Below are 115,343 nucleotides of genomic sequence, written 5' to 3' on the forward strand. Positions count from 1 at the left end.
TCATAAATTTTTCAAGGCATTTCTTTTTAAATGTCAAGTAATCTCCGGAATATGCTTTATTTATCTAAATACCATTGCGGAGTGAACAGTAACTATTTTGTTCCAACACCACTGTATCAGAGTGAATTTCTGTTTACTTTATGATATACTTATATGCACGATAAAAGTTTTAAACTTAGGAAGATTTATAATGAAACGAATTGATTTTGAAAACGGAACTGTGACCAACAATATATTAAGCGCTGCGCTTCCCATGCTGGTAGCGCAGATATTGAATCTTTTATACAACATTGTGGACCGTATCTATATCGCCAGGATCCATGATATAGGAACAACTGCACTTGGCGCTGTGGGCTTATGCTTTCCGATCATCATGATCATTACTGCTTTCAGTAATCTCTTTGGTTCCGGAGGTGCACCAATTTTCTCTATCAACCGCGGAAAAGGAGATTCCAGGACTGCTGACATGATCATGAATACTGCTTTCACCATGTTATGTGGAAGTGCTGCTGTGCTGATGCTGATCGGATTTCTTTTTGCCCGCCCCTTACTGACTCTGTTTGGTGCTTCAGATGATGCTCTGGTTTATGCGTATCCCTATCTGATGATTTACCTTCTGGGTACTCTCCCTTCCATGATAGCAACAGGAATGAATCCTTTTATCAATGCACAGGGATATGCCATTATCGGTATGCTGTCAGTAACAGTCGGTGCAGTGGCAAATATTATTCTTGATCCGATTTTTATTTTTGTTCTGGATATGGGGATTAAGGGTGCAGCGATTGCTACTGTCATCTCTCAGATTCTCTCTGCCTTGCTTGTATTTTATTTTCTTCATGGAAAATCAGAATTGAAGGTAAGATGGATTCATATAAATGAGATTTCTGAGTGCACCAGACATGCCAGGGATATCATCAGTCTGGGGTCTGCTGGATTTATCATGCAGCTGACTAACAGCCTGGTAAGTATCTGCTGCAATAATGTTCTTTCCGTGACAGGCGGTGATATTTATATCTCTGTCATGACTATTATATCCAGTGTTCGCCAGATGGTGGAGACGCCTATCCATGCGATCAATGAGGGAACCTCTCCTGTTCTCAGCTACAATTACGGAGCCAGACGTCCTGACAGGGTAAAGAAAGCAGGGGTTGTTCTGATCATTATGGTTCTGATCTATACAGGTATCATGTGGAGCGTCATTCTCATTGCCCCTGAATTTCTGATCGGGATCTTCAGTTCAGACAAACTGCTATTAAAGGATGCAGTTCCTGCACTGAAACTTTACTTTGCAGCCTTTATTTTTATGGATCTGCAGTATATTGGTCAGACTGTATTTAAATCATTGAATAAAAAAAAGCAGGCGATTTTTTTCTCCCTGCTTCGTAAAGTATTTATTGTGGTTCCGCTGACTTATTTCCTGCCCTATGGATTACACATGGGCACAGATGGCGTGTTTATGGCAGAGCCTGTATCCAATGTGATCGGTGGTTCTCTGTGTTTTATTACCATGCTGGTTACAATATTGCCTGAATTAAACAAAATGGGAAACTCCCGATAAGCAGAAAAGTCCTCAGTATTTATCCATTTTTAACTATCGCATAACTTTGCAGAAATTGTAAAAAGGATAAACAATGAGGACTTTTATTTAACTGAACATGAAAGTTCTTTACATAACTTCACACATTTCCCAGTATGATATTAATCAGGTTCTTATCCAGCATGATTGTGCGATTCCATGGGTTAAGAATAATTCCCTCAATCTCATTTACCTGTAATGCTGAATTGAAAAGCTGATCTATGTCTGTCAGAAAAGTGGATTGTACGCTTCCGCCGCCTTTCAGTTCTTCCTCAAAGCTTGTAAATGCCGCCCACCAGACTTTTCCATCTCCGGTTTTCACTGTGCCGATCCGGAGCTGGTTGTCTCCTGTGGGCGGTTCTACTGAAAGGATAAACTGGCCGTTTTCTCTCATTCGTCTACGGATTACAGTCAGTGTATGTGCCAGCATTTCCTGAGTGGCTTCCTGCTGCAGAGCAGCGATTGCCTGCTCTATTTTTTCATTTCCCTGAAGACCTTTATCCTGATTTACATTCTTATTATCGCTCATATTGTTACCTTTCATCTGTGGTGATATCACTTTTCAGACAGTGTGTAAGATCATATTTCAGGGATGTCGGCGGCAAATCTCTCATGCCGCCGGCATCCTGTCATTTATTTATATTTCACCGCAGTTCCATATGCGATCACTTCTGCTGCCCCTGACATTACCTGGGAGGAGCCATATTTCACACCGATCACAGCATCCGCATTCATCTCTTTGGCTTCATCCACCATACGCTTGGTAGCAATCTGTCTTGCCTCATTGAGCATTTCCGTATAACCTGTGATCTCTCCGCCTACCAGAGTCTTCATCCCTGCCATGAAATCTTTTCCTACATTTTTTGTCTGTACAACTGTTCCCTTTACAATTCCCAGTGCCTCAAACTCTACACCCGGAATATATTCAATACTTAGAAGCTTCATCCTCTTCTCCTCCTTCAATCTCTTTCATGCGTCCTGCAAGTGCTGCCAGAATTCCTCCGATGATCACAACCGGTATGGCGATCAGAAATATCAGCAGTCCGGTCGGTATGGGATCTTGTGTATTTGCCCACAGCATAAGCCCTATGGTAAATCCCATAAGCAAGATCATAACTACTGCTCCAATGATCGCTCCTGTCCTTCTTTTCTTACGGATATCTGTTTTCTTTATATCCATAAACCTTGCACCCTCTTTCTCCATCTGCTCGATTTCTTCCAGACAGTTCTCGGCATTCAAGGTATCCAGAGACTGATGTTCTGCGATCAGGCGCTCACACATTTCCTGCATTTTCACAAGGCCCTCCCTGCGGCGTTCCAGTTCTCCCAGGTGCTGTTCCAGACAAAACTGCAGGCTTTTCCTCTTTTCAAAAAGAGCTCTCATCTCTTCTATTGAAATATCCATCTTCCGGAATAATTTGATTTCCTGAAGTCTGGCAATGTCTGCCGTATGATATTCCCGGTATCCGTTCTCTGCACGCTCCACATTCAGGAGACCCTGCTCTTCATAAAAACGGATATTCTTTCTGGTGATGCCTACCAGCTCTTCCACCTGTTTGATCTTCATACTGCTACCTCTTGCTTTCCTGACAGCAGATACAGCTGATCTGCTGCTCTACTGCCCTGTCTGTGCTTCCTTTATACTGCTTCCACAAGGAGGAAGGTCAAGTATTTTTTGAAAGAAATTGAAAAAAATATAGCTTCCGGCAGGGGGAATCTTTTAAGCTCCTGTACGGTCTGAGCCTCTCATAATTGTGATCAGAGAACTGAACAGCAATAACATGGGATAAAATAATTTCGGCATGATCTGAAATGCAGAAATCTCACCACCCAGTTCATTCACTGCTGAGATTGCAACCAGCATCTGTGCACCATATGGAATCACTCCCTGGAAAACACATGAAAAAGTATCCAGTATGGAAGCTGTCTTTCTCGGTGTAATCCCATACTCCTCTGCCATTTCCTTTGCGATAGGGTTTGCCATTACGATCGCCACTGTATTATTGGCAGTGGCAATATCCATAGTTCCTACCAGAAGTCCCATTCCAAGCTGTCCGCCTTTCTTTCCGCGGAAAATTTTATGGATCCAGCCAAGAAGTGCATCGAATCCACCATACTCACGTATCAGCGCACACATGGCAGCTACCAGAATCGCCACCATACAGGTCTCAAACATTCCGGATACACCGGATCCCATATTTTTCAGGATCTCTACAGGTGTGGTATGTCCTCCGATCAGCATAATAAATGCTCCGGATACGATTCCTGTCAGCAATACCACAAACACATTGATCCCAACAATTCCTCCGATCAATACCAGCACATACGGTATTACCTGAGTCAGATGATAGGGCTGGATCACACGGCCCTGGATTTCTGTCTGAAATGACAGGATCAGGATTAAGATCAGTGTGGCAACGGCTGCCGGAAGAGCGATCCAGAAGTTTTCCCTGAATTTGTCTTTCATCTCACATCCCTGACCATTACATGCAGCAATAGTCGTATCTGAAATAAAAGAAAGATTGTCCCCAAACATGGCTCCTCCCATAACAGAAGCCACACAAAATGCCAGATCAAATCCTGATGCTGTGGAAACTGCTGCTGCAATCGGTGTCAGAAGGGTAATGGTTCCCACAGAGGTTCCCATAGCCACAGACACAAAACAGGCAACTATAAACAGCACAGACACTGAAAATCTGGCAGGTATCAGACTCAGCATACAATATGCAACACTCTCAGCACTGCTTCTTCCCACAACTCCTACAAAAGATCCGGCTGCAAGGAAGATCAGAAGCATGGTGATGATATTTTTGTCCCCAACTCCCTGTGCCATGATCTCCAGTTTCTTATCAAAATCCAGCGATCTGTTCTGCAGACAGGCAACCAGGATTGCAGCAAGAAATGCTACTACAATAGGCACATTATAAAATCCCATGGGGATTTCCATCACATACTCAAACAAAATGCCCAGTCCAAGGTATAATACAAGAAATACACCAATGGGAAGCAGGGCAATTCCTTTTCCTTTTCTCATCTTTCATCCTCTTTCTACCATAATCTCTTTATGGTTATATAATCACTCTGCTATTTTAGCATACCCACAGCTTTCCTGCCATAATATTTCTCACAGCTTGGGCTGATAGCGCATATCCGATACATTGTAAACCGTCACAAAAGCCTTTGGATCTTCATGATTGATGTAAGCCATCAGCTTCTGATATTCTGTTTTGTCTACTATCGTGATGATCTCATTGCGTTTCTTCATATTATAGGCACCTGTCGCTTCATAGATTGTCGCTCCGCTGTGCAGATCTTCGATAATGAATTTACGCAGTTCTTCCTCTTTCTGAGTGATGACGCAGACACGACGTTTAATATTATGGTCAAAGATAAAGTGATCCAGAACTATTCCATTAAAGTATGTTCCCAGAATACTCAGCACCACTGTTTTCTTATCATATACAAGCGCTGCGGAAAGAGCCACACACATACCGGAAAGAGACATTGCTTTTCCCAGTTCCATGTGGAGATATTTGTTCATGATCTTTGCCACAATATCCAGTCCGCCGGAGGATGCATTTCTGTTAAAAAGAATGCTCAGTCCTACGCTGACCACCAGGATATAGCACAGCACATCCAGCTCCTGACTGTTGGTCATAGAGCCAAAATCCGGGAATAATTTCTCAAATAATCCGAGAAATAAGGGCAAAACGATACTGGTGTAAACTGTTTTTACGCCAAATTCGCGTCCGCAGGTGATGAAGCCAATGATCAGAAGTACCACATTCAAAATCATGGTGATTGCAGACAATGATAAAGGTACAAAGTTTGATAACACGATACCAAGACCGGAGATACTGCTTACAGAGGTATGGCTCGGCACCAGGAAGAAATAAACTGCTGCCGCAATGATTGCTACCGCACCTGTCAGGATCAGCGCTTCCTTTATGATATCTGCATAATTTAGTTGTTTTTTCATAGTTAGGTTTCCTGTCTTTCTTTCCATATTCTTGTTCTATTGTAACATATGGGAAGAGAATGTCCATCAGCAATTACAAAAAGAGGCTGCCTTCCATGACAACCCCTTTGTAAATCCTTATAACCTATAGGACTGCTATAAAATTCGCTTTCATATTTTAGATCGTGTTTGAAAAACACTCTAAGATTTTATCCTAACGGCTCTGTATGTTCTTCAGATAAATAAGCCTTCTGTTCTTCCTCCGGAGCTTCCCAGATTGTTGTTGTAGTTCCATCCTTATCTACATACACTTCTTTTATCTCATCTTTCTTCAGAATATCATGAATATGATCATATGGATAAAAAATACAGCTTACATATTTTTCCCACAAACTCTGTTCAAAATGGATAGTCATTACGCCTGTTTCCCTGTCTAAGGATGTTCTCCAGCGATAATTTCCTTTTATATTTGTTCTATATGTTACTTCATCTTTATTATCCTCAATAATAGTTATCCCTGCATCTTTGTAGCTGATATATGTGACATGTTTATTCATGAACGTGAACACTGCCACAAAGCAAATTACGGTTGCTGCTATGGAAAGCAGGATTGTTTTTATCTTTCTTTTCTTTAAAAATTTCCTGAAGCTTTTCAAGTCATTTGCTTCATTGCTGCTTTCTTTTGTCTGCGCAGAGATCTTCATATCATTTTCAAGGTCTGCCTTTGTCTCATGGTATACCCGCTGGCAGATTTCGCAGTTTTGCAGGTGTTCTTCTACAAGTTCTTTTGTGTCATCACTTACCACATCATCAATGTATAATGGCAGAATATCCTGGATCACGTTGCAGTTTATTTTTTCCATGTTACTTTTCCTCCTGACTTATCTGTGCTCTTATCATCTGGCGTGCACGATGGTAAGTCACTCTTGCCCATCCTGCACTTTTCTGATAGCATTTTCCGATCTGCTCAAAGGAGAGCTCACCATATATCCGCAGGTGAAATACTTCCCTGTAAGGTTCCGGTATCAGTTCTGCATAGCGTTTGAGATTCCGAACTGTCTCATCCTGCACAATCTGATCCAGTACTGCCGGTGATGTATCCTGCATGGGATCCTGCATTATTTCTGAAAATTCTTCGCCTACATAGATTTTATTTCGTCTGCAATAGCGGAAATATGTATTCTTCGCAATTACAAATAGCCATGCGCGGATATCCTTCCGGCCATCAAATTTCTCAATATTATTCATTGCCTTCAGGAATGTTTCCTGGGTGATCTCCTCTGCCAGACTTTCATTTTCGGAAAGTGCCCGGATATAGAGAAAGACATCATGGAAATACTTCCGGTAGATTGTTTCGATTTCTGATTTCTCCATTCCTGCTCCTTGTATTTTTATTATCCTACTGCATCTTTCGGGATTTTTAATGGCCCTGTCTGGCCGATCGTGGTGCCATCCTTATCCAGAATATAACCATCTTTATCCTGATATGACCCTGCCGGTGGTGTCCACATAGATCCATCTGACGACCTGATCTGTCTTCTTCCATTGAATGTCTGAACACGGTTCTGATTTTGTTGTATCTGCATTGAATATGCACGGCTGCTCACCTGAGTATCACTGTCTGTATCAGATGCACAACCTGATAAACCAACCATAACTGTCAGAATGAATATTCCTAAATATCGTTTCATGATAATCCTCCTGTCTGCTGTATCATTATTTTATCTGATGTCTTTCTATATAACTAAGTCACAGACAGAAGAAACGTTACAGGAAAATTTATACTTTGATTTTTTAATCGAAGCAAGTAAGTCTCCTGCGGAGGTTGCAGAAAACAATAAGCAGTGGATGGGGACTTGCTTGTAACCTATTTCTGATAAATTACCCGATATGGGTATAGAAGTTATAGATGTGCATAATCGAATACCAAAAGATTCCGAGCATACATTAGAAAAACAGGGAGATAAATTTCTTATCTCCCCAAAACTGACGATTCGTATTTTAAGCTACGATCCACTTTTCCTCACTCATGTAACTCATATGATGTTCCAAGCACCTGATCCAAAACAGCAAGTACGGGTTTATTATTTAATGGTTACTGAGCAATGACCTGCGTTTCGGTACCCCCCCCGCCGCCGGATTTTATGCTTCTTATTGTCTTTTCCAGCGTCTTCATATCAACCGGTTTTGAAATATGGGCATTCATACCAGCTGTCAGAGAATGCTGAATATCCTCTGAGAATGCATTGGCAGTCATGGCAATAATCGGAATTGTCTTTGCCAGCTCATGGGAGCTTCTGCGGATTGCCTTCGTTGCCTCATAGCCGTTCATGACAGGCATCTGTATATCCATCAGGATCATATCATAGTCACCAGGAACAGACTGTTCAAATGTCTCCAGAACCCTTTGACCATTTTCACAAATCGTACACTCCGCGCCCTCAATCTTTAACAGTTCCGTCAGAATCTCCGCATTCAGCTCATTGTCCTCTGCACACAGAAATCTCATTCCTTTCAGGATATTGCCATCCTGCTCTTCTGTTTCTGCCTGTGAATCCGGAGAAACAGATCTTTCTTCTGCGATTTTCAGATCCATAAAAACCTCAAAACAGCTGCCCTGTCCCGGTTCACTTTCTACATCAATGGTTCCGCCCATCAAATCAACCAGATTTTTGGTGATTGCCATTCCAAGACCGGTTCCCTGTATCTTATTTGTCAGGGAATTTTCTGCACGGGTAAAGGCATCAAAAATCGTGTTCTTGAAATCTGCCGACATTCCCATACCATTATCGCAGACTAAAAAACGATACTTTGCATAAACAGATGAATTTGATTCACATTCCTCTGCCAGAAGCTGAATTTCTCCGCCTTCCTGTGTATATTTTATTGCATTAGACAGCAGATTGCTGAAAATCTGCATCAGATGAACCTGATCCCCATTCACCCACTCATGCCGGATGTTTTCTTTTGTAATTGTAAGAGTCTGCTTCTTTTCATATATCTGAGAACGAAATATAGTATCAAGCTCCTGTATAAAATCCGAAATAGAAAAATCAGAATACTTGAAAACAGTTTTTCCTGCTTCAATCTTACTCATATCCAGAACTTCATTAATGATCCCTAACAGATGCTGTGAGGAAGTATCAATTTTATCCGCATACTCTATTACCTTGCCTTTATCACCGGCATCATGTCTGATCAGGGACGTAATACCAATGATCGCATTCATAGGAGTACGTATATCGTGAGACATATTGGCAAGAAAACTGCTCTTGGATCTGTTCGCTTCCTGTGCCACCTGAAAAGCATCCTCTGCCGCCTGTTTAGCCTGACGCAGTTTTGTATTCACTGTTTCCAGCTTGGCATTATTTTCCCGTTCCAAACGGATTGCTTCCTGCTGATTTCTGTACATAACAAAGAAAATCCCCATCATAACACAGGCAGCTACGATAACCGTAAAGATAACGATAAATACCATAATAAAATTGACAAGTTTTAATGTATTCGTAGCAACATACTCCGCCGGAACCAGAAAGATAAGTGTCCATTCGGCATTTTCCATTCTTTTTAATCCGTAAAAATATTCTGTTCCGTCCAGAACTGCATTAGAATAACTGCAGCCTTTTTCTTCCAGTTCCGCCTTTGTTTTCTCAAAGGAAGAATTGTGAAGATACTTCATATTCTGTAAAACAGAAAATACATTATGGCCCTTGATCAGTTCCACCTGATTGCTGTTGAACAGTTTAGATCCATTATCATCCAGTACATACACACTGTTGTTTCCGTTATAAGCTTCGCAGTTAAAATATGGATTCAACTGTTCCATGTCCTGGGCAATTCCAAAATAGAGAATTGAAGTTTTCTTTTCTCCGTTTTGAAGATGTATGGGCTCCGGCAGACGATTCAGAAATACCATCTCTGACTGATTATCCGTCATGGAATCAAAAACAAAACTGATCTTTTCAGGACTTTCTTCAAAATAGTCCAGATCCCGGAAAAGTCCTCTTTTTCCGGATTCTGTATAATATCCACCTTCTGAATCCACTGCCATCAACGTGATCTTATGATCTGCATATGCTGATAATTCATATTTCTTTTTCATATGTCTGCAGAGTTCATCTGTAGTCTGTACGTTTGCATCTCTCAGATAATTACATTCTTCCGTTACCCGATTCCAATGGGAATCGATCACATCCTCCAGATTTTGAAACATTTGACGGGTAACCTCTTCCATCTGGTTTAATCGTTCCTCATAGATAATATCCTGGATATAAGTATGATACAGGAAAAAGAATGCAAGAAACATCGCTATACCAGTCATACAACAACCCAATATTAAGTTCCGGTAACTCTTTGCCTTCTGCATCCTTCTCCTCCGCTTATTTCCATTCAGCGTCTGCTTCACTTAAAGTTTCAAATTGCCCAAAAAACTCCTTTGCCGCATCCATACCCACAACACCACTGTCTGTCACTTCCGTTTCTGATGCCAGTTTTTCACTGATTCCGGAAATTGCAACCTGATAAGTCTTTCCATCCTCCAGTTCCATATCTTCAGGATTTACCAACATATATGGATAATTCTTGCCTGTACCAACTGCATCATAACCTTCTTCATACAATGCCTGAATCTGTTTTCCTGTCAGCCTGATTGTTTTAATCGTCTGTGACCAGCCAGTCGGAAGAATGATACATACATCATAGTCTGTAATATTCTTTGCATACAGTTTTCCGCTCACACCATCATTGTTCTGGTTCGTACCATTTCCACTGATCCATGTTCCAAGGGATATAAGAGCAACGTCACTTCCGGTTGCCTCGGCAAAGCATCTGCCCACCAGCTTTGCACAGCTTTCCTGTGAAATTTCCTCTGTAGCTGTTGTGATCACTTCCGGCTGATTATTTACCACGCTGTCCTGATCCTCATCCAGCTGATCTGCCACATCCTTTATTGATGCCTTATCCTGCATGAATTCCAGCATTTTGGTTCCGGTATTTACAATCGTATTTTCCCATCCGGAATAAATAAACGGTGTCGTATTCCCTGCATTGATAAAATCCGAAATATCTGCATAGAAGGTGTCATCCGCCTTTGCATCTTTGAAAGGAAGCAGTCCTGCTTTTAATGTACTGTCCGGATACAGGGCACTGGTTCCTTCTACCGTAGACAGCACCTTCATGACTTTTAATGCATCTTCAAGTTTCTCAGGATCATTCTCCAGCTTTTTATTCAATCCATAAAAACGGTTTACATTTAAAATAAATACATTCTTGCTTCCATCTTCAGACAGGTATGGCATCAGACCAAATTTGTCCGTTGTATCTTCTGATTCCATAATGCCATTCTGTGGTCCCAATAGAAACAGTGAATTTCCCTTTATAAAAGCTTCTCTTGTTTTACTATCATCTACCGGATCACTGTTGCTGCAGTCAAGCATACCGAGATTTTTCCATTTCTGGATATATTCCATGCTGTCCATCATGCCTTCCGTGTCACTGACATTTGCCTTTCCTGACAGGTAATCTTTCTGCCACTGCTTTCCAGACATAGTACCAAGGAATCCCGCATCCGCAATATTACATATATACTGGAAGGCTGAACCAGGATACTGAATCTGTGCCATACATAACGTAACTCCTGCTTCTTTTGCCTTGTCTGCAAGTTCTTCAAGCTCTGTAAAAGATGTTGGCAGCTTCCAGCCATGCTTCTCAAGCAGTGTTTTATTATAGGTGATTCCATAACAGTTGTACAAAGATGGAAGCATATAAAGTGCACCCTCATCGGATACATCTTTCAGACGTGATTCCACATAATTATCTGTAAAATCGTATCCTGAGAGATCAATCATCTTATCACTGACATCCACCACATCTGGCTTATAAAAAGTCTGTGTGCAGATGTCCGGAAGATCATCTGCCTCTAACATATTCTGCAGACAGGTTGTTGTATTTGCTCCGCTGTACGGGACTACTTCAAGCTCAATCTCTGGATATGTTTTATGCACTTCTTCTATAAAATTGTCCACTTCCAGATAAGGAGCCATAAAAGTAATTGCTTCGTGCTTCTTTGGTGTTTCATCTGTTTTCCCACACCCTATAAGTCCTGTTGCCGCTATACATGCCAAAATAAGACATGCACTTTGTACTTTTTTGATTTTCATATTTTTCTCTCTTCTCCGATAAAATCATTATGGTTCCGTTTATGAAATAACATCCCTGCTTGCAGGATTCTTCGCCTGCGAAGGGTCGCTTCAGCAACATAATTCCCTCCGTCGCAGTGCGATCCTGCCCGGAGGGCTTTTTTATGTTATAGGAACATTACGGAGTAATTTCCTATAACATAAAAAAACACCGTCTCACAGACAGCGCACATCATTTCATGCAACTGGCTACCATTTTACAGGCCCTGTAGCTTTGCGTCACAGACTTTCATCTGCTTTGCCGATCGTCGTTCTATTACAGATTGTAAATTTATGCAAAATATTGATTTCATTATACTCCTACATTCCACTGTACACAAGAAAAACCTCGCCGCTTTAACGCTAAAAAAAGAACAGCCGATTATATATTCGAACTGTTCTCCTATAACCTGAAAAACTTTTGTTTAGCGGTTCCCCCGTTTATTATGATTAATTGACTTGAAATTGCATTATTCTCAACAGAATTCGAGAGAAAATTTTCTCTTATCGTAATATACTTCTAACCAAATCAATGTAATTCAGCTTTACCGTTTCATAGGAAATATTGTCAGAAATCAATTTCATAGTTGAATCAGCATAATCATCAGCATAAAAATCTTCTCTTATGAGTTTTTCTGCTACAGCCAGCAGATCAACATCCTCCCTGGCAGACGGGGTTATTTTAATATCCATGCCTGATCTGTGCTTTCTAACATCTGCAAAGAGCCTTTTGAAATCATCATCCATTGAAATATAATTTTTCAGCTTAAAGATATCATATAAGTGTCTGGAATTTCTCGTTGCTCTTCCTACCATATAATAATCACACACAGCAAAAATTTTATCTATAATTGTTCTGGATAGTGCCTGTGTCTTCATCTTAAATGGTTCTAACCCATAGTCTCTCAAAATCTCCGCTTCTTCTGTTGCGAGACAATCAAATATTATACTTGTAATTTCCTTTTCTTCTGTTGGATAAGAATACGACATCAATGCTGTCTCCAGCTTCACATATGGTCGCAGACCTCTTTTATCTTCTGAGCAAACTGAACCATATAAGAAATCATAGTGATTATAGTCCTTATCGCTTTCAATAAACTTCCAATTATCAATTGCTAAGTCTAAATCTTCGCTAATTGGTTGTAATAACTGATATTTGATTTTCTTTCTTCTGGCTTCTCCCAAATGTTCTTCAAATGTAATATCAATATCCTCTGAAAAACGGTCTATAGCATGATAAGCCTTGGAAAGGGATGTTCCACCCTTAAACACCACATTAGGATTTCTCTGTACAAGTTCTTTTAATATCATTGTCACATAATAATCTTTTTCCACGATACTTTCATCTATGCCCGTTCGCTCTGATACCGTTACAATAATATCCCTCAACAATTCCTTATCATCTTTATGCAAATACATCATCCAACCTCAATTCATAATAATATTTAAATATTGCAATCGGAAACTCTCTTATATAACTATCCACGTCTTTTTTTGTGATGCCATGTATCCGCACAAATTGAGATACTTTATCATGAGCCACATCATAGCTTTCATCCAGATACACATCCAGATTCTTTAATAAGTCAAGTAACTGCAGCACATAAACATTTTCTTCATTTACCGGAACCACTGGCTTTCTTACAATGAATGTTCTCTTTCCAATTGGAACTTCTCTTACTTTTGCAGCCATATTGTTGCTGACAATCTCAACTTTATTGGGAACCTGCGTTGAAATTCCCAACTGATTGGCAAATGTATTTCCCGAATAGAAGCCATCTACTTTCCCACCTCTGGAAACATATTTGTATCTGGCAACCGTATCTGCATTTACACCTACACTTGTTTTTAATCGTGATTTCTTAGGCAAATAATAAATGCCGTTCTCATATTTCTGCAGTTTTCCTTCATTGCATAACTTTTTTAACTGCTGGTTTACTGCAGATTTTGTAATTCCCTTAATCACTATATCAGAAAAGAATATAGGCTCTGCTTCCTTATAATTGTTTTTCAAAAATTCATATAGCATAAACCTCTCTCCTTCTATCTAAATATTTGTAACCATCTAAGTTATTTTTGTTAATTATATTCTATTCTTATTCTTAAGCTCTGTCAATATTATTTTGATAGCTATTGTTAGTGTATCCAGAGCAAAATAAAACATAAAAAAATCTTTCATTCTTTTCTCTGGACAAATAAAAATACGGCATCACACAGACCGGCTCATGTGATACCGTAATATTCTTTCTTATATCTTCAGCACTCGCAATCACAACCTGCAACGATAATGATATGACACACAGAATGATTGCTGTAATTTTTCTTAAAACAACAGCTCCATCTGATCCCCCACTTCAATTCTCGCAGTGACAAGCTCATCCGGTTCTTTCCCTCTTTTGTGTTCGGCTTTCAGGTACTGGGCACCGCCTCTCAGACTTGCAGCGATCAGATTCAGCACATATATATTGTCAAAACGATTATAGATGGACTCGCCGCCCAGACCGGTAAGGCAGATAAGCTGTGTGTTGCTCTTTTTTGCCATATCCATCAAAGGGATCAGCAGATGGGAGGCATTGGTCTGTGCGAACGGGTTGTCCATGATCAGAACCTTTCCCTCATTTTTATCTGCAAAAATGTCCGTATCATCCCGTCTCATATAATACAGAAGGCTGGACAGGATTACAAATGCAGACAGAAATCCTTCTCCGCCTGAGTTTCTGGAAACCTCTTTCCATGTAATCGGATATTCCCTCCGAAGGATCGGCTACAGTGTATTCAGCCGATTATCTGCAGTATAGCCTTCAGAAGATCTCCCTGAAGATAATAGGTCGTCTCAAAATGAAGGTATAATAACGATACTTTATCCCACAACAGTAAGATCTTTGGCGGGAATTCTTCATCCCCATCCCAGAACTGAAGCAACACAGAGAACTCCGGAAGAACCGGCATTTCAAATGTCAGATCTGCCCCTGCCAGACGCTGCATCTGCTTTCCTCCCAGACAGATACAGGCCTGCTTTAACTCTTCCACTTTGCCGGAAAATGCTCTTGCATACTTTTCCACAAAGGGATCTGTTGACGGACTGCTCCCGGCAGTTACAAACCTGCCCACAGGCTGCCACTGCCCGGTAAGAGGAGGCAGTATCTCCTGCCCGGAACAGCAGAGAAAATCATAGATTGTCATAACAACTGTATATTCTCTGCAGTCCGTCCATTCTTCGCCTGTGGCATATTCAATAGCACCGTTTCTGCGATTGATCCGATATTCTGTTCCAATATATTTCAAATACAGATATTCTTCATCGTGTTTCAAACCATATTTCTTTATCAGCTTATCCTGATCATATTTTAAAAACAACTCTCTGCCTGTATATACCTGTTTTTCATAATTATCCATAATATACTTTATTCCATTTCTTATTCTAATCGAATCAAGTAAGTCCCCTGCGGAGGTTGCGAAAAGCAATTATTCGTTATACCAGACATAAATACAGGAAATATGCGACATAACACAACAGCATAACCACACCACAGGGTTTTCTTAATTCTTTATGTCTGAATGTACCAATCCAGAGTATTGCTCCACACAGAACTGCAATTACAGTATCAATAATAAATTTGCTCTCAAACGGCACAGTACAGATGAGTGCTGTTGTACCGATAACAAACAAAATATTAAAAATATTGCTTCCGACTATATTTCCAATGGCAATTCCTGTATTTCCTCTTCTGGCAGCTGTTACTGATGTGACAAGTTCCGGAAGAGATGTTCCCAGTGCAACAATTGTCAGCCCGATAAATCTCTCACTCATGCCAAAATAACGGGCAATCTCCGTTGCTCCGCTGACTGCAAAATCACTACCCTTTACGACCAGAATTCCACCGATTACCATCAGGAGCATACATTTCCATACCGGATTATCCTTTGCTTCTGCTTCTTCCTGATCGTTCCCTTTCTTTGCCATCACAAACAGGTATCCCAGATATATCAGAAATAGTATCCAGAAAATCACACCTTCAATAAAAGTCACCTCTGAACCTGTGATACCAAAGATCAGCAAAACAATTGTTATCACTGTCATAAACGGAATTTCGTAAAGAAGCGTGGATTTTTGAATCGCTACATTCGTAATTACTGCTGTGATTCCCAGGATGATGAAAATATTCAGGATATTACTTCCGACTACATTTCCAATGGTAATACCTGCATTCTTATTTATTGCAGCAGTAATACTGACTGCTGCCTCCGGCATGCTGGTTCCCATTGCTACAATGGTTAATCCAATGATCAACTGTGGAATTCCCAGCTTTTTCGCAATACTGGCTGCACCCTCCACAAACCAGTCTGCACCTTTCACCAGAAACAAAAAACCTGCCAACAAAATAATAACCTGTAAAAACATCATTTCTACCTCTCTTTCTTTTATTACGTACTCACAAAATCAAATATAAAAAGATTCCGGGAATACATTTATTTTGCAGTAGGTATAAAAAAAAGACTCCTACTGCATTCACAGTAAAAGTCTCGCAATTTCATCACTTTCCGAGTTATATGTTTCAATAACTGTCCTGACGAAGAAGTGAACCGAATCCACTCGGCAAGCTACTCCCTTTTTACAGATATATTCTAACAAACTGGCTCTTAAAAATCAATTATTTTTTATCATAAGATTCTCCATAATATAAAGAAGCCGGTTACTGTTCACTCCGTTCTCAGCAGCAAAGAAGCCACCTCCCTGTGTCAGAATCTGCATCAGAAATCTGCAGTATTTAAAATTTTCTGGGGTATATATCTGTCCTTTTTCAGAACAGCTTCCATTTTTTTGAACATTATTTCATCAAAACTGGAGAAAAATTGTGTACTGATATTTCTGTTCTGATGCTCCTTTGTCTCCGGAAGTTCAGTTATCTATTCTGCTTTTCCAAGCATAGCCTGATATGCCGGCACAAAAGGAAGGATTTTCCATCTGCTGCGAAATTTTTCTGCCAGATTTTCGTATATACCGATACCCTCATAATCCAGATCCCCGAAATAATAAATTGTATTCTTCGGATGTTTCATATAGGGTTCCGCACACAGATCAAAATCCTGAAAAGAACGGATAATGCCCTTTCCTGCACCAAAAATTTCCGTATGTCCATTCAGCAGGTAATTGCGCATACTGAAAAAAGGATCTTTATTTTCCAGAATCAAGAAGCAGCTTATCTTACAGTAAGATATTCCACTGCAAAAATCGCCAGCACACCTACCAACACACTAAGTAATACATAACACAGAGCTATTCCCATATGTCCATCCCGGATCAAATCCGAAGATTCCAGTGCAAAGGTTGAGAATGTGGTAAATCCACCGCAGACTCCCACCTTCAGAAACAAAATCATCCTTGGCGGAACAGACAATTTCGCCACCAGTACTGTGATTGCTCCGATCACAATACATCCAATCACATTGATACAAAAGGTTTTTGCCGGAAAAATCATGGTTTTCCCTGTGGGAATCAGCCCGATCAAGTACCGCAATACTGCTCCTGCAAAACCACCCAGCCCTACTGCCAAACAATTCATCATTTTATCTCTCCAAAATCAAGCGGATAAAATCATCCGCTTCGCTATGCGGCTCTATACCGAATAACTGCTTCGCAGTTTATTCGGTTAATATAAATTTACTTGTTTATCTACGAGTTTTTCCCCTTCATACTGCAATTTTAAAGAAAAAAATCGCTCATCTCCTGAAAGAAGCAAATCCAGAAAAACTCTGTCACCTTCCCATGTGGGAAGTGTCGGCACAATAGCTTTATCTATCCAGTAAAGTTCTCCTTCATTGCATTCTGTTAATTCACCAATATATTCGTTGGCTGTAAACACACACATGAGCTCCGGTTCACATTTATCGCTTATAAATGTAACCAGACCTCGAAGTTTATATGATGTCAGTGTTAATCCTGTTTCTTCTTTCACTTCACGCAAAAGACATTCCTCAGGGGATTCCTGACCCTCTGCATGTCCGCCGACTCCAATCCACTTTCCCTCATTTATGTCATTGTGCTTTTTTATCCTGTGAAGCATCAGATATTTGCCATTATTTTCTATATAGCATAAAGTCGTTATTGTCATTCTTACACTTCCCTAAACAAAATTACCATACCAAATGTTCTGAGTACCGGGCAACGACACATCCCTGTTGCCAGACAAAACAAACTACTGCAGTGCGGCACGCTTTACCTGGGTCAGTGCCTTCGACACCGCAGGTACTGAAATGATGATTACTGTGATAATGCCCTCTGCCAGCAGATAGCTGTAATTGTATAAGATCGGATATACGGCTGTCAGAGATTTCGGGAAATTGTCCGGCATATAGCTCATCCAATAAAGATAACCGCCCAGAGAATGAAAAGCTCCTCTGGCAATTACAGCTATTATGTATCCTTTCAGAAGTCCATGACTCTGTTTTGCAAATAATCCTGCCAGTCCAAGTGCCGCAAATGCAAGTATGTAATCACAGCACACCTGAAAAAATGAAAGTATATAAGGCTCCTGGATAAACTGCAGGATTCCGTAAGCAAACCCGGCCATAATACCTGTTCCGACCCCATACCAGTTTGCAATCAGAACAATAAAAAGCATACTGCAAAGAGTGACGCTTCCTCCCCACGGCAGTTTGAAGATTTTCAGATAAGACGTAATAAAAGCAAGTGCAATAGCTACGGCACAGAATACCAGTTGTCTTGTGGTAAGCTTTTTCTTGTCTGAATTCTTCCCTGCAAAATAAATCGCCAGGAAAAACAAAATGATTCCGGCAATAACTGTAATCACATATCCGGCAGTTGTAAGTCCGCCATCAGCAGTTACCATAAAACCAAACATAAAATGACCTCCCTCTTGTTATTGATTTTTGTTTAATTGATTTTATCTGTTGTTCAGATACTAATTTATTATAAGGATTTTATCATTCTTCGTCAATTATTCGTCGCTTACGTTTTCAATTTATTCGCTATCCTTTACAGCCTTATTTTAAACTTTTTACACAACAGAAAAACCCCGGAAACCTTGCGGTTCCGGGGTATCTTACGTTTGGACACAATGTACCTTGCGGTACTCAATATATATAATTAAGATGTTATGCTAAAATTATTCGATAACTGTAGCAACACGTCCTGATCCAACAGTACGTCCACCTTCACGTTTGTGAGGTTCTTAAAATTCCATTATTTTCTGTGATTTCCGTGTCCATATTTTCTTGTGTTGTGGATTTTCCAGGCTATATTTCTATTCTCTGCATTTTTTAGTATCAAAATGGTATCACAGCGACTTCATTTCTCACTATAATATCTCTTATCTATTTGGTAAGTATCAATGCTCCTAAGAAAACAGCAATACTTAAAATAAAATCCTTTTTCACCAGAAAATTTTTATATTTCACTTCTAGCCAGAGATTCAGGACTGTCGCACATATAAGTATTGCACACCCTAACAGTATTTGCGCTATACTGCTGTTTACAACAAAAGCCATTATAATTCCTTCGCCACAAACAATTGTAATTGGTATCACCATAAACTGTTTCACAATTCGATTTTCCGATATAGGAATAAATAGACCATCTGTGGCTTTTTCAAGAATACTATCCAACTGTTGAACCATACTCCGTAAAGTCAATCGAAAAACGGCAAATATACTGCCTAACAACAACATATAACGTATTTCTTCTTGCTGTAAAAATGGCAGCGTCCAATAAAAAGGCATTTTATAAATTCCTAGACATATCGTAAACAAAATCATTCCCATTATTATCCAATTTCTGCCTAATCTATAAATAGATATTTGAGCTTTCCATATCAATGGAAAGTAGTATAAAAAATTGGATACTTTATTTTTTCTCTGTAAATATCTCACCATTTTTTCTTTTGCATATTGATCTAACAATACAGTATTATTAAAATTTTGAGCAATACGTACTTTTTCCAAAAATTGCATCTCATCTTCATACTTTAAAGCATTTATTTCCAGAACACCAAAATCATAAACTAGCATATACATCCATATTCCTATATCTATAATAATACACATAAAAAAATATTTAAGCGATATTACCAAGATTATACTAAATAACATCCATATTCCAATATCTCTTCTTTGATTTGCATGATATATTTTCCATCTCATTAAATTAGTTGTATTTAATAACAAAAATATTATGAGTAATATAAATAGAAAATTTCTATTCAAATGGATTCCATTAATACAAGCTGAAAGAATGATTGAAAATATAATGTCCTTTAAGGTTAACCCTATATATTTTATTGATATCATTTGTCTTATCCTTTTCTCTTGAATGAAAAACAATGATGCCGGTTTTATTATAATTGCCGGTTTAACATTAATAAAACAAACGCCAAACGAGTATAATATCAAAAATCCAAATACCAGATAACATATTCGAAGATTACATGCATTTATTTTCCGAATTATTGGAAAAAAATTAATCACAATTTGATATCCAACAACAGCTGCCGCAACTACCAAAGACAATATAGGTATCAGCATATTTTCTATTAATCTTTTAGTTTCTCTAATCTTATTCACACATAACAGTTTTCTGTACTCCTGCATAATGCTCTCCCTCACCAATTAAGGACATATATATTTGTTCCAACGAAGTTTCCTTATTCATCTGCTGCTTTTGTAATATTTCTGTCTTTGTTCCTTGTTCGACTATTCTTCCATCATATAAAAAAATATATCTGTCACAAAAATCTTCAGCCAAACTTAGTAAATGTGTAGATATGAGTATCGTTTTATCTTGTTTCTTCAAATTTTTTAAAGTATTTTTGAATTTATATGTTTGTGCTGGATCCAACCCATTAAACGGTTCATCTGCCAGCAGCACATCGTATTGCCGCAACAATGCAAGTGCAATCATAAGTTTCTGCAACGTTCCTTTTGAAAGCGCTGATGGAATTTTGTTAAGGTGCTGATTAAGATTAAATTCTCGAATTAATGAATCAACTGTCACTGAGTTCTCAGGGTACAGTGCTTTAATAAACTGAAGATGCTCCCAAACAGTCAATTCTTCATAGTACACTGGAATATCTGGAATGAACGTCACAGGATTATTCTCTCTTTTAATAGAAAATATATCATTATCACCAATAATAATTTTACCATTATTAGGTTTCATTTTTTTTATCATGAGTTTTAGCATTGTTGATTTTCCTGCGCCATTAGGACCAATTAAGCCTGTTATCTCTCCCTTATTCATTCCAAAATTAATATCATGTAATATTGGCTTCTTATCATAAGCAAAATTTACATTTTCTACATTTACATACATATCTCTCGCCTCCCTGTTTTTCTTATATATACACCTTAGAGGAAGTTTAAGGTCAAGAAAAAAAGAGAACATTTTCTATTTGTCCTCTTTTTCTCAAAAATATCTTCGCATTCTTATTTTGTTTCATTACACACTATAATCCGTAATATTGAAACAACCAAAATCAAACCCAAAACAAAAGTTATTACTTTAAACGGAGCACTCATATATGTATTACATAATTCCAAATATAATTGCACGCACATAATGACAGCAATTACTCCCCCTACAATACAAACAATTAATTTAGAAATATCGAAAATTTTTTGTATCCTGTCCTGCCGTTTTATTCTCTCCAATTGGTAAATATATTCCTCTTTTCCTGATATCATTTTATCTAACATCTCTTCTGATAAATCAGTCACACTCATATCCATTTTTATCAACTCTTCGCATAAAAAATAATTCTGCCTAAGTCTATTTTCTTCTTCTTTAATTTTAAGCAAATGTGTATTTAAAACACTGGTTAATGCTTCCTTTTCATATAAAATTTTTCTAATATCTGAAACCGGAATATCTAACATCCTTAACATTTTTATACGATTTAACAAAAGAATATCTTCCTCTGTATATTCACGATATCCATTTACAGGATTTCTTTTCGGAATTAATAAATTTTCTTTCTCATAAAATCTGATATTATAACTTGTAATTCCAGTTCGTTTTTCAACATCTTTTATCTTCATTATAGCCTCTTTTATGTTTCGTATTTTTTTATTGCATACAATGTCCCTAACTGCTATAATTTACATCATGGGTGCTATCATAACGGTAGGCGGTTAGTCCTTCAGCAGAGGGACTGTGACCCTCTGATTACATAGAAACTCGAAAGAGAATCCACTGGAAAGGAGGGCTAAGCCATGAGTATTGTTGATTTTATAGCAGTAGTGAGCTTCGGCTTAACCTGCTTTGGTCTTGGATATACCTTTGGCAAGGATAATAATAAACCACAAAAATAGCCGCCCTGGTCTGGTAAACTAAGCGGCAATTTTTGTCAAAACATATATCGGACTAACCGTCTATCGGTAGCACTCTTTTTCTATAATCATATTAGCACGCATGTGTGAAAATGTCAAAAATTTTCTTCATTCTTGGTTATTAATCTCCTTGATCAACTGTACTGCCTTCTCTGCATCATCGGTTTTCACAAATATATCCACACCATATATTCCAAATCCTGGTGCCCCATGCATTGCAACATTCGCACCTGCTTCCTGAGAAAAAGCTACTATTCCATTTTGCTTTAACATTTCTACAAGTTGTTCTGTCTCTACTATATTCTGTGCATTATAAATTTTTGTCCATTCTGCCTTAGATAGAGAAGTTTCCTTTTTCTCCTGAACATTTGACGAATTCTGGTTTCTTTTTCGATTAATAAATGCCAAGAGCCTAAGAATAATAAATGCCACAATAATAATACCAATCAGAAATCCCAATGCTAATCGTGTTACCTGTGTTTCTGTAGCTCCCATTCTAAATAAACATATGCCATAGATGACTGTAAAAATTCCTGCACATATCACACTGGTGAGAAAATCTCGCCATATAGTAGCACTTTTTGGCAAACATTTATCCCATATTCCATTATACACCATAATAGAGGCGTACAGGATTCCTCCTACCAAAGCAGTTGCTGTCTCTCCTAAAACCAAGCGAATATCCACAGTTAATAACATCTGAATAATAATCGCTAACACACTAATCACAAACATTGATGCAAATGCAAGATTTCCAGCCTTTAATGCTTTTTGTTTCACCCATCCTTCATACACCGCAACTTTGTCCAGTGTTTCTTTCATCTCTTTATTCATAGTCTGGCTCCTTTCTCCATCCAGGAGCTCTCTCATCTCAACATCGTAATATTCAGCAAGTTGAACAAGTATACTGAGATCTGGCATATTTATTCCTGTTTCCCATCTGGAAACTGTTCTTGCAGATACCTCAAACTTCTCGGCAAGCTGCTCTTGCGTAAGATTCTTTTCTTTACGACATTGCTTTAAAAAAGCTCCAATCTTTTTTGTATCCATGTCTCTACCTCTCTTCCACTTACAGCTTACCAATATATACCAAAATTACCACGACATAAAACGAGAATCCGCTAATTTTCAACTAGACATCGTATGTCTAAAACAAATCAACGGTATTTTCACCTCGAAAACATTCTATTCCTCTATAAATTAACTTTCTCTTTTATGTCTGTCTATAAGCAACTGAATAAACATAACAAACCATATCGCCCATGCAATTAAACAACCGATTTCCGGATACCAAATGCCTATAATCATTCCTGCAATAAAAGGAATTGACATAAATATCATTCTTTTCCCATACACCTTACACATAGCATTTTCATCATATTTCTTTCGTTCTTCTGCTGATTTCATATTATAACCAGACAAGAATTTAGATGCTTGTCCCTTTGACCTATAAAACCATATTCCAAATAAAAACATAATCACTGCCATTGCAAAGTTAAAAACAATATAGAACATATAATGCTTCCTTTCAGTCGATTCCACAAACTTGAAGTTATTGATCTTCTGAATCCAATCCAAGTTCTTTCAACTCTTTTTCGTTTTGGATATCTTCATCAGTTTTCTTTCCAGTGATAGCACTGTAGGCTTCTTTGATGCCATTCTTCACTGCCCATTTGATAACGAAATACAGTGCAATCAAAATAACAATTGCGGTTCCACCGCTTATACCTAATTCATTCCACATAATTCAATCCTCCAACTTCCGATTTTCATTTCCGCCAATTGGAAATTAGCTATTTTTTCATTCCTTACTTTGTAAAATGTTTATGCAACAAAAATTCTGTCGGAATAATTGTAAGCACCATAATTCCTAATTGTAAAAACACCAAATAAACAGAAATCATTTCAAAGTTTGTATCATCTTTCGTTAAAATCAAAATAAAAATCGATAGTATCACCAGGATGATTCCTAAAACAAAGTTTATCCAGCCCCAACACCTGTGTGCATATCTCCATGTTTCATCATTCATCCTTGACATAGTAGTTCGATATCCCGAACTCCCCTGCCAATCTTTAGGAGGCTTATCTTTCCACGTATATCCCAATATAATCATAGATAACGGTACTAAAAGTGAACACGCAGATAAAAATATAAACATTACAGAGATCTCCTCTCAACTTCTGATTAATTTGCTCTAAAGACTAAAGTTGTCATCAAATAAACCCTACCCATATTCCAACCGCTATAAGTATCATGCCTAGTATTCTTCCAACAAATCTCGCCTTTTTATTTCCAAATAAAGCAGTTGTTTCTGAAGTAGTAAATGGAAGCAAAACAACAGTGACCCCCATTACTATAATTCCACTTCCAATCATGCAATTGCGGCTTGACACAACACCATAAAACATAGCTAAAAACCCTAAAATAATGCCCGAAATGAAATACTTAATTTTATGTCTATCTTTTTCAATTATCTTTCTATAGCTGTTTTCGCACTCACTGCTACAAAATTCCAAATTACTATCTAATTCTTTGCCACAATATCTACATTTTTTCATAGTAACTTCCTCGATAATTTTCAAAATTTTATCCAAAAGCTCTCGATTTGTCTTTACTTTATTCTACCATAGTTCATTTTAAAATACTATTCCAATACACACAAAACAGAAAAAAGCGATCCTTTTCGACCGCCTATTTCCACCTACATATATATCGTATTTTTCACTACAATTTCTTCTGCACTGGATTTTATATTAATCATTAATCTAACCCACTTCATCTGATCCTGTGCCTTTAATTCTTCCGTCGCACCCTGTTTTTTCACCATCTGTTCCATAAGTATTTCCACCTGCTTTCTGGCTTCCTGATCAATCTGATTCAGGTGTTCCGTCAGCTTTCCAGTCAATAGCAAGTATTGATATTTTGCTGATCTGTGTTCCTTCAGGAACTGTTTTCACAACATTCCATATTTTCCATATATCGGTTCTTCTTCATTCAACAGCAAAGATTTCATCAAATATCCATATTTTAATATAGAATTATTTTTCATAATTTTTATGTTTCCAGGCAACAGAAAAACCCCGGAAACCTTACGGTTCCGGGGTATCTTACGTTTGGACACAATGTACCTTACGGTACTCAATATATATAATTTAAGATGTTATGCTAAAATTATTCGATAACTGTAGCAACACGTCCTGATCCAACAGTACGTCCACCTTCACGGATAGCGAAAGTAAGACCCTGAGCCATAGCGATTGGGTGGATCAGTTCGATTGTCATTTCGATGTTATCTCCAGGCATGCACATTTCTGTTCCTTCTGGAAGGTTGCAAACACCTGTTACGTCTGTTGTTCTGAAGTAGAACTGTGGACGATAGTTGTTGAAGAATGGAGTATGACGTCCACCTTCATCTTTTGTCAGAACGTAAACCTGAGCTGTGAATTTTGTATGGCATGTAAGTGTTCCTGGTTTAGCAAGAACCTGTCCACGCTCGATTTCGTTTCTCTGAACACCACGAAGAAGTGCACCGATGTTATCACCAGCCTGAGCTTCATCAAGGAGTTTACGGAACATTTCGATACCAGTTACAACAACTTTACGTGTTTCTTCTTTGATACCAACGATTTCAACTTCGTCAGATACATGAAGTACACCAGCCTCTACTCTACCAGTAGCAACTGTACCACGACCTGTGATAGAGAATACATCCTCTACAGGCATTACGAATGGTTTATCTGTGTCACGCTGTGGGTCTGGAATGTAGCTGTCAACAGCATCCATAAGTTCCATGATCTTGTCTCCCCACTCGCTGCTCGGATCTTCAAGAGCTTTAAGAGCTGATCCACGGATAACCGGGATGTCATCTCCTGGGAAGTCATACTCGCTTAAGAGTTCACGGATTTCCATTTCTACCAGTTCAAGAAGTTCTTCATCATCAACCATATCACATTTGTTCATGAATACAACGATGTAAGGAACACCTACCTGACGGGAAAGAAGGATGTGCTCTTTAGTCTGAGCCATAACACCATCTGTAGCAGCAACAACGAGGATAGCACCATCCATCTGAGCTGCACCTGTGATCATGTTCTTAACGTAGTCAGCATGGCCTGGGCAGTCAACGTGTGCATAGTGTCTATGCTCTGTTTCATACTCAACGTGTGCTGTAGAAATTGTGATACCACGTTCTCTTTCTTCCGGAGCTTTATCGATATTAGCGAAATCTGTAGCTGTGTTACCAGCAACTCTTTCAGACAGAACTTTTGTGATAGCTGCTGTTAAAGTTGTTTTACCATGGTCAACGTGTCCGATGGTACCAATGTTACAATGCGGTTTTGTTCTCTCAAACTTAGCTTTTGCCATTTTAAAACGTCCTCCTTAAAACATTTGGCTCTTATATTATTATAGAGCGCCTTTTTCGGTTTTAAACTTGCTATCCTTGATTATATTGCATAACCGGAATATTTGCAAGCATTTTATACAATTTGATAAGTTTCACACTATAAACAGTGTATTATTATCAATTGTTGTATCATTACAGTCCACACATTACTGAGAACATAGTGAACAGTAACTTTATATCTCCTACACCCTGCCGGCTTTAAACACCGGCAGACTGCAGATGATCAATAATTATCAGTCTTTCTTAGAAAGGATTTTTTCCTGTACAGACTTCGGAACCTGCTCATATTTCTCAAAGAACATAGAGTAGTTACCACGTCCCTGTGTTCTGGAACGAAGGTCTGTAGCATATCCGAACATTTCGGAAAGCGGTACATATCCGCGGATCATCTTACCACCGCCGATATCTTCCATACCCTCGATACGTCCACGACGGGAGTTGATATCACCGATTACATCACCCATGTAATCTTCAGGTGTTGTAACCTCTACCTTCATGATCGGCTCAAGAAGTACAGGAGCTGCTTTCTGCATAGCATCCTTGAATGCAAGAGAACCTGCAATGTGGAATGCCATTTCAGAAGAGTCGACTTCATGGTAAGAACCATCATATACGTTAGCATATACGCCGACTACCGGGAATCCGCCAAGGATACCGGCTTTCATAGCCTCTTCGATACCTTCGCCAACTGCAGGGATGTATTCCTTCGGAATAGCACCACCAACAACTGTGGATTCGAACTTGTACAGTTCTTCTCCGTTGGCATCCATAGGCTGGAATTTAACTTTACAGTGACCATACTGTCCACGACCACCGGACTGTTTTGCATACTTGCTGTCTACATCAACAGGTTTGGTGATTGTTTCTTTGTAAGCAACCTGAGGAGCACCTACGTTAGCCTCTACCTTGAATTCACGAAGGAGACGGTCAACGATGATATCCAGATGAAGCTCACCCATACCAGCGATAATGGTCTGTCCTGTTTCCTGATCTGTATGTGCACGGAATGTCGGGTCTTCTTCTGCAAGTTTTGCAAGAGCTTCACCAAGTTTACCCTGTCCAGCTTTAGTCTTAGGCTCGATAGCCAGCTCGATAACTGGTTCTGGGAATTCCATGGACTCCAGGATTACCGGATGCTGCTCGTCACAGATTGTATCACCAGTTGTTGTGAATTTAAATCCGATTGCTGCAGCGATATCACCGGAATATACTTTATCAAGTTCCATACGTTTGTTAGCATGCATCTGAAGGATACGTCCAACACGTTCTTTCTTGTCCTTAGTAGCGTTAAGTACATAAGAACCGGAATTCATTGTACCGGAGTATACACGGAAATATGCAAGTTTACCAACGAATGGGTCTGTCATGATCTTAAATGCCAGAGCTGAGAATGGTTCTTCATCAGAAGAATGTCTCACTACTTCGTTACCGTCCAGATCAGTTCCCTGGATTGGAGGAATGTCTGTAGGAGCCGGCATATACTCAAGGATAGCATCAAGAAGCTTCTGAACACCTTTGTTTCTGTAAGCAGAACCACAGCAAACCGGAACAGCTGTACATTCGCATGTCGCTTTTCTTAATGTTGCTTTCAGTCTCTCAACAGTTGGTTCTTCACCTTCAAGATATTCCATCATTAAGTCGTCATCAAGCTCACAGATTTTCTCAATGAGCTCTGTATGATAAAGCTCTGCATCTTCCTTCATATCTTCCGGAATGTCAACGATGGAGATGTCATCACCTTTTTCATCGTTGTAGATGTAAGCTTTCATTTCGAATAAGTCAATGATTCCTTTGAAATCATCTTCTTTTCCGATTGGCAGCTGTAAGCAGATTGCGTTTTTACCAAGACGAGTCTTAATCTGCTCTACTGCACCGTAGAAGTTTGCACCAAGGATATCCATCTTGTTGATGAATGCCATACGTGGTACATTGTAAGTGTCGGCCTGACGCCATACGTTTTCAGACTGCGGTTCAACACCACCCTTAGCACAGAAAACGCCGACAGCACCGTCAAGTACACGAAGAGAACGCTCAACTTCTACTGTGAAGTCAACGTGACCTGGGGTATCAATGATGTTGATACGATGTTCCAGAGCACCTGGCTTCGGTTTGCAGTTCTCTTCCAGAGTCCAGTGACATGTTGTAGCCGCTGAAGTGATTGTGATACCTCTCTCCTGCTCCTGTTCCATCCAGTCCATGGTAGCAGTACCTTCATGAGTATCACCAATCTTATAGTTGACACCTGTATAATACAGGATACGTTCTGTAAGAGTTGTTTTACCCGCATCGATATGAGCCATAATACCAATATTTCTGGTACGCTCTAATGGATATTCTCTTCCCTCTTTAGCCAATGGATTTTCCTCCTATATTAGAAGCGATAGTGAGCAAATGCTTTATTTGCCTCAGCCATCTTGTGCATGTCTTCTTTTCTCTTAACGGATGCACCTGTGTTGTTCATTGCATCTAAAAGCTCATTTGCAAGTCTTTCTTCCATTGTTTTCTCGCCTCTTTTACGAGAGAACATTGTTAACCAGCGAAGAGCCAGTGCCTGACGTCTGTCTGCTCTTACCTCGATCGGAACCTGATAAGTAGCACCACCGATACGTCTAGCTTTTACTTCAAGAAGTGGCATGATGTTGTTCATAGCCTCTTCGAAAACTTCAAGTGCTGGTTTACCAGCTTTTTCTTCGATTCTGGCGAATGCACCGTAAACAATTTTCTGTGCTACACCTTTCTTACCGTCTAACATGATGTTATTGATAAGTTTGGTAACCACTTTATTGTTGTACATTGGATCTGCCAGAACGTCTCTTTTCTGAGTATGTCCTTTACGTGGCACGTTACTTCCCTCCTTAATCATTGTGATTAAATCATCGGTACTCACGCAGATAACTATTGCATGTTCGCACTGGTAAGGTCCTATATTTAACCCGCAACCGGCAGGGTATATGGAATACCGTACAAATTCATAGTTCTAGTCTTCCGTGAATTTTCGATTGATTAATTCCTGCTGTCCCAAACAATAGGATCAGCTCTTAAAATTCTTATGAAACCTTTTTAGAATTATTTCTTTTTCGGTCTCTTAGCGCCGTATTTAGAACGGGCCTGTTTTCTGTTAGCAACACCTGCAGTATCAAGAGTACCTCTGATGATGTGGTATCTTGTACCAGGTAAGTCCTTAACCCTTCCACCACGGATAAGAACAACGCTATGCTCCTGAAGGTTGTGACCTTCTCCTGGGATGTAGCTTGTTACTTCGATTCCGTTGGAAAGACGAACTCTGGCGATTTTTCTAAGAGCTGAGTTAGGCTTCTTAGGAGTTGCAGTCTTAACTGCTGTACAAACGCCACGTTTCTGTGGTGCAGACTGTTCAACTGCTTTCTTTCTTAAAGAGTTGAATGTTTTCTGGAGAGCCGGAGCTGTAGATTTCTTTACAGATGTCTGGCGTCCTTTTCTTACTAACTGGTTGAATGTTGGCATTCCATTTCACCTCCCGATTTATTTCTCCATAGATTTTTCTATGGGGCCTTGCGGTTGCTATTCGTGTAATTACGCACAAAAAAATTAAACGTTCCTTTTGCACGCTTGCTCATTATATCCCGTAAAACTCACACTGTCAAGGCATTTCTCCTGAATTTTACAGTATTTTTTCATATTTTTATCATAACCAAAAAATCCTTTCCTCATACACTACATCACCATATTAAACTTATCTGACAATATGCTCCCCCTCCAACCACTTTACTGCCACTTCCCCACTGCGAATCCTAGCGCCGGATAATATTTATTTTGTGTGCATTTGCAGGATGCTTAGAGATATTAGTCTGCAGAAATCTGCGTTATGAGCAGACCGTCTCACGTGTTTGAGCGAAGTTTGCAACGTAGCGAGTTTGAGAGGGCTGCTCATGCTTTTAGCAGATTTCTGCAGATTTATAGCAGTCCTAGTAAATAATGCATTTAAGACAGTTCAGCAGAGTGCGAAAGACAAGGAAGATATCTGCAGGCGTGCTAACGCACGGCAAAGATATCTGACGCAGGATTTCACACTCTGATGGGCTGGATTAAGATGCATTATTTACTAGAACTGCTATAATATCTCTTAGCGTCCGAAACCGCACACAAAATAAATATTATCCGGCGCGTCCCCCTACTAACAATTGCATTTCCCCCTCCCTTTTATTATAATAACAACCAAAGCAGGCAAATCAACTTGCAGACACACTATAACATTCTATAAACTCAGGAAAGGACACTATAATATATGAAGAAACCCAGCATGATCAGCATCCTTCTGTTTCTGACAGGACTCCTGTGCATCATAGCCCTGATCTTCTTTAACAGGACCACACTGCACCAGATCCTCACCACTGAAAAAGAAGTCGATACAATCTCCGAACAGATCACTGCAAAACACGACGAAGTCAAACAGGCAGTAAACAAGTACACTACCGCCATAGACACAGTCCAGTCAAATATCAATCGCATGAAACAAAAACAACAGACAGCCACACAGAAGAAAACCAAAGAAAAAGCTGAAATCCCGGAAGAAGCTTCATCAAAGCCTTCTGTATTTAGCCAGAACAGCACCAGTGCCTCTTCTGATTCCAGTGCCGGCGTTTTCTCCTCCGATGCCGAAACAGACGGACATATAATAGGAATCGATCCAGGGCATCAGAGTGAGTCCGTAGATATGAGTGCCCCGGAGCCCAACGGTCCCGGTTCTTCTGAAATGAAAGCAAAATGTACCAGTGGCACTCAGGGAACCTACAGCGGTGTTCCCGAATACCAGCTCAATCTGGAAGTCTCTCTTCAACTAAAAGATGAACTGGAACAGAGAGGCTATCAGGTAGTCATGACACGAACAGACAATGAAACAGCCATCAGCAACATGGAACGCGCACAATATGCTGCTGCACAGGGCGCAGAGATCTATGTCCGCATCCATGCAAACGGCGATGATTCCCATACTGCATCAGGAGCACTGACCATGTCGCCCTCTCAGAATAACCCTTATATCCCACAACTGTTTGAACAGTCTGATCGATTATCCCGATGCATCATCGATTCCTACTGTGCTGCAACAGGTTTTCAGAACCTTGGAATCCAGTACACTGACACGATGACCGGAATTAACTGGAGCACTGTTCCTGTTACAATCCTCGAAATGGGATTTATGACAAGCCAGAATGACGATCTGAAAATGAATGACGCAGAATTCCAGAAAACAATGGTACAGGGAATCGCAAATGGCATTGACAGCTACTTTGCATCATGATGATGTAAGTGTCAAAAAGCATTTTTCCCCTGACTTGATATCTGCGGATTGCTACGCAGCTTCGCAGTTCCCGCAATCCTGATTACAATAATAATTACGAAAGGAAAACCGCAATGAATAAAAAGCCAAATGAAAAACCTATTTTTCTCTATATAGTGATCGGCATACTGACTGTTGCAGTGATTGCACTGGCAGCTGTTTCATTTTTATCACTGAACCATCTCGTCACACTACAGCAAAAAGTACAGACACTCTCCAAAACCGTAGAGGAGATTTCCACTGATGCAAATACCCTTATCAGTCAGGCAGATCAGTTAGATGAATTAAGAGAACAGGAAAGTTCTGTCAAGGCAGCCACCGGAGAAACATCTCCTGCACAGTCAGAATCCGCTGAACCCTCTTCAGAATCCGAACAGCAGAACGGAACACTTTCCCCTTCCTCCAACAACACATTTACCGACAACACTGATTCCAGCATGGACAATCTCCTGAAACAGGTACAGTCCCTGCTGCCGGCTGATAACGGAACCTGGTCCGTCTATGTCTGCAACCTGCCGAAAGATTCTGAAGGCATGATCAACGATACTCCCATGCAGGCAGCAAGCCTGATCAAACTGTATATTATGGGAGCTGTATACGAAAACTACGATACCCTCTCCCAGTCTCACAACGGAGACGAAATTGACAGTAATATTTCAGCCATGATCACTGTCAGTGATAATGATGCTGCCAACACTCTGGTAAACTGGCTTGGAAACGGCGATGACTCTGCAGGCATGGCAAAAGTAAATGGCTTCTGCCAGGAACATGGTTTCACCAGCACCCAGATGAATCGCCTGCTTCTCGCAGGTAAAGAAAACGGCGACAACTATACATCCGTCAAAGACTGTGGAACCTTTTTAAAGCAGATATACCAGACTGTCAACGGAACCCTTCCCGCTTCTACTCTTCCAAACGCAGATGCAATGTATTATCACTTAAAAATGCAGCAGCGTAAAAACAAGATCCCTGCACAACTTCCAGAAGGCGTCGGTACTGCCAATAAAACCGGCGAACTTGACACTGTAGAAAATGATGCAGCGATCATCTATGATACAGCCAAAGGAATTGACCTTGTAGTATGCTTTATGTCACAGGATCTTACTGATACCGGTGCAGCCCAAAGCACCATTGCTGCAGATGCACGTGCTATCTACGGATATTATAATGAATAAACACACTCTTCTGAATCTACAGTCTATCCAGATAATTGTCATAAATCAGACAGATATTCGCAACCTCCGCAGGTGACTTACTTGATTCGGTTAAAAGAAGGAGGCACATCCCTTAACGGGTTGTGCCTCCTTCTGCAAATTCAACAGGAAGAATCGTCAATGTCTCAATCTCTTCCCCTTTTATTTTCTTTAATAAAAGTTCCACAGCCTTTCGTGCCATATCCGGCACCGGCTGTACAATTGTTGATACCATTATGCCTCTTCAGCTTCCCCCTCTTCATAGGACTTCTCCCATATCTCCGAAAATACTGCCAGCGGACAGTCTGTGAGAAGGCACATGAGAAGGAAACATTCGTATGGATTTACTATGTATATCTCTCCCATTCCACATCGAAGCAGAATATCCTGAATCTCATCCAGAAAATGCTTGTATCTGTTAAAAGGATCATCATCCTCCATTTCCTGGGATACGATAAAGAATTCCAGTGTGATCAGGTCAAAGCGCTCCACCGGGAGTTTGTGGCTTAAAATATTTGTAATCCTCTGCCTGCTGAAACGCTTCTGGCTGAAATGCTTTGCCAGAATGGAGGCAGACATTTTCTTCAAATTGCCCATTTTGTTGATGGGGATTCCGCTGCAGATTACTTTTTCCACATCAGAAGGTGTAATTCTTTCTGCTGTCCACACCTTATCCCCACCTTTTTCCTCTTCATCATGCTGATACAGTCCGGCAATAATCTGCTTCGCATGATATAAAAGCTTTGTAAACTCCTGAAATGCCTGACTTTTCTCAGATATGGGATCTACTCTTTTTGATTTCAGTCGGGCAAGATAATCGATCAGTTTCTCCTCCGTATCAAGGCACAGGTTGCTTCCGTATAAAACCTGAGTATTTTCCACTTCCACAGGAGCGAGTATCTCATATTTTTTCTTCAATTCCTCTGCTTTGTGATAACCCTGCTGCGTACTGTAACAATACCAGTAGATCACCTCGTCCGGATTGTGAAAATCAAAATCCTGTTCTTTCAGTACTCTTGTCAGGAAATCCGACACATCCTCTGTGGTCATTTTCAACCCAAACCCCAGAAGAAAAACGGTTTCTCTTTTTACAGATGCCTGATTCAGCCAGTTATTCACCAGTGCCGACAACTTGGTAGAGGTAGGATTCATGGATTTGGGCGTATAGGTTTCCTTAAAGGAATCTACTACAATCTCCTTATACACTTCCTGTGGAACCTCCGAGAAGGGTTCTTCCAGCTCTGCCCTTTCATAAATATATCTCTTCAGATGGTCGCCAAAGGACACCAGTTCCATCTCTTTATATAAATAGTGGAAAATAACATCCGCATCTTCGTCTTCAAAACTGTCCAGGCTTACCACCTGCCGAAATCTCTGTGCCGCCCTTCTGGTAAATTCATACTCCTGTACTTTATCAAACGCAACATTCTGTTCAAAATCCAGATCCTGCATACGGTTCTTCATGCTGCCCCACCTCTCATTTTTTATCTTTCAGATTTTTCATCCATTCTTTCATTCTGCGGACTGTATCCAGCTTCTGTACTTCACAGAGCACGATCGTCACATTATCTCTCCCACCTTTTTGGAGAGCATTTTTAAGAAGATCATTTACGATCTCCGGGATTTCCATATCCTGTGACAGAATCGCCTCTATCTCACTGTCCGAAAGCATATCTGTTACTCCATCTGAACACAGAAGATATCTGTATCCCTCCTTATGCTCGATTTCTGTCACAGAAGGTTCCAGTCTCTGCAGCTCTTCAGGAAGTCCAAGATACTGGGTTAACGGGGCTTTCCCAACTGCCGTACCACCAAAAACATGGTCTGTGGAAATCTGCTGAAGCTTACCGCCATCCATAAAATAAATCCTGCTGTCCCCAAGATTGCAGGCAAACATAGACTCTGGTGTAAAGAGGAGCATCGCCATTGTGCTTCCCATGCTCCAAATATGATGCTCTGTTCCATATCTGCATACTGCCTGATTCATCTTCTCACATACATCGTCTATAAAATCTTCCGGCATATCCCTCAGCATTCTTTTATTCGCATTATAAAATTTTCCAAATTCTTCTGATGCAAGAAAGGCTGCAATCTCGCCGCAGCTTTCTCCTCCCATACCGTCAAATACCGCCATTGCCGGTGCTCTGTTACCCGAAATAATCTTTGAGCAGATACCCTTTGTTCCTTCATTGTTCACCGGAAGGGATTCCCCAAAACACCAGAAATTATCTTCATTATTTGCCCGGATATTTCCTGTATGGCAGGTATATGCACATTCAATCTGATACATTGCCATTATCTGTCTTTGTTCCTTCTCCCTTCAATGCTTTCAATGAATTGTTCCAGTATTTCTCGCCACGTTTCACGAATTCCTCATTATCTTTTTCGTTATCGTGACATTTTCCATTGGAATCGATCCATCTTATCAGTTCGCCGTCGTTATAATAATAATATTCTGAAGTTTCATCATACCAGATATATGCAAAGAATAACTTCTCTCCCCAGTAGAAATATTCTTCATAAACTCCATCTCCGGATTCTGCCGGATAGACCAGAGCTTTCATGCATTCACTCTCAATATCCAGATTTCCATCTGCCTGCTGAGTGGTCTTTACCCTTCTCAGATATCGCAGAACAGTTCCTTCTGTTCCAACCCAGTCGTAACTGTTCAGATTATCTGTGATAGTTGTTGCCTGCTCCTTGATCGTATCCAGAGCTTTGGAGAAATCTTTGGATCCGGATTTTGTGGAGCTGTATTTCTCATCATCCAGAATTGCGATCGGATTATCCTCCTGTCCTTCCTGAGCATGATCTGTACTTACTCTGTAATAGACGGCGGCCATCATAAGTATCGCTGTACCTGCCACAATTGCAAGCAATGCCCTGCGCAGCAGCTGTTTCTTCCTGCGTCTTCGCTTTCTGGCTTCCACAGCACGCGCAGATCTTATCGCAACTGTTTCTGATGGCGTTTCCTGTGGCTGTATTTTCTGTTCTGCTACAACTGACATTGTTTCTTTATCTGTAAAGCTGCTCTCAGAAACATTGTTTACAGCACGTTTTCTTTTTGCAGCATTCTGAAAATCTGATGTTTTTTTATTTCCCCGGGTATTCTGTACTGACGTATTCTGCACTGTACTTTTTCGTACATTTTCGGCATCTGATATAACATTCTGTGTTGCTCTGCCGTTCTGTGCAATTGCACTATATGATTCTGTTTTATCCGTTCCTGCTTTCTGAACACCGTTTTGTAACTGCCGGATTCTGCCAGATCTTCCATTTTTCAGATCATCCAGCGCACTATAAAGCTCCTCCGGTGTCTGATATCTCTGTGCAGGATCATAAGCACAGGCCTTCATGATAATACGGACAAACTGTGTTCCTGCATCCACAGGTGCACTCATCTGCTCTCCTGCAACACGCTTATTTAATGCATTTTCCTTATCCCTGTAAGTGATAAACTGTTTTTCCAGACTCATAAATGGCAGTCTGTTATGATTCATCAGCCTGTACAGCACAATCCCAAGAGAATAAATATCTACCCTGCTGTCATATTTCTCACCTTTATACATCTCAGGCGCCATATAAGAGTAAGTACCTTTCTTGGAAAATCCGCTCATGGTTCGCTCAAGTTCACGTGCAATTCCGAAATCTCCAAGCTTAAAATCGCCAAATCTGGATACAAAAATATTCTCCGGCTTGATATCCCTGTGAATGATCTTAAGTTTCCGGCAATATTCCAGTGCCTTACTCAAATCCATTCCCAGCTTTATTACCTCTTTCTCAGTAAGCTGCTTTTCCGCACAGTAATCCATAAAACTTGTCAGATATTCCATCCTTATGGAAATCTCCCATCCAATGACATCCAGATATTCCATAACCTTAAAATCTTCTACAGAGACAATGTAAGAGTTTCCTCGAAAGTATTCCATGGTACTGATTTCCTGAATACATTCCTCAACCAGATTCTGAAAATACTGTCTTGTGGACTGCTCATCCCCTGTTTCAGAACGTACGCTGTTCAACTCGCTCTGGCTTCCGGGTATATTGATGATCTTGATAGCAGAATAGAAAGATTTTCCACGTTCTGTTCTCTGTGCCTTATACACCTTTCCAAAAGAGCCTTCGCCGATTTTCTCTATGATTTTCCATTCCGGCCATGCTGAAACCGGAAGTTCTTTATCCATATTGCACCTCCATTTCTGTTCAATTTCTATTTCCTTCCCTGTCCCGGTCAATGCTTTTTACAAGCTGTTACCGAAAACAAAAATGTATATTTATCATAACTGTAAAAATACTTCACAGTTCATTACCTGCTCATAATGTACTGGTATTATAACACAAAAAGCAGTTTCTTTGTATTTTTCTCTTTTTTCGGCAATGGAATGTTCCGGAAAATAAAAGAGAACTACCTCGCCGGCAAAATCTGTCGGCACAGATAGTTCTCTTGTGAATTCATATCAAATCAGTCCGGATAAGTTATCTACTCCGTTGGATCATTCGTTGTCTTCTGCATCGTCTGAAGCCTGATCATCAGCTTCGTCTTCAGCAGCCTCTTCTTCATCAGATTCTTCAACATCGAATTCTTCGTCTTCCGGAAGTTCTTCATCCATTGTGATCATCTCATCATCTTTGATTTCTTCATCTTCCGTAAGTTCTTCGGCTATATCTTCAACCTTTACTTCCGGTTCAGGCATTGTGCTGTTGAGTCTTACATCTCTGTAGCGTTTCATACCGGTACCTGCAGGAATCAGTTTACCGATGATTACATTCTCTTTCAGACCGATCAGCGGGTCAACTTTACCCTTGATAGCGGCTTCAGTCAGAACTTTAGTTGTTTCCTGGAAGGAAGCGGCTGACAGGAAGGAGTTTGTAGCAAGAGATGCCTTGGTAATACCAAGCATAACCTGTTTTCCATCTGCAGGCTGTTTGCCTTCTTTTTCCATCTGCTCGTTAACGTCCTCGTATTCAAGGAAGTCAACCAGTGTTCCAGGAAGGAATTCTGTATCTCCGTTATCTTCGATACGGATTTTCTTCAGCATCTGACGAACGATAACTTCGATATGCTTATCGCTGATCTCAACACCCTGGAGACGATATACACGCTGTACTTCACGGATCATATAATCCTGAACTGCACGTACACCCTTAATTCTCAGGATATCATGCGGATTTACGCTACCTTCTGTAAGTTCATCACCTGCTTCAAGGATCTGTCCGTCTGTGATCTTGATACGGGATCCGTATGGAATAAGGTAAGTCTTGGATTCACCTGTTTCCTGATCTGTAACGATAACTTCACGTTTCTTCTTAGTGTCATTGATAACAGCAACACCAGGAATCTCTGTGATGATGGCAAGACCTTTCGGCTTTCTTGCCTCAAAAAGCTCCTCGACACGAGGAAGACCCTGTGTGATATCTCCACCGGCAACACCACCACTGTGGAAAGTACGCATGGTAAGCTGTGTACCTGGCTCACCGATAGACTGAGCAGCGATGATACCGACAGATTCACCAACCTGTACCGGCTCGCCGGTTGCAAGGTTCGCACCGTAACATTTCGCACAGATACCAACTTTACATTTACATGTAAGGATTGTACGGATCTTAACTTTCTCGATAGATCCGCCTGTCTGGTTATCCACGCCTTCTTTCATGATGCGGGCAGCACGTTTCGGTGTGATCATATGGTTGGCTTTTACGATAACTTCGCCATCTTTATTCTTAATTGTCTCACAGGAGAAACGACCTGTGATACGCTCCTGAAGTCCTTCGATCTCTTCTTTACCATCTACAAAAGATTCTACATACATACCTGAGATCTCATCTCTGTTTTCACAGCAGTCTGTCTCACGTACGATCAGATCCTGAGAAACGTCAACCATACGTCTTGTCAGGTAACCTGAATCGGCTGTACGAAGAGCTGTATCGGACATACCTTTACGTGCTCCATGTGCAGACATGAAGTATTCCAGTACGTCAAGACCTTCACGGAAGTTTGACTTGATAGGCAGCTCGATGGTGTGACCGGTTGTATCGGCCATCAGTCCTCGCATACCTGCAAGCTGTTTGATCTGTTTATCGGAACCACGGGCACCGGAGTCAGCCATCATGAAGATGTTGTTGTATTTATCAAGACCGGTCAGCAGAGCATGTGTAAGCTCATCGTCAGTCTTCTTCCATGTATCAACAACTTCTTTGTAACGCTCTTCCTCGGTGATAAGACCACGTTTATAGTTCTTTGTGATAAGGTCTACAGTATCCTGAGCCTGTTTGATCATTTCCGGTTTCTGAGGCGGAACTGTCATATCGGCAATGGCAACAGTCATGGCTGCACGTGTGGAATATTTGTAACCTGTAGCTTTGATCGCATCAAGAACCTCAGCAGTCTTTGTAGCACCGTGAGTATTGATAACTTTTTCAAGAATCTGTTTCAGCTGTTTCTTGGCTACCAGGAAGTCAACCTCAAGAAGAAGTTCATTTCCCGGAACACTTCTGTCTACGAAACCAAGATCCTGTGGAAGGATTTCGTTAAACAGGAAACGTCCAAGTGTAGATTCTACTGTACCGGTCAGAACGGATCCGTCCGGCATTGTCTTGCTGCAGCGAACATGGATTCTGGACTGCAGTGTGATTACTTTATTCTCATAAGCAAGGATTGCTTCGTTTACGCTCTTGAAGAACTTGCCTTCACCCTTGTTTCCAGGTCTTTCCTGAGTCAGATAGTAGATACCAAGTACCATATCCTGTGAAGGAACGGCTACAGGACCACCATCAGAAGGTTTCAGCAGGTTGTTCGGTGATAACAGAAGGAAACGGCACTCTGCCTGTGCTTCCTGTGAAAGCGGAAGATGTACGGCCATCTGGTCACCATCGAAGTCAGCGTTGAATGCGGTACAAACCAGCGGATGCAGTTTGATCGCTTTACCTTCTACAAGGATTGGTTCGAATGCCTGGATACCAAGACGATGCAGTGTAGGTGCTCGGTTCAACATAACCGGATGTTCTTTGATAACATCCTCCAGAACATCCCATACAGCAGGCTCCAGCTTCTCAACCATTTTCTTGGCGTTCTTAATGTTGTGTGAAGTTCCGTTGGCAACAAGCTCTTTCATAACGAAAGGTTTGAACAGCTCAATGGCCATCTCTTTCGGAAGACCACACTGATAAATCTTAAGTTCCGGTCCTACAACGATAACGGAACGTCCGGAATAGTCAACTCGTTTACCGAGAAGGTTCTGACGGAAACGTCCGGATTTACCTTTCAGCATATCAGAAAGGGATTTCAGGGCTCTGTTTCCAGGACCTGTTACAGGACGTCCGCGACGACCGTTGTCGATCAGGGCATCAACAGCTTCCTGAAGCATACGTTTCTCGTTACGAACGATAATATCCGGTGCACCTAATTCCAGAAGTCTCTTCAGACGGTTGTTACGGTTGATGATTCTTCTGTAAAGATCATTTAAGTCAGATGTAGCGAAACGTCCGCCATCCAGCTGAACCATAGGACGAAGATCCGGCGGGATTACAGGGATCACTGTCATGATCATCCACTCAGGACGGTTTCCAGACTCACGGAAGGATTCTACAACTTCCAGACGTTTGATGATTCTGGCACGTTTCTGGCCTGTAGCATCTTTTAATTCTTTTTTCAGTTCAACAGAATCTTTCTCAAGATCAATTGCCTCAAGAAGCTCTTTGATGGATTCTGCACCCATACCTACACGGAAATCATATCCATAAGCCTCACGTGCATCCTGATATTCTCTCTCTGTAAGTACCTGTTTGTACTGGAGTCCGGAATTAGCCGGATCCAGTACGATATAGTTAGCAAAGTAAAGAACTTTCTCCAGAGTTCTCGGAGAAATGTCAAGGATCAGTCCCATACGGGACGGAATTCCTTTGAAATACCAGATGTGGGATACCGGAGCAGCCAGCTCGATATGTCCCATACGCTCTCTACGTACAGAGGATTTGGTAACTTCTACACCACATCTGTCGCAGACAACACCTTTATAGCGAATCTTTTTGTACTTTCCACAGTGGCACTCCCAGTCCTTGCTCGGTCCAAAGATTCTTTCACAGAAAAGTCCGTCTTTCTCCGGCTTTAAGGTACGGTAGTTGATGGTCTCAGGTTTTAAAACCTCGCCTCTTGACCACTCTCTGATTTTCTCAGGGGACGCCAGTCCGATTTTGATGGCATCGAAAGTCATTGGCTGATATGTTTCATTGGCGTTAGTTGTTTCTGCCATGTATTCTTTCCCCTTTCTTACTCTTCGTCATTGTCTTCAAGAGCCTCATCCAGCTCAATGAAGTCATCCTCATCTTCATCCTCGTCAATGTCAACGAGTTCTTCTCCGTCAAACTCCTGCTTTGTATAGCCATGTTTGCCGTAGTCTTCTTCTCTGTCGTGATGTCTTCTGGAATCTCCCTCGATGACAGAACGAAGGTCTGTGTCACCGTAATCTACAGATTCAAGAAGATGTACTTCTGTATTGTCATCCTTGAGTACCTTCACATCCAGACCAAGAGACTGAAGTTCTTTTAAGAGAACCTTGAAGGATTCCGGAATACCCGGCTCAGGAATATTGTCACCCTTGATGATTGCTTCGTATGTCTTAACACGTCCAACAACATCATCGGATTTTACTGTCAGAATTTCCTGCAGTGTGTAGGATGCACCGTATGCTTCCAGTGCCCAAACCTCCATCTCACCAAAACGCTGTCCACCGAACTGTGCTTTACCACCCAGTGGCTGCTGTGTTACCAGAGAGTAAGGACCTGTAGAACGTGCATGGATCTTATCATCAACCAGATGGTGCAGTTTCAGATAGTGCATGTGACCAATTGTTACAGGACTGTCGAAATACTCTCCTGTACGGCCGTCACGCAGACGCACTTTACCGTCTCTGGAAATCGGAACACCCTTCCACAGTGCTCTGTGGGCTTTGTTCTCATCCAGATACTGCATTACATCCGGTGCTAAAATGTCTTTGTATTTCTCGCGGAACTCTTCAAAGTCTTCTGTGTTTACATAGTCGTTTGCAAGTTCCAGTGTATCCTGGATATCATGCTCGTTTGCACCCTGGAAAATAGGAGTTGCAACGTTGAATCCAAGTGCTTTCGCAGCAAGGCTTAAGTGAATCTCCAGGACCTGTCCGATATTCATTCGGGAAGGCACACCCAGAGGATTCAGCACGATATCAAGAGGACGTCCGTTCGGAAGGAATGGCATATCTTCAACAGGAAGTACACGGGAAACAACACCCTTGTTACCATGACGTCCGGCCATCTTATCACCAACGGAAATCTTTCTCTTCTGTGCGATGTAGATACGTACGGACTGGTTAACACCAGGTGACATCTCATCGCCGTTCTCTCTTGTAAATACCTTGGCATCTACGATAATACCGTATTCACCGTGAGGTACTTTCAGAGAAGTATCACGTACTTCACGTGCTTTCTCACCAAAGATTGCACGAAGAAGTCTCTCTTCTGCAGTAAGCTCTGTCTCTCCCTTAGGAGTAACTTTACCAACAAGGATATCGCCGGCACGTACTTCAGCACCGATGCGGATAATACCACGCTCATCCAGATCCTTCAGAGCGTCATCACCCACGCCAGGAACATCACGTGTGATCTCTTCCGGTCCCAGTTTGGTATCACGGGCTTCGCATTCATATTCTTCAATATGAACAGATGTATAAACATCGTCCATAACAAGTCTTTCACTGAGGAGTACCGCATCCTCGTAGTTATAACCTTCCCATGTCATGAATCCGATCAACGGGTTCTTACCAAGAGCAAGTTCTCCGTTTGCTGTGGAAGGACCATCTGCGATAACCTGTCCTGCCTCTACGTGCTCACCCTGGAATACGATTGGTTTCTGGTTATAACAGTTACTCTGGTTACTTCTCAGATATTTAGTCAGATGGTAATCATCTTTTGTACCATCATCATTCTTAATGCTGATATCTGTAGATGTGGAACGAAGTACAGTACCAGATTTCTTTGCAACTACGCAGACACCGGAGTCAACTGCTGTCTTCACTTCCATACCAGTACCAACTACCGGAGCCTCTGTTGTCAGAAGCGGCACAGCCTGACGCTGCATGTTTGATCCCATCAGCGCACGGTTGGCATCGTCGTTCTGCAGGAACGGGATCAGGGCAGTAGCGACGGAGAATACCATACGAGGAGATACATCCATGTAATCAAACATATGACGCTCATACTCCTGAGTCTCTTCACGGAAACGACCGGATACATTCTTATGAATGAAATATCCTTCTTCGTCCAGAGGCTCATTCGCCTGTGCTACATGGTAATTATCCTCTTCATCAGCAGTCATATATACAACCTCATCTGTTACACGAGGATTCTTAGGATCTGCTTTGTCGATCTTGCGGTATGGTGCCTCAATAAATCCGTACTGATTGATTCTTGCATAAGATGCAAGAGAGTTGATCAGACCGATGTTAGGACCTTCAGGTGTCTCGACAGGGCACATTCTTCCGTAATGGGAGTAATGGACATCTCGAACCTCGAATCCGGCTCTGTCTCGTGACAGACCGCCAGGTCCCAGGGCGGAAAGACGTCTCTTGTGTGTCAGCTCACCAAGAGGGTTGTTCTGATCCATAAACTGTGACAGCTGGGAAGAACCGAAGAACTCTTTCACTGCTGCAGTTACAGGTTTAATATTGATCAGGGACTGTGGAGAAATATTCTCTGTATCCTGAGTTGTCATTCTCTCACGAACCACACGTTCCAGTCTGGAAAGACCGATTCTGTACTGGTTCTGAAGCAGCTCACCTACCGCACGTATACGACGGTTGCCCAGGTGGTCGATATCATCGGCATTGCCAAGGCCATATTCCAGATGCATATTGTAGTTAATAGAAGCAAAGATGTCTTCTTTTGTGATATGCTTCGGAATCAGATCATGGATATCTCTGTGGATTGCTGCAATCCTGTCTTCTAATGTATCATTTTCTTCCAGAATGTTTTCGAGAACAGGATAGTATACTGCTTCTGTAACACCGATGCTCTTTGGATCTTCGATTTCCGGAAGATAGTGGCGGATATCAACCATTAAGTTAGAAAGAACCTTGATTCTGCGGTCTTCCTCGCCAAGGATCCATACATATGGAACAGCGCTGTTCTGGATGGTATTTGCCATTTCTTTTGTCACAACAGTTCCTTCTTCTGCCAGGATTTCGCCTGTAGAAGCATCAACAACATCCTCAGCCAGTCTGTGACCAACGATTCTTCTGTTGAGGTGGAGCTTCTTGTTAAATTTATAACGTCCAACTTTCGCAAGGTCATATCTTCTCGGATCAAAGAACATTGCATTGATAAGGCTCTCCGCACTCTCAACTGCAAGCGGCTCACCCGGACGGATTTTCTTGTATAATTCAAGAAGACCTTCCTGATAGTTGGTGGATGTATCCTTTGTAAAACTTGCAAGGATCTTTGGCTCTTCACCGAAGAGATCAATAATCTCTGCATTGCTTCCTACACCAAGTGCTCGGATCAGAACAGTGATCGGAACCTTTCTTGTTCTGTCAACACGTACATAGAAAACATCATTAGAGTCTGTCTCATATTCCAGCCATGCACCTCGGTTCGGGATAACAGTACTGGAGAACAGTCTCTTACCAAGTTTATCATGCGCTATTGCGTAATAGATTCCAGGGGAACGTACTAACTGGCTGACAATTACTCGTTCTGCACCATTAATGACAAAGGTACCTGTAACAGTCATGATCGGTAAATCTCCCATGAAAATCTCGTGTTCGTTGATTTCCTCTGTTTCTTTGTTAATCAGTCTCACTCGAACCTTCAAAGGTGCGGCGTAAGTTGCGTCACGTTCTTTACACTGTTCGATAGTATATTTCGCATCCTTCTCGTCAAATGTAAAGTCGATGAATTCCAGGCTGAGCTTTCCGCTGTAGTCCGCGATCGGAGAAATATCATCAAAGACTTCCCTAAGTCCTTCATCAAGAAACCATTTATAAGAATCCCTCTGGACTTCGATCAGGTTTGGCATTTCCAGGACTTCTTCTTGTCTCTGGTAGCTCATACGCATGCTTTTTCCAGTTTTTACAGAACGAATTCTGTTTTTTTCCATTGACGTTTCACCCCTGTTTTTTCTTTAAATTTATTATAACTTGACCCTTTTTGCCAAAAGACATAAAGGCACATCTTGCCATAATATAGCATTCTTCACTATAGCACAGCAAGTTGCGCCTGTCAATCACTTTTTTGATATTTTTTTAATTTTTTCAAATAATTGCAATAGTCGCTATTTCGTTACTGTGAACGGAGCGAACAGTAACGCTATTTCTTCGGGATTTTACTGTTTCTTACGTGGATACGATTTGAATATCCATTTCCTTCAAAACGATTGCCTTTATAACTGCTGATATGAGAACGGATAAATTCCGCCGCATATCCTCTGTTGCTGCGGAAGGAATTTCCGTCTGCCGAAATCCCCTTTGATCCGGCAATTCGCAGACCTGATTTTTTATTGGAACCACAGACATTCCCCTGCACAGAAGAATGATTGCTTCTTATATTGAGTTCAATTCCATTGATCGCATTTTCAGAAACAAAATTATCCGCTACCATTGCTGACTCACATCTCTGCAGAAGAATTCCTCTTGCCTTATTTTTAAAACTGTAATTGCCATCAACCACACTCTTATCAATACATTTTACAAGTATGCCATTTGCCGCACTGGTACTGACTCTGTTGTGTTCAATACGGCTTCCTGCTGCAAGCCCTGAAGCCAGAATCCCATCTTTCATAAATCTGGAGACTGTATTTCCGTAAATCCGGCAGATTTTCTGTGAAGCCTCTGTTCCGACTGCATAAATCCCATATCCGTTTCCGCCGGAAAGATTGTTATAGGAAACTCTGATATTGCTTCCCTTGGCAACACTGATCCCCATATTGTTGTAGGTATGACTATCAGAAAGTCTGACTGTGTTCCCCCTGCATGAACAGTCTTCTGCAAGGGAAAATTTAATTCCGTCGCAATTTCCGCTGATCGTATTATTTCTGGCTGTAACTCCGCGAATAATATATCTTCCCGCCGGAATTCCATTGGTCGTCGGATTTGCTGTATTCTCAGGATCATCATCTTCAGAAGGAATAGTTTCTCCTGCTGAGCCCAGAGATACCTCGCCTGTGATCCAGATTCCATATCCATTCCATTGTTTGCCATCTATTACGGTTGGTTCCAGAACTGTGATCTGATTATCAGCGATCAGAATATTCTCTGCGTACTGATTTCCCTCCGGAGATACTTCCTGACCGCTGACAGTATGTGCATTTCTGGTATAAACAGAACGCACATAAACACCACCGCCCACATTTGTCATGGTATTTCCCGTCACAACCGTATCCTGATAATTCAGGCACCATATTGCTCTCTTTTTCAGATTATTAAACCGGTTGTTACTGATCGTGATATTTTTATACGGTTTATCAAACATCATGCTGTGGCTTCCAATGCCGGCAAATACATCTTCAAAGGTATTATCCTTTATCACAATGTTCTCACAGACACTTCCGTCATATGGAAGATATCCTGGGAAAATTCTCGGCATACAGGCATCCAGCTGGATACATTCCTGTCCGCCGCCTGTAAACTCTTTCCAGTAGCCCCTGAACGTACATCCTATAATTTCTGCATTCTTCACTCCTGCAAGTTCCAGAAAATGCGATTTAAGGTTATTAAGAAATGTAACATTCTTCACTGTAACATTCGTAGCATGACCGATCCTAAAACCTACAAACCCTCCAGGTCCTCCCTTGTCTTCCACACATTCATAGTTTGAATCCCAGGTTCCGCCATCGATAGTTATATTACGGTATCCCTCGTATCCGCCTGCAGATTTCTTTGTATCGCCAAGACGGAGCAGGATTTCTTTTCGCGGTGAAGTCTTTGTTATCGTGGCACCCTCTGCATATAGATAGATATTGCTGTACATATGCAAAGTTCCCGTAAGTGTATAATTTCCGGGCGGCACGATAACTTTGCACTGCTTTTCATCCGTTGCCTTGTCCCTGGCCTGTGCCAGCAGTGTATTTAACTTTACAGTAATATCCTCTCCATCCTGCACATTCAGCACAAGTTCCTGCATATTTTCGCGGAACTGATCCGCATCCTCCGCTGAAAAAGTTTCAACGTCTCCATCACTGAAACCGTCGTCATCCCCAAATTCATTCTCTTCAGTTTTCTCTGCCGACTGCGCATCCGGTATTGACACATCTCCAAAAGTCTCTGAATCTTCTGATGAATCTTCAAACATCTGTCCTTCTTCCAGTTCAGCCGCCTGTACTTTTACACCTGCATATGGAGTCAGGCAAAGCTGGGCTGCAATGATGATACCAAATATGACTGCCGTTTTTCTTTTCATCATAGTCTGTAATCCTCCGGCTCTGTAAAAAAAGCAGGAATACCAGTGGCATTCCTGCTTGCAAATCTTCTATATATAATAGGAAGATAATTATTTAAGGTTAACCTTAGCGCCTTCAGCTTCAAGTTTTGTTTTGATTTCTTCAGCTTCTGCTTTGGATGCGCCTTCTTTAACAACCTTAGGAGCTCCGTCAACCATTTCTTTAGCTTCTTTAAGACCTAAGCCAGTTACTTCACGAACAACTTTGATAACTTTAACTTTGTTTGGTCCAACTTCTGCAAGTTCTACATCGAACTCATCTTTCTCTTCTGCTGCTTCTGCTGCTCCAGCTGCTGCTACTACAACACCAGCTGCTGCGGATACACCAAACTCTTCTTCACAAGCTTTTACTAAGTCGTTTAATTCTAATACAGATAATTCTTTGATTGCTGCAATAAATTCTTCTGTTGTTAATTTTGCCATTTTAAATTCCCTCCATATAATATTATTTAATTCGGTAACTCTTCAGCATCCTCGTGGATGGTGATTTTCGAATAGTTACTAGATTCGTTTTATGCCTCTGGCATCAAAAATTATTCAGCTGCTGCTTCAGAGCCGTTTTTCTCAGCGATCTGATTAAGCACACGAGCGAAGTTTGTAATCGGAGACTGGATGCTTCCAAGCAGTTTGCCGAGAAGTTCTTCTCTGGACGGGATTCCAGCCAGTGCCTGAATACCTGCCTGATCGTTGTAGTTTCCTTCAACGATACCTGCAACTAATTCTAAAGCCGGTACTTTCTTTGCGAATTTATCAAGGATTCTTGCAGGAGCAGTTGCGTCTGTAGCAGAGATTGCTATAGCGTTTGTTCCATGTAAGTGCTGGATAAGTTCTTCGCACTGAGTACCTTCGAATGCACGATGCATCATTGTGTTTTTGTATACTTTGTATACAACACCAGCTTCTCTTAATTCCTTACGTAAAGCAGTATCCTGTTCAACTGTAAGACCGCTGTAGTTAACAAGTACTACAGATTCTGCATCTTTCACGTTGTTGATAATTTCGTCTACGATTGGTTGTTTAAGTTCTACTTTTGCCATGAAATGGTACACCTCCTTATAGATTTTGTATACCGCTGCAAATGAGTAAATAAAAAGCCTTACTGTCTGGCAGTAGGGCTTGCGTAATCTTACATAAAAATATAAAGAATACTTAGTCCTCGGTAGGCGTTTACAACTTATGCCTTGCGGCACCTACTGTCTTCGGCAGCGTTCTGGTATAAGATAGCATATGAGATTTGGGTTGTCAAGAGGTTTTTTCGGTTTTTTGTTGATTTTTTCATTAAGGGACGCGTAAGCAGGATTCTCTTTTGGGGTTCAGTTTCGGGAGCAGGAACTCTAAGGCCTACAAAATCTGCTAAGTGCATGAAAAAAGAAGGCAAAACTCGCCTGCGGCTCAGACAGTTGCCTTCTTTTTTCATAACGCAGATTCCGCAGGCCTAAGAGTTGCTACACTCCCTACAAGATTCACCCCAAAAGAGAATCCTGCTCACGCTGGTAGTTGGAAAATTGTCGTTACTGTTCACACACCACTGTCCCGCGAGGTGTTTTGGCATGAATATGCCAAAATTCCATTGCCGCAGGCAATCTGGAATGAATTTTGGCTACGTTACTGTGAACGGAGTGAACAGTAACAAATTGTCAGTATATCATAAAACAAATTTCTGCTATATTGATGCAGGGTGAATTCTTCATATGCGCAGTATAGTACAGTATAGATATAAGATGTAACGAATCACGTTATTCTTATATTGTGCCAAAGATACGGTCTCCGGCATCTCCAAGGCCTGGGCAGATGTAGGCGTGATCGTTTAATTCACGATCAAGATGTCCACAGTAAATCTGAACATCCGGATGAGCTTCGTGGAGACGTTTGAGTCCTTCAGGGGCTGCGATGATGCACATGAATTTAATGTTTTTTCCGCCCTGTTTTTTGACAAAGTCAACGGCTGCTTCTGCGGAGCCACCGGTTGCGAGCATTGGATCTACGATCACTGAAATTCGTTCATCAATTGCTTCCGGGAGTTTGCAGTAGTATTCGTGTGGTTCATGGGTTACAGGATCACGATAGAGTCCTACATGGCCTACTTTTGCAGATGGCACAAGTGTGAGAATACTGTTTACCATTCCAAGGCCTGCGCGGAGCACAGGGATAACCGCCAGCTTCTTTCCTGAGATCATTGGTGTCATGCAGGTTTCAATAGGGGTTTCTACTTCTACATTTTCTACAGGAAGATCCTGGAGAGCTTCGTATCCCATGAGGATTCCAATCTCTTCTACTAATTTACGAAATTCATTTGTTCCTGTGTTTTTGTTTCTCAGCATGGATATTTTATGCTGGATCAGCGGATGATTCATAATATAAACGTTTTCCATTATCTTAATTCCTCGCTTAGTTGAATATTTGTTACTTTTTATAAATTCTACATCTGCTTACGTACAATGCGGTATTCGTCACCCATCTTGAAGTATGGACACTGATTGAAGTTTCCGGTGATGAACTTCACCATTTCATCTTCGTCAAGATTTATCTCACAGGTGTAGCATTCATAGTCGTCATCATAACTGTAGTTTACACAATATTCGCAGTTTACTGCATCGGACATTATTTACTCCTCTCTTTGTTTCCGGCATATTTCATTTCTATCCGGTATCTCCTTTTTGATTTTTTATGTTGCCTTTGTACCTGTGCAAAGTTTGCTGTTTCTGATATACTATGGTGTTGGGATCAAAAGATATTTCTTCCCTAAACTATTGCTTATAGCAATTCCATAAAATAACTATGAGGTTACATTTATGATATTATATCATATATCTGCAAAAAAATTAATAACACGCTGTACTTTTTCAATGCTCGCAGCATCTCTTATATTATGTCCGGCTGTTTTTTCCGGATGTTCGGCAAAAACGGAAAATGTCAAAAATACGGATGCCGGTTCCCAGGATCCCATCTCTGCCACTGCGATCAAACTGAATACTGCAGTTACGGTCACTATCTATGATTCTCAGGACAGAGAGCTGCTTACAGAATGCATGAATCTTTGTGACAAGTATGAGAAAATATTCAGCCGCACCGCAGATGACAGTGAATTATATCAGTTAAACCATCGGGAACTTACACCTGTGAAGGGGACAGAGAATACTTATCAGGTGTCGGCTTCTCTGGCGGAGCTGGTTTCTAAGGGACTTGATTATTCTGTATTATCTGAGGGTGCATTTGATATTGCTATTGAACCGCTGACTTCTCTGTGGGATTTTACTGCTGAAAATCCAAAAGTGCCCAAGGACAGTCTGATCCAGGCAGCACTGCCCAAATGTAATTATCACAATATCTCTGTTGATACAGATAAAAATGAGATTACATTAAAGACAGACGATACTGCAATCGAACTCGGTGCCATTGCCAAGGGTTATATCGCAGACCGCCTGAAGGATTATCTGGTTTCTCAGGATGTAAAAAGTGCGATCATCAATCTTGGCGGAAATGTTCTCTGTATTGGCGAAAAAACAGACAATTCTGCTTTTAAGATCGGAATCCAGAAACCATTTGCAGACCGAAGCGAAACTATTGCTGTTATGGACATCAGGGATAAGTCAGTGGTTTCCTCAGGAATTTATGAGAGATGCTTTGAACAGGATGGCACTTTGTATCATCACCTGCTCAATCCTAAAACCGGCTATCCTTATGATAACGGGCTGATTGCAGTTACCATTATTTCCGATCAGTCTGTGGATGGGGATGCGCTGAGCACGACCTGCTTTGCTCTTGGTCTGGAGGATGGCATGAAACTGGCCGAGTCTCTGGACGATGTACAGGCATTTTTCGTAACTTCTGATTATGAGATTCACTATACCAGAGATTTCCAGAAAAAAATCAAAGTTACGGAAACAGAATAAATCTGTCTCTGATGACTTAAATTGAAAAAACAGAAATATAAATCAACGATTATTAACTGGCGTTTTGACTTAATCAATAGATTTTGATTTTCAAGTCATACAATCCACACTAATTTCTTGACCTAATTTGCAATTTGTAAATTTCCAGTCAAATATTTTTGCTTGTTCGCTTGACTTAATTTGTTATTCTATAAAATCTCAGTCAACATACTGCTAATTATTTCATGACTTGTATGAAACTTTTTTTGATTTAAGTCAGTATTGCACAGATGACAAAAATCCCCTGCTTATTGCTTTTCGCAACCTCCGCAGGGGACTTATCCGATTCAGTTAAACTTATCACTCAGCCTGACAGTTCTTCTGACGATTATTCATTTTTAGTCTGCTATATACTGATTGCATTCAAACACTTGCAATCCATATAAGATTTCACTGATTCAGTCAGAATCTCACTCCACATCAAATTTCTCCAGACTTTCCAGTCTTGCTCTGTATTTGGAGTCATAGGCATCTGTAAACGAAGCCTCTTTCTTCATTTTTTCGAGAGCCGCTGCTGCTTTTTTAACTGTCTGGATAGTACCGGCACCTGCTACACAGCCGCCCGGACATGCCATTCCTTCCAGCAGATATCCATTATATTTACCAATCTTGGCCATCTGGAGCATCTTCTTACAGTTCTGCAGACCTTCTGCATTCATTACCTTTACTTCCCGATCAGGATCAATACGCTTCACCGCATGGACAACCGCTTCTGCCACACCACCGCTGACTGCGAAACCTCTTCCGTCAGCACTGGCATGAAACAGTGGTTCTCCTTCCGGAATATCTTTCCAGTCCACGCCTTTGGCATCAAACATTCCTGCTACTTCCTCGAAGGTCAGCACAAAATCCACATAGCTGCGGATACTCTTACGGCTGGCTTCCAGCTTCTTGGCTGCACAGGGACCTACGAAAACGATCTTACAATCTGGTTCCTTCTGCTTGATCAGCCTTGCAGTGAGAACCATAGGTGTCAGTGCCATGGAGATACATTTCGCCTGTTCCGGGAATAATTTCTTAGCCATCATAGACCAGGACGGACAGCAGGATGTAGCCATAAACGGAAGTTTCTCAGGAACTTCTTCCAAAAAGTCCTTTGCCTCCTCCACTGTGCACAGATCTGCACCGACGGCAACCTCTCTTACATCTGTAAAGCCAAGTGCCTGAAATGCACCCCGTATCTTATTATTCTCCATACCTGGGAACTGACCTGCAATGGCAGGCGCCACGATTGCATACACCGGTGTTTCACTTTTTAATGCCATAACAGTCTGGAAAATCTGTCCTTTGTCTACAATAGCGCTGAACGGACAACTCACCAGACACTGTCCGCAGGATACACATTTGTCCTGGTCAATCTCCGCTCTTCCGTATTCGTCAGAACCAATGGCATTCATGCCACAGGCCTTTGAACAGGGACGTTCCTGTTTGATGATTGCATTATACGGACAGGCTTCCAGACACTTTCCGCATTTGATGCAGGCATCTTCATCAATATGTGATCTGCCGCCTTCCATATGTACTGCTTTCTTTGGACAGACCTCCACACAGGGATGCTCCAGACAGCCCTGACAGCCCTCTGTGATCATTACCCTTTTCTCAGGGCAGGAATTACAGGCAAACTTGATTACATTGATAAGCGGTGGTTCATAATACTTTTCCTCAATAACGCTGGCTTCCACACCTTTAGAGATTGGCGCATGCTCTGTAACCTTTCTCAGTGACATCCCCATTGCAACGCGAAGTCTCTCACCAACTACCGCTCTTTCCAGAAAAATACTGTCACGATAAGTCGCAATTTCACCGGGTACAATCTTGTAGGGAAGCTCTTCCAGCATCTCCGGAGACTGGCCTTCATATGCCATCCTCGCAATTTCCGTAAAAATTTTGTGTCTGATTTCTGTTTTGGATGAATACAGTCCTCTCATTCTTTCCTCCTGATTTTGGATTTTGATAACTGTCCAGTCATCGGGCAATTATCATTTACATTTTTGGCTCTGCTGCAAAACAGCCACTCATTATTTCCTCCTACCAGGTTTTCAGCTTTTATATAAAAACGAATTTCCGCTCTATTTCGTTTTTTCCTCTGCAATCATATCACCAAACTCCATCGAACTCAATACAGCATCACAATTTCATAAACTGAAAAATCATCCCCAGATTCCACTCCTCTGTTCCTCCAGATGATCCAGAATATAATTATAAATATCTACAGACACACTGTCCGGATAGTGGGTTCCGTCTACGGTGGAAAATCCCTCAGATACCAGATGGGAATATACATCTATGTAGGTAACCCCACTCAGATTTGCCTGCATTGCCGCATTGAAGCTTTCAATCTCCGCATTACTGCAATAGGGATCATTCTGCACCGGACCTACAGACACAAAATAAGTCTGCGCTCCCCTGTTTCCCCATTCGGCAGCTTTGGAATTAATATAGCTGATGTAGTCATTAACATGATACAGGTCATTAACACCCATCAGAATAATAACCGCTGTATTGTCCTCAATCTGATCTTCTACCTGAGGCACTCCTGTAGATACCATCCAGTCATATCCCATAGAAGAAAGACAGGACCAAATGCTGTCATCATTTACCGCATCCCTCAATCCCTCTGTTCTGGAATCTCCGATAAATACCAGTTTATCTGCGGAGATAGTATCCGGATGATCTGGCTTGCTTAAAGTTCCCTGATCTGCCGGTTTCTGTTTATCTGTCTCAGCTTCCTGCTCTGATGTTGGAGTAGATGCAGGTATTGGTGTTGCTTCAGGTTTTTGTGTTAGTGCCGATTTAGATTTCGGTGTTGATTTGGACTTTGATGTTGACGCAGACTTTGACTTTGCTGTTGATTTCGGTTTTTCTGTCGGTGTAACTGTCAGAGTTTTCGGTGCCGGCGGACCTGCCGCTTCTGTCCCATGGACATTTGAAAACATACAGACAGCTACAATACATGCAGTTAATACAATTTGTCCGGTTCTATATTTTTTCGTAAATATCATTCCCTTCTGCAGTAATACTTACATCCCAGGCAGCATATCCGGCCATGAGAGGATTTCTCCGGAAATAATTTCCTCGTAATCTCCCTCAATATCCTGGCTTCTGCCTGCTTCGAACACGTTTGTCTCCGCTCCCCAGACACGATCTTCATATTCCCATATATGGAATCTCAGACCGCGAAACATAAAGTCGATGCTTCCGCATCCGTTTTCCTCTGTATATTCATAATGAATTTTCTTTGTTTTTAACGCTTCCTGTACTTTTTCCAAACGCATAAAATACCTCCTGATTATCTGTACAGTACCCTCTGTAATATAATACAGATAACTTTCACTGTAAAAAAATGTTCTCGTGTACACCCATCAAAAGTCAAACAGATATTCGCAATCCGCTTCGCTACACAGCTCTACATATGCTCTTAATCCTGACGCCATTATACAAAACGAATTATATCATACTCTGCTACATAATATGTAATCTGAATGCCACTTCACAATTGCCGTTACTGTTCACTCCGTTCATAGTAACTTAGCCAAAATTCATTCCAGATTGCCTGTGGCAATAGAATTTTGGCTTGTATGTCTCGGGATTTTGGCATATTCATGCCAAAACACCTCGCGGGATAGTGGTGTGTGAACAGTAACCAATTGCCCATTCTACATTCTGATCGATATTCACTCATCTTTATTTCTGTCTTTTCTTCGTTGGTATCGCCAGGATGATGATCGTAGCAATTACAAACAAAGTTCCAAGCATCATCTCTTTTTTGGTTTTGTTTACTTTCATTGTTCGTTTGCATATTTCTGTTATCTTTCCTGTCTGTATTATTATGGATTCTGAATATTTGAGAATAAGTATAATCTGCTGTAACGACACTTGTCAAGAAAACAAAATACCGCAGAGACTTTCTTTGTCTCTGCGGCGATTTATAGCCCTGTTATAATCAGATATAATTTCCATCATGTACACTCTGCACTGTAAATGCAGATTTCTTTTTCACGAAATCAATCGCATCTTTCACAGTGATTCCGTCAATCTGCCAGTTCGCATAGAAACCATCCAGAGTCTTTAATGTCTCGTCTTTTGCTGTATTTTCATCAAGAACAAGAAGTACGATCAGACCTGCTGCCTTAAGATGGCGGACAGTTTCTGCATAGTTTTCACTCGCTGCCGGATGATACAGATAGGTATGTTTTCCAAGTACAGTCAGTCCCTTTTCTACCTGCTCTGCAAAATCAAGAGTGATTCCTTCTTTACCGATCGGGAATTCCACTACTACCGGTGTCTGACCTTTCAGTCCTGCACGAACCTGCTCGTCCACTTTTCCGATCTGGGATCTATCCTGAGAAACAAAGGTTTTTCTCACAACACCGCAGGCAGAAGTCATATTTGTGACACGATCTATCAGAATCAGCTCACCCAGTGTTCTGTGCCTGTCAAATTCGTCTACAACGATCTTCTCCGAGAATTCCAGAGTACAGGAAGCAATCTCATTTTTCTTTAAGGTATATGCGCTTTTCTTTTCACCTGTATTAACATCCACAGAATAATTGATTTTTGTAACCAGGCCGGGGATCATCTTTGTACCGATTTTTACAAAGAAGTTTTTGCCATCCGTAAGAGCATTGTCATCCATCCAGAGGATATCTGCTTCCACAGAGTCTGTAAGAACTGCGCCGGAATCAATGGTAAGTACACATCCGCGGGAAACATCTACTTCTCTGTCAAGCTGGATGGTAACAGGCTGTCCCTGTACAGCTTCCTGAACTTCTTTATCGCCAACAAGAATGCTCTTTACATGAGCTTCTTCTTTACTGGGAAGAGTAGTCACAAGGTCGCCTGCCCTGATGGCACCATTCTCAATCTGTCCCTGGAATCCGCGAAACTCATGGTTTGGTCTGCAGACTCTCTGTACAGGCATATAGAAGCCCTTCTCTGTATCTTCCTTAATGTCTACGGTTTCCAGATGAGAAAGAAGCGCCTCACCTTTATACCATGGCATGTTGTCAGATTTGGTTGTAACGTTGTCACCTTCTGTGGCAGATACCGGAATAATAGTTACATTGGCAAGTTTCAGTTCTTCTATCAGTGCTGCGATCTGATTCTCAATGTCGCGGAAACGTTTTTCATCATATTCAATAAGATCCATTTTGTTTACTGCAAATACAAAGTAACGGATTCCCATCAATGCGCAGATTCTTGCATGACGTCTTGTCTGTACCAGTACTCCCTGTGAAGCATCCACCAGGATAACTGCCAGATCTGCAAAGGACGCACCCACTGCCATGTTTCTTGTATATTCTTCATGTCCGGGTGTATCTGCAACAATGAAGCTTCTGTTATCTGTTGTAAAATAACGGTATGCAACATCAATGGTGATTCCCTGTTCACGCTCTGCCATCAGACCGTCCAGAAGAAGAGAATAATCAATGGCACCGCCTCTGCTTCCTACTTTGGAATCCAGCTCCAGAGCTTTCTCCTGATCTGTATAGAGAAGCTTTGCATCATAAAGAATATGTCCGATCAGAGTGGATTTTCCATCATCCACACTTCCGCATGTAATAAATTTCAATAATCCTTTCATTCTAGAAATACCCCTCTCTCTTTCTTCTCTCCATGCTGCCTGCTGCCTCGTGGTCGATCACCCTGCTGGTACGTTCAGAAGAAACAGCACTTAACGTCTCATCAATAATCTCATCCAGAGTATCTGCTTCAGATTCAATACCTCCAGTAAGCGGATAGCATCCAAGAGTACGGAATCTGACTTTTTTGTTTTCAATCTTTTCACCCGGACGGAGTTTTAATCTGTCATCATCCACCATAATGATATTTCCTTCTCTGTAGATGACCGGTCTTTCTTTCGCAAAATATAACGGTACAATTTCGATATTTTCACGCTGAATGTACTGCCAGATATCCTTTTCTGTCCAGTTGGAAATTGGGAATACTCGCATACTCTCTCCCTTCTGGATCTTAGTGTTATAAAGCTTCCACATCTCCGGTCTCTGGTTTTTCGGATCCCATGCCTGAGCTGAATTACGGAAAGAAAAGATTCTTTCTTTTGCTCTGGACTTCTCCTCGTCACGGCGGCCGCCTCCAAATGCCGCTGTAAATCCATATTTGGTCAGAGCCTGTTTTAACGCCTGTGTTTTCATGATATCTGTATATGCAGAACCATTGTCAAATGGATTGATTCCTGCCTTTACACCCTCTTCATTGGTGTAAACCAGCATATCAATTCCGTTTTTCTTTGCGATTCTGTCGCGGAATTCGATCATCTCATGGAATTTCCATGTAGTATCAATGTGAAGGAACGGGAATGGAGGTTTCTCCGGGTAAAATGCCTTCATCGCCAGATGGAGCATAACGGAGCTGTCCTTTCCTATAGAATAGAGCATAACCGGCTTTTCACACTCGGCTGCTACTTCTCGCATAATATAAATCGCCTCTGCCTCAAGCGCATCAAGATGAGATAAGTTACTCATTGCATTATCCTCCTCTGTTTGTTTATACTCGGAATCTTTTCGTACTTGAGCAAATACACTAGAGCGTGTGTGAAAAATCATTCCCGCAATCTGCACGCCCCACTTTGCGGTATATTTTGTCCGAATTCGGTTGTCGTAGCCCGCTACGACGCCCTCATCCGAACAAAATCTCCCACAAATTGTGACGCACATCTTGCGTAAAGCATTTTTCAAACACACTCTAAAGACTCTGAGAGTACATACTTATGTTTAATATTTATTAGCGTCTTTCTTATTAACCTGAATAGTGATCTTAGTGCCATCCGGCTTCTCCACTGTCCATGTGGAAATATCCGGTTTCTCTGATACAACCATACTTGCACCTCTGCCTCCCACATCAGCGCCAAGGAAAAAGCGGATGGCATCATGCCTGCATTCCTTAATACAGGAAGTACATCCCCAGCAGTCTCTTACCTGACGGATAAAGGCTTTGTTCTCTTTATCCTTTTTGATCAGATTTCCGGGACAGGCTTCAATACATCTGCCACATCCTGCACATTTACTTTTTTGAATCCGAATGCTCATCTCTCACCTGCTCCTTTCTCTGCTGTATTCAAACCTGTATTTTCCTTTGTGATCAGGTCACGATATAAGATCTTAATCTCGCCGTTTTCTATACGGGAGTTTACATATTTCATCCACTCTTCGCTCTGCTGCGGGTAGTCTGTATTCTCTCCGAAACTATGCCATCTGGTTTCCTTTCTGGCTGCCAGATGTGCGATCACTGCCTGGCACACGATCAGTCGTTCGCGAAGTTCATAAATCTGCATCAGTTCATAAGTATCTGTTGCTGCCAGAGTGTCAACTACTGGCAACAATGCTGCGATCTTTTCATCTGCCTTTGCAAGACTCATCCCGCTGTATCTGTAGTCTGTACTGATTCCTCCTGCATACTGATCCATGATCTTCTGCATGGCTTCCTCAAGCTGCTCTGCATTCATCAAAGAACGGGAAGCATTCAAATGTAATTCGTATTCTGCTTTCTTAGCTATTGCAGTTTGAGACAGCTCCTGTTCTCCGCCACACTCCAAAGCCTCTTCCTTATTGTCCGCTGCGATCCGGTCATCATCTTTACCATTCAGATATTCCAAAATCGCCTCTGCTGCGATCTCACCTTCTGCCAGTGCGCCGGTTACATATTTCTGCGGACATCCTCCTGCTACGTCTCCGGCTGCATATAAACCTTCAATAGTTGTAGCTCTGTTATTATCTACCCAGTAACCGCTGGCTGTGTGTCCGCCCACAATATATGGCTCTGTGCCCTCGATCTCTACATTCTCTTCAGATGGTCCTTTTCCGGCTTCCATCCATTTCAGAGTCTGGGACGGTGCCATATTCAGGTAAGCTTTGTAAAGATCCTGCTCCTGTTCTTTTGAAATACCTTCTGTTCTGAGATAACATGGACCGTTTCCTTCTCTGTTCTCCATGACTGTACCGTAAACTCGCTGGGAAGTTGTCAGACCATATTTTGTTTCATAAATATCACCATGTGCATTGACCTGTCTGGCCCCAACACCCTGAGCAATAGTTCCTGTAGGAGCAATCGTGTCCTTACATCTCAATGCAATGAAACGCATCTCAAAGGTTGTCATCTCCGCACCAGAAAGAAGTCCCATTGCATATCCTGCACCTGTGTTAAACGGAGGATACCACATCTTATGTCTGGAAAATCCCGGATTATTCGGTCTGTAAAGTCCCGCTGCACCACCTGTGGCACAAAGAACTGCTTTCGCATCAATGTCATAGAAAATATCCTCATTAACGCTGAATCCAACTGCGCCTGTGACTTTTTTGTTTTCTGTTTTATAATCTGTAATATTTACATGATTGAGAACCGTAACATTCTCCTGTTCAGCTGCCGCCTTTGCAAGGATTGGCTTCATATTTTCGCCATTGATCTTGATGTTTCGGTTTCCTCTGGCAACATATTTTCCGTTTTCGTCCTTCAGGATGACCAGCCCCAGATCTTCCATCACCTTTGTCACATGATTCAGTCTCTCTGACATGGTAAGAAGAAGGTCTTCTCTTACGATTCCATGGGCATCCTTTTTGGCATAATCCACATAATCCTGCGGCACTCTGCCTTTTGTAATATATGCGTTCAATGCATTCACGCCCGCCGCCAGACATCCGCTTCGCTTAATATTCGCTTTCTCTGCGATCAGAACTTTTCTGCCGCTTTTTTTGCCGATCACATAGGCTGCAAAGCATCCTGCCGTACCGCCGCCGATGATCAGCACATCTGTCCTGATTCTCTCTGTTCTCATTCTCTCTTACCCTTTCCTCCATACCAGTGTGCCAACAAGTTGATTTCCCGATCAGTCTTGCGTCTGAATTTCTTATTTCTTCATTGTCGTCAGTCGCCGCAGCCACCGCTGTCAGATAATTACAAAGTCATCCCTTACAGCCTCATTTTCGATCAGCTGTACACTGTCACCTCTCAGTGCAAAAATCCTGTAAAGGAATACATTCACAGTCTCACCTTCCCGGATATCTGCTTTCTCCAGGCTTCTTCTGGCAGTTACTACGGAATTGTTGACTCTCACCTGAAGTTCCAGATTATCTCCCCTGAAAGAAACCCGTTCAACCACTCCCCGGGATACGGAAGTTTTGAACTTCTCCACCTCATCCAGTTTGGAGATTTTTACAAATTCCGGGCGGACAATGATCTTGTCTGCTCCTTCTGCCTGAGCAAAGGTATGGAAATCATCCGCATTTTTCAACACAGATGGCTGTCCGAAGAAGGACGCTGTAAAAGCTGTCTCAGGATTTCTATAAACCCCTATGGGAGTTCCTTTCTGTTCGATCCGTCCTGCATTAGTGATAATAATCTCATCTGCTACTTCAATGGCCTCATCCTGATCATGAGTAACGAAAATACTGGTAATTCCCAGCCTTCCGATCATCTCTTTTAACCAGCTTCGCAGTTCCTGACGGATTTTTGCATCAATGGCTGCAAAGGGCTCATCCAGAAGAAGCACCTGGGGATTTGGAGCAAGGGCTCTGGCAAATGCCACCCTTTGCCTCTGGCCGCCAGATAACTGGCTTGGATATCTTTTTTCCAGTCCTTCCAGCCCCACCAGTTTGATCAGCTCTCTGACTCTGGCATCAATTTTCTTCTTATCAGCCTTCTGAACCTTCAAACCAAATGCAACGTTGTCATAAACTGTCATATAGCGAAACAACGCATAATTCTGAAATACAAATCCAATCCCACGCTGACTGGCCAGAACATCATTTACCACTTTTCCATCAATAATGACCTCTCCGCTGTCCGGGGTTTCCAGACCTGCGATCATTCGAAGAATAGTTGTTTTTCCGCTTCCGCTTGGTCCCAACAGACCAATCAGTTTACCTTTCTCAATTCCGAAATTTACATTCCTTGATGCCTGGTAAGAACCATATGTCTTATTGATATTTTTTAACTCTACATACATATCAGGCTTCCTTCTTTCCTTTATATTCAATCAGGCTTCTGACTACCAGAATGATAACTGCCATGATCACAAGCAGCGAAGATACGGCAAACGCCGGAACATACTGAAACTCATTAAACAAAATCTCTACATGAAGAGGAAGTGTATTGGTCTTTCCTCTTAAATGTCCGGAAAGTACAGATACCGCTCCAAACTCTCCCATTGCTCTTGCCGTACAGAGCACAACTCCGTACAGTAATGCCCATTTGATATGAGGGAATGTGATTTTCCAGAAAATGGTCCATCCACCTGCTCCCATCAGGGCTGCCGCTTCCTCCTCATCGCTTCCTTCTGCTTCCAGAACCGGAATCAGTTCTCTGTAAATAAAAGGAAAGGTTACAAATACAGTTGCAATAATGATTCCCGGTACAGAGAATACAACTTTCATCCCTAACTTCATGAGAAAAAAGTAAACAGGACTCTGTCGTCCGAAAATCAGAAGAAAAATCAGACCTGCAATTACAGGGGAAATAGTAACCGGAAGGTCGATCAGGGTAGTGAGAAGCTTTTTACCCCTGAACTGAAACTTCGTCAGTGCCCAGGCTGCAAAAACACCAAAAACAGTGTTAAAAACAACTGCAAAGAGTGTTGCCTTCACTGTAAGAAGAAGTGCTTTGATAGTGTACTCATCTGTCACTGCAGCTGCATAGACCTTCCATCCGCTCCGCAATGCTTCTGTGATCACAGTTATCAGAGGAAGAAGGAGCATGACTGCCAGAAACAGAACACTGATCACGACAAGCAGCCATTTTGTAATTTTCTCCGAAGTCTTTTCATTGTTGTCCATCAGGCATTTCCTCCTCTTAAAATTCTTGCATTTCTCTGCTGTATCATACTGTTAAGGAACAGAATAAAAAATGAAACTGCCAACATCACAAGTGCGATTGCCGTTGCACTTGAATAATCAAATTCCTGAAGCTCTGACATAATAACCAGCGGTGTGATTTCTGTATAATAGGGTTTATTTCCTGCGATAAATACAACACTTCCATATTCACCCAGACATCTTCCGAACGCAAGTCCGGTCCCTGCAAAGATCGCGGGCTTCAGTTCCGGAAAAATGACCTTCCAGAAGATAGTTGTTTTCTTTGCTCCCAGCACTCCTGCTGCCTCGCTGTAAGAATTATCCATCTTTTCCAGAACCGGCTGTACACTTCGCACAACGAACGGTATTCCTACAAATATCATAGCCACTGTAATACCTATTCTTGTGTATGCGATCTTGATACCGAATCCTGCAAAAAAGCTGCCGACAATTCCCGAATCTGAGGTCAGGGATGTCAGTGCAATACCTGCTACCGCTGTGGGAAGAGCAAAGGGAAGTTCGATCATCCCATCCATAAGTCTCTTGCCCGGAAAATCATATTTCACAAGCACCCACGCAAGAATAGTTCCCATAATTCCATTTATTACTGCTGCTGCAAAAGCACATACAAAACTGGTATAAAAGGATGCCAGCACTCTGGCTCTTGTGATGGTTTCGATAAAATCTTTAAAACTCAGCTCCGCTGTGTAGACCACCAGGCTTGCCAGGGGGATCAGAACTACCAGACTCAATATGGAAATGGTAACTCCCATGGAGAGCCCAAACCCTGGAATCACCGGTTTATTTCTTTTTTTCATAATCAATTACCACCTCTCCTGTCTCATATATTCTGTCTGTGCTTATGCTCTTGCTTCATCTTGTCTTCCTTTATCTCTCATAAATCTGATCGAAAATTCCGCCATCTGTGAAATGTTTCTCCTGCACTTCATCCCATCCGCCATAATCATTGATATTTGCCAGGTTTATATTCAGATCAAACGTATCACCGTGCTTCTTCAGGATTTTCTCATTGGTGGGGCGGAAATAATTCTCTGCTGCGATCTCCTGTGCTTCGTCGGAATACAGATAATTTAAATACTCAGTTGCCACATCTCTTGTATCTCTGTAATCCACCACTTCATCTACCACTGCCACAGAAGGCTGTGCCAAAATACTTACGCTTGGAGTAACAATCTCATACTCATCCGGATAATCCCGCATGGATAGATAAGCTTCATTTTCCCACGCAACCAGCACATCTCCTTGTCCGTTCTCCACGAAAGAGGTCGTTGCGCCTCTTGCGCCTGAATCAAGAACCACCACATTCCGGTAAAGTTTCTTAATAAATTCCTTCATCTGCGCTTCATCGCCACCATACTTTTTATCTGCGTAAGCCCACGCTGCCATGTAGTTCCATCTGGCACCGCCGGAGGTTTTCGGATTTGGTGTTACTACTCCCACTCCTTTTTTTGTCAGATCGTCCCAGTCTTTGATATCCCTGGGATTTCCTTTCTTCACCAGAAATACGATAGTGGATGTATAAGGAGAACTGTCATTGTCAAATTTATCTTTCCATCCTGCCTTGATCAGCCCTGCGTTTTCAATAGACTCAATATCATATTCCAGTGCCAGGGTTACCACATCTGCATCCAGACCATTGGCTACCTCAAGCGCCTGTTTCCCTGAACCGCCATGGGACTGTATCACTTCCACATCATCCCCGGTCTTCTCCTTCCAGTGGTCTTCAAATATTTTATTATACTGTTCAAACATCTCTCTGGTAGGATCATAGGAAACATTGGTGACAGACACCGTTTTTCCAAAAGCCTGTACCGGCATCAGTGCCAGTACAACTGCAAGACCAAAGGCAAATAATTTTCTGATCATGTTTCATCTCCTTTAAGGTACCAGTAGTTTTTTGCATTCTCTACTTTTCATAGTTATTCGATATGTTTTATATGATATTACAAGAAATGACAGAATTTGTCAATAGTGTATTAAAATAAGTACAATTTATGTTGTGTAGATAAGAACACAAAAAAAGCAGCATCCTGAAATACAGAATGCTGCAGTCAAAATTACATATTTTTTATTTGGCAGAAGCTGCTGCCTTTTCTTTCTCCGGGAAAAGCTTTCCGAAAATAAATCTTACGAATGGTCCGGCATAAAAGATCTGCCAGAAGAATGCCATCGGAAAGTTCATTGCTGTTGTCTGGAGCCATGTGGGAATGATCTGACTTGCCGGTGCATGTTTGATCAGCACAGTTGCCGCAAAGCTCATACATGGACACATAAATGCAACGGATACTGCTGAGATTGCAAGTACAAGGTGGAACGGATTATCTCTTCTCATATCCACAATACCAAATGCAATCTTCTTTGCAAGACCACCGATGATAAAGAAATCAAGAATAAATGCAATCGGTCCCATAAATGTTAATTCATGAAAAGCTAACAGAAATGTCTCATTTGTCATTGTCCCTGTGTTCAGTACAATGTTGTAGCAGATCATGGCATAAACCATTACAAACACCATGATAATTGTAAAAATAACTTCCTGAAACTTGTTTTTAGGCATAAAAAATCCTCCTTAGATAGTATGAATAACATCAATTAGAGATTTGTGTTGTTCATAACCATCCAGGAGGATGTACCGTTTCCAATAATACCAAATATCTGTTTCTTAAATTTACCGTTGATTATTATATGGATTCCGGATGCAAAAGTCAAGATTTTTTTTATAAATATGGTACCCCCGGGGTCTCCGGATAGCTGCCCATTGCGATCAGAAGTTCCAGACCGATCTGTCTTGCATTCAGTACCGCTGTTTTCGCAGCACTGGCATCACCGGCAACTGCCAGAATCACTTCATTGGAATGACTGGTTCCCTTATCAGGTGTCATATATTTTGCAATAGAAAGAGAGGCAGACTTCATCGCTGTATCTGCCATTACCAGTCCGATTGCAGCAGGAGAGCCAGCCATAAATCCGAATGCTTCTCCCATTGGTACTCCGAAAGCCTTATTCAGTACCTGTCCTGCACTGGCTGAATAGGCAAACTCCAGATGACCGCTTTCACTGATATATACCTCTCCTGCATTTTTATTGGTAAGCTCCAGTGCCATGGATATGGCATGGCGAACATCCGAGACATCAGTTCCCCCAAGAACAATATAGTTTCCATGACCACCCCATCCCTTGGTATCCCTCGGCAATTCTATGGAAAGAACCTCTGTGTTGGTTGCTTTCACCGCATCATCGATAGCAGTGATCTGCCCTGCAGCACCTGTACGGGAGCTGAACAGTCCCAGACAGCGATACTTCATTCCTACGTTCATAGTCTCCAGCAAAGTATCATCAATCCCTGAAATCACAAGCCCAATCGTATCCAGAACTGCGGTCCCTACAAATTCACTGCGCGTACAGTGTGTACTGATATTTTTTATATCTATCATTTATTACGCCCTCCTGTATATATTACCCCATAATACCAGATTTTATATGTTTAGCTTATCATGCCCTGACAGGATAGGCAACAGAAATATACTATGGTGATCAATGTGACGAGAACACAAAAACGACAAAAATCCCCAACTCCCGCAGACCAATTCTGCGGGAGCCGGGGATTTTATGTAGGTATGAACATAATACACGAATACGCCAGTTATATAATCGATGTTATACAATTAATTACTTCACGATCATACCAGTCTTCCTGTCACTAAAGATCGCTACCTCGATCAGGAAGATGATACCAAGGATCAGCTGCTGTAACTGTGTAGGCATCATCAGCATTACCAGACCACTGGAAAGTACTTTGTATGTCATAACACCAAGAATGATGTTATAGAATCTTACTTTAGCACCGCCGTTTACAGGCATTCCTCCAAGTACCAGGGCGATCATGATCTGTGTTTCCAGCTGGTTACCTGCTGTAGATGTAACGGAACCTACTTTGATAGCATTGACAAATGCTGCAAGTCCTGTGATACATCCTGCTGCCACGAATACAAGGATCTTTGTAGTCTCTACACGGATACCTGCGAATCTTGCTGCTGTTTCACCTGCACCGATTGCTTTCAGTCTGGATCCCAGACCTGTGTAAGTAAATACAAGATATGCCACTACGAAGATGATCACTGTGAAAGTAAGCATAAATGGCAGTGTGTTGTATTTGGAAATATCACTTACTGCGTAAACAGGTGAGTTAGTTGTTGCATATGCACAAACTCCACGGAACAGATACATGGTACAGATTGTAACAATGAAGCTTGTGATTTTTCTCTTAACATTGAAGTAACCATTGATCAGTCCGATCAGTCCGCCTGTTACCACACCACCCAGCGCTGCCAGAACCATGTTGTAATGGGAAAGGTAGCAGACTACGATGGAAGCAACACCAAGCATGGAGCCCTGGGAGAAATCCAGACCACCCATTGTCATGACCATGAACACGCCGATGGATGAGATCAGCAGCATGTATGACTGGCTCAGAAGCAGTGATATATTTTTCGGCTGAAACAGTCTGCCGTCTGTGAGGATTGCAAATAATACACAGATGATCACGAATCCTGCGATAGGAAGGATCGTACGCACAATGGGACGTTCCAGAAATGGTACTTGCTCAGTTGATTTTTTTGTTGTACTCATTTTTTTACCCCCTTAAATCATATTGTCAATCAGATCTGTGTCTTTCAGATCCGGAGAACGAAGGAATTCACCATTGATCTTACCGTCCTTCATGATCAGGATACGGTCTGCCATACCCAGAAGCTCCATGATTTCCTCAGAGATCATAATAATGGATTTTCCTCTTTTTCTCATATCGTTCATCATGGCGTAGATATCAGCTTTAACTTTGACATCAATACCACGTGTGGGGGAGTCAAGGATGATCAGGTCGGAGTCCTTACCAACCCAGCGTGCAAGAACGACTTTCTGTTTGTTACCGCCGGAAAGAGCGGATACAAACTGGTCAACGCCTGTCATTTTTGTACTCATCTGTTTTGCAAATTTATTGGCAAATTCATTCATTGTCTTTGCGCGAAGGAATCCATGAGTCTTCAGATCCTCCAGGGATGGAAGACAAATGTTATCGCCAATTGTATCATTAATGACCAGAGACTCATTGTCACGGTCCTTGGAAGCATATGCAATACTGTGTTTGATGGCATCCGGAATGGAATTGATCGGTGTGCCGTCTCCCAGAGTTACACTTCCCTGGCGGAAATAGGAAGCTCCGAAGAGTGCCTTTCCAACCTCATGCATACCGCATTCGGAAAGTCCTCCGATACCAAGGATCTCACCTTTGTGAAGATCAAGGTTCAGGTTCTCGATCTGTCCTTTTACTGTCACGTTCTTTGCAGAAAGAACAACTTCATCAGATACCTTCTCACCGTAGTCTGTACGATAGTAGCTGTCACCGATCTCACGGCCTACCATTAAGGCTTTCAGTCTGTCAGGTGTAGCTTCTTCCTTTGTGATGGAACCAATCTTCACACCATCTCGAAGTACGCTGATGTTGTCAGACTGTTCGATAACCTCCTCAAGGTCATGAGAAATAAAGATTACGCAGTTTCCTGTGTCACGAACTCTGTGCATTACCTTGAAAAGCTCTTCACGGCCTTTCTGTCCAAGTGCTGTTGTTGTCTCGTCTACAACCAGAACCTTCGGATTAAAATAGGTGGATTTTACAATCTCTACCAGCTTACGATCCTCGAAGTTGTAATCATCGATTACTTTAGTTGCATCAATATAGTTGAATCCATAGCTGTCCAGATATTCCTGGGCTTTCTTGTTCATTGCTGCGGTATTTTTGATACCACATTTAGTAAACTGATCCTCGTTTCCAAGGAAAATATTCTCTGCTACAGTCAGTCCGGAAAGTGTTCCGATCTCCTGTACGATAATGGCTACACCCTGATGGTTGGCTTCAACCTGGTTTGTTGCGGTGATCTCTTTTCCTTCAAGGATAAACTTACCGGAATCTTTCTGGTAAATACCTGTCAGGCAGGATGTTAATGTAGATTTACCGGAACCATTTTCACCGATCAGTGCGTGGATCTCACCTTTATTAAAGGTAAAGGAAACGTTGTCCAGGGCGTGTGTGATGCCAAAATGTTTATCAATATTTTCTGCTCTTAATAATATTTCACCCATAATCGTTCTCCTTATTTTACTACAAGACCTTTAACCGGTTTGGTTGTCAGTGCAACGATTGCCAGCAGTGCAACACCTGTTACCACGTTCTGGATAGTAGTCGGAGCACCAAGTGCAACGAAACCGTTGAACATAAGCTGGATGATCATCTCACCGATCACAATAGCGATAACCGGATGGCCGTATTTCTTAAATGCCAGTCCAAAGAATGTTCCCATCAGAGGAGTAAAGTTACGGCTCATAGAGGAAAGGTTGGAAGCTGATGTCATGGAAGTACCAAAACTGATTGTCAGGATTGCCTGAAGTCCGAAGAAGAAACCTGCAAGAGTAAAGGCTACAATTTTGTATTTGGAAACATTTACACCCATGTTCTTTGCAACAACTTCATTACTTCCGATTGCGTATGTATAAGTACCAATCTTTGTGTATTTCAGAATGAATGCACAGAGCAGATATGCGATCAGTGCCAGGATCAGGTTGACCGGATAATCACCGAATGCTCTGTAATCTGTAGACAGGATTACGTTCTTTCCGTTTGTGGCATATACACTGAATGCCTCGTATATCAGTGACAGGGCACATGTAACGATCAGGGAAGAAATATGTAATTTAATATAAACCACACCATTGATGAGACCAATGATCGTACCACAGATCAGCGGTGCAATGATAAGACCGGCATAACCGAATTTCTCACTTGCATTGCAGGCGATAATGGATGAAAGTACGATATTGGCACCAACGCTCATATCGAAAGGTCCCATTACGCAGATAAAGTAGAGGCCACATCCGCCAACTGCGTAAATTAATGCTGATTTCATGTAAGTGGCCAGTTTCTCCGGGGAACCGAAAGTAGTCGGTGCAAGTACTTTAAATACTGCCCAGAAAACTACAAGCATAAGAACCAGAAGGCCGATTCCATAATACTGGCTTTGTTTGAGTTTTTTCATAACCATTCTCCTTATCCAATTCATCGCCCGCCAAAAGCAGGAGGTCACACGCTTCATCAAGGTTTGGCCTTTTGCTTCGAGCGGGCACTGACAATTACCTCTTAAAAGTTTCTCCACTGCCCTTTGGAGAAAAGGCAGTGGAGCACAAGTTCATCATATTAGTTGCTGTGACGGGAAATAACATCATCAATAGAAAGTGATGTAGCTGCTTTGTTCAGATCATCAAAGCTGTATCCTGCTAATTCCACAAGCTCTTCATCTGTGTATGGATCGTCATCTACAAAGTATTTCTTGTAGTTTTCATAGTCTTCGGAAGAAGATACATACAGGTATGGGAACTGGATTTCGTATCCGAAGGATCCTTCATCTTTTACATAGTTGCCTTTGATTGCGTTATATGTGATAAGGAATGCATATAACGGGTCGCAGAAGTGTCCGCCTGATTCAGCAAACATTCCGCCTGATTCAAGCTGCTCGCCAAGGTCATCAAGGAAGTCTGTGGAAACAACGTCGATCTTTCCTGTAAGTCCTTCGTTTGCCAGAGCACCGATGGAACCAACAAGCGGGTCACCGCCACCACCTGCAACGATCAGAGCGTCCATATCAGGGTTGGAATTGTAAAGGGAAAGAGCTGCTGCTGCACCTTCTTCAGAAGATGTGTTAGCATATACAGGCTCTGTGATTGTTGCCTGATCATCAGGATTAGCTTCGTTCCATTCGTCAACTGCCTGTTTGTAACCTGTCCATCTCTGCTGGAATGTAGCATCACCAACTGTCCATGCCTCAAGGCCGATGTTTCTGTCACCGTTCTCAAGAAGCAGATTAACCAGTGTATATCCGTTTGTTACTTCGTCTTCATGAACTGCACCAAGATAATACTGTGAGTTGCATGCTGTCTGATATACTTCAGGGCTGTTCTCTTCGGAGATGATACGGTAGAACTGTGTAAGGTAAACCTGATTTGCATCACATGTCTGGATGGCAGATGTCATTTCGGAGTCTGCAGAGTTACAGATTACGATACCGTTACATCCTGCTGCGCAAAGCTGTTCAACAGAAGCTGTAACCTGCTCAGATACGTGGCCCTGGTCAACATACATTACATTAACACCAAGAGCATCTGCTGCTTTGTCAATGATTTTTTTACTCTGGCTTCCAAGTACGTCTGTGGAGCTCCAGATTGATACGCCGATTGTGATGTCGTCATCGGCTGCCTGTGCTGTAACTGCACCTGCCGGTAAAGAACCAACCATTGCTGCTGTTGCTGCGATAGCGACTGCTTTTCTCATTCTTTTTTTCATGTTGTAAAACCCTCCTTGAAAAATCTTAGTTTCTTATTTTTTTGAACGGAAGTTTTTCCGGGCTTTCCGTTCCTCTGTGATTATATTAAACCATACTTTGCCTTTGGTCAGTTAGGACATATTTGGAAAATTTTGTTGCACATTTTTGACCAGTTTATATATAAAACTTGGACAAAATATGAACAAGTCAAGCAAAATGCCAGTAACTTGTATGTTTTCTCTATTGATTATAGCAATTCCATAAAATAATGCAATCAAGACAGTTTAGCAGAGTGCGAAGGACAAGGAAGATACCTGCAGGCGTGCTGACGCACGGCAAAGATATCTTCCCAAAAAGTCCTCTGTATCCATTCGATTCGATAAGAACCGCCATACAGAGGACTTTTGCTTTCGTTACTGTCCACTCAATTCTACCTGAGTTTCTTCCATATTATAATTGTGCAAACTTATTCCGATACTCCCTCGGGCTGCATCCCACCTTCTTTCGGAACACTCTGCTGAAGTAGTTATAATCATCATATCCCACCAGAAACGAAATCGTCTCCAACTTCTTGTCCTGATCTTTCATAAGCTCTGCCGCTTTCTCCATCCGGATTCTGGTAAGAAATGCAATGATCGTCTCACCGTATTTCTGACTGAAAGTCCTGGAGAGATAGCTTGCATCCATATGATACTGTTCTGCCAGAGCAGTGAGTGTAATATTCTCATGATAGGAACGCTCAATATATTTATGGATCTGCTCCACCTGCTGCATAATAGAACCTGCATCAGAGCTTTTATCCTCTCCGCTCTCCCATAAGCTGTCCAGCAGGATTTTCAGGGATACAAGCAGAGAGTGTGCATTGAGACATTTCATATAATAATCAATGTTATCCATGGCTTCCTCTGCCTGTGCGGTAAGCTCCGGGCATTTCTCCTGAACATAACGGTAAAGGATTCCTGTAATCCTGCCTGCATACTGTTTCACATCCAGGTAAGTCCAGTTTCCATCATCACACTGTCTGAAATTACAGGTCTTAAAGATCAGCTTCTCTGCCTCTGCCTTCTGTCCCGTTGTCAACAGATGGTACAACTCCGTCTCCATATGTGCAGGTGCTGATTTCCCAACCATCTGCGTTTCGCTGTTTCTCTGTTGCTCTCCGGTTTTCTCTTCCGGACAGGAAAGGATACTGTGTTCCCTGTTAAACGGACGGGTAATCAGTGTTGAGATCAGTTCTCTGTAAACTGTACCAATATCATCCAGTGAACTTGTCTGCTCATGGAGCACAACAGAAACAGGGCCGTATTCTTCCAGCGGAAACTCCTTCAGAATATTTTCCGCCAGTGCTCTGAATTCCTTTGCATCAGCAGTCTTTACAATAAGAAATTCACTCATCTTATTGCTGTTGTTAAAAATAATCGCATTCTCCTCCAGACCGGTCAATTCTCTCAATCTGGACTTGATATTCCAGGACATCTGCAGATTATCATGTTCAAACTGCTCCGCAATCTCTGTAATATTGTAAAATTTAACCATCAGTGTGGCTACTTCCGAAAATGTATTCGTGCTGGATACATGAGTCTGGGATGCTGACTGCCCGTACAGTTTTCCGGAAAGCAGTGCCGAGTATTCACTGTCTTCCAGAAATGATGACAGCTTATGTTTCTGAAGCTTGCTGGTCTCATCCTGCTTTTTTGTATTCTCCCGCTCTTCCAGAAGTCCCAGTGCCTTGGTAAGCACCTTTACCATCTCTTCTTTTCCCACAGGCTTCAGAAGATAATCCAGACCGCCGGAAACAAATACACCCTTTACCTTATCAAAGTCATCATAGCCACTGATGGCAATGGTAATGATTTCAGGGTATTCATTCTGCAAACGCTGCAGTAATTCCAGACCGCTCAGAAATGGCATATTAATATCTGTGAGAATAATATCCGGTTTTTCTTCGGCAATCCTCTCTATAACCTCTTCCCCGTCACATGCAGGCTCCAGAAATTCCAGGGAATACTCCTCCCATGGTATCAGGTTCCGGATATTTTCCCTGCTCCAGAATTCATCATCTGCAGCAAGAACCTTATATTTCATATTTTTCATTGTCTCTCTCCTTGCTCATTTTTGAACATTTTCGTAACTATTCAGTAGTCTACTATCCCGCGAGGTGTTTTGGCACGTAAGTACCAAAATCCCGAGACATACAAGCCAAAATGCCATCACCGCAGGTGATTTTTAATGCATTTTGGCTCGTAACTGTGAAGGTACTGAACAGTTACACATTTTCCATATCACCGGAATTCTCCGTAGAAACAGCCGGGACTGTGATCGTCACAGTTGTCCCCTCGCCCGCTGTACTTTCAATATGCAGTCCGTATTTCTCTCCAAAAAGCCTCTTCAGACGCGCATTAACATTCAGGATTCCAATGGAGATGCCGGATTCCACACGTTTCATATCATTCTGATCCAGCAGACGGTTCATAGATTCCGCATCCATTCCCGCACCATTATCCTGAACTGTGATCACCAGATTCTCATTCACATGTTCTGAACGGATCAGAAGCTTTTTGTCCTTACGGCGGACGTTTCTGAGACCATGTGTAAGTGCATTCTCCACAACCGGCTGGATGCAGATACGCGGCATCTGATCTGCCAGTGTATCGCTGTCAATCTGATAATCGTAAGCTATCGTTGAGCCATTTCTCACATCCATAACATAGAGATAATTTCTCACATGCGCCATTTCATTCTGCACAGTGGAAAGCTCATCTGTCATATTCAGACTGTAGCGGAAAATTGCAGACAGTGAATGACACATACCGCTTACCATCGGACAGTTCTGAGCATTGGCAATCCCGCTCATGGTATCCAGTGTATTATAGAGGAAATGGGGATTGATCTGCGCCTGCAGCATTTTGTATTCCGTCCGCTCTACCAACATTTTATGCTGCAGTTCTTCCTGCGCCATGACCTGCATACGGTCAAGCATTTCATTAAATTCCGTACCCAGCGTAGTCAGCTCCTGGGACCATCCTACGGGCTGCACCCGAAGCTGGGTTTCTCCGTCCTTGATCCGCGTGATAGTGCTGCTCATCTCTTCTACAGGCTTTGTCATCCACTGAGACACAAACAATACGATCACCATAATTGCAAGGATCATGGCTCCCATTATAATAAGAAGTGTTCGGATCAGTGTCTTCTGCGTTGCAGTGAGAAGAGACTGTGAGACAAGCACAAATGCCTCCAGATTATAATTCTCCTGAGACACCTGGATCAGATAATTCCCATCATACTCCTGTTCCAGTTCACCGGATTTATAATGACTTTGTACAACCTTTGCAAGCTGTTTCTGGATTCTGCACTGACTCTCTGAAGCCTCCCCGGTCATTGCGATCACCCGGTCATTTAATGGCTGCAGCCACAGACATACCTGCTCTACATCTACATATTTAGCCATAATAGAAGTAAGTGCCGCACTGTTAATATCACAGACCAGATACCCCAGGGCATTCCTGTCTGCATCATAATTATGCAGTTTCAGCACAAATCGCACAATATCTTTCTTTGCGGCAGAATTGTGATATCCGGAAATCATCAGATCTGTACGTTTTCCATGCACATAATCATAAACCCGTTCTGAATTATCATCATACTCTGCCTTGTAAATATCTTTGGGATATGTAACTGAATTGTAGCGGTAGCTGCTGATCAGATGATCCTTTGTATCATAAAGATACATGGCAAGAAGCTGATCCTCCTTTGTAAAACGCTTCCTTGCAAAATACCAGCTTCTCCAGTAATAATCCTTCATGTCTGTATCTTTTTCCGCAGCTTCACGCATAGCTGCGATAAGATCCTGCTCACTGTAGATTGCAAGCATTTCCCCTCGTATTGTGTGGATAAAATTAGACAGATCTGTCTGCATTTTATTCAGAGAAATCTCATGATCTGAAATGCTCTCTGCCCGAATCTGTCTGCGCAGAGACTGATGAAACAGAAATGTCTGCAGAAGAAGTGCGAACACTACACTTGCAATGCACAGAACAAGCAGTGCCCTCCGCATTGTCCACCTTTTTTTCATTATTCCTTCCCCCTCATGTCAAGCGGATAAAAATCATCCGCTTTGTTATGCGGCTCTACATCGAATAACTGCTCCGCAGTTTATTCGGTTAGATACCTGATAATTCTGTAGCAATTCCTGTAAATTTCACATTCTGATAAACAGATACAAAATGCATTATCTACAAAAAATCACCATATATCCTTATCATAATTATACATTATCACAATTATAATACAGGAATTTTGCATTGAAAAGCAAAACAGGAAACTTCCATCAAAAAAACAGCAGTAAAGTGTATGTCAATCCAATCCACCTTACTGCTGCCTGTTTTTCCTGATAACATTTAACTCAATATTTGTCAAACAGATATTCACAATCCGCTTCGCTGGCTGCTCATAATTTTATGTTCAGTAACACCTTTTACGGCATATTTACTTTTCAATATGTACTGCACCTACTGCGCGGATATTCATTGGATATACGTTCTCTTTTCCGGCAAATTCAGAAATATAGGAAACATAGTTCTCTGTTTCTTCTTCCGGCACTACGCACATGATAACACCGGCAAATCCGCCTCCATGGATACGGCAGATACCTTTGCCCAGTTTCTCAAGGAAGAGATCTGTAAGAGCAAGCGCAACAGAAATCTTCTGCTCTGTATATGCTTTGATCGGATAGCAGTTCTGAAGTAATTCCCAGGAAGATTCTCCTGATTCACTGAGTAGCTTCAGTACAGTCTCACCATCTTTCTCTTCAACTGCTTTTGCAGCTCTCTCTACACGTTCGTTCTCTTTGAAGAAATGAATCGCTCTTAAGATTGCTCTGTCATTATCGATCTTATCCATATTTGCAAGCACTTTGTCAAGAGTTGTCTCACAGAGAAGCTCTGCTCCTGCTGCCTTGGCTGCTTCTTTCATTTCCATAGGAATCTCAGAGTATTCTTCACTTAAATCAGCATGACCTTTTCCTGTATTAACGATTACAAGATGATGATCATAATCATGGAAAGAGAAGTTTACTTTCTCATATTTTGGATTCTCTCTGTCTGAGAAGTCCAGAAGGATCGGTCCGCCAACTGCACATGCAAGCTGATCCATTAATCCGGAAGCCTTCAGCCAGTAAACATTCTCAGCATACTGTCCTGCTTTTGCATAGTTGATGTATGTCATTGCACCATCATTAAAGAAATAATTAATGATGGAACATACCAGCATTTCGAAAGATGCAGAAGAGCTTACACCTGCTGCGCGGATTACATTTGTGGTCACATAAGCATCAAAACCGGCTACTTTAAAACCGAATTTCTGAATAGCTTCCACCATACCTGCTACCAGAGATACAGTTCCCTGAGCCTTCGGTACGCTGGCAAGATCATTGATGTCTACGACAACTTCCTTATCATATCCTTCACTTGTGATACGGATAACACTGCTGTTGTTCGGGTAAGCTGCACCGATGGTATCCATGTCAATACTGCCTGCGATTACGCGACCGCCATTATGATCTGTATGGTTTCCGATGATCTCTGTTCTTCCCGGTGCTGTAAAAAATTCTGCTATATCATGATGGTAAATTTCTGCGAAATGATCAGCTACAGCCTGAAAACGTGCTGCTGATTTCTCTGCTTCGCCGTAAATACGTGTCAATTCATTTTTATTTGGAATATTCATTGTAAAAATCCTCCGTTCATTTTTCCGGTCTGACCGCTGATACATAGTTTTATGAGTACTATGTACTGACAATTTTCACGATTTACAGTGGCAGTGCAGGTGTGAAAACCAGCGGCAGACGGGAATATATGTATGAAAGTTTGGGAGCAGCCTTATCAGCTACACTCTTGAATTAAAGTATACCCTGCTGTGTCATAAAATTCCTTGATAATCTAAGGGGAAAATAGTAAAATCTTGCGTTTATATCTATATAAGTGTACAATATATTATATAAGTCATCAACAGCAATTTCGCATAACAGTCTTTCTCTGATGCAGCAGGTTGTCTGCAATATTTTCCGGAATTGCTATAAGATAGGATAATTAAAGATCATCATATATTCTCAATGGAGGACGCATATATAATGGCAGAGATCATAACCGACGGCTCACAGAAAGAACTGAAGAAACATGGCAGTGATGAATTTCCGCTGCTGGTAAGCTACGAGAAACTTTCCGGCTACAAATCCGGCTCCTTTCTCTGGCACTGGCATCCTGAGATAGAAATCACCCTTGTCCTGGATGGACAGATTCTCTATAAAGTAAACCAGTGTACTTACCACATGAAAGCAGGAGATATCCTTCTGGGAAATGCCAATGTACTCCACGCAGGCTTCATGGAAGATATGAAAGACGGCAAATATGTTTCCATCACTTTTCTGCCAAAGATTATCTATGGTTCCTACGGAAGTATCCTGCGCAGGAAATATGTGGAGCCATTTTTACACAATTTCTCCCTTCCTGCAGTCTACATTGACTATTCGCAGCCCTGGCATGAAGTTTTTTCCGAATATGTAAGAGAAATCATAACTCTGTATGAAGAGAAAAGAGAATTTTACGAACTGGATATCACCGGAACTCTGCAAAAGCTGTGGCGCTGTATGCTGCAGAATCTTCCGGAGAACCTCCCCTATACGGAACACAGCAAACTGGAACGCAACCGTATGCGTGAGATCATGGATTATCTGGAACACAATTACATGAATAAAATCCAGATGAAAGATATCGCAGAGGAAATCCACCTCTGCGAGAGCGAATGCAGCCGGTTATTCAAGAGATACATGAACGTATCCCTGTTTACATTTCTGCAGGAATACCGGGTGGAACGGAGCCTTGAATTTCTCCTCAGCTCCGACGACAGCATCATGGAAGTCGCCCAGAAATCCGGCTTCACAGACTCCAACTACTATGCCAAGGTATTCTCCAGAGTAAAGGGCTGCAGCCCGCAGAAATACAGGAAGCAGAATATACGGAAAGATATGTGAGATTATATACAGGTTATATTACTCCACAGAAACAGTATTCTGCTCCAGGTATTTCTTCAATGAAGAGACATACAGATTCCCCACCTTACTGAGGATTGAATTCTTTCTGGTAATATAGCCGATCTCCATGTCGCTGTTCTGGTTCTGCTCATCCCCTTCGAAGGGAATTGCCAGATAATCACTGCCATTAAGCTCCTCACAGATAATCCCTGAACACAGGGTATAGCCATTGAGTCCTACCATCAGATTCAGCATAGTCGCCCGATCCGAAGCCTTGACTGTTCTGGAATATTCATTGGTAGACAGAATCTCCTCTGACAGATAAAAACTGCTCTTATCTCCCTGTTCGAAGGACAGACAAGGGTATTTTGCCAGCTGGCTGTAGCTGATAGATTTCTCATTTGCCAGTGGATGATTTTTCCACAAATATACATATGCCTGACAGTCAATCAAATGATGAAACTCCAGATTCGCAGAGTGGAGAAGCTTTAGCAGTGCCTTTCTGTTGAAATCACTGAGATAAAGTACTCCCACCTCGCTTTTCATGGCGCTGACGTCACTGATCACATCTGCAGTCTTTGTCTCCCTGATGGCAAATTCATATTCCGACACATCAAACTTCTGCACCATATCCACGAATGCTTTCACTGCAAAAGAATAATGCTGGGTGGAAACGCCGAATTTCTTCTTATAGGAACCACCCTCACTGTATTTCTCAACCACACTCTCATACTGTCCATATATCTGACGGGCATACATCAGAAATTCTGTCCCGTCATTGGTCAGTGTCACACCACGGCCGCTGCGGTTGAATATAATGATTCCAAGCTCTTTCTCCAGTTCCTTCACTGCATTGGTCAGAGAAGGCTGGGAAATATACAACGCCTCCGCAGCTTTATTTAATGAACCAGTTTCGGAAATTGTGATGATATAATTCATCTGTGTTAGTGTCATATTGTCTCTCCCTTACATATCCTTAGATCTTTTAATCAACTTTTTTCAAAGTATTTTCTCTGGCTGTAATAATTTTACTATATCATCTGAAGTTTCTCAACATTGCAATTTCTGCAAACAAAAATCTCCTGTGCAGACATATCAAATCGATTTCCTATCTGCTTCAGAAGATTTTTTATAAAAAATAATTACAACAGTCTGAATACCTGCTCTGCAGTTGCAGCCATATTTGCTTTTGCAGTGTCCGGATCCATTGCTTCTTCCAGCGTGGAAATTCCGCGTACAATTGGAAAGAAAGCATCTATCCCTGCTTCATTGCAGGCAACTGCCTCCTTCGTAACGCTTCCTGCAAATGCAATGGTTTTTGCACCATATTTCTTACCAAGCTTTGCAACACCAACCGGGGCTTTCCCCATGGCAGTCTGATGATCCAGACAGCCTTCGCCTGTTACAACCACATCTGCATCCTTCATCTCATCCTCTATATGGACAGCATCCAGAATAAGCTGTATTCCCGGTGTCAGTTCTCCGTCCATATAATTCAGGAATGCAAATCCAAGTCCGCCTGCCGCACCTGCACCTGCCGCATTCTGATTGTCTTTGCCGATCACTTTGGCAGTAACCTCTGCATAATTTTTCATGCCTGCATCCAGAACCGGAAGCATATCGGGGGTAACTCCTTTCTGCGGTCCATAGATATAGGTAGCTCCCTGAGAGCCGCAGAGAGGATTAGTCACATCACAGGCAATCCTGAAATTACACTGGGAAAGAAATTCCTTTTTGTCTGAAATTTCTACAGATGCAATCCTGGCAAGTGCCTGTCCGCCTTCTCCGGCGTCCTCTCCCTTTTCATCCAGAAATCTGTAGCCAAGTGCTTTCAGCATACCCACTCCGCCGTCATTAGTGGCACTTCCACCAATACCGATAATGAAATTGCGGATCCCCCTGCTGATCGCATGAAGAATCAGCTCTCCCACACCACAGGTGGTAGCTGTCATAGGATCCTTCTTATCTGAAAGTGTGATACCTGCTGCTGTTGCCATTTCCATAACTGCGGTATTACTTTCCCTGAGATATCCATAATATGCCTGAACCGGCTCATGATAAGGACCTGTAACTGTCACATCCACACGTTCTCCCTTCAGACCTTCGATCAGCGCATCCGTAGTTCCCTCTCCACCGTCAGCCAGAGGTTTTACGATCACTTCTGCGTCCTTTTTTGCTGCAAGAATACCTGCTTTGACAGCCATTCCTGCTTCCATGGAAGTCATACTTCCCTTAAATGAATCAACTGCAACTACAACCTTCATAGCCAAAACCTCCAACTATTTCTATTATTTAAGACGGGTGATACATATTATGTTCTTTCTCCAGTTCTTTATAAAGCTGCATACAGTTCCAGTTTTGATTATGCTCCGTCAGAACCGCCTTATAATCCACAGGTGTACCTGCTTTCCGCAAGGTATAGAGCACCTGGTCAAACAGATTCCCCGTGATTCCTGCAAGAATCAGCATTTCCTTCTCCATCTGCTCCTGAGGTATCAGCGCTGATGGAATCTGCACCTGAGAAACCTCTTTCACTCCTGCCAGATATCCGATTGGCTGACTATAGTCCTGGGGTTCTATGGTTTTAATCCGAAGCTTAAAAGGCAGCAACGCCATCTTTAACTTGCGAAGCTTCTGCTGATCCTGAAAATTTATTAATAAAATAGTTGGTTTCATATAAACACTCCTTCTGATACAAGTAAATCCCCACCCACTACTTATTGCTCTTTACAATTGAAGCAGGGACTTCCTTGATTTGGTTAAATAATTACAACTATTATACCCTCTTCACCCGCACCTGACAATCATAATAGCCTGCATAGGACTTTTTATGTCACAGGAATATTACAAAATAATTTCCGGCAACGCAGAAAAACAGGCTTCGATATCTGTATCATCGATGCCTGTTTTTCTGTGTTACAATTTGGAGCGGCATGGCTTTATCAATTACAAACTATTTCGCAGGATGTTCCTTGAGCACTTCGGAAACACTCCCACTCAAATAAGAAAACAGCGGGAAATATTGTAATTCACACATTATTGTGGTAAAGTAGTGTCGTGCTATTTTTCCTGAACCCGGTATCTTATCACAGTTATAGACCGCAGAAATTTTACCAGATTTGCGCATCACTCAATCCGTCTGCCAATATAGTCCTTCGGGTATCAGGAAATGAAAATAAAGAGGAGGGAACAAATGAAAAAATTCTATTCGTGGTATAAAAAACATATTACCGCAGCAATCTTTACCGGACTGATCCTGGGTATCATTACCGGTCTGTTTCTGGCAAACCGTTTCGAACCGGTACTTGCCATCACAAGCCTTATCGGAAGCATTTACATGAATGCCCTGAACATGATGATCTTTCCACTGGTCTTCTGTTCCATTATCATGGGTATCTCCAGCATCGGTAATGCCCGCACAACCGGCAAGATCACAGCCGGCGCCATGATCTTTTTCCTGTGCACCACAGCACTTGCCAGCCTGGCAGGACTGATCATCCCGCGGCTGATCCATCTCGGTGAGGGTGTTAAATTCGAGATGGCAACTTCCGACATCCAGGCAACTGAGATGACCAGCATTCTGGACACCATCAAAAACCTGATCCCATCCAATCCGGTTGCAGCTTTCACAAACGGAAATATGCTTCAGGTACTTGTATTCGCAGTCATCGTAGGCTTCACACTTATCGCTATCGGCGAAAAGGGTACTGCACTTCTGAAAGTCATCGATTCCTGTAACGAAGTCTGTCTGAAAGTCATCAGCACAGTTATGTACTTCACACCTATCGGTGTATTCTGTACTATCGTTCCTGTTGTAGAAGCCAACGGTACAGAAACCATCATTTCACTGGCAACTCAGCTGATCATCCTGTATGTGGCATTCTTCGGATTTGCCCTGGTCATTTACGGCGGCTCCGTGAAATTCATCGGCAAAGAAAGCCCTGTGAAATTCTTCAAAGCAATGCTTCCTGCAGCTCTGAACGCATTCGGAACCTGTTCCAGTTCAGCGACCATTCCGATCAGTAAACAGCGTATGGAAGACGAAATGGGCGTATCCAACAAGATCACAAGTATTGCCATTCCTCTTGGCGCTACTGTAAACATGGATGCCGTATCCATCCTGATGTCATTCATGATCATGTTCTTCGCCAATGCATGCGGAATTAACGTAAGCATTTCCATGATGATCATAATCCTTCTGGCAAACGTACTCCTGTCAGTAGGAACCCCGGGAATCCCGGGCGGTGCCATCGCATCCTTCGCAGCCCTTGCAACCATGGCAGGTCTGCCGGCAGGTGTTATGGGTGTTTATATCAGTATCAATACACTCTGCGATATGGGTGCTACCTGCGTTAACGTTATTGGCGATATGGCAGGCTGTGTAGTTCTGAAAGAGAAAATTAAGCTTGAGGATTAATACATAAGGAATACAAAAAAGTTGTTGTATCTTTTCATATTGGAAATGAAAAGTACAACAACTTTTTTATCACCCTTTAACAGCTCCGCTCATTAAACCATTCTCTATTTTTTCCTGGAAGAAAATATACGCAATAATTACCGGAATGGTTGTAAGACAAATTCCTGCCATGCTGGAACTATAATCTGTACTGTATTCTCCAAAGAATGCAAGAAGTCCCATAGAAATAGTACCTTTATCTTTATCAGAAATAAAAATAAGAGGAAACAACAGGTTATTCCATACCTGTATAAAATTAAAAATTGAAACACTTACAATTCCCGGAACTGACAGTGGCAAAATCATCTTAAAAAATACTTGATAAATATTTGCTCCATCAATTACCATCGCTTCTTCTAATTCTGTCGGAATTCCATTCATAAATCCAGTAAGAATCAAAATTGTCATTGGAAAACAAAACGCCGCATAAAGCAAAATCAATACCGGATAATTATTCATAATTCCAAGTTTTCCAAAAATATAAGACAACGGAATTAATACCGCCTGAATAGGAATCATCATTCCTGAAATAAACAGTAAATATATTTTTGATTTTCCGCGAAACTTAAATTTTGCCAGAACATACGATGCCATTGCTCCAAAAAGACCTGATATCGCAAGAGTTCCAACTGCAAGAATAATTGTATTCAAAAAATATCTTCCTATATTTCCCACATTCCATGCAGTTAAATAATTTTCTATCCGTAATTTCTTAGGTAAAGCAGTAAATGATGAAAATATTTCCAAATTTCCTTTAAAAGAACAGAAGATTGAAAATACCATCGGATAAATATTGATCAAAGCAACTATAATAAATATCAGAAATCCTATATAATACCCTGCGGAATGTTTTTTTGTTTTCATGATCTATCCCCCCTAATATTCTATGGATTCTTTCTGATTCATAAGTTTCAAACTAAAAATAGAAACAGCAGCACTTAATACAAAGATGACCGTAGCAATCGCACTTCCAGTTCCATAATGACCATATCTATAAGCTTCATTATACATTAAAAGTGCTGGTACAATAGTACAGTTACTGGTTCCTCCTGTAGGTGTCAGAATGTATACAGTATCAAAAATCTTTAATACTCCAGTGATTACCATGATCGTAGACATTTTTAATGGTTCCCAAAGCATTGGAATATAAAGATTCCAAATCTTTTTCCAGCCAGTTGCTCCATCTAATTCTCCTGCTTCCAAAACAGAATCCGGTATAGAAGTAAGACCAGCCAAACAAATGATCATATAATATCCTACACTGGTCCATGTACTGACAACAATCAGACATATCAAAGAAGTTTTAGGATTAACCAGCCACTGCTGAATATAATTTCCAAGTCCAATTTTAATAAGAAGACTATTCAGAATTCCCTTGTCAGTAGGAAAATAAATAAAATTCCATAACAATGCTACTGCTGTCACTGATAAAATCATAGGAATAAAAAATGCAGCTTTAAAAAATCTCTGTCCTTTTTTGAAATGATGGATCAGTAATCCAAGTCCAAATCCAATAGGAACCTGCAAAATAACACTTACAACAACGTAAATAAGAACATTCTGCAACGACTTAAGAAAAACTGCATTATGGAACAGATTACTATAATTCTTAAATCCTACAAATTTAAGCGGCACCGCCTGAAGCCCAGGCCAGTCATTAAATGAAAAATAGACAGACATAACTACAGGTATCAATTCAAAACAAAGATAGATCAATACTGCAGGTATCAAAAATACCGCAATAACTTTCTTATTTTTCCTTATTTTTTCCAAAATAACCCCTCCTCTTTTCTATTTTTGAGTAAACAAAAGGAAGGGTGCTCTCCCCCCTTCCTTTTGCTTTATCTGTCAGCTCTGTGGACGGTTTGCATCAATATCTGCCTGAATAGTCTGTGCTGTATTCTCAGCGGAATCAGACAGCATCATGTTCAAAATTCCATTTCTTGAAGTATCTACTAATGTAGAGCAGGTATCATAGTCAAAATATTCTCCTACAGAATCTGTAATAGTACCTGTATATTCAACCATATCTTTGAAAATCTGCGGTGCGTCTTCCGGTGCATCAATATCTTTATATGGAGCAACTCTCATCGCTGCATTCATACGTTCCTGAATAGACTCTTTAGATGTCATATATTTCACCAGTTTTAGAGTTGCCTCTTTTTCCTCATCACTCATAGTTCCTGAAAGCATCCATCCGGAAGTATATACTACATGTGTATCTTTATACTCTGGTTTATCTTCAAAGTATGGGAATGCAAAGAATGAAATATCATCCAAAATTTCTGATTCAGAATTAAACATTTCAGGAATGATAGGGCTGCTGTGAGAAATCATTGCTACTTCTCCGGTGAGGAACTGATTCATCTGAGTATTATAATCCATTCCTTCAAATCCCTCTGCAAAAGCACCTTTATCTTTTAAATCTTTTGTAATCTGCAGGCATTCTACTACATCATCATCCGTCCATTTTTTCTCGCCAGTACCCAATTTTATAATGCCATCTCTTCCGATTCTTTTAGCAAGAATATTATTAAAGATATGTCCCATAACCCAGGTATTCTTTCCGCCTACTCCAAACGGAGTAATTCCGGCAGCAACCAGCTTATCAATATCCTCATACAGTTCATCCATTGTTTCTGGAGTTTTCTCAATACCGGCTTTTTCAAATAAAGCCTTATTGTAGAAAATAGCATCCACATTCAGTTCATTTGGCAATGCATAGATTCCATCCACTCCATAAGCACTCAGATCATATGTATCTAATGCTCCATCCAGGAACGTGTTCTTCCATTCTTCATCTTCGTTAAGTGAATCTGTCAGATCCAACAGAACTCCATTCTGTGCCCATTCTTTCAGGCCGGCAATTGCCGGATAATAAAAGATATTTGGTGTTTCTCCTGTAGATAATGCAACTTTCAGTTTATTGTTATAAGCAGATTCCTCATAAACAGAATCGTTCTGAACTTCAATATCAGGATTTTCTTCCATAAATGCTGCAATCTGGTCTTCATAAACCTTTGCCATAGGTGTATCACCACTGTCACGGCTCATAAATGTAATCTTAACTTTATCTGCTGCAAATACCGGTGTAATAGATGATAATGCCATTGCTGCCGCTAATACAGCCCCTAAAACTTTTTTCCCTGTCTTCATATAAAAACCTCCTCTTTTCCTTACTAATTTTTGTAACAAACAGCAGTCATCTGATGTCCCTTAATCTCTTTTAGAGTAAATTCAAGTTTTTTTCCATCCTGTACAAATGGAACTTCCTGTTTATCGGGTATTGTATAAATTTTCTCTACTTCACGTTCTTCTGTCATAGTAATCTTAAGATTATATAAAGGAATAATATCATCAACAATCTCAAGATTTTTACATTTCTTCACCGGTACATAATGAAGTACATGTACAATTCTTCTGTTCTCTTGTTCCTGATCTAACACTGTAACTTGTGTTGTTGATGGTCCATTATGCTGAATCAGCGGCTTCGGAAGCATTCTGTCTAATTCATTTCTCAGGATCTTTTTATACCATGCAGGTGCCCAGTTCTGATATGTTGTAAAAATCGGATGAATAAAATACGCTGTATTTTCTGTTTCCACAATACCAGGATATACTTCTTTTCTTCCTGATGGAGAATGAAGATGAGAACAAAAATGTTCATATGTACGATTAAATACCGGCGGGATTACTTTCTGGACAAACTGAGCCTCATCTGTCGCTTCTACAAGTGTTCCTTTGTCATACATTACATGTTCTGCATCTGCAAGACCCTTTGCCAGATGTTCTTTCGGCCATATAAAATCCGGACTATATGGTGCATCTCCAAGATATTTTACTGCCAGTTCTGAGATCATAAATTTCTGGTGATCTTTGTCAAGACCAGACTGATAACTTGCCAGTAATTTGCCTCCTGCATTTATATAAGCACTCAGTTTCCGGCCTAATATTTCATCTACAGGAATTACATCCGGTAAAATTAACAACCTGTATTTTCCAAAATCAGAAGTACTGTCAATAAAATCAAACTGATATCCATATTCCATCAGAAGTCTTGCCACACCTTCAGATGCACCTGGAATCTGTCCTGCTACGCCTGTAGCATAAAATTCTTCTGCTGTAAAAACACCAATTTCAGATACTGGTTTTGCATTCTCACACCAGGGTTCTTTTTCTTCTACAGATTTATAAACCCTTCCGATCTGCTGATACATATCCTTATTCAATTTTCCCCAGTAATCCATCTGGTCACCAATCGTACATTTGCATCCATGGGAAAGCATGGAAAATACTTCATATTCCATAGCTGCCTCATTACGAAATGCATGAAAATCGCCCCATTCTGTGTGGAATCTGCTTGTCAGTCCAAGACACTCTTTTCCAAAATTCCTCATATATTTAGCAGAAACAGGAAAATCAAGATATCCCCATTCTACTCCCGGAAGAGATTCAAAAGAAAAATACGAATAATCCTTTATCACTGGTTTATCGAGACATCCAACATGTCCTTTGTTATAGCAGACATGAAAATCTGGATTATATTTTTTTGCAAATGCGGTCAGATCTTCGACCATATCATAATAAGTCCACCTTGCAAATTCCTGACGGTCTTCCTTTTTTGCAGGATTCAGACCTTTTTCCCGCATAAGTTTCTGGCAGGATGGACAGCAGCATTCATTCATAAAAGCTGCATCATACCATACTCCATCTCCCGGAATCGTTTCCAGAACTTCTCCGAACTGCTTTTTCAGGAAATCACGATACGGTGTATTTACACAAAGGTTTTTATAAAAACCAGCCTCAAAATACCCCTTTCCCTTATAGTCCTGAAGTGCTCCGTTTTCATCAATACAGATCCATTCCGGATGCATATCTGCGATTCTCTTGTTCCAGCGAATGGTTGTATAAAGGTTTACCTGTATTCCTCGTTTTCTGCAGGCTTCAGCCTGTTCTCTCAACAAATCTCTGTGTGCCAGATGAGGATGGACCATTTCCGGAAACATTTTGGAATCATAATATAAATTTCCGTGATGTCCACAAGAAAACAAAGTAATAGAATTCACGTGCGCATCCGCAAGAGTCTGGGCAAACTCTTCCGCATCAAATTCTGAGCAGACCCCCTCAATGGCTTCACTGGTGTGAAAATCCAGATGAATTTGTCGAAATGGAATTTCCTTTTCAGCCATTTCCTTTTACCTCCTGTCTTTTGATGAGACAAGATTACCATTTTTGTGCTATTACGTGAATGTAGATTCTTTGGACGTCTGGGAAATATTTTGGATAATTACATTTTTCTCTCTTCCTGGTACTTAGACGGAGAAATACCATAATACTTTTTAAAATTCTTGCTAAAATAATAAACGTCACTGTATCCTATTGACTCTGCAATTTCTATAAGTGTTTTATCCGGATACTCTGTAAGATATTTCTTTGCCTGTTCCAGACGTGTCTGAGTCAAATACTTACTTAATGAACATCCTTTTTCTTTTTTAAATATATTACTTAGATAACTCGCATTCACCCCAATTGTATCTGCTACCAGATTCAAGCTCATATCAATCCTACTATAATTACTATCAATAAAATCTGCTGCATCATTTACTTTTTTCTTTGTTGCAGGAAGTTTATTTTCTGCTGCACATATGCGGCATTTTTCCAATATACACATTAATACACTTCTAATTTCTTCAATTCCACCATTATTCTGCAATCCTGTTAATTGTCTCTGTTCTTTTTCCACAACTAAAGAAAAATCAACTCCCAGTTCAGACATATACAGACAAATATGGATCAGAATATCCGTAGATATATATACTGCTGTGTCAGAAAGGACATTCTGTTCTTCCATTTGAATAAACATTTCACCTATCTCTTTTGTAAGCATTTCATATTCATTTTTTCTGATATAATACAAAAATACTTCCGAATCATATAACGATGATCGTATAAATTGAAACATATCTACTGGCTCGTAAATCAGAATTTTCTGTTCTGTTTTTCCTTTTCTGGCTGCAGAATATGCCTCCTGATAGGCCGCTTTCAATTCTCTGATGTCTGAAAATACCCTGCTGATTCCTCCATTCCAGTTCCTTTTACTATTCATAATTTCCTGCATATAAGTACAGAGAAGCTGAATCTGATATTCCATATTCTCTTCTCCAAATAGAATAAAAGCATATCCTTGGTTCATAGAAATCATTTCATATACCGGAAAATAATCCTGGATTATTTCTTCCATTTCTTCTGCCATTTTGTTATTCTGTTGTTTATTTTCAGGTCTAATCAAGGCCACTGATAATGGTTTATCAAACGGAATCTTCATTTCCTCCCATTTACTCTGCTGATTTTCAGAAGGTACCATACCTGAAAGCTGTTCTAAAAGAAACTGATCCTTTTGCATTTTCTTTACAGAAGATTTCTGTCTATAAATATGTTCCAGTTTTTCTTTACACTTCTGAAGCTCTTTTGTTAATTCTTCAGGGTCCAACGGTTTCAGCACAAAACTGACTGCTCCAAAAGAAAGTGCCTCCCTTACATATTCAAATTCACCATAAGCGGTCAATATAATTACTTGTATTTCTGGAAAAATAACCTTTACTTTTTTAGATATTTCAATTCCATTCATATATGGAATATTAATATCCATAATTAAAATATCCGGCTTTTCTTCCAAAATTTTCTTTAATGCTTCTTCTCCGTCTTCTGCTTCTCCGCATATTTCCATACCCAGACTATTCCAGTCAACTGTTTTTTTCACTAACGCTCTCTGCAAAAATTCATCATCTACAAGGAATACCCTCATTTTCTATCCTCTTCTCTCTTAAAATCTACAGGAATGCACACTGTTGCCTTCGTTCCCTGACTCAGTTTACTTTCTACTGTAAGACCATATTCTTTTCCAAAATAAATCTGCAATCTTTGTTGAATATTAAATAATCCAAATGCTGAGCCTTTTTCTCTGTAATCTTTACTAAACAGTTCTTCTAATTTTTCTTCTGGAATTCCAAGCCCATTATCTGACACCTGAATAAAAACCTTATTCTTCTCTTTCCATCCTTTGATTCGGATAATTCCTTTTCCCCTCATTTCCTTTATACCATGATATATAGAATTTTCTATCAATGGCTGAAGTGTCAGTTTTACAATCCACTCCTGCAAAATTTCATTTTCTATATCAATCTCATATTCTATTTTATTTCCATATCTGACTTTCTGTATTTTTATATAATTCTCTATATTTGTTATTTCCTGTTCCAGCGGTATTAATGTTTTTCCATCGCTAAGTGAAGTTCTATAAAATGTACCAATCGCCTGAATCATGATAAATGCTTCATCCGGACAATTCATTTTGATAAGCGAACTTACACTATTCAATGTATTATATAAGAAATGTGGATTAATCTGTGCCTGAAGTGCTGCAAGCTCAGATTTTCTTTTTGCCCGTTGCTCTCTATATACCTGATCAACCAGCTGCCTGATTTGTTCAGACATCTTATTAAACTCTTCCGATAATATTCCAATTTCATCCTCATACAATACAGGAACACGTACAGAAAGATCTCCTTTTCCAAATTTTTTCATGGTATCTGTCAAATATATCAAAGGCTTTGTTACACTGTGAGAAACCCTCAGGCTGAAAAATGTGCTGATTAAAGCAGCAATAATTCCTACTACATAAATAATCTGTGTCATCGCTTTCCCGGCTTTTGTAAGTTCATTCACTGGTGTCAGACCAATCATAAGCCAATCCAGTGTAGGGATTACTGACGCTGTCACAAGATATCTTTTACCGTCAATCCTGAATACTTTTCCTCCTTTTTTATTATCTTCAGCCCATTGAAAATACTCTTCTTCCGAAATATTTCCTGATACATCCTGATCATTTTCTATTTTTTTGTTTCCATCTGTATCAGCAATCAGATAACTGCCTGTCTCCCCATATCTGATATGTGCAAAGTTATTTATCAGAAGTGGCGACTGATATTCTATAAGAACATATCCTTTAATAAGTCCCGAATCGTAATCTCTATAATATCTGATATAACCAATTCCATTTTTCTCATAATCTCCCAGGGATACTTCATATAAATCCAACCATTTTACGTTATAATTCTCTTTTATTATGTTAAAAAACTGTTCGTATTTTGATGCCTCAGATCGAATACTGTTAGAATTTACCATATGTCCATATGAGTCAAAAACAGAAATACTGCTATACTGTTTATCTGGATACAATGCATCCAAATAATCCAGACGTTTCTCTACCTGCATTTTATATTTTAACTGATCTGCTGATTCCTCAGAATCCTGTAAAAACCAGTTTTGTATTGCTTCATCTGTTAATATTACCTTAGCTATCTTTCCCGAATTCTCTAATATACTCTGACTGTTATCAGACACTATCTCAAACTTTTCCTTATAGCTTTCGCTGGTGATATTTAATACTGATTTTTCGTATAAAAACTGAATCAATACAGTTAATACAAGGATTGTGAGAAAAAAGAAGCCAATACTTGTAAGAGAAAATTTTTTCGCCAAAGACAGCTCATGATATTTTTTACGCATTCGCACCACCCCCACTTATTAATCCAACATTACCAAAAAAGCCGATACACTGTTTCCGTCAATGTATCGACCCTTAATGATTATTTCCTTTTTATTTACAGATACTGACTAAATTCCACCTTCTCCTTATTCGGTCCTTCAATTGTAAAGAACTTCACTCCATTTTCCCAGAATGGCAGGAAATGAATGGTATCTTGTGTAGAATTTAAACCAGCTTCATTGATATACTGGAAAATCTCTTCAATATCTTTTACGTCAAGTGCAACATGATCGATCGCGCCATGCTCCATTTTCGCTGCATGGTTCTCATAAGTCTCCACTACCAGAGTTCCCAGTTTCAGGAAAACAACCTTCTCGTTTGCTTCCTCATTTACTGTCTCAAATGCTGTTTCAAAACCTAATTTGTGATAAAATTCTACTGTTTTACCAATGTCATTTGTCGGAATTCCAATGTGCTGTACCCCTGTTGAGTAGTTCTTTAAATCCATAGTTTTTGCCCCTTTCTGCTGATCCTTGTGACTTTTTGTCGCTCGTTATGTCAGACTGCTTTTCATAATCCGTTACTGAGAACGCAATAACCAGTAACCATAATCAGACTTCTCAGTCACTTAATATCTCATTTTTTTACAATATACGCAGAAAATTATTCGGTTGTCAAGTGAATTTGTAACTTCTATTTATACTTTATTTTATACTCATCCATGAATAAACGTTCCTATCCCTTTGTCAAAAAGACTCTAAAGCTATTATTTCACGATTATATTTTGTGCAAAATTCCCATGACATAGAATCCCAATAACTGATAGAATAAATACGACAAAAAATGTCGCTTATCCATTGTCAGACGGGTAGGCGGCATTTTTGCGTTTATATGGAGTTTTTTATTATTTTATGAGGAGGGCTTAACTATGCCAAAAACAAAATTTCAGGAATTTATTTTCACCCTTATCACATCCGGCTGTATAATCTTTATCATGGGCGTTTATAACGTCGCTATCCACACCGGTGGACTTCAGGCGGCTACATTCAGTCACGCACTGCATTCTTTTCCGCTGGAATGGTTCATCGGATTCCTCTGCGCATTCTTCATCGCCAGCAAAACATCCAAATATTTCGCGTTCCGCGTAGCCAAACCAACTGACCGCCCGATCTTCATCATCCTCTGCATCCAGACCTTCACCGTCTGCACAATGGTACCGCTGATGAGCCTGCTTGGAACCATCGAATCTTCAGGAATCACTTCAAATCTCATCTTCATCTGGCTCCAGACCATCTGCCTGAACTTCATCATAGCCTACCCACTGCAGATCCTGGTTGTCGGACCATTCTGCAGATTCGTATTCCGTCACCTGTTCGTATCAGCAAGTCAGGAAAATGAAGGTAAAATAGAACATGAAATGGAACAGCAAGGATTTGCGGAATAAGTCCATATAATAATAGGTAATTGCGAAACTCGCGGTGCTCGTTCGTAACCTTGAACCAAAACAAGGAAGAATTCGCGAAGAGCACGACTTGTGGAATGAAAAATGGATAATCGCACATGTTAGGCGCACTTTAATAAGCTATGGACTTTATGAAAGTGGTAAGTCCTAAGCTATGAGTGGTTTTATGCTTCGAATATATTCGTGGTGATTGATCTTATCTGCGAGAACAACAGTAATAAGTTGTGTGATCCCGGCAAGAATCAGATCAGCATGCAGAGTCCTCTCATTTTGGGTTCGGCGTCCTGCAAGACAGAGATTGTCTTTGATGTGGTTGATATCTCTTTCGACAACAGTCCTGATTTTATAGGTATCATCCCATTTTTCGGTGCCGCGGATCGTTCCGGGATAAGCACGAAGATCCTTTTCCGGGTAGATGTAGACCATCCACCCACATTTAGAAGAAGTACAAGGGTTGTCACAGAGACAATGACGATGGGATTTTTGAGTTGATTTATCATAAATCCATTTCATTCTTGGACAGACAAATTTATATCTTGTTACTCCACTGTGAAGTTTGGAAGTGCCTTCGTACTTCATTTGTAAAGAAGGATCATGGGGACAACACGGAATACCATCTTCATTGATGGAATAATCCAGATTTTCAAGTCCGGATCTTGCATTCAGCGGAATATAAGCTTTCGAGAAATGTTTGTCATTACCAAAAGTGTCACCGGTAAGAAGGCTCTTATAGAGTTGTGCGGTATCGAAAGCAGCATCACCCAGGAAGGTTTTTGGATTAATCAAAGGATGCTTGGAAAAGAAGTCCTTAAGTGTGGGGATTAAAAGCTTTGAATCATGAACACATTTATCTTCGTCAGGGGAATCGGATTTCTTTTCGACAACGATATCAGGATGTGAAGCCATAAAGTTTTTGTTATAAAAAGATATGTGGCGGATGATGCCCAATCCGTTAGTGACAATGCCGAACTTGAAGACATAGCAAAAATGCCCATTGATATAGAGCTGCTTAATCTCAGGATTAGCAGAAGCATGAGAAGGCATGGAACCATAGGCAGCTTTATAAGGATCATAGGATTTATCAAAGCCCTGAGCTTTCGCGTATGCCTTAAGCTGTTTGATGATCCTGTTAGCATACTTGGGATTATTTTCGGTAACAAATGCTTCTATGCCGGAAGAATCAAAGATGGTCATATCCGCTTTTGCAGAGTCAATCGCCTGACAGATAGGCTCGGTAACATCAACAAGGTTATCGAAAACAAGCTGGAGGTCATCTAAAAAATCCTGTTTGAATCGGGTGATTTTGGAAGCGTCTGGGACTTTAGTAAAACCACAGAATTCCCGAAGTGATTTTGAGTAAGCGAGAAAAGTCAGGAGAAGCTGATCCGTAGGGATAGAGAAAATACGTTGAATAATCAAAGCCCACAGAAAAGCTTGCAAAGGGTATTTACGGGTTCTGCCCGTCGATGCATAGAAATGATTTCTAAAAGAAATCGGAATTAACTCATCAATATCGATATGGGTTTCTAATAGAGAAAGAAAAGCAGGTTTGTCATTTTCAAATTTTTCATGGCAATCTGAAAAAATATCTGCCAAAGAAAGCTGTTTATATGGTATCATAAGTATCAGAATAACTCCTTTCTTGGATGTAGGTTTATAGTTTTTAGTCAACTCTATTATACCATATCCGGTGAGGAGTTATTTGTTTATAGGTAACAAAAAATGCCGTATTTATGCGGCTTGTGGCGTTTCGCAAACGCCTACAGGAAATGAAAATAAAGAGGAGGGAACAAATGAAAAAATTCTATTCGTGGTACAAAAAACATATTACCGCAGCAATCTTTACCGGACTGATCCTGGGTATCATTACCGGACTGTTTCTGGCAAACCGTTTCGAACCGGTTCTTACCGTCACAAGCCTCATAGGAAGCATTTACATGAATGCCCTGAACATGATGATCTTTCCACTGGTCTTCTGTTCCATTATCATGGGTATCTCCAGCATCGGTAATGCCCGCACAACCGGCAAGATCACAGCCGGTGCCATGATCTTTTTCCTGTGCACCACAGCACTTGCCAGCCTGGCAGGACTGATCATCCCGCGACTGATCCATCTCGGTGAGGGTGTTAAATTCGAGATGGCAACTTCCGACATCCAGGCAACTGAAATGACCAGCATTCTGGACACCATCAAAAACCTGATCCCATCCAACCCGGTTGCAGCTTTTGCAAACGGAAATATGCTTCAGGTACTTGTATTCGCAGTCATCGTAGGCTTCACACTTATCGCTATCGGTGAAAAAGGTAAAGCACTTCTGAATGTGATCGATTCCTGCAACGAAGTCTGCCTGAAAGTAATCAGCACAGTTATGTACTTCACACCTATCGGTGTATTCTGTACTATCGTTCCTGTTGTAGAAGCCAACGGTACAGAAACCATCATTTCACTTGCAACTCAGCTGATCATCCTGTATGTGGCATTTTTCGGATTTGCCCTGGTCATTTACGGCGGCTCCGTAAAATTTCTCGGCAAAGAAAGCCCTGTGAAATTCTTCAAAGCAATGCTTCCTGCAGCCCTGAACGCATTCGGAACCTGCTCCAGTTCAGCAACCATTCCCATCAGCAAACAGCGTATGGAAGACGAAATGGGCGTATCCAACAAAATCACAAGTATCGCCATTCCTCTTGGCGCTACTGTAAACATGGATGCCGTATCCATCCTGATGTCATTCATGATCATGTTCTTCGCCAATGCATGCGGAATTAACGTAAGCATTTCCATGATGATCGTAATCCTTCTGGCAAACGTACTCCTGTCAGTAGGAACTCCCGGAATCCCAGGCGGTGCCATCGCATCCTTCGCAGCCCTCGCAACCATGGCAGGTCTGCCAGCAGGAGTTATGGGCGTTTACATCAGCATTAATACACTCTGCGATATGGGCGCAACCTGCGTCAACGTTATCGGAGATATGGCCGGATGTGTGGTTCTGAAAGAGAAAATCAAATTGGAAGATTAAACGCAAAAAAAGCTGTTTTTTCCAATCGACTTAGAGTGTGTCTGAAAAAGGCTTTCTGCAAGATGTGCGTCACAATTTGTGGGATATTTTGCCCGGATGATGGCGCCGTAGCGGGCTACAGCAACTGAATTCGGGTGAAATATCCCGCAAAGTGGGGCGTGCAGATTGCGGGAATGATTTTTCAGACACGCTCTAAGGCAAAAAAGTTGCTGTGCATTTCTATAACTGAAACGCACAGCAACTTTTTTATTTACAGCAATCTCTTCGTCACGTTACTCTACACCGAATAACTGCTCCGCGGTTTATCGATTAAATTGCTGTCTGTCTCTATTTCTTTAATCCGGTTGTAACCTTGCAGTTAGTTACTTTCAGGCTTCCTTCAGAAGCAAAGAGTGACAGACTTTCTCCCGGACGTTTATATGCTCTTGCATTTAATGCAACACCGTCTACATAGATTGTAGCAATTGTATCATCTACGATCATTTTGATATTGTATTTCTTACCAGGTACCAGTTCCAGCGGTCTCTCCAGTCCGATATTCTGGTTTGCAGGCCATGGCCAGTTTGGTTTTTTCTCAAATACATATCTGTCTTCTGTTACATTAAATACGAACTGGTAAGACTCAGCTTTATCCTCATCTTCATAGAATCTCACACCGAAAGTTCTAGTTCCTTCTGTGAATTCCACATCTGCTTCGAATTTGAAGATATCTCCTGTATCTTTTGCAACTACTTTTTCTGTACTCTTAGTTGGAGTATCAATTACAAAATCTTCTGTCTTTTCTTCTTTATCAAATGCATTCCATACAGTTTCCGGAATTCTTACACCAAGGGTTCCATCTTCTCTCTGGTAAACCTCATGTGCCATAAATGTTCCTGCCCAGATGAAGTTATTGTCATCATCATCCTGATCCTTGGTAGCAACCCAGCCAAAGAGGATTCTCTGTCCGTTCAGTTCAAAAGTACGTCCTGCATAATAAGATCTGCCGTCAAATGCATCATCTTTCGGTGCGATCCATGGACCTTCCAGACTCTTGCTCATACGGTATACCATTTTACTTCTGTCACTGTATTCTGTCACAATATGATACCACCAGTCACCAATCTTAAATAAGTCCGGCATCTCATGCATAGTATAGAGATCCGGTGCCCAGAAATCTCCTTCAAACTTCCAGTTTTTCAGATCTTTGGATGTGAATTTAACAGTTCTTCCTGTCTGTCTTGTCTTTGGTCCCTGTAATCTTGCGCCAAGGATCAGCAGATACTGATTATTTTCCTCATCGCGGATCACCCATGGATCTCTCCAGTCATCCGGGTCATAGCCTTCCTGTGGAGTGAAGGTAAGTGCATCCTGAGTTTTGTGCCATGTTACAAGATCATCGCTGTATGCATGCATCAGAACCTGAGATGGTTTTCCAAGTGCCGGATAATCGCGGTTATAGCCTGTATAGAAAATATGATACTGTCCTTCTGCCTCGAAAACACTGCCTGCAAAGATGAACTGATCCTGTTCTTCATCTGTTCCTCTCGGAATTGCCACGCCTTTATCTTCGTAATGTACAAAATCAGAAGTTGTTGCCAGATCCCAGCCAAATGGTTCTCCAAATGGTCCCGGTTTTCTGGTATCTCTCTGATGATATAAATAGAATTTATCTCCATGTCCAAATGGCATGCAATCGCCAAACCATGTTCCCGGGAACTGATAGTATAATTTCTGCATAGTCTTAATCTCCTTTTTTATACTTTATTTCACTTTACAGGCCTGCTTGTACTTTTCCGGCAAGCCTGTTATTTACTCATAAATCAAACTACTGTTATCAGGTAATTCTTGCATATTATCAACCTTTTACTGCACCTGCTGTCATACCTGCCAGCATCTTCTTGCTGCTGAAGAAGTAGAAAATAAATACCGGAAGTACTGTTACAGTGATGGCTGCAAATGTACCACCCCAGTCTGTCAGTCCCATGCTTCCTACGAAGTCATTTAAACCAAGTGTAATGGTTTTCATATCTGTAGATCTGGTAAATGTATAAGCATTAATATACTCATTCCAGCAGAATACTGCCTGCATGGTTGCTACTGTGATAATAGAGTTCAGTGACATCGGAACCACCATCTTAAAGAAACATCCTATCGGTGAACATCCATCAATGATCGCTGCTTCCAGCATTTCTTCAGGGAAGAATTTGCTGAATGAATAAAACAGCTGAATGGAATAAGACAGTGAAAAAGCAATCTGTGGCAAAATAATTGCCGGGTATGTATTAATCAGTCCCATCTTATTAAAAATAGTAAACAATGGAATCAGTGCAACCTGCATAGGAAGCATCAATCCAAGAAGGAAATAATTAAGGACAAATTTTCTGCCTTTGAATTTAATTTTGCTTAATGCAAATCCGGCCATCAGTGCAAATAAAAGCAGAGGAATCAGTACACCGATCAAAACAATGATACTGTTTTTAAAATAAGTCAGCATATGGCTTTTTGTAAAAACATTGATAAAGTTTGTCAGTACCCATTTTGACGGGAGTGCATATGCCGGTAACTGTCTGAAATCATCCAGTGACTTAAAACTTGAAGTAAATACATAGAAGAAAGGATAAACCTGCATCACAACAAGGATTAATGCGATAACCCATTTAATGATGCTCGGAATGGTTGTTTTTTTCTTTTTCATTCGTCATCCCCTCCTCCTGTAAATTTGCGGAATAACATTCCAACTACCATACAGATGATTACGATCATGATCGCTACAGAACTTCCGTAACCATATTTCATACTGCTGAACGCCTGTTTATACATATAAGTTGTCATAAGTTCAGAAGCATTTCCCGGTCCTCCATGTGTTAACAGATAAGAGAACTCGAAAGATCTCAGGGAACCATTCAGTACCAGCAGACAGTTTGCAATGATAACCGGTTTAATATAAGGAATTCTTACATAAAGATATTCCTGCCATGTTGATGCTCCATCGATCAGTGCTGCTTCTCCCAGTTCATCCGGAACACCGATCAGTGCTGCATAAAAGATAACCATATACAGTCCCAGGTATTTATATGCTTCTACAAAAGCTGTTACATACAGTGAAATCTGAGGATTGGAAATCCACTCCATCAGTTTCAGAGATGGATCGATGAATGATAATACCTGATTCACAATACCGGTTGGAGTTACTGATAATAACTTTGTAAAAATCTGGCAAATCGCTACAGAAGAGATAACTACCGGAATATAATACAGAGTCTGTAAAGCAACTCTTCCTTTTTTAATACGACTGAGGAGAATCGCAAATAATAAACCTCCAAATACCTGAATTGCAACATTGATCACTGTATAAATCAGTGTATGCCATACAGTAGATCTGAAAACATCATCCTGTGTAAGAAGTTCAATGTAATTTTTGAAGCCTACAAATACCTTTTCACCAACACCGCTCCAGTCAAAGAAGCTGTAATATCCGGCCCATACAATGGACACGATTACAAATGCCGTATAGATAAGAAATGCCGGAAAAATAAATAAGAAAATTACTGATTTTTTTCCAAATGCTTTCTGCACGAGGCTCCCTCCTTTCCGAAAATCAAATTGTTTTATGTCTTTTCTTTCAAAGAGACTGACAAAAATTTTGCCAGTCTCCAGACTACTGCTTAAATTTTTTTATTTCTTTACCAGAGAATCACAGGTCTTAATAAATTCATCCGGTTTTATGATTCCCTGAGCAAGCTGCTGCTGTTCATCAACAATTTTAGTCATTACATCTGAATCCAGTTTGTCATCCCAGGAAGTCCATGCTGTTTCTGCATCTTCAAACATTGGCTGTGTATCATAGTAAAGCTGTGGCAGTCCTTCCGGAAGTTCTTCATTAAACGGTGAGAAAACCTGTGCCTGATTGTAGCATGCATCTGTAAAGTTTTCGCACATATAATCGAAGAATTCCTGCATTGTATCATCATATGTTGCCTTATTAAATCCTTCCGCAAAACCTGCATGAACCGGTATGTTAGTAGACATATTGTCCATTCCTTCTGTATCCGGCACAGGGAAGAATCCAAGTTCACCATTGTCATACATTTCTTCTGCAAGGCTGATCTGTCCGGAGCCTGTATAGAAGATTGCACCGGAACCACCAAAGAATAAGTTACATGCAGAGGTAAAATCTACACTTGCAAATCCTGGTTCAAAATAACCTTTTGTTCCAAGATCAGAAAGAAGATTTACTGCATATTTTGCAGACTCATTGTCACTGAAAGAATCTGTTCCAGCCTGATAACCCTGAATAAATTCAGAACCAGTTACTCTCCATGGTGAGAAAGAAAGATATCTCATCAGCTGCCATGCATCAGAACCTCCCACAATAACCGGAATCTCGCCCTGATCTGCAATTTTCTGGCAATCTTCTTCAAATTCTTCCCATGTTGTCGGAGCATCTTTGATTCCTGCTTTTTCAAAGATATCTTTTCTGTACATAAAATACTCACAGTACAATCCCTGTGGGAAGAGATACAGATTTCCGTCGTCTGCATCTGTAAGGAAATCTCTGATCGCACCATTTAATTTCTCATCATATCCGTTTCTTTCAAGTTCATCTCCCACATTAACCAGTGCATCAATATCTTTGCATGCTTTAGAAAGTGTTCCGTTCGGGCATCCAAAAATATCCGGAAGTGTATCACTGTTAATATACATCTGGAGTTTTGTAAAATAATCCTGCATATCGTTTACAAGTTCAATTTCATAATCCAGACCTTTTTCATCACAGAAATTTTTAAGAAGATAATCAAATGTCTTATACTGTTCTGTAGACTCTGTACCTTTTAATAAAGCAGTAATCTTCGTTCTTTTTCCATCGTCCGATTTCTTCGCAGAAGCTGTAACTGCTCCCATGCCTGTCAGAAGACTGGCTGTCATAGCTGCCGTCATGGCAAGTGATAACACTTTTTTCATTTTCCTCATTTACTTGTTTCCTCCTTTTAATTTGTGTTTCCTCGTTCTTGATGATTTTATTTTAGTCTTTCTGCCTTTTATAAACAATTGGAAATAAAAGTAAAAATAGGAGATTTGTGCACAAATTTTATACTGTGCACAAATCTCCTGTTCTATCGTCAGGCAGATAAAATCATCCGCCTCGCTACTTGCCTGATTCGATTAAATGACTTACCTGATACAGTTAACCTCGCTGTTTATATATATTTCCTGAATTCATTGGGTGTAATACCGTAACGCTTTTTGAATACTTTTATGTAATATCCAAAGTCTTTGTATCCTACCATTTCTGCGATTTCATATTGTTTATATTTATTATCTGCAATCAGTTTCTCCACCTGTTGGAACCGGACATCTGTCAGATATTCCAGAAAACTCTTTCCGGCATATTTCTTAAGAAGGCGGCTGATATAGGTTCTGCTTACATGGAATTTCTCAGTCAGATCATCCATAGATAAATCTCCTGAATAATTCTTCTCAATGTAAGAAAGAACACTCTGAACCAGTTTCCGGTTCCGTTCATCAGTTCCTTCTGTATTCTGTTTAATCAGCGTTCCAAACAGATTCAGCAGACAATTCAACACCTCTTCTGTGTTCTCGCACTGACAGATTCTTTTTATTCCATCCTGAAGCACAGAAAGATTCCAGTTTTTATTATGAATTTCACTGTCAACTGCACAGATATATGGAAATTTCATACATCCCAAAAGTAAATCCATTGCTGCAAATTTCACCGGAGATACATCTTCCGGTGCGTTTCGAAACATCTGATGAAGTTCATCCTCCGCTTTCTCAAAACTGTCCTGAAACAAAGTCATCATAAAATGTGTTTTTTCACCGGAAGTAATCACAAAGTCTGTCTGTTTTTTATATTGCAGATCTTCGTATCTGAGTATGATATTCGTACCCAGATAAACACATTGCCTGCATGCTGTCTGTGCCTTACGGTACTGTGCATTTGCCTGATATTCGTCCACTTCTACATCGCTCAATCCAAAATTCATATGTGCTTTCAGATACCGTTCTACTTCTACCTGTATCTTACTGCATGCCTGCAATGCTTTTTCCATACATACTGCGTTTTCTTCTTCCTTTTCAAACAAAAGAATAAAATTATATTCTGCAGTTGCTGTATTATAATCGCTCAAAACATGAATTCCAAAATCATTAAAAATTTCCTCAAAAATATTGATGCATGCAACTTCCTCTATCCATTTATCTCCTGTATGGATTTTATTTTCTCCAACAACTTTTCGCCCTACACACACAATATATTTCTCTATTGTCAGATTCAGAGATTCTGCCTGCTCTTTTACAACTCCTTTTCCCTGGATTCTTCCATACAGAAGATTTCCCGCAAATTTGGATCTCAGCTGCGGAACTGACCTGTTGAAATATTTCTTCAGATCCCGGATTTCCTGCTGTTTTTCCTTCCTTGCATGAATTTCCCCTGCAATCCGGGCAGCCATTGCCTTTAACTCATCATAGTCCACCGGTTTGAGAAGATATTCTTCCACACCAATGCTGATTGCTTTCTGAGCGTAGGCAAAACTGTCATATCCTGTCAGTATCACTATAACCGCATTGGGATAAATCTCATGTGCTTTTTCTGCAAAATCCAGTCCATCCATTCCCGGCATCTTCACATCTGTAAGGATCAGATCCGGTTTCGCCTGCTCCAGTTTCTCCAGCCCTTCCAATCCGTTCCTTGCAGTTGCGGATATACGGTATCCATAATCGCTCCATGGAAACGAACATAAACCATCCAGAATAATATATTCATCATCTAATATCATTACCTGCAATTCCATTATCTCTCGTCTCCCCTTTTTTTGTTATTTTCATTTACAGTTTCATCGTATTTCCTGTAAGTAACTCCGACATTACCGTTCATCGGAATTTCCAGTATTACCTGTGTTCCCTTCCCCGGTTCTGATGTAATGCTCATCCTTGCCTTGTTCTGATATACATAATCCAGTCTCTTTCTCACCGCATACACTCCCAGATGAGTATGTGTCCGCTCTGCTTCATGATCTGGCTCTTCCTCTGTCCCCATCAGTTTCTCCAACTGCTCCTGTGACATTCCAACTCCATCATCCTTTACTGTAAATACTGCCATTCCATCTGTAATTTCTCCTGAAACATAAAGGAAACAGTCCCATGTCGCATTTTCCACACCATGAACTACCGCATTTTCCACCAGTGTCTGAATAATCATCTTCGGAATCTCTAATTCATTTAATCTCTCATCCACTTCAATATAAGATGTAAATTTATCTCCATATCTGGTTTCCTGTATGTAAAGATAATCCTGTACATATTTTATTTCCTCACGAATATAAACCATACTTCTTTTATTACTGATACTTGCACGCATCAGACTGCTGATAGAAGTAACCATACGACAAATATTATCCTCACCTTTTTTTCGCGCCATCCAGTTGATTGTATCCAGTACATTATAAAGAAAATGCGGATTGATCTGTGCCTGTAAAGCCTGGAATTCAATATCTTTGTTAACTGTTTCCATCTCCACAACCTGTTTTATCAGCTGCTCTATTTTCTCTATCGTCTGGTTGAAAACAGAATTCATGGCTCCAATCTCATCACGTCTTCCTTCCGGAAGACGGACAGAAAAGTCACCCTCCGCAAACTGCTGCATTGCTTTACTTGTACGCTTGATCGGACCAGCGATTCCCTTTGCCAGAATATTAGCAAGAAAAATACACAACATCAAACTTGCCAGAATAAGCATGATTGTCGTTTTCTGTAATCCTCTGGCTGTTTTCTGCAAGAAACTCATAGGAATCATTCCTACAACTGTAAGTCCTGTGTCAGAACTTCTCTGATATACACAGTCATAACCCTGTCCATCTGCAGTAAACAGAAATTCTCCTGTGTTGCCTGATATTTTTTCTATCCAGCTTCTGTCACTGATTGTCGCATCATTCTCTGCACTCTCTATCAGAACATTTTTGTCATTGTCCAGAAGAAAAATATGTGCAGCCAAAGAATCTCTGGCTGTGATCGTCATTTTTTTCAGATAGCTCAGCTTAATAGATGCTCTCAATATTCCCACTGGCTTCATAGTCAGAGAATCTTTGATCTGCTTTGCCATATACATCAGACCTTCCTCAGAAGCATTATAATAAATACAGCGTCCTTTTGCCTGCTCCGCCAGTTCACAGGATGTCTGAGCGGTATTTTCATTAATCTCATGATTATTTGCCAGCAGATGATTTGCTCCGTTATAACCATACAGCTGGATATCATTCATATAAATACTTGTATATCCCTGCAAAAGCAGCCTTCTGATCTGCCCTGATCTTGAATAATAGGAATACAGCTCTGTGCCATCCGATTTATATGGTTCATCAGACTCCAATTCCTCCTGAACCGTATTGTTATTTGCAATATACTCAAATGAATTCCTCACTATATCAAAATAATGATCCAAATTCACCGACAACTCGTTCACCACTCCCGCAGACTGCTTCCTTGTCTGTTCTGTCACAATTGAAGATGCAGACATATACTGCGAAACACTGGCAGCCAACAGAACAACCAATGCTACCCCTAACGTACAATACAGAATTTTTCTCTGTATCGACAGATTAATATACCACTTCTTTAAATTTTTCATCTCTCTTTTCCCTTTAATGCCCCTTTATTTTTCCCGTTTTTCACTGCTGCGGTCTATTCCGGACAGCCAAAAAGCCGACACACTGCTTCCAGTCAATGTATCGGCTTTACTGCTTCATTTTATTATACAGATATATTCCGTAACTTTTTCTGTTTTACAGATACTGACTGAATTCCACTTTCTCCTTATTCGGACCCTCAATGGTAAAGAATTTTACACCATTTTCCCAGAATGGCAGGAAATGAATGGTATCCTGTGTGGAGTTTAAACCAGCTTCATTAATATACTGGAAAATCTCCTCAATGTCTCTCACATCAAGCGCAACATGATCAATCGCCCCATGCTCCATCTTCGCCGCATGATTCTCATAAGTCTCCACAACCAAAGTTCCCAGCTTCAGAAACACAACCTTCTCATTCGCTTCCTCATTTACAGTCTCAAATGCAGTCTCAAAACCAAGTTTATGATAAAACTCCACAGTTTTATCAATGTCATTTGTCGGAATCCCGATATGCTGTACCCCTGTTGAATAATTCTTTAAATCCATGATCTTTACCTCTTTCTGCTCATCTTTGTAGCTTTTACTCATTTATTTTCATAATTTTACTTATCCAAAATATACGCAGAAAATCATTCGATTGTCAAGAGTAACAACTGATTCTTTTCACTTGACCCCTCCGTTCCCACCACCTCATCCATTTTCTCTTACACAGCCAATAGCCAGCGCGAAGCAGCATCTCTCTGCAGGTGAATCTGGAGGGGGCTTAGTAACTCTTAGGTGGGGGAAATCCGCGTTATAAAGAAAAATAGCAACCTGTCTGAGCGGAGTCTGCGACGGAGCGAGTTTTGCATTTTTCTTCATGCTTTTAGCGGATTTCCCCCACCTTAGAGTTACTTAGCCCCCGGAACTGAACCTGCAGAGAGATGCTGCTTCGCGCGTCCCCTCTTGCGCTGTGTACGCCCCACACCAACAAACTTCCCCCAAATACTTACAAAAACCTCTTGACTTTCAAAACAAACAGCGTTAAAATTGCTTTAGCTTTTTAAACAGCTAAACCTATAACGCATAAATTCAACGAAGGGAACCAGTAAAAACAGTCCCCCCTGTCCTCAGAGAACTGCAGTCCGGTGAAATGCAGTGACAGACCTGTTTCGAATATCATCCCCGAGAAGGAAAGCCGAACCCTTGAATACAGCCATCACAGATATTGCCGTATTTACAGTAAGCTTCCCCGGCCGCCCCCCGTTACAGGAGCCGCGTATATCGGTACGTTGCAGAATCGTACTTGTTTCAAAGGTGAAACAGGGTGGTTACGGAATATCATATGTCCGTCCCTGCGTGGGGCGGACTTTTTTTATGTTATAGGAAATTACTCCATAATATTCCTATAACATAAAAAAGCCCTGACACACGAGACATACTTTCTTTTCCAGGCTGTCGATCTGAAACCGAAACACCACTTCTGTTTTTCGCAGACAACAGAATTCACCACAGATGAAAAATGTAACTAATTACATATTATAACCATTACATTCCATCTGCCTTGAATCTGCTCCAAATTCCGAAAAACAGCAGCAAATTTTTTGAGAGGAGTAGAGAGCATGAAAATCTACAAAAAAATCATGAACGCACTGGCTGCAGTAGAAAAGATCGTCCTTGTGATCTCCACACTGCTGATCCTGGTGCTGACTGTGGGAAACGTATTTTCCCGTAAAGTCATCCACCGTTCCTGGTCCTTCACAGAAGAACTTGTAGTAGCGGTATTCGTACTCATCACCCTGCTGGCAGCCGCACTGGCCTGCCGCGAAGGAGAACTGGTCAGCCTGACACTGGTCACAGACCGTCTTCCAAAGAAACTGAAGAAACCATCCGTGATCCTGATCACAGTCCTGAGCATCATCTTCAGCGTCATCCTTTTCAAATACGGAATGGACAAGGTAATCACTCAGCTTCAGAATGGAAAAAGAACCTTCGTATTAAACTGGCCTGAATGGATCTTCTGGTCCTTCGTACCCATCGGTGCAGGATGCATGATCCTTCACTTCATTGAATTCTGTCTGGACTTCTGCTGCAAAACCGACAGTGCCAAAAATACCGACAACAGCACAAAAAGTAACATGAACACAATCACAACAGACAAAAAGGAGGCCAAATAAATGATCAGTGCAATCTTATTTATCTCCTTCTTCATATTCCTGATCCTGGGTGTACCCATCGGAATCTGCCTCGGACTTTCCTCCGTATGCGCAATCCTCTACTCCGGTACATCCCTGACGATCGTAGCAACCAACATGTACTCAGGAATCAGCAAATTCCTGCTCCTGGCAATCCCATTCTTCGTACTGTCAGGAAACATCATGGCAAAAGCCGGTATCTCCAAACGACTGATCAAATTCGTTGATACCTGCGTAGGCCACAAAAAAGGCGGTATCGCCATCGTATGTGTTATCGTAGCCTGCTTCTTCGGCGCCATCTCCGGTTCCGGCCCTGCAACTGTTGCAGCTCTTGGCGCCGTACTGATCCCTGCAATGGTAGAACAGGGCGGTTTCTCCGCACCATTCTCCACAGCACTGATGGCAACCTCAAGCTCCATCGCCATTGTCATCCCGCCAAGTATCGCCTTCGTTGTATATGCCTCCATCACAGGCACATCCATCGCAGATATGTTCATGGCAGGTATCGTACCAGGTCTTCTTATGGGCGTGGCACTGGTAATCGTAGTAATGCTGGAAGCAAAGAAACACAACATCAAACCATCCAGAGAAAAAGCCTCAGGCAAAGAACGCTGGGACGCTTTTAAAGATGCTTTCTGGGGATTCCTGATGCCGGTCATCATTCTGGGCGGTATCTACGGCGGTATCTTCACACCAACAGAAGCAGCAGCCGTATCCGTTGTATACGGACTCTTCGTAGGTATGGTCATCTACCGCGAAGTTTCCTTCCGCGATATGTTTGACATTCTGGTAGACTCAGCAAAGACAACCGGCGGTATCATGCTCATCGTAGCAAGTGCCTCTCTGTTCTCCTTTGTATGTACCAAATTCGGTATTGCAGATGCCGCCTCCAATTTACTTGGAAGCATCGCACATAACCAGTTTACCTTCCTGCTGATTGTAAATATCATCTTCCTGATCGCAGGATGCTTCATCGATGCAAACTCCGCTATGTACATCTTCATCCCGATTATGCTTCCTGTATGTAAGGCTCTTGGATACGATATAGTAGCATTCGGTGTTATGGCAACTGTAAACCTTGCAATCGGACAGGTAACTCCTCCTGTAGGCGTAAACCTTTTCGTAGCAATCAGCATCAAGATCAAAAAAGGTCTGGAAGTTACTCTGCAGGAGATCTCAAGGGCAGTTGTGCCAATGATCGTAGCCTGCGTTGCAGTTCTTCTGATCGTTACATACATCCCGATCACCTCCACTTTCCTTCCAAAAGCTCTTGCAAAAGAAGGCTCCTACACAGGTGATCAGTCCTCCGCTTCCTCTGACACAGCTTCCAAGGAGGCAGGAGACGGCAATAACTCCTTTGACACAATCGCAGATTACAGCGACCTTGACTGGCCGGAAATGACCTGGAACTTCGCATGCTCCACTACTGAGACAAGTACATGGGCTGACGGCGGACGTAAGTTCGGTGAACTGATGGAAAAAGCCACAGGTGGCAAAGTCAAAGTCAACATTTACGCTGCTGACCAGCTTACAAACGGCAACCAGTCCGAAGGTATTCAGGCTCTGATGAATGGGGACCCGGTTCAGATCTCCATGCACTCCAACCTGATCTACTCTGCATTTGATCCACGTTTCAACGTTGTTTCTCTTCCGTTCGTCTATGATTCTTATGACGATGCAGATGCGAAATTCGATGGCGAAGCAGGTGCAAAGCTGAAAGAAATCCTCAGTGAGTACGGACTCCACTGCATGGGTATTGCAGAGAACGGTTTCCGCGAAATCACAAACAGCAAACATGAGATTAAATCTGTAGACGATATGAAGAACCTGAAGGTTCGTGTAGCAGGCTCCAACCTTCTGATGGAATGCTACAAGAGATGGGGCGCTGATGCCACAAACATGAACTGGTCTGAAACTTACACAGCACTTCAGCAGAACACAGTAGAAGGTCAGGAGAATCCGCTTCCCGCTATCGACGCTGCAAGTGTTCAGGAGGTTCAGCCTTACTGCTCTATGTGGGATGCAATTTATGACTGCCTGTTCTTCTGTATCAACGAAGACATCTACAACAGTCTCACACCACAACAGCAGGAAGTTGTTGACGAGGCAGGACAGAAAGCAGTTGAATATGAGCGTTACATCAACCGCTCCGGAGATGACGAGATCAAAGAACGCTGGGCAAGCCAGAACGGTGTAACAATCACAGAAAAAGAAGACATGGACATCGACTCCTTCAAAGAAGCAGTTGACGGTATCGATGACTGGTTTGTAAACGAACTGAAGAGCCAGGGCTATGACGATGCCCAGGATCTGGTTGATCTTTTCACAAAGGACTCCTTCAACACAGTGGAAGATTACAGTAATCTGGACTGGCCGGAAACAACCTGGAACTTCGCATGCTCCACTACTGAGACAAGTACCTGGGCTGACGGCGGACGTAAGTTCGGTGAACTGATGGAAAAAGCTACAGGCGGAAAGGTTAAAGTCAATATTTATGCAGCTGACCAGCTTACAAACGGCAACCAGTCCGAAGGTATTCAGGCTCTGATGAATGGGGACCCGGTTCAGATCTCCATGCACTCCAACCTGATCTACTCTGCATTTGATCCACGTTTCAACGTTGTTTCTCTTCCATTCGTCTATGATTCTTACGACGATGCAGATGCGAAATTCGATGGCGAAGCTGGTGAAAAACTGAAAGAAATCCTTGGCGAATACGGACTCCACTGCATGGGTATTGCAGAGAACGGTTTCCGCGAGATCACAAACAGCAAACATGAAATCAAATCTGTAGATGATATGAAGAACCTGAAGGTCCGTGTAGCAGGTTCCAACCTTCTGATGGAATGCTACAAGAGATGGGGTGCTGATGCCACAAACATGAACTGGTCAGAAACTTACACAGCACTTCAGCAGAACACGGTTGAGGGTGAGGAAAATCCACTTCCTGCTATTGACGCAGCAAGCGTTCAGGAGGTTCAGCCTTACTGTTCCATGTGGGATGCAATTTATGACTGTCTGTTCTTCTGCATCAATCAGGATATCTACGACGGCCTCACACCACAACAACAGGCAGTTGTTGATGAATGCGGTCAGAAGGCAGTTGAATACGAACGTTACATCAACCGTTCCAGCGACAATGAGATTAAAGAACGCTGGGAATCCAAAAACGGCGTAACCTTCACAGAGAAAGCTGATATGGATATCGATTCCTTCAAGAAAGCTGTAGACGGCGTAGACGACTGGTTCGTAAATGAGCTGAAGAGCCAGGGCTACGAAGACGGCCAGGATCTGGTTGATCTGTTTACCAAATAATCCTTACGGTTACAAAACTCCATAAAAATAAATGAACAGGGTATGAAGTTTCATCAGATTACGATGAACTTCATACCCTGTTTTGTTTTTAATAATATAGAACGTAAAGTACTTGATATCTTCTATTTTTCACGTTATACTGAACAAGTATAATTGAACAGACCCGGATGCGAAGTTTCGACCCCTGCCCTCCAGTTTCACGAAAGGAGGGTGATGCCCGATGAACACAATGGAAGTCCTTACTTTATTGTTAGTAATTTTTACGGCATTGACTTACATAGATCAACATAAAAAGAAATAAGCATCCCACCGCCCAAAGTTGGATGCTTAATTTCTTTACTCATTAATTATACCGAGGGCAACCGGAACACGCTTCCGGTCATCTTCTAAGTAGATTATACAATGGGGCACCTGATTTTTCAAGTGCCCTTTTTGTAAATTTAAATCTCAGATTTTCAGATAGGATTTAATTTTCTCCTCATGCAGTTCTTCTCCAATCACGATCAGGACCTCCTGTCCTACATGAAGCGGTCGGATTGTAATTTCATTCTTCGTAGCATTTAATTCAATCCACTGCCGTCTATCGCACTCTGCCCATGCAGATAGTCCAGAACCGTCTTCGCTGTCACTGTCTACTCTCATAAATCCCTTCATCCGGAACACACGCCCACATTCAGGATCAGACAGAATCTTCTCAGCCGCTTCCCGAAGCTCCTTCTCAGTCATCTTCACATTCATAAAGTACAGAGAAGTAAAGGCATCCTCTGCCTCAAACTCCGGTTTCCTGTAGCTTGCCATCACATATCCACAGGATGCGATTCTGTCAAAGTCCTCTTTCGACATTTCCTCCCAGTTCTTGTGGATAATATTAACTGTATCCACATCATCCATTTCACAGCAAAATCTCCTGCTGCAATGAACCTTCTCCAACGCCTGATTCACATGCTCAATCGTACCCTGGATTTCCTCGGGTGATGCGTCCTGGCTCTTGCTCATCACAATGCATCCGGCATCTGCCACCTCAGAAGCCAGAATGAAATCCGCCTCCTCTGACAAATCACGCTCCAGCTTAGAATCCACAATTGCAATCACATTCCCAATCTGATACCAACGGTTTAACGGCTCCTCATGAAGAATATCAAAGAACTCATCCACATCAAAAATCCCAGACGGCTCCACGATCACACGGTCATAACCGCACATACCCATAGCAATCAGTTTCGTCTTAAATCTCCTCCTGTGGCAGTCCTTATCACACCCTCCTGAGATCATCTCCAGCTCACAGTTCTCTCCCATCAGATCCTGAAGCAACATCATATCCACATTCACAGCCCCGTAATCATTCTCCAGAATTCCAATATTATTACCAGCATCCATCAGATACTGCGCATACTTCCTGATAAACGTCGTCTTCCCTGAACCAAGAAAACCAGTGATCAGATCTATCTTTACCATCGTATATCTCTCCCTTGCTGCTGCATAATTTTTCTTTTTTATCCGTAAACCGGAACTTCATCATCTGTGATCCACATACCTGTACGATCATAGCATTATAACGCAGAAAACGCAACGCCCGCAAAGAAAGACCACAATTATTCATGTTCTGAAATAATTGCAGTCTTTCTGATAGTTCCTTATGACAATTCCAGCTTACCGGTATAAAGCTGATAATAAGTTCCTTTTAACTTAATGAGGTCTTCATGGTCGCCTCTTTCAATGATCTTTCCATGATCCAGTACGATGATGGCATCGCTGTTTCTGATGGTTGAAAGTCGATGGGCGATTACAAATACAGTACGGCCTTTCATCAGGTTATCCATACCTTTCTGTACGATACTCTCTGTACGGGTATCAATACTTGAAGTTGCTTCATCCAGGATCAGTACAGGCGGATTGGCTACTGCTGCTCTTGCAATGGAGAGAAGCTGGCGCTGTCCCTGGGACAGTTCCTCACCGTCTCCGCTTAACATGGTATCGTATCCTTTTGGAAGCATTTTGATAAACTGGTCTGCATGAGCCAGTCTTGCTGCCTCGTATACTTCCTCATCTGTGGCATCCAGTTTACCGTAGCGGATGTTTTCTTTAATAGTTCCTGTAAACAGGTGAGTATCCTGAAGTACGATTCCCAGAGAACGTCTCAGGTCATCCTTCTTAATCTTGGTAATATTGATTCCATCGTAACGGATCTTACCTTCCTGAATATCGTAGAAACGGTTGATCAGATTTGTGATGGTTGTCTTTCCTGCACCTGTAGAGCCTACGAAAGCAAGTTTCTGTCCCGGTTTGGCGAAGAGGCTGATGTCTTTCAGAATAACTTTATCCGGGTTATATCCGAATGTAACATCTTCGAATCGGACATCTCCTGTCAGTTCTGTATAAGTAACGGAACCATCTGCAGAATGTGGATGTTTCCATGCCCACATACCTGTTCTCTCTTTGCATTCTGTGATATTGCCGCTGGCATCCTTTCTTGCATTAACAAGTTCTACGTAACCTTCATCCTCTTCCGGCTTCTCGTCAATGAGCCTGAAGATACGTTCTGCACCTGCAAGTGCCATAATGATGGCGTTGAACTGCTGTGCCACCTGCATGAATGGCTGGGTAAAGCTCTTGGTGAACTGTAAATAGGAAGCTATAACACCGAGGGTGATGCCGCCCACACCTGTTACAGAGAGAAGTCCCCCAAGTACTGCTGTCAGTACGAACTGCAGGTTACCGATGTTACCGATCACCGGTCCCATCATATTTCCGTATTTATTGGCATTTGCGGAGCTCTCGAAAAGTGCTTCATTGAGTTTATCGAATTCTTCTTTTGATTTATCTTCGTGGTTGAAAACTTTTACCACACGCTGACCATTCATTCGTTCTTCCACGAAACCGGTCACATCTGCCAGAGATACCTGCTGACGGATGAAATATTTTCCACTGTTGGAACCAATCTTATTGGTAACCTTCAGCATGATAAAGATGATCACAACTGCCAGAATCGTAAGCAGCGGACTTAACAGTAACATGGAAATAAAGGTAACCACGATCGTAAACAGTGCCATCAGTGCCTGTGGGATCGCCTGACTGATCATCTGTCGCAGGGTATCTGTATCGTTAGTATAGAGGCTCATGACAGATCCGTTTGTATTCTGGTCGAAATAGCGGATTGGAAGAGTCTGCATATGCTCGAACATATCATCACGGACACTTTTAAGCACACCCTGACCGATATAAACCATCATTCGGGTATAAATAAATGTGGCAATCACACCAAGTGCAAAAATACAGCCAAGGACTGCAAGTGCCTTATAGAGTTCTGCAAAGTTCGGATCCGTCTGTCCGATCAGCGGAATGATAAAGTCATCCAGCAGAAATTTCAGGGACAGGGATACTGCAATACTTGCTGCGGAACTGATAAAGATGCAGATAAATACGATGATAAACTGTATCTTATGGGTTCCTGTCATATATTTCAGAAGTCTTTTGGCAGTTTGGATGGTGTTCTGATCTAATTTTTTCTTCTTATTCATCGTCTCCGCCTCCTTTGACCTGTGATTCATATACTTCTCTGTAAATATCATTTGTCTTCAGCAGTTCTTCTGAAGTACCCACACCTGCGATCTTACCGTCATCCAGTACGATGATCTGATCTGCATCTTCAATAGAAGAAACTCGCTGTGCGATAATAATCTTTGTTGTGTTCGGGATCTCCTCGCGGAAAGCCTTACGTATCAGGGCATCTGTTCTTGTATCTACTGCACTGGTAGAGTCATCCAGGATCAGGATCTTCGGTTTCTTGAGAAGAGCCCTTGCAATACACAGACGCTGCTTCTGACCGCCGGATACGTTGTTACCACCCTGAACAATCATTGTATCGTAGCCATCCGGGAACTCACTGACGAATCCATCTGCCTGGGCTAGCTTACAGACCCTCCGAACTTCTTCCTCACTGGCATGTTCATCACCCCAGCGAATATTGTCATAGATGCTTCCTGAGAACAGCACATTTTTTTGAAGTACCATGGAAACCTGGTCACGAAGTACTTCCAGATTGTAGTTGCGTACATCCACGCCTCCCACCTGGACATTACCCTTTGTGACATCATAGAGTCTGGGGATCAGCTGCACCAGGGTAGACTTTGCACTTCCGGTTCCGCCGATGATACCTACTGTCTGACCGGATTTAATATGAAGATTTACATCCTTCAGGGAAAGATTTCCTCCCTCTCCTGCATAGCTGAAATCTACATGATTAAAGTCAATGGAACCATCTGCCACATTCTTTACTGCATCAGCTTTATCCTGCATCTCAGGAACTTCATCCAGAACCTCTACAATACGGTCTGTGGATGCTTCTGCTATCATGATCATAACAAACACGAAAGTTACCATGTTCAGGGACATGAGAATCTGAAGTGCGTAGACAATGATACTTGTCAGCTCACCGGTTTCCATGCCACCGAGAACAATACCTCTTCCGCCAATTGCAACAATGATAATGATTACAGTATACATGACAAACATCATAACCGGTGAGTTCCATGCAACGATTTTCTCTGCTTTAGTAAACAGATTATAAACATATCTGGAAATTCCATGGAATTTCTCAATCTCATAGTCCTCTCTTACGAAAGCCTTAACTACACGTGAGGCATTTACATTCTCCTGAACGGAATTGTTCAGGTTGTCATATTCATCAAAGACCTTGATGAAATGCGGATGTGCCTTTTTCGCAATAAAGATCAGTGTACCGCCAAGGACAGGAACAACTATCAGGAAAAGCACTGCGATCGGTTTGTTGATCGTCAGTGTCATAATCCATGACAGGATGATCATAAACGGTGCCCTGGCAAGAAGGCGAATACTCATCATGTATGCCTGCTGTACATTTGTGATATCAGTGGTCAGTCGTGTGACCAGACCTGATGTTGAAAAGTGGTCGATATTTTTAAAGGAAAAATCCTGCACCTTATAAAAAATATCGTGTCGTAAATTCTTCGCATATCCTGCTGCTGCAACTGCCGCCATATTTCCGGCCTGTACGCCGAAGAACAGGGAAAGCATTGCCATTGCAACAAGGATGACTCCACGCTGGATGATATAGCTCATATCTCCGTTTGCAATACCTACGTCGATAATCTTCGCCATCTCCAGAGGAATCAGAACTTCCATCAGTACTTCCAGGATTACAAGGACCGGAGCCAGTACAGACTGCTTCTTGTATTCCCGGACTGAACGTAAAAGTTTCTTATTCATCTTCGTCAATGTCCTCCTTATGTCTCGTTATTTCTGTTAAAAATCATTCCTGCTATCGCAGGATTTTTTCCGGTTTTCATACATCTGCCAGAGAACCTGTTTGCACAGTTCCACATCCTCCTTCGGAATTCCCCGGAGCATTTTGGCTTCGCCTTCTTCAATACTCTTTAAGATTGCAGGACGGATCTTCTCTGCTTTCTCTGTGGGAATGATCTGTTTCAGGCGTGCATCCTGTTTCGCACTCTCTCTGTAAATGTAACCGTTCTTCTCCATCAGCTTCAGGATCCCTGTCACTGTAGGTTTCCTGATCTGGAATTCCTCTTCAATATCTTTCTGATAGAGATCTCTGTGCATGGTTTCCAGAAGGATAAATTTCAGCACATGTTTCTGCATGGTCGTCAGATCGTCATTCTCCATCACCTCTGCCGGATTATGCCGTTTCATTGTATGGGATAAAATATGTATCAGCCTGCCTACATGCATCTCATTCAGCTTCTGTTTCATTTCCTCGTCTATCTCGCCGCACCTCCTAAAATCAGTACCCATACTATAGCAAAGCCATATAATAGTTAGGTTGCTATCCATTAGTTGCCTAACTATTATATGGCTTTAGTTTTTTTATGTCAATACTCGTTTTTATTTCTCCTTTTGAACTACTCAAAAATTAAATTTGCAAGGACTCTCAGAATATGTTAGAATGATTTCACTAAATAAAGCATTAAAGGATTTTCAAAAATAAAGAGGTTTTACACAAAGGAGGATTTCTATTATGTATATTACATGTCTTGACGTAGAGGGCGTACTGGTACCTGAGATCTGGATCGCATTTGCTGAAGCAAGCGGAATCCCGGAGCTGAAGAAAACCACACGTGATGAGCCGGACTATGATAAGCTGATGAACTGGAGGCTTGGT

At 41.4% G+C, this 115,343-nt stretch carries 95 protein-coding genes, 5 pseudogenes, 1 riboswitch and 1 other annotated feature (1 of these 102 running past the window's edge); of the genes and pseudogenes, 13 read left to right on the forward strand and 87 right to left on the reverse strand.

Features of this window, described 5'->3' with window-relative positions; all coding sequences use genetic code 11:
- Positions 1 to 190 precede the first annotated feature (190 nt).
- On the forward strand, positions 191 to 1,558 hold the full coding sequence (locus ACESZG_RS12945; RefSeq protein ID WP_008705109.1) for an MATE family efflux transporter: 1,368 nt from the start codon (positions 191 to 193) through the stop codon (positions 1,556 to 1,558).
- A 118-nt stretch (positions 1,559 to 1,676) separates the two neighbouring features.
- On the opposite strand, the gene ACESZG_RS12950 is transcribed toward ACESZG_RS12945, so the two are convergent.
- The 32 genes and pseudogenes from ACESZG_RS12950 to rpsL form a co-directional block, all read right to left on the reverse strand.
- A complete protein-coding gene (locus tag ACESZG_RS12950; RefSeq protein WP_118617374.1) occupies positions 1,677 to 2,105 on the reverse strand; it encodes an SseB family protein in 429 nt (142 codons plus the stop codon).
- 104 nt (positions 2,106 to 2,209) lie between these two features.
- Positions 2,210 to 2,521, reverse strand: a complete 312-nt coding sequence (locus ACESZG_RS12955; protein WP_008705112.1) for a YbjQ family protein — start codon at positions 2,519 to 2,521, stop codon at positions 2,210 to 2,212.
- The gene (locus ACESZG_RS12960; RefSeq protein WP_055060018.1) at positions 2,502 to 3,143 is read right to left on the reverse strand and encodes a MerR family transcriptional regulator; all 642 of its coding nucleotides are present in this window, start codon (positions 3,141 to 3,143) and stop codon (positions 2,502 to 2,504) included. The genes ACESZG_RS12955 and ACESZG_RS12960 overlap by 20 nt, the downstream gene beginning before the upstream one ends.
- Positions 3,144 to 3,296: 153 nt before the next feature.
- Entirely contained in the window at positions 3,297 to 4,610 is a 1,314-nt protein-coding gene (locus tag ACESZG_RS12965; RefSeq protein ID WP_118617360.1) for a Na+/H+ antiporter NhaC family protein, read from the reverse strand.
- Between the two features lie 90 nt (positions 4,611 to 4,700).
- Complete coding sequence (locus ACESZG_RS12970) at positions 4,701 to 5,555, reverse strand: YitT family protein (RefSeq protein ID WP_118617358.1); 855 nt, start codon at positions 5,553 to 5,555, stop codon at positions 4,701 to 4,703.
- 188 nt (positions 5,556 to 5,743) lie between these two features.
- Positions 5,744 to 6,397, reverse strand: coding sequence for a zf-HC2 domain-containing protein (locus tag ACESZG_RS12975; RefSeq protein WP_118617356.1), 654 nt, complete (start codon positions 6,395 to 6,397; stop codon positions 5,744 to 5,746).
- Position 6,398: 1 nt separating this feature from the next.
- Positions 6,399 to 6,908 carry an RNA polymerase sigma factor gene (locus tag ACESZG_RS12980; protein WP_022381006.1) on the reverse strand — a complete coding sequence of 170 codons (510 nt, stop codon included), beginning with the start codon at positions 6,906 to 6,908 and terminating at the stop codon, positions 6,399 to 6,401.
- A gap of 20 nt (positions 6,909 to 6,928) precedes the next feature.
- Complete coding sequence (locus tag ACESZG_RS12985; protein WP_055058326.1) at positions 6,929 to 7,225, reverse strand: hypothetical protein; 297 nt, start codon at positions 7,223 to 7,225, stop codon at positions 6,929 to 6,931.
- A gap of 404 nt (positions 7,226 to 7,629) precedes the next feature.
- Positions 7,630 to 9,900, reverse strand: a complete 2,271-nt coding sequence (locus ACESZG_RS12990; RefSeq protein WP_373218488.1) for an ATP-binding protein — start codon at positions 9,898 to 9,900, stop codon at positions 7,630 to 7,632.
- A gap of 13 nt (positions 9,901 to 9,913) precedes the next feature.
- Positions 9,914 to 11,692 carry an ABC transporter substrate-binding protein gene (locus ACESZG_RS12995; RefSeq protein ID WP_025580242.1) on the reverse strand — a complete coding sequence of 593 codons (1,779 nt, stop codon included), beginning with the start codon at positions 11,690 to 11,692 and terminating at the stop codon, positions 9,914 to 9,916.
- A 216-nt stretch (positions 11,693 to 11,908) separates the two neighbouring features.
- Positions 11,909 to 11,984, reverse strand: a riboswitch (cyclic di-GMP riboswitch).
- 230 nt (positions 11,985 to 12,214) lie between these two features.
- On the reverse strand, positions 12,215 to 13,129 hold the full coding sequence (locus ACESZG_RS13000) for a nucleotidyl transferase AbiEii/AbiGii toxin family protein (RefSeq protein WP_025580241.1): 915 nt from the start codon (positions 13,127 to 13,129) through the stop codon (positions 12,215 to 12,217).
- Positions 13,116 to 13,739, reverse strand: a complete 624-nt coding sequence (locus ACESZG_RS13005; RefSeq protein ID WP_025580240.1) for a DUF6088 family protein — start codon at positions 13,737 to 13,739, stop codon at positions 13,116 to 13,118. Before ACESZG_RS13005 ends, ACESZG_RS13000 begins: the two co-directional genes overlap by 14 nt.
- A 294-nt stretch (positions 13,740 to 14,033) precedes the next feature.
- A complete protein-coding gene (locus ACESZG_RS13010; RefSeq protein ID WP_330584140.1) occupies positions 14,034 to 14,366 on the reverse strand; it encodes a hypothetical protein in 333 nt (110 codons plus the stop codon).
- A gap of 119 nt (positions 14,367 to 14,485) precedes the next feature.
- Positions 14,486 to 15,106 (reverse strand): DUF3786 domain-containing protein, encoded by a 621-nt coding sequence (locus ACESZG_RS13015; protein WP_119245904.1) that lies wholly within the window; start codon positions 15,104 to 15,106, stop codon positions 14,486 to 14,488.
- Positions 15,107 to 15,182: 76 nt separating this feature from the next.
- Positions 15,183 to 16,112 (reverse strand): calcium/sodium antiporter, encoded by a 930-nt coding sequence (locus tag ACESZG_RS13020; RefSeq protein WP_373218546.1) that lies wholly within the window; start codon positions 16,110 to 16,112, stop codon positions 15,183 to 15,185.
- A 506-nt stretch (positions 16,113 to 16,618) separates the two neighbouring features.
- Positions 16,619 to 16,903, reverse strand: coding sequence for a Wadjet anti-phage system protein JetD domain-containing protein (locus tag ACESZG_RS13025; RefSeq protein ID WP_227226552.1), 285 nt, complete (start codon positions 16,901 to 16,903; stop codon positions 16,619 to 16,621).
- Between the two features lie 8 nt (positions 16,904 to 16,911).
- Positions 16,912 to 17,277 (reverse strand): fluoride efflux transporter CrcB, encoded by a 366-nt coding sequence (gene crcB, locus ACESZG_RS13030; RefSeq protein WP_118759270.1) that lies wholly within the window; start codon positions 17,275 to 17,277, stop codon positions 16,912 to 16,914.
- 84 nt (positions 17,278 to 17,361) lie between these two features.
- Positions 17,362 to 17,823, reverse strand: a complete 462-nt coding sequence (locus tag ACESZG_RS13035) for an 8-oxo-dGTP diphosphatase (protein WP_118759269.1) — start codon at positions 17,821 to 17,823, stop codon at positions 17,362 to 17,364.
- Positions 17,824 to 17,907: 84 nt separating this feature from the next.
- Positions 17,908 to 18,573, reverse strand: a complete 666-nt coding sequence (locus ACESZG_RS13040) for an energy-coupled thiamine transporter ThiT (RefSeq protein ID WP_025580146.1) — start codon at positions 18,571 to 18,573, stop codon at positions 17,908 to 17,910.
- A gap of 472 nt (positions 18,574 to 19,045) precedes the next feature.
- Entirely contained in the window at positions 19,046 to 20,317 is a 1,272-nt protein-coding gene (locus ACESZG_RS13045; protein WP_271728168.1) for a hypothetical protein, read from the reverse strand.
- Positions 20,283 to 21,038 carry an ABC transporter ATP-binding protein gene (locus tag ACESZG_RS13050; RefSeq protein ID WP_025580143.1) on the reverse strand — a complete coding sequence of 252 codons (756 nt, stop codon included), beginning with the start codon at positions 21,036 to 21,038 and terminating at the stop codon, positions 20,283 to 20,285. The genes ACESZG_RS13045 and ACESZG_RS13050 overlap by 35 nt, the downstream gene beginning before the upstream one ends.
- A 113-nt stretch (positions 21,039 to 21,151) precedes the next feature.
- A complete protein-coding gene (locus tag ACESZG_RS13055; protein ID WP_025580142.1) occupies positions 21,152 to 21,763 on the reverse strand; it encodes a MerR family transcriptional regulator in 612 nt (203 codons plus the stop codon).
- Positions 21,764 to 22,162: 399 nt separating this feature from the next.
- Positions 22,163 to 23,104, reverse strand: a complete 942-nt coding sequence (locus tag ACESZG_RS13060) for a helix-turn-helix domain-containing protein (protein WP_025580140.1) — start codon at positions 23,102 to 23,104, stop codon at positions 22,163 to 22,165.
- A gap of 150 nt (positions 23,105 to 23,254) precedes the next feature.
- Positions 23,255 to 23,569: a DUF3784 domain-containing protein gene (locus tag ACESZG_RS13065; protein ID WP_118585931.1), complete on the reverse strand. Its 315-nt coding sequence runs from the start codon at positions 23,567 to 23,569 to the stop codon at positions 23,255 to 23,257.
- 37 nt (positions 23,570 to 23,606) lie between these two features.
- Positions 23,607 to 23,798, reverse strand: a complete 192-nt coding sequence (locus tag ACESZG_RS13070) for a DUF6019 family protein (RefSeq protein ID WP_008705135.1) — start codon at positions 23,796 to 23,798, stop codon at positions 23,607 to 23,609.
- Between the two features lie 64 nt (positions 23,799 to 23,862).
- Positions 23,863 to 24,213 (reverse strand): SdpI family protein, encoded by a 351-nt coding sequence (locus ACESZG_RS13075; RefSeq protein ID WP_373218494.1) that lies wholly within the window; start codon positions 24,211 to 24,213, stop codon positions 23,863 to 23,865.
- Positions 24,214 to 24,268: 55 nt separating this feature from the next.
- Positions 24,269 to 24,613, reverse strand: a complete 345-nt coding sequence (locus tag ACESZG_RS13080) for a DUF2116 family Zn-ribbon domain-containing protein (RefSeq protein ID WP_025580137.1) — start codon at positions 24,611 to 24,613, stop codon at positions 24,269 to 24,271.
- Positions 24,614 to 24,756: 143 nt separating this feature from the next.
- Positions 24,757 to 25,104, reverse strand: a pseudogene (locus tag ACESZG_RS13085) (TnpV protein).
- A gap of 122 nt (positions 25,105 to 25,226) precedes the next feature.
- Positions 25,227 to 26,420: an elongation factor Tu gene (gene tuf / locus ACESZG_RS13090; protein WP_019163091.1), complete on the reverse strand. Its 1,194-nt coding sequence runs from the start codon at positions 26,418 to 26,420 to the stop codon at positions 25,227 to 25,229.
- 273 nt (positions 26,421 to 26,693) lie between these two features.
- Entirely contained in the window at positions 26,694 to 28,814 is a 2,121-nt protein-coding gene (fusA, locus tag ACESZG_RS13095) for an elongation factor G (RefSeq protein WP_082419248.1), read from the reverse strand.
- A gap of 17 nt (positions 28,815 to 28,831) precedes the next feature.
- Positions 28,832 to 29,302, reverse strand: a complete 471-nt coding sequence (rpsG, locus tag ACESZG_RS13100) for a 30S ribosomal protein S7 (RefSeq protein WP_020993199.1) — start codon at positions 29,300 to 29,302, stop codon at positions 28,832 to 28,834.
- 224 nt (positions 29,303 to 29,526) lie between these two features.
- Positions 29,527 to 29,943 (reverse strand): 30S ribosomal protein S12, encoded by a 417-nt coding sequence (gene rpsL / locus ACESZG_RS13105; RefSeq protein WP_008705161.1) that lies wholly within the window; start codon positions 29,941 to 29,943, stop codon positions 29,527 to 29,529.
- A 781-nt stretch (positions 29,944 to 30,724) separates the two neighbouring features.
- On the opposite strand from rpsL, the gene ACESZG_RS13110 reads away from it, so the two are divergent.
- Together ACESZG_RS13110 and ACESZG_RS13115 are read left to right on the forward strand one after the other, a co-directional pair.
- The gene (locus ACESZG_RS13110; protein ID WP_329286486.1) at positions 30,725 to 31,738 is read left to right on the forward strand and encodes an N-acetylmuramoyl-L-alanine amidase; all 1,014 of its coding nucleotides are present in this window, start codon (positions 30,725 to 30,727) and stop codon (positions 31,736 to 31,738) included.
- Positions 31,739 to 31,851: 113 nt separating this feature from the next.
- A complete protein-coding gene (locus ACESZG_RS13115; RefSeq protein ID WP_118330531.1) occupies positions 31,852 to 32,952 on the forward strand; it encodes a serine hydrolase in 1,101 nt (366 codons plus the stop codon).
- A gap of 112 nt (positions 32,953 to 33,064) precedes the next feature.
- Here the strand turns inward: ACESZG_RS13115 and ACESZG_RS13120 are convergent, their stop codons facing one another.
- The 11 genes from ACESZG_RS13120 to ACESZG_RS13170 form a co-directional block, all read right to left on the reverse strand.
- On the reverse strand, positions 33,065 to 33,205 hold the full coding sequence (locus ACESZG_RS13120; protein ID WP_154108133.1) for a hypothetical protein: 141 nt from the start codon (positions 33,203 to 33,205) through the stop codon (positions 33,065 to 33,067).
- A complete protein-coding gene (locus ACESZG_RS13125) occupies positions 33,205 to 34,434 on the reverse strand; it encodes a hypothetical protein (RefSeq protein WP_055058314.1) in 1,230 nt (409 codons plus the stop codon). Before ACESZG_RS13125 ends, ACESZG_RS13120 begins: the two co-directional genes overlap by 1 nt.
- Before the next feature lie 13 nt (positions 34,435 to 34,447).
- Complete coding sequence (locus tag ACESZG_RS13130) at positions 34,448 to 35,266, reverse strand: PP2C family serine/threonine-protein phosphatase (RefSeq protein WP_118585943.1); 819 nt, start codon at positions 35,264 to 35,266, stop codon at positions 34,448 to 34,450.
- On the reverse strand, positions 35,247 to 37,154 hold the full coding sequence (locus ACESZG_RS13135) for a serine/threonine-protein kinase (RefSeq protein ID WP_227296023.1): 1,908 nt from the start codon (positions 37,152 to 37,154) through the stop codon (positions 35,247 to 35,249). The genes ACESZG_RS13130 and ACESZG_RS13135 overlap by 20 nt, the downstream gene beginning before the upstream one ends.
- Positions 37,155 to 37,463: 309 nt before the next feature.
- Positions 37,464 to 41,219 carry a DNA-directed RNA polymerase subunit beta' gene (gene rpoC, locus ACESZG_RS13140; protein WP_055152733.1) on the reverse strand — a complete coding sequence of 1,252 codons (3,756 nt, stop codon included), beginning with the start codon at positions 41,217 to 41,219 and terminating at the stop codon, positions 37,464 to 37,466.
- 17 nt (positions 41,220 to 41,236) lie between these two features.
- Entirely contained in the window at positions 41,237 to 45,097 is a 3,861-nt protein-coding gene (locus ACESZG_RS13145; RefSeq protein WP_118759260.1) for a DNA-directed RNA polymerase subunit beta, read from the reverse strand.
- Between the two features lie 209 nt (positions 45,098 to 45,306).
- Entirely contained in the window at positions 45,307 to 47,397 is a 2,091-nt protein-coding gene (locus ACESZG_RS13150) for a right-handed parallel beta-helix repeat-containing protein (RefSeq protein WP_373218498.1), read from the reverse strand.
- Between the two features lie 87 nt (positions 47,398 to 47,484).
- Positions 47,485 to 47,856 carry a 50S ribosomal protein L7/L12 gene (gene rplL / locus ACESZG_RS13155; RefSeq protein WP_119253373.1) on the reverse strand — a complete coding sequence of 124 codons (372 nt, stop codon included), beginning with the start codon at positions 47,854 to 47,856 and terminating at the stop codon, positions 47,485 to 47,487.
- A gap of 110 nt (positions 47,857 to 47,966) precedes the next feature.
- Entirely contained in the window at positions 47,967 to 48,470 is a 504-nt protein-coding gene (gene rplJ / locus ACESZG_RS13160) for a 50S ribosomal protein L10 (protein WP_020993201.1), read from the reverse strand.
- A 41-nt stretch (positions 48,471 to 48,511) separates the two neighbouring features.
- Positions 48,512 to 48,654: a sequence feature (ribosomal protein L10 leader region), on the reverse strand.
- A gap of 521 nt (positions 48,655 to 49,175) precedes the next feature.
- Positions 49,176 to 49,805 (reverse strand): uracil phosphoribosyltransferase, encoded by a 630-nt coding sequence (upp, locus tag ACESZG_RS13165; protein WP_373218500.1) that lies wholly within the window; start codon positions 49,803 to 49,805, stop codon positions 49,176 to 49,178.
- A gap of 47 nt (positions 49,806 to 49,852) precedes the next feature.
- Positions 49,853 to 50,035, reverse strand: a complete 183-nt coding sequence (locus tag ACESZG_RS13170) for a DUF6472 family protein (protein WP_008705180.1) — start codon at positions 50,033 to 50,035, stop codon at positions 49,853 to 49,855.
- 190 nt (positions 50,036 to 50,225) lie between these two features.
- Here ACESZG_RS13170 and ACESZG_RS13175 point away from each other — a divergent pair, with 190 nt between their 5' ends.
- Positions 50,226 to 51,326, forward strand: a complete 1,101-nt coding sequence (locus tag ACESZG_RS13175) for an FAD:protein FMN transferase (RefSeq protein ID WP_195303065.1) — start codon at positions 50,226 to 50,228, stop codon at positions 51,324 to 51,326.
- 449 nt (positions 51,327 to 51,775) lie between these two features.
- On the opposite strand, the gene ACESZG_RS13180 is transcribed toward ACESZG_RS13175, so the two are convergent.
- The 5 genes from ACESZG_RS13180 to cysD form a co-directional block, all read right to left on the reverse strand.
- On the reverse strand, positions 51,776 to 53,293 hold the full coding sequence (locus ACESZG_RS13180) for a 4Fe-4S dicluster domain-containing protein (RefSeq protein WP_118521378.1): 1,518 nt from the start codon (positions 53,291 to 53,293) through the stop codon (positions 51,776 to 51,778).
- Between the two features lie 222 nt (positions 53,294 to 53,515).
- Complete coding sequence (locus ACESZG_RS13185) at positions 53,516 to 54,367, reverse strand: hypothetical protein (RefSeq protein ID WP_173704569.1); 852 nt, start codon at positions 54,365 to 54,367, stop codon at positions 53,516 to 53,518.
- Positions 54,368 to 54,385: 18 nt separating this feature from the next.
- Positions 54,386 to 54,640, reverse strand: coding sequence for a hypothetical protein (locus ACESZG_RS13190; protein WP_008705184.1), 255 nt, complete (start codon positions 54,638 to 54,640; stop codon positions 54,386 to 54,388).
- A 668-nt stretch (positions 54,641 to 55,308) separates the two neighbouring features.
- Positions 55,309 to 56,949 carry a sulfate adenylyltransferase subunit 1 gene (locus tag ACESZG_RS13195; protein ID WP_070102691.1) on the reverse strand — a complete coding sequence of 547 codons (1,641 nt, stop codon included), beginning with the start codon at positions 56,947 to 56,949 and terminating at the stop codon, positions 55,309 to 55,311.
- A gap of 1 nt (position 56,950) precedes the next feature.
- Complete coding sequence (gene cysD / locus ACESZG_RS13200) at positions 56,951 to 57,850, reverse strand: sulfate adenylyltransferase subunit CysD (protein WP_243100327.1); 900 nt, start codon at positions 57,848 to 57,850, stop codon at positions 56,951 to 56,953.
- 69 nt (positions 57,851 to 57,919) lie between these two features.
- On the opposite strand from cysD, the pseudogene ACESZG_RS13205 reads away from it, so the two are divergent.
- Positions 57,920 to 57,988, forward strand: a pseudogene (locus ACESZG_RS13205) (DUF6783 domain-containing protein); the annotation flags it as partial.
- Here ACESZG_RS13205 and ACESZG_RS13210 read toward each other — a convergent pair.
- The 16 genes and pseudogenes from ACESZG_RS13210 to ACESZG_RS13285 all read right to left on the reverse strand — a co-directional run.
- A pseudogene (locus ACESZG_RS13210) lies at positions 57,956 to 58,042 on the reverse strand (DUF6783 domain-containing protein); the annotation flags it as partial. The pseudogenes ACESZG_RS13205 and ACESZG_RS13210 sit on opposite strands and share 33 nt — an antisense overlap.
- Positions 58,043 to 58,099: 57 nt before the next feature.
- On the reverse strand, positions 58,100 to 58,414 hold the full coding sequence (locus tag ACESZG_RS13215) for a ferredoxin family protein (RefSeq protein ID WP_008705189.1): 315 nt from the start codon (positions 58,412 to 58,414) through the stop codon (positions 58,100 to 58,102).
- Positions 58,411 to 60,156, reverse strand: a complete 1,746-nt coding sequence (locus tag ACESZG_RS13220) for an adenylyl-sulfate reductase subunit alpha (protein WP_373218504.1) — start codon at positions 60,154 to 60,156, stop codon at positions 58,411 to 58,413. The genes ACESZG_RS13215 and ACESZG_RS13220 overlap by 4 nt, the downstream gene beginning before the upstream one ends.
- Before the next feature lie 111 nt (positions 60,157 to 60,267).
- On the reverse strand, positions 60,268 to 61,326 hold the full coding sequence (locus ACESZG_RS13225) for a sulfate/molybdate ABC transporter ATP-binding protein (protein WP_373218506.1): 1,059 nt from the start codon (positions 61,324 to 61,326) through the stop codon (positions 60,268 to 60,270).
- Position 61,327: 1 nt separating this feature from the next.
- Positions 61,328 to 62,152 carry a sulfate ABC transporter permease subunit CysW gene (gene cysW / locus ACESZG_RS13230; RefSeq protein ID WP_347045125.1) on the reverse strand — a complete coding sequence of 275 codons (825 nt, stop codon included), beginning with the start codon at positions 62,150 to 62,152 and terminating at the stop codon, positions 61,328 to 61,330.
- Complete coding sequence (gene cysT / locus ACESZG_RS13235; protein ID WP_373218508.1) at positions 62,152 to 62,988, reverse strand: sulfate ABC transporter permease subunit CysT; 837 nt, start codon at positions 62,986 to 62,988, stop codon at positions 62,152 to 62,154. Before cysT ends, cysW begins: the two co-directional genes overlap by 1 nt.
- A gap of 70 nt (positions 62,989 to 63,058) precedes the next feature.
- Positions 63,059 to 64,057 carry a sulfate ABC transporter substrate-binding protein gene (locus tag ACESZG_RS13240; RefSeq protein ID WP_373218510.1) on the reverse strand — a complete coding sequence of 333 codons (999 nt, stop codon included), beginning with the start codon at positions 64,055 to 64,057 and terminating at the stop codon, positions 63,059 to 63,061.
- Positions 64,058 to 64,259: 202 nt separating this feature from the next.
- The gene (locus ACESZG_RS13245; protein ID WP_373218512.1) at positions 64,260 to 64,748 is read right to left on the reverse strand and encodes a DUF2798 domain-containing protein; all 489 of its coding nucleotides are present in this window, start codon (positions 64,746 to 64,748) and stop codon (positions 64,260 to 64,262) included.
- A gap of 160 nt (positions 64,749 to 64,908) precedes the next feature.
- Positions 64,909 to 65,625, reverse strand: coding sequence for a microcompartment protein PduB (gene pduB, locus ACESZG_RS13250; protein ID WP_055200939.1), 717 nt, complete (start codon positions 65,623 to 65,625; stop codon positions 64,909 to 64,911).
- Positions 65,626 to 65,860: 235 nt separating this feature from the next.
- Complete coding sequence (locus tag ACESZG_RS13255) at positions 65,861 to 66,820, reverse strand: ABC transporter permease (RefSeq protein ID WP_055058631.1); 960 nt, start codon at positions 66,818 to 66,820, stop codon at positions 65,861 to 65,863.
- Positions 66,821 to 66,832: 12 nt separating this feature from the next.
- Positions 66,833 to 68,329, reverse strand: a complete 1,497-nt coding sequence (locus ACESZG_RS13260; RefSeq protein WP_161233715.1) for a sugar ABC transporter ATP-binding protein — start codon at positions 68,327 to 68,329, stop codon at positions 66,833 to 66,835.
- 11 nt (positions 68,330 to 68,340) lie between these two features.
- Positions 68,341 to 69,279, reverse strand: coding sequence for an ABC transporter permease (locus ACESZG_RS13265; RefSeq protein WP_008705209.1), 939 nt, complete (start codon positions 69,277 to 69,279; stop codon positions 68,341 to 68,343).
- A 158-nt stretch (positions 69,280 to 69,437) separates the two neighbouring features.
- On the reverse strand, positions 69,438 to 70,580 hold the full coding sequence (locus tag ACESZG_RS13270) for a substrate-binding domain-containing protein (RefSeq protein ID WP_055059726.1): 1,143 nt from the start codon (positions 70,578 to 70,580) through the stop codon (positions 69,438 to 69,440).
- Between the two features lie 430 nt (positions 70,581 to 71,010).
- Positions 71,011 to 72,654, reverse strand: a complete 1,644-nt coding sequence (locus ACESZG_RS13275) for an AraC family transcriptional regulator (RefSeq protein ID WP_368253014.1) — start codon at positions 72,652 to 72,654, stop codon at positions 71,011 to 71,013.
- Between the two features lie 172 nt (positions 72,655 to 72,826).
- Positions 72,827 to 74,632, reverse strand: coding sequence for a sensor histidine kinase (locus tag ACESZG_RS13280; RefSeq protein ID WP_373218516.1), 1,806 nt, complete (start codon positions 74,630 to 74,632; stop codon positions 72,827 to 72,829).
- 413 nt (positions 74,633 to 75,045) lie between these two features.
- Positions 75,046 to 76,284, reverse strand: coding sequence for a galactokinase family protein (locus ACESZG_RS13285; RefSeq protein ID WP_173698150.1), 1,239 nt, complete (start codon positions 76,282 to 76,284; stop codon positions 75,046 to 75,048).
- A 403-nt stretch (positions 76,285 to 76,687) separates the two neighbouring features.
- On the opposite strand from ACESZG_RS13285, the gene ACESZG_RS13290 reads away from it, so the two are divergent.
- On the forward strand, positions 76,688 to 77,587 hold the full coding sequence (locus ACESZG_RS13290) for a helix-turn-helix domain-containing protein (protein WP_373218518.1): 900 nt from the start codon (positions 76,688 to 76,690) through the stop codon (positions 77,585 to 77,587).
- 18 nt (positions 77,588 to 77,605) lie between these two features.
- On the opposite strand, the gene ACESZG_RS13295 is transcribed toward ACESZG_RS13290, so the two are convergent.
- From ACESZG_RS13295 to ACESZG_RS13305, 3 genes are all read right to left on the reverse strand, one after another.
- Positions 77,606 to 78,541, reverse strand: a complete 936-nt coding sequence (locus tag ACESZG_RS13295; RefSeq protein ID WP_055058637.1) for a LysR family transcriptional regulator — start codon at positions 78,539 to 78,541, stop codon at positions 77,606 to 77,608.
- A 188-nt stretch (positions 78,542 to 78,729) separates the two neighbouring features.
- Positions 78,730 to 79,851 carry a glycerate kinase gene (locus ACESZG_RS13300; protein WP_373218520.1) on the reverse strand — a complete coding sequence of 374 codons (1,122 nt, stop codon included), beginning with the start codon at positions 79,849 to 79,851 and terminating at the stop codon, positions 78,730 to 78,732.
- A gap of 28 nt (positions 79,852 to 79,879) precedes the next feature.
- Positions 79,880 to 80,263, reverse strand: a complete 384-nt coding sequence (locus ACESZG_RS13305) for a DUF3783 domain-containing protein (RefSeq protein ID WP_118136211.1) — start codon at positions 80,261 to 80,263, stop codon at positions 79,880 to 79,882.
- Positions 80,264 to 80,780: 517 nt separating this feature from the next.
- On the opposite strand from ACESZG_RS13305, the gene ACESZG_RS13310 reads away from it, so the two are divergent.
- The gene (locus ACESZG_RS13310) at positions 80,781 to 82,004 is read left to right on the forward strand and encodes a dicarboxylate/amino acid:cation symporter (RefSeq protein ID WP_120062233.1); all 1,224 of its coding nucleotides are present in this window, start codon (positions 80,781 to 80,783) and stop codon (positions 82,002 to 82,004) included.
- Positions 82,005 to 82,073: 69 nt separating this feature from the next.
- On the opposite strand, the gene ACESZG_RS13315 is transcribed toward ACESZG_RS13310, so the two are convergent.
- The 7 genes from ACESZG_RS13315 to ACESZG_RS13345 form a co-directional block, all read right to left on the reverse strand.
- Positions 82,074 to 82,907, reverse strand: coding sequence for a carbohydrate ABC transporter permease (locus tag ACESZG_RS13315; protein ID WP_019163152.1), 834 nt, complete (start codon positions 82,905 to 82,907; stop codon positions 82,074 to 82,076).
- 12 nt (positions 82,908 to 82,919) lie between these two features.
- The gene (locus ACESZG_RS13320; protein WP_019163153.1) at positions 82,920 to 83,816 is read right to left on the reverse strand and encodes a carbohydrate ABC transporter permease; all 897 of its coding nucleotides are present in this window, start codon (positions 83,814 to 83,816) and stop codon (positions 82,920 to 82,922) included.
- Positions 83,817 to 83,891: 75 nt separating this feature from the next.
- Positions 83,892 to 85,199, reverse strand: a complete 1,308-nt coding sequence (locus ACESZG_RS13325) for an extracellular solute-binding protein (protein WP_025580915.1) — start codon at positions 85,197 to 85,199, stop codon at positions 83,892 to 83,894.
- A gap of 23 nt (positions 85,200 to 85,222) precedes the next feature.
- The gene (locus ACESZG_RS13330) at positions 85,223 to 87,232 is read right to left on the reverse strand and encodes an alpha-amylase family protein (protein ID WP_215680198.1); all 2,010 of its coding nucleotides are present in this window, start codon (positions 87,230 to 87,232) and stop codon (positions 85,223 to 85,225) included.
- Positions 87,233 to 87,330: 98 nt separating this feature from the next.
- Positions 87,331 to 88,848 (reverse strand): response regulator, encoded by a 1,518-nt coding sequence (locus ACESZG_RS13335; RefSeq protein ID WP_118615173.1) that lies wholly within the window; start codon positions 88,846 to 88,848, stop codon positions 87,331 to 87,333.
- Positions 88,845 to 90,611: a sensor histidine kinase gene (locus ACESZG_RS13340; protein ID WP_055058643.1), complete on the reverse strand. Its 1,767-nt coding sequence runs from the start codon at positions 90,609 to 90,611 to the stop codon at positions 88,845 to 88,847. The genes ACESZG_RS13335 and ACESZG_RS13340 overlap by 4 nt, the downstream gene beginning before the upstream one ends.
- 95 nt (positions 90,612 to 90,706) lie before the next feature.
- Positions 90,707 to 91,099: a VOC family protein gene (locus ACESZG_RS13345; protein WP_019163158.1), complete on the reverse strand. Its 393-nt coding sequence runs from the start codon at positions 91,097 to 91,099 to the stop codon at positions 90,707 to 90,709.
- Between the two features lie 420 nt (positions 91,100 to 91,519).
- Here ACESZG_RS13345 and ACESZG_RS13350 point away from each other — a divergent pair, with 420 nt between their 5' ends.
- Complete coding sequence (locus tag ACESZG_RS13350) at positions 91,520 to 92,035, forward strand: DUF2798 domain-containing protein (protein WP_025580908.1); 516 nt, start codon at positions 91,520 to 91,522, stop codon at positions 92,033 to 92,035.
- Positions 92,036 to 92,200: 165 nt separating this feature from the next.
- Here the strand turns inward: ACESZG_RS13350 and ACESZG_RS13355 are convergent, their stop codons facing one another.
- Entirely contained in the window at positions 92,201 to 93,673 is a 1,473-nt protein-coding gene (locus tag ACESZG_RS13355) for a transposase (RefSeq protein ID WP_118521990.1), read from the reverse strand.
- Between the two features lie 173 nt (positions 93,674 to 93,846).
- Between ACESZG_RS13355 and ACESZG_RS13360 the strand changes: the two genes are divergently transcribed.
- Complete coding sequence (locus tag ACESZG_RS13360) at positions 93,847 to 95,070, forward strand: dicarboxylate/amino acid:cation symporter (protein WP_118566374.1); 1,224 nt, start codon at positions 93,847 to 93,849, stop codon at positions 95,068 to 95,070.
- Here ACESZG_RS13360 and ACESZG_RS13365 read toward each other — a convergent pair.
- A pseudogene (locus ACESZG_RS13365) lies at positions 95,067 to 95,195 on the reverse strand (DUF6783 domain-containing protein); the annotation flags it as partial. The gene ACESZG_RS13360 and the pseudogene ACESZG_RS13365 overlap by 4 nt on opposite strands.
- Between ACESZG_RS13365 and ACESZG_RS13370 the strand changes: the two are divergent.
- Positions 95,154 to 95,360, forward strand: a pseudogene (locus ACESZG_RS13370) (DUF6783 domain-containing protein). The pseudogenes ACESZG_RS13365 and ACESZG_RS13370 sit on opposite strands and share 42 nt — an antisense overlap.
- Before the next feature lie 37 nt (positions 95,361 to 95,397).
- Here the strand turns inward: ACESZG_RS13370 and ACESZG_RS13375 are convergent.
- The 7 genes from ACESZG_RS13375 to ACESZG_RS13405 all read right to left on the reverse strand — a co-directional run bounded on the left by ACESZG_RS13375 (position 95,398) and on the right by ACESZG_RS13405 (position 104,243).
- Entirely contained in the window at positions 95,398 to 96,789 is a 1,392-nt protein-coding gene (locus ACESZG_RS13375) for a GH32 C-terminal domain-containing protein (protein WP_055153225.1), read from the reverse strand.
- A gap of 118 nt (positions 96,790 to 96,907) precedes the next feature.
- The gene (locus ACESZG_RS13380; RefSeq protein ID WP_025580899.1) at positions 96,908 to 97,747 is read right to left on the reverse strand and encodes a carbohydrate ABC transporter permease; all 840 of its coding nucleotides are present in this window, start codon (positions 97,745 to 97,747) and stop codon (positions 96,908 to 96,910) included.
- On the reverse strand, positions 97,744 to 98,628 hold the full coding sequence (locus tag ACESZG_RS13385; RefSeq protein ID WP_008705245.1) for a carbohydrate ABC transporter permease: 885 nt from the start codon (positions 98,626 to 98,628) through the stop codon (positions 97,744 to 97,746). Before ACESZG_RS13385 ends, ACESZG_RS13380 begins: the two co-directional genes overlap by 4 nt.
- A gap of 99 nt (positions 98,629 to 98,727) precedes the next feature.
- Positions 98,728 to 100,023: an ABC transporter substrate-binding protein gene (locus ACESZG_RS13390; RefSeq protein WP_271728202.1), complete on the reverse strand. Its 1,296-nt coding sequence runs from the start codon at positions 100,021 to 100,023 to the stop codon at positions 98,728 to 98,730.
- Between the two features lie 227 nt (positions 100,024 to 100,250).
- Entirely contained in the window at positions 100,251 to 101,864 is a 1,614-nt protein-coding gene (locus tag ACESZG_RS13395) for a response regulator (RefSeq protein ID WP_271728203.1), read from the reverse strand.
- A complete protein-coding gene (locus ACESZG_RS13400) occupies positions 101,864 to 103,696 on the reverse strand; it encodes a sensor histidine kinase (protein WP_373218526.1) in 1,833 nt (610 codons plus the stop codon). Before ACESZG_RS13400 ends, ACESZG_RS13395 begins: the two co-directional genes overlap by 1 nt.
- Positions 103,697 to 103,850: 154 nt before the next feature.
- Entirely contained in the window at positions 103,851 to 104,243 is a 393-nt protein-coding gene (locus tag ACESZG_RS13405; RefSeq protein ID WP_020993212.1) for a VOC family protein, read from the reverse strand.
- A gap of 1,055 nt (positions 104,244 to 105,298) precedes the next feature.
- On the opposite strand from ACESZG_RS13405, the gene ACESZG_RS13410 reads away from it, so the two are divergent.
- Both ACESZG_RS13410 and ACESZG_RS13415 read left to right on the forward strand, forming a co-directional pair.
- On the forward strand, positions 105,299 to 105,853 hold the full coding sequence (locus tag ACESZG_RS13410; protein WP_008705255.1) for a TRAP transporter small permease: 555 nt from the start codon (positions 105,299 to 105,301) through the stop codon (positions 105,851 to 105,853).
- Positions 105,854 to 109,186: a TRAP transporter large permease subunit gene (locus ACESZG_RS13415; RefSeq protein WP_373218528.1), complete on the forward strand. Its 3,333-nt coding sequence runs from the start codon at positions 105,854 to 105,856 to the stop codon at positions 109,184 to 109,186.
- Positions 109,187 to 109,633: 447 nt separating this feature from the next.
- On the opposite strand, the gene ACESZG_RS13420 is transcribed toward ACESZG_RS13415, so the two are convergent.
- The 4 genes from ACESZG_RS13420 to ACESZG_RS13435 all read right to left on the reverse strand — a co-directional run bounded on the left by ACESZG_RS13420 (position 109,634) and on the right by ACESZG_RS13435 (position 114,934).
- Positions 109,634 to 110,641 carry a GTP-binding protein gene (locus tag ACESZG_RS13420; protein WP_373218530.1) on the reverse strand — a complete coding sequence of 336 codons (1,008 nt, stop codon included), beginning with the start codon at positions 110,639 to 110,641 and terminating at the stop codon, positions 109,634 to 109,636.
- Positions 110,642 to 110,820: 179 nt separating this feature from the next.
- Positions 110,821 to 112,704, reverse strand: a complete 1,884-nt coding sequence (locus ACESZG_RS13425) for an ABC transporter ATP-binding protein (protein WP_118593377.1) — start codon at positions 112,702 to 112,704, stop codon at positions 110,821 to 110,823.
- Entirely contained in the window at positions 112,697 to 114,430 is a 1,734-nt protein-coding gene (locus tag ACESZG_RS13430) for an ABC transporter ATP-binding protein (protein ID WP_173720956.1), read from the reverse strand. The genes ACESZG_RS13425 and ACESZG_RS13430 overlap by 8 nt, the downstream gene beginning before the upstream one ends.
- A 36-nt stretch (positions 114,431 to 114,466) precedes the next feature.
- On the reverse strand, positions 114,467 to 114,934 hold the full coding sequence (locus tag ACESZG_RS13435) for a MarR family winged helix-turn-helix transcriptional regulator (RefSeq protein WP_081018880.1): 468 nt from the start codon (positions 114,932 to 114,934) through the stop codon (positions 114,467 to 114,469).
- Positions 114,935 to 115,199: 265 nt separating this feature from the next.
- Between ACESZG_RS13435 and thrH the strand changes: the two genes are divergently transcribed.
- Positions 115,200 to 115,343: the beginning of a bifunctional phosphoserine phosphatase/homoserine phosphotransferase ThrH gene (gene thrH / locus ACESZG_RS13440; protein WP_025579681.1), read on the forward strand. The gene runs 459 nt beyond the window's last position; the window shows 144 of its 603 coding nt (coding positions 1-144); the start codon lies at positions 115,200 to 115,202; its stop codon lies off the right edge, out of view.

It is taken from the genome of Blautia sp. Marseille-P2398 (genome assembly GCF_964240315.1).
In the GTDB taxonomy this organism is placed as follows: Bacteria; Bacillota; Clostridia; order Lachnospirales; family Lachnospiraceae; genus Blautia_A; species Blautia_A wexlerae.

What these genes read in the sequence shown, in the direction of transcription:
- ACESZG_RS12945 (WP_008705109.1), top strand. Translation starts at nt 191, where the DNA reads ATGAAACGAATTGATTTTGAAAACGGAACTGTGACCAACAATATATTA.
- ACESZG_RS13290 (WP_373218518.1), top strand. Translation starts at nt 76,688, where the DNA reads ATGGCAGAGATCATAACCGACGGCTCACAGAAAGAACTGAAGAAACAT.
- ACESZG_RS13065 (WP_118585931.1), bottom strand. Translation starts at nt 23,569, where the DNA reads ATGTTCTATATTGTTTTTAACTTTGCAATGGCAGTGATTATGTTTTTA.
- ACESZG_RS13120 (WP_154108133.1), bottom strand. Translation starts at nt 33,205, where the DNA reads ATGGTATCAACAATTGTACAGCCGGTGCCGGATATGGCACGAAAGGCT.
- ACESZG_RS13060 (WP_025580140.1), bottom strand. Translation starts at nt 23,104, where the DNA reads ATGGATACAAAAAAGATTGGAGCTTTTTTAAAGCAATGTCGTAAAGAA.
- ACESZG_RS13330 (WP_215680198.1), bottom strand. Translation starts at nt 87,232, where the DNA reads ATGGCTGAAAAGGAAATTCCATTTCGACAAATTCATCTGGATTTTCAC.
- crcB (WP_118759270.1), bottom strand. Translation starts at nt 17,277, where the DNA reads ATGATGAATTGTTTGGCAGTAGGGCTGGGTGGTTTTGCAGGAGCAGTA.
- pduB (WP_055200939.1), bottom strand. Translation starts at nt 65,625, where the DNA reads ATGATAGATATAAAAAATATCAGTACACACTGTACGCGCAGTGAATTT.
- ACESZG_RS13005 (WP_025580240.1), bottom strand. Translation starts at nt 13,739, where the DNA reads ATGCTATATGAATTTTTGAAAAACAATTATAAGGAAGCAGAGCCTATA.
- ACESZG_RS13035 (WP_118759269.1), bottom strand. Translation starts at nt 17,823, where the DNA reads ATGACAATAACGACTTTATGCTATATAGAAAATAATGGCAAATATCTG.
- upp (WP_373218500.1), bottom strand. Translation starts at nt 49,805, where the DNA reads ATGGAAAACGTTTATATTATGAATCATCCGCTGATCCAGCATAAAATA.
- ACESZG_RS13305 (WP_118136211.1), bottom strand. Translation starts at nt 80,263, where the DNA reads ATGAAACCAACTATTTTATTAATAAATTTTCAGGATCAGCAGAAGCTT.
- ACESZG_RS13375 (WP_055153225.1), bottom strand. Translation starts at nt 96,789, where the DNA reads ATGCAGAAATTATACTATCAGTTCCCGGGAACATGGTTTGGCGATTGC.
- ACESZG_RS13350 (WP_025580908.1), top strand. Translation starts at nt 91,520, where the DNA reads ATGCCAAAAACAAAATTTCAGGAATTTATTTTCACCCTTATCACATCC.
- ACESZG_RS13345 (WP_019163158.1), bottom strand. Translation starts at nt 91,099, where the DNA reads ATGGATTTAAAGAACTACTCAACAGGGGTACAGCACATTGGAATTCCG.
- ACESZG_RS13040 (WP_025580146.1), bottom strand. Translation starts at nt 18,573, where the DNA reads ATGTTTGGTTTTATGGTAACTGCTGATGGCGGACTTACAACTGCCGGA.
- ACESZG_RS13050 (WP_025580143.1), bottom strand. Translation starts at nt 21,038, where the DNA reads ATGTATGTAAATGTAGAAAATGTAAATTTTGCTTATGATAAGAAGCCA.
- ACESZG_RS13080 (WP_025580137.1), bottom strand. Translation starts at nt 24,613, where the DNA reads ATGAAAAAATGTAGATATTGTGGCAAAGAATTAGATAGTAATTTGGAA.
- ACESZG_RS13335 (WP_118615173.1), bottom strand. Translation starts at nt 88,848, where the DNA reads ATGAGGGTATTCCTTGTAGATGATGAATTTTTGCAGAGAGCGTTAGTG.
- ACESZG_RS13135 (WP_227296023.1), bottom strand. Translation starts at nt 37,154, where the DNA reads ATGGATAAAGAACTTCCGGTTTCAGCATGGCCGGAATGGAAAATCATA.
- ACESZG_RS12950 (WP_118617374.1), bottom strand. Translation starts at nt 2,105, where the DNA reads ATGAGCGATAATAAGAATGTAAATCAGGATAAAGGTCTTCAGGGAAAT.
- ACESZG_RS13000 (WP_025580241.1), bottom strand. Translation starts at nt 13,129, where the DNA reads ATGTATTTGCATAAAGATGATAAGGAATTGTTGAGGGATATTATTGTA.
- rplL (WP_119253373.1), bottom strand. Translation starts at nt 47,856, where the DNA reads ATGGCAAAATTAACAACAGAAGAATTTATTGCAGCAATCAAAGAATTA.
- ACESZG_RS13390 (WP_271728202.1), bottom strand. Translation starts at nt 100,023, where the DNA reads ATGAGGAAAATGAAAAAAGTGTTATCACTTGCCATGACGGCAGCTATG.
- cysD (WP_243100327.1), bottom strand. Translation starts at nt 57,850, where the DNA reads ATGAGTAACTTATCTCATCTTGATGCGCTTGAGGCAGAGGCGATTTAT.
- rplJ (WP_020993201.1), bottom strand. Translation starts at nt 48,470, where the DNA reads ATGGCAAAAGTAGAACTTAAACAACCAATCGTAGACGAAATTATCAAC.
- ACESZG_RS13125 (WP_055058314.1), bottom strand. Translation starts at nt 34,434, where the DNA reads ATGAAGAACCGTATGCAGGATCTGGATTTTGAACAGAATGTTGCGTTT.
- ACESZG_RS12985 (WP_055058326.1), bottom strand. Translation starts at nt 7,225, where the DNA reads ATGAAACGATATTTAGGAATATTCATTCTGACAGTTATGGTTGGTTTA.
- ACESZG_RS13180 (WP_118521378.1), bottom strand. Translation starts at nt 53,293, where the DNA reads ATGAGAGGACTGTATTCATCCAAAACAGAAATCAGACACAAAATTTTT.
- ACESZG_RS12995 (WP_025580242.1), bottom strand. Translation starts at nt 11,692, where the DNA reads ATGAAAATCAAAAAAGTACAAAGTGCATGTCTTATTTTGGCATGTATA.
- ACESZG_RS13220 (WP_373218504.1), bottom strand. Translation starts at nt 60,156, where the DNA reads ATGAGAACAGAGAGAATCAGGACAGATGTGCTGATCATCGGCGGCGGT.
- ACESZG_RS13260 (WP_161233715.1), bottom strand. Translation starts at nt 68,329, where the DNA reads ATGGGTGAAATATTATTAAGAGCAGAAAATATTGATAAACATTTTGGC.
- tuf (WP_019163091.1), bottom strand. Translation starts at nt 26,420, where the DNA reads ATGGCAAAAGCTAAGTTTGAGAGAACAAAACCGCATTGTAACATTGGT.
- ACESZG_RS13190 (WP_008705184.1), bottom strand. Translation starts at nt 54,640, where the DNA reads ATGCGTTTGGAAAAAGTACAGGAAGCGTTAAAAACAAAGAAAATTCAT.
- ACESZG_RS13270 (WP_055059726.1), bottom strand. Translation starts at nt 70,580, where the DNA reads ATGAAAAAAAGAATGAGAAAAGCAGTCGCTATCGCAGCAACAGCAGCA.
- ACESZG_RS13195 (WP_070102691.1), bottom strand. Translation starts at nt 56,949, where the DNA reads ATGAAAGGATTATTGAAATTTATTACATGCGGAAGTGTGGATGATGGA.
- ACESZG_RS13285 (WP_173698150.1), bottom strand. Translation starts at nt 76,284, where the DNA reads ATGAATATTCCAAATAAAAATGAATTGACACGTATTTACGGCGAAGCA.
- ACESZG_RS13265 (WP_008705209.1), bottom strand. Translation starts at nt 69,279, where the DNA reads ATGAAAAAACTCAAACAAAGCCAGTATTATGGAATCGGCCTTCTGGTT.
- ACESZG_RS13315 (WP_019163152.1), bottom strand. Translation starts at nt 82,907, where the DNA reads ATGAAAACAAAAAAACATTCCGCAGGGTATTATATAGGATTTCTGATA.
- ACESZG_RS13415 (WP_373218528.1), top strand. Translation starts at nt 105,854, where the DNA reads ATGATCAGTGCAATCTTATTTATCTCCTTCTTCATATTCCTGATCCTG.
- ACESZG_RS13175 (WP_195303065.1), top strand. Translation starts at nt 50,226, where the DNA reads ATGATATTATATCATATATCTGCAAAAAAATTAATAACACGCTGTACT.
- ACESZG_RS12990 (WP_373218488.1), bottom strand. Translation starts at nt 9,900, where the DNA reads ATGCAGAAGGCAAAGAGTTACCGGAACTTAATATTGGGTTGTTGTATG.
- ACESZG_RS12970 (WP_118617358.1), bottom strand. Translation starts at nt 5,555, where the DNA reads ATGAAAAAACAACTAAATTATGCAGATATCATAAAGGAAGCGCTGATC.
- ACESZG_RS13395 (WP_271728203.1), bottom strand. Translation starts at nt 101,864, where the DNA reads ATGGAATTGCAGGTAATGATATTAGATGATGAATATATTATTCTGGAT.
- ACESZG_RS13225 (WP_373218506.1), bottom strand. Translation starts at nt 61,326, where the DNA reads ATGTATGTAGAGTTAAAAAATATCAATAAGACATATGGTTCTTACCAG.
- ACESZG_RS13295 (WP_055058637.1), bottom strand. Translation starts at nt 78,541, where the DNA reads ATGACACTAACACAGATGAATTATATCATCACAATTTCCGAAACTGGT.
- ACESZG_RS13170 (WP_008705180.1), bottom strand. Translation starts at nt 50,035, where the DNA reads ATGTCCGATGCAGTAAACTGCGAATATTGTGTAAACTACAGTTATGAT.
- ACESZG_RS13380 (WP_025580899.1), bottom strand. Translation starts at nt 97,747, where the DNA reads ATGAAAAAGAAAAAAACAACCATTCCGAGCATCATTAAATGGGTTATC.
- ACESZG_RS12980 (WP_022381006.1), bottom strand. Translation starts at nt 6,908, where the DNA reads ATGGAGAAATCAGAAATCGAAACAATCTACCGGAAGTATTTCCATGAT.
- ACESZG_RS13400 (WP_373218526.1), bottom strand. Translation starts at nt 103,696, where the DNA reads ATGAAAAATTTAAAGAAGTGGTATATTAATCTGTCGATACAGAGAAAA.
- ACESZG_RS13115 (WP_118330531.1), top strand. Translation starts at nt 31,852, where the DNA reads ATGAATAAAAAGCCAAATGAAAAACCTATTTTTCTCTATATAGTGATC.
- ACESZG_RS13310 (WP_120062233.1), top strand. Translation starts at nt 80,781, where the DNA reads ATGAAAAAATTCTATTCGTGGTATAAAAAACATATTACCGCAGCAATC.
- ACESZG_RS13275 (WP_368253014.1), bottom strand. Translation starts at nt 72,654, where the DNA reads ATGAAAAATATGAAATATAAGGTTCTTGCTGCAGATGATGAATTCTGG.
- ACESZG_RS13245 (WP_373218512.1), bottom strand. Translation starts at nt 64,748, where the DNA reads ATGCCTAAAAACAAGTTTCAGGAAGTTATTTTTACAATTATCATGGTG.
- ACESZG_RS13420 (WP_373218530.1), bottom strand. Translation starts at nt 110,641, where the DNA reads ATGGTAAAGATAGATCTGATCACTGGTTTTCTTGGTTCAGGGAAGACG.
- ACESZG_RS13405 (WP_020993212.1), bottom strand. Translation starts at nt 104,243, where the DNA reads ATGGATTTAAAGAATTATTCAACAGGGGTACAGCATATCGGGATTCCG.
- ACESZG_RS13435 (WP_081018880.1), bottom strand. Translation starts at nt 114,934, where the DNA reads ATGAAACAGAAGCTGAATGAGATGCATGTAGGCAGGCTGATACATATT.
- ACESZG_RS13325 (WP_025580915.1), bottom strand. Translation starts at nt 85,199, where the DNA reads ATGAAGACAGGGAAAAAAGTTTTAGGGGCTGTATTAGCGGCAGCAATG.
- ACESZG_RS13425 (WP_118593377.1), bottom strand. Translation starts at nt 112,704, where the DNA reads ATGAATAAGAAGAAAAAATTAGATCAGAACACCATCCAAACTGCCAAA.
- ACESZG_RS13240 (WP_373218510.1), bottom strand. Translation starts at nt 64,057, where the DNA reads ATGATCAGAAAATTATTTGCCTTTGGTCTTGCAGTTGTACTGGCACTG.
- ACESZG_RS12960 (WP_055060018.1), bottom strand. Translation starts at nt 3,143, where the DNA reads ATGAAGATCAAACAGGTGGAAGAGCTGGTAGGCATCACCAGAAAGAAT.
- ACESZG_RS13355 (WP_118521990.1), bottom strand. Translation starts at nt 93,673, where the DNA reads ATGATACCATATAAACAGCTTTCTTTGGCAGATATTTTTTCAGATTGC.
- ACESZG_RS13070 (WP_008705135.1), bottom strand. Translation starts at nt 23,798, where the DNA reads ATGTGGAATGAATTAGGTATAAGCGGTGGAACCGCAATTGTTATTTTG.
- ACESZG_RS13130 (WP_118585943.1), bottom strand. Translation starts at nt 35,266, where the DNA reads ATGGCAATGTATCAGATTGAATGTGCATATACCTGCCATACAGGAAAT.
- ACESZG_RS13185 (WP_173704569.1), bottom strand. Translation starts at nt 54,367, where the DNA reads ATGATATTTACGAAAAAATATAGAACCGGACAAATTGTATTAACTGCA.
- ACESZG_RS13410 (WP_008705255.1), top strand. Translation starts at nt 105,299, where the DNA reads ATGAAAATCTACAAAAAAATCATGAACGCACTGGCTGCAGTAGAAAAG.
- ACESZG_RS13360 (WP_118566374.1), top strand. Translation starts at nt 93,847, where the DNA reads ATGAAAAAATTCTATTCGTGGTACAAAAAACATATTACCGCAGCAATC.
- rpsL (WP_008705161.1), bottom strand. Translation starts at nt 29,943, where the DNA reads ATGCCAACATTCAACCAGTTAGTAAGAAAAGGACGCCAGACATCTGTA.
- ACESZG_RS13255 (WP_055058631.1), bottom strand. Translation starts at nt 66,820, where the DNA reads ATGAGTACAACAAAAAAATCAACTGAGCAAGTACCATTTCTGGAACGT.
- ACESZG_RS13430 (WP_173720956.1), bottom strand. Translation starts at nt 114,430, where the DNA reads ATGAATAAGAAACTTTTACGTTCAGTCCGGGAATACAAGAAGCAGTCT.
- ACESZG_RS13150 (WP_373218498.1), bottom strand. Translation starts at nt 47,397, where the DNA reads ATGATGAAAAGAAAAACGGCAGTCATATTTGGTATCATCATTGCAGCC.
- ACESZG_RS13020 (WP_373218546.1), bottom strand. Translation starts at nt 16,112, where the DNA reads ATGTTTTTACAGGTTATTATTTTGTTGGCAGGTTTTTTGTTTCTGGTG.
- ACESZG_RS12975 (WP_118617356.1), bottom strand. Translation starts at nt 6,397, where the DNA reads ATGGAAAAAATAAACTGCAACGTGATCCAGGATATTCTGCCATTATAC.
- cysT (WP_373218508.1), bottom strand. Translation starts at nt 62,988, where the DNA reads ATGAAAAAAAGAAATAAACCGGTGATTCCAGGGTTTGGGCTCTCCATG.
- ACESZG_RS12955 (WP_008705112.1), bottom strand. Translation starts at nt 2,521, where the DNA reads ATGAAGCTTCTAAGTATTGAATATATTCCGGGTGTAGAGTTTGAGGCA.
- ACESZG_RS12965 (WP_118617360.1), bottom strand. Translation starts at nt 4,610, where the DNA reads ATGAGAAAAGGAAAAGGAATTGCCCTGCTTCCCATTGGTGTATTTCTT.
- ACESZG_RS13340 (WP_055058643.1), bottom strand. Translation starts at nt 90,611, where the DNA reads ATGCGTAAAAAATATCATGAGCTGTCTTTGGCGAAAAAATTTTCTCTT.
- cysW (WP_347045125.1), bottom strand. Translation starts at nt 62,152, where the DNA reads ATGGACAACAATGAAAAGACTTCGGAGAAAATTACAAAATGGCTGCTT.
- ACESZG_RS13045 (WP_271728168.1), bottom strand. Translation starts at nt 20,317, where the DNA reads ATGCAGGAGTACAGAAAACTGTTATGTGTGAATAAGATTAGAGAAACT.
- ACESZG_RS13010 (WP_330584140.1), bottom strand. Translation starts at nt 14,366, where the DNA reads ATGAGACGGGATGATACGGACATTTTTGCAGATAAAAATGAGGGAAAG.
- ACESZG_RS13055 (WP_025580142.1), bottom strand. Translation starts at nt 21,763, where the DNA reads ATGAAGATAAAAGATGTTGAAAAACGAACTGGAATTACAAGTTATAAT.
- ACESZG_RS13145 (WP_118759260.1), bottom strand. Translation starts at nt 45,097, where the DNA reads ATGGAAAAAAACAGAATTCGTTCTGTAAAAACTGGAAAAAGCATGCGT.
- ACESZG_RS13110 (WP_329286486.1), top strand. Translation starts at nt 30,725, where the DNA reads ATGAAGAAACCCAGCATGATCAGCATCCTTCTGTTTCTGACAGGACTC.
- ACESZG_RS13075 (WP_373218494.1), bottom strand. Translation starts at nt 24,213, where the DNA reads ATGTTTATATTTTTATCTGCGTGTTCACTTTTAGTACCGTTATCTATG.
- ACESZG_RS13300 (WP_373218520.1), bottom strand. Translation starts at nt 79,851, where the DNA reads ATGAAGGTTGTAGTTGCAGTTGATTCATTTAAGGGAAGTATGACTTCC.
- rpoC (WP_055152733.1), bottom strand. Translation starts at nt 41,219, where the DNA reads ATGGCAGAAACAACTAACGCCAATGAAACATATCAGCCAATGACTTTC.
- ACESZG_RS13015 (WP_119245904.1), bottom strand. Translation starts at nt 15,106, where the DNA reads ATGGATAATTATGAAAAACAGGTATATACAGGCAGAGAGTTGTTTTTA.
- ACESZG_RS13280 (WP_373218516.1), bottom strand. Translation starts at nt 74,632, where the DNA reads ATGAAAAAAAGGTGGACAATGCGGAGGGCACTGCTTGTTCTGTGCATT.
- ACESZG_RS13215 (WP_008705189.1), bottom strand. Translation starts at nt 58,414, where the DNA reads ATGAGCATTCGGATTCAAAAAAGTAAATGTGCAGGATGTGGCAGATGT.